The organism is Nocardia sp. NPDC056000, from assembly GCF_042269265.1.
Lineage (GTDB): Bacteria > Actinomycetota > Actinomycetes > Mycobacteriales > Mycobacteriaceae > Nocardia.
Genome location: NZ_JBHJXS010000009.1, coordinates 280,757 through 396,099, shown reverse-complemented (window position 1 = coordinate 396,099; position 115,343 = coordinate 280,757). Strand labels below are relative to the sequence as shown.

Annotated in this window: 94 protein-coding genes (2 of these 94 running past the window's edge); 63 read left to right on the top strand and 31 right to left on the bottom strand. The window is 65.9% G+C overall.

Annotation, left to right across the window (positions count from 1 at the left end; genetic code table 11):
- Positions 1–2,779 carry the 5' portion of a HAMP domain-containing protein gene (locus ACFC4D_RS27120; RefSeq protein WP_376067711.1) on the bottom strand. Its footprint begins 1,466 nt before the window's first position, so 2,779 of the gene's 4,245 nt are visible here — the first part of the coding sequence; the start codon lies at positions 2,777–2,779; the stop codon falls past the left edge of the window.
- A gap of 207 nt (positions 2,780–2,986) precedes the next feature.
- Positions 2,987–3,880: an NADP-dependent oxidoreductase gene (locus ACFC4D_RS27115; RefSeq protein ID WP_376067709.1), complete on the bottom strand. Its 894-nt coding sequence runs from the start codon at positions 3,878–3,880 to the stop codon at positions 2,987–2,989.
- Between the two features lie 87 nt (positions 3,881–3,967).
- Here ACFC4D_RS27115 and ACFC4D_RS27110 point away from each other — a divergent pair, with 87 nt between their 5' ends.
- Positions 3,968–4,543: a TetR/AcrR family transcriptional regulator gene (locus tag ACFC4D_RS27110; RefSeq protein WP_376067707.1), complete on the top strand. Its 576-nt coding sequence runs from the start codon at positions 3,968–3,970 to the stop codon at positions 4,541–4,543.
- 46 nt (positions 4,544–4,589) lie between these two features.
- Here ACFC4D_RS27110 and ACFC4D_RS27105 read toward each other — a convergent pair whose 3' ends face one another.
- On the bottom strand, positions 4,590–5,498 hold the full coding sequence (locus ACFC4D_RS27105; protein WP_376067705.1) for an aminoglycoside phosphotransferase family protein: 909 nt from the start codon (positions 5,496–5,498) through the stop codon (positions 4,590–4,592).
- A gap of 98 nt (positions 5,499–5,596) precedes the next feature.
- On the opposite strand from ACFC4D_RS27105, the gene ACFC4D_RS27100 reads away from it, so the two are divergent.
- Entirely contained in the window at positions 5,597–6,277 is a 681-nt protein-coding gene (locus tag ACFC4D_RS27100; protein ID WP_376067703.1) for a DUF2510 domain-containing protein, read from the top strand.
- Between the two features lie 25 nt (positions 6,278–6,302).
- On the opposite strand, the gene ACFC4D_RS27095 is transcribed toward ACFC4D_RS27100, so the two are convergent.
- Positions 6,303–8,477, bottom strand: a complete 2,175-nt coding sequence (locus ACFC4D_RS27095) for a hypothetical protein (protein WP_376067701.1) — start codon at positions 8,475–8,477, stop codon at positions 6,303–6,305.
- A 113-nt stretch (positions 8,478–8,590) separates the two neighbouring features.
- Positions 8,591–9,436 (bottom strand): NmrA family NAD(P)-binding protein, encoded by an 846-nt coding sequence (locus ACFC4D_RS27090; protein ID WP_376067699.1) that lies wholly within the window; start codon positions 9,434–9,436, stop codon positions 8,591–8,593.
- 69 nt (positions 9,437–9,505) lie between these two features.
- Between ACFC4D_RS27090 and ACFC4D_RS27085 the strand changes: the two genes are divergently transcribed.
- The 5 genes from ACFC4D_RS27085 to ACFC4D_RS27065 all read left to right on the top strand — a co-directional run bounded on the left by ACFC4D_RS27085 (position 9,506) and on the right by ACFC4D_RS27065 (position 12,457).
- Positions 9,506–9,829 (top strand): ArsR/SmtB family transcription factor, encoded by a 324-nt coding sequence (locus ACFC4D_RS27085; RefSeq protein WP_376067697.1) that lies wholly within the window; start codon positions 9,506–9,508, stop codon positions 9,827–9,829.
- 104 nt (positions 9,830–9,933) lie between these two features.
- Positions 9,934–10,215: a hypothetical protein gene (locus ACFC4D_RS27080; RefSeq protein WP_376067696.1), complete on the top strand. Its 282-nt coding sequence runs from the start codon at positions 9,934–9,936 to the stop codon at positions 10,213–10,215.
- Between the two features lie 192 nt (positions 10,216–10,407).
- A complete protein-coding gene (locus tag ACFC4D_RS27075) occupies positions 10,408–11,181 on the top strand; it encodes a PRC and DUF2382 domain-containing protein (RefSeq protein WP_364649920.1) in 774 nt (257 codons plus the stop codon).
- Positions 11,182–11,219: 38 nt separating this feature from the next.
- On the top strand, positions 11,220–11,480 hold the full coding sequence (locus tag ACFC4D_RS27070; RefSeq protein WP_364649923.1) for a hypothetical protein: 261 nt from the start codon (positions 11,220–11,222) through the stop codon (positions 11,478–11,480).
- The gene (locus ACFC4D_RS27065) at positions 11,477–12,457 is read left to right on the top strand and encodes an LGFP repeat-containing protein (RefSeq protein ID WP_376067695.1); all 981 of its coding nucleotides are present in this window, start codon (positions 11,477–11,479) and stop codon (positions 12,455–12,457) included. Before ACFC4D_RS27070 ends, ACFC4D_RS27065 begins: the two co-directional genes overlap by 4 nt.
- Positions 12,458–12,511: 54 nt before the next feature.
- On the opposite strand, the gene ACFC4D_RS27060 is transcribed toward ACFC4D_RS27065, so the two are convergent.
- The gene (locus ACFC4D_RS27060) at positions 12,512–13,453 is read right to left on the bottom strand and encodes a replication protein RepA (protein WP_364649929.1); all 942 of its coding nucleotides are present in this window, start codon (positions 13,451–13,453) and stop codon (positions 12,512–12,514) included.
- Between the two features lie 4,777 nt (positions 13,454–18,230).
- Between ACFC4D_RS27060 and ACFC4D_RS27055 the strand changes: the two genes are divergently transcribed.
- The 3 genes from ACFC4D_RS27055 to ACFC4D_RS27045 all read left to right on the top strand — a co-directional run bounded on the left by ACFC4D_RS27055 (position 18,231) and on the right by ACFC4D_RS27045 (position 21,343).
- On the top strand, positions 18,231–19,640 hold the full coding sequence (locus ACFC4D_RS27055) for a hypothetical protein (RefSeq protein ID WP_376067693.1): 1,410 nt from the start codon (positions 18,231–18,233) through the stop codon (positions 19,638–19,640).
- A 141-nt stretch (positions 19,641–19,781) separates the two neighbouring features.
- Complete coding sequence (locus ACFC4D_RS27050) at positions 19,782–20,660, top strand: ParA family protein (protein WP_375960530.1); 879 nt, start codon at positions 19,782–19,784, stop codon at positions 20,658–20,660.
- Positions 20,660–21,343 carry a hypothetical protein gene (locus ACFC4D_RS27045; RefSeq protein ID WP_376067692.1) on the top strand — a complete coding sequence of 228 codons (684 nt, stop codon included), beginning with the start codon at positions 20,660–20,662 and terminating at the stop codon, positions 21,341–21,343. Before ACFC4D_RS27050 ends, ACFC4D_RS27045 begins: the two co-directional genes overlap by 1 nt.
- Here the strand turns inward: ACFC4D_RS27045 and ACFC4D_RS27040 are convergent, their stop codons facing one another.
- The 5 genes from ACFC4D_RS27040 to ACFC4D_RS27020 form a co-directional block, all read right to left on the bottom strand.
- On the bottom strand, positions 21,344–21,931 hold the full coding sequence (locus ACFC4D_RS27040) for a GNAT family N-acetyltransferase (RefSeq protein WP_376067690.1): 588 nt from the start codon (positions 21,929–21,931) through the stop codon (positions 21,344–21,346).
- Positions 21,916–22,188, bottom strand: coding sequence for a hypothetical protein (locus ACFC4D_RS27035; RefSeq protein ID WP_376067689.1), 273 nt, complete (start codon positions 22,186–22,188; stop codon positions 21,916–21,918). The genes ACFC4D_RS27040 and ACFC4D_RS27035 overlap by 16 nt, the downstream gene beginning before the upstream one ends.
- 28 nt (positions 22,189–22,216) lie before the next feature.
- Positions 22,217–26,563 carry a hypothetical protein gene (locus tag ACFC4D_RS27030; RefSeq protein WP_376067687.1) on the bottom strand — a complete coding sequence of 1,449 codons (4,347 nt, stop codon included), beginning with the start codon at positions 26,561–26,563 and terminating at the stop codon, positions 22,217–22,219.
- Entirely contained in the window at positions 26,560–27,033 is a 474-nt protein-coding gene (locus ACFC4D_RS27025; RefSeq protein WP_376067685.1) for a YbaB/EbfC family nucleoid-associated protein, read from the bottom strand. Before ACFC4D_RS27025 ends, ACFC4D_RS27030 begins: the two co-directional genes overlap by 4 nt.
- 1,328 nt (positions 27,034–28,361) lie before the next feature.
- Positions 28,362–29,039 (bottom strand): MerR family transcriptional regulator, encoded by a 678-nt coding sequence (locus ACFC4D_RS27020; protein WP_376067684.1) that lies wholly within the window; start codon positions 29,037–29,039, stop codon positions 28,362–28,364.
- Between the two features lie 269 nt (positions 29,040–29,308).
- On the opposite strand from ACFC4D_RS27020, the gene ACFC4D_RS27015 reads away from it, so the two are divergent.
- The 10 genes from ACFC4D_RS27015 to ACFC4D_RS26970 all read left to right on the top strand — a co-directional run bounded on the left by ACFC4D_RS27015 (position 29,309) and on the right by ACFC4D_RS26970 (position 41,336).
- Positions 29,309–29,752: a hypothetical protein gene (locus ACFC4D_RS27015; protein WP_376067682.1), complete on the top strand. Its 444-nt coding sequence runs from the start codon at positions 29,309–29,311 to the stop codon at positions 29,750–29,752.
- Positions 29,753–29,799: 47 nt separating this feature from the next.
- Positions 29,800–30,696: an ROK family protein gene (locus tag ACFC4D_RS27010; RefSeq protein WP_376067680.1), complete on the top strand. Its 897-nt coding sequence runs from the start codon at positions 29,800–29,802 to the stop codon at positions 30,694–30,696.
- A 207-nt stretch (positions 30,697–30,903) separates the two neighbouring features.
- A complete protein-coding gene (locus tag ACFC4D_RS27005) occupies positions 30,904–32,028 on the top strand; it encodes a GAF domain-containing protein (protein WP_376067678.1) in 1,125 nt (374 codons plus the stop codon).
- Positions 32,029–32,094: 66 nt separating this feature from the next.
- A complete protein-coding gene (locus ACFC4D_RS27000) occupies positions 32,095–33,114 on the top strand; it encodes a conjugal transfer protein (protein WP_376067676.1) in 1,020 nt (339 codons plus the stop codon).
- A 19-nt stretch (positions 33,115–33,133) separates the two neighbouring features.
- On the top strand, positions 33,134–33,400 hold the full coding sequence (locus tag ACFC4D_RS26995; RefSeq protein WP_376067674.1) for a hypothetical protein: 267 nt from the start codon (positions 33,134–33,136) through the stop codon (positions 33,398–33,400).
- Complete coding sequence (locus ACFC4D_RS26990) at positions 33,397–33,903, top strand: hypothetical protein (RefSeq protein WP_376067672.1); 507 nt, start codon at positions 33,397–33,399, stop codon at positions 33,901–33,903. The genes ACFC4D_RS26995 and ACFC4D_RS26990 overlap by 4 nt, the downstream gene beginning before the upstream one ends.
- Entirely contained in the window at positions 33,903–36,416 is a 2,514-nt protein-coding gene (locus ACFC4D_RS26985) for an ATP-binding protein (RefSeq protein WP_376067670.1), read from the top strand. Before ACFC4D_RS26990 ends, ACFC4D_RS26985 begins: the two co-directional genes overlap by 1 nt.
- The gene (locus ACFC4D_RS26980; protein WP_376067668.1) at positions 36,416–38,953 is read left to right on the top strand and encodes a hypothetical protein; all 2,538 of its coding nucleotides are present in this window, start codon (positions 36,416–36,418) and stop codon (positions 38,951–38,953) included. Before ACFC4D_RS26985 ends, ACFC4D_RS26980 begins: the two co-directional genes overlap by 1 nt.
- Positions 38,954–38,988: 35 nt before the next feature.
- Entirely contained in the window at positions 38,989–39,837 is an 849-nt protein-coding gene (locus ACFC4D_RS26975) for a hypothetical protein (protein ID WP_376067667.1), read from the top strand.
- A complete protein-coding gene (locus ACFC4D_RS26970) occupies positions 39,834–41,336 on the top strand; it encodes a C40 family peptidase (protein WP_376067665.1) in 1,503 nt (500 codons plus the stop codon). Before ACFC4D_RS26975 ends, ACFC4D_RS26970 begins: the two co-directional genes overlap by 4 nt.
- A 22-nt stretch (positions 41,337–41,358) precedes the next feature.
- Here ACFC4D_RS26970 and ACFC4D_RS26965 read toward each other — a convergent pair whose 3' ends face one another.
- Positions 41,359–43,539 (bottom strand): hypothetical protein, encoded by a 2,181-nt coding sequence (locus ACFC4D_RS26965; RefSeq protein ID WP_376067663.1) that lies wholly within the window; start codon positions 43,537–43,539, stop codon positions 41,359–41,361.
- A gap of 463 nt (positions 43,540–44,002) precedes the next feature.
- Here ACFC4D_RS26965 and ACFC4D_RS26960 point away from each other — a divergent pair, with 463 nt between their 5' ends.
- From ACFC4D_RS26960 to ACFC4D_RS26910, 11 genes are all read left to right on the top strand, one after another.
- Entirely contained in the window at positions 44,003–45,277 is a 1,275-nt protein-coding gene (locus tag ACFC4D_RS26960; RefSeq protein WP_376067662.1) for an FxsB family cyclophane-forming radical SAM/SPASM peptide maturase, read from the top strand.
- The gene (locus tag ACFC4D_RS26955) at positions 45,249–45,896 is read left to right on the top strand and encodes a hypothetical protein (protein ID WP_376067660.1); all 648 of its coding nucleotides are present in this window, start codon (positions 45,249–45,251) and stop codon (positions 45,894–45,896) included. Before ACFC4D_RS26960 ends, ACFC4D_RS26955 begins: the two co-directional genes overlap by 29 nt.
- Before the next feature lie 14 nt (positions 45,897–45,910).
- The gene (locus tag ACFC4D_RS26950) at positions 45,911–46,420 is read left to right on the top strand and encodes a hypothetical protein (RefSeq protein ID WP_376067658.1); all 510 of its coding nucleotides are present in this window, start codon (positions 45,911–45,913) and stop codon (positions 46,418–46,420) included.
- Between the two features lie 66 nt (positions 46,421–46,486).
- Positions 46,487–48,124 carry a hypothetical protein gene (locus ACFC4D_RS26945; protein ID WP_376067657.1) on the top strand — a complete coding sequence of 546 codons (1,638 nt, stop codon included), beginning with the start codon at positions 46,487–46,489 and terminating at the stop codon, positions 48,122–48,124.
- A gap of 27 nt (positions 48,125–48,151) precedes the next feature.
- Positions 48,152–49,681 carry a PE family protein gene (locus tag ACFC4D_RS26940; protein ID WP_376067655.1) on the top strand — a complete coding sequence of 510 codons (1,530 nt, stop codon included), beginning with the start codon at positions 48,152–48,154 and terminating at the stop codon, positions 49,679–49,681.
- Positions 49,678–50,019 carry a hypothetical protein gene (locus ACFC4D_RS26935; protein ID WP_376067653.1) on the top strand — a complete coding sequence of 114 codons (342 nt, stop codon included), beginning with the start codon at positions 49,678–49,680 and terminating at the stop codon, positions 50,017–50,019. Before ACFC4D_RS26940 ends, ACFC4D_RS26935 begins: the two co-directional genes overlap by 4 nt.
- Positions 50,016–50,702 (top strand): hypothetical protein, encoded by a 687-nt coding sequence (locus ACFC4D_RS26930; RefSeq protein ID WP_376067651.1) that lies wholly within the window; start codon positions 50,016–50,018, stop codon positions 50,700–50,702. Before ACFC4D_RS26935 ends, ACFC4D_RS26930 begins: the two co-directional genes overlap by 4 nt.
- 41 nt (positions 50,703–50,743) lie before the next feature.
- Entirely contained in the window at positions 50,744–51,091 is a 348-nt protein-coding gene (locus ACFC4D_RS26925; RefSeq protein ID WP_376067650.1) for a hypothetical protein, read from the top strand.
- A 20-nt stretch (positions 51,092–51,111) separates the two neighbouring features.
- Complete coding sequence (locus ACFC4D_RS26920; protein WP_376067648.1) at positions 51,112–51,432, top strand: hypothetical protein; 321 nt, start codon at positions 51,112–51,114, stop codon at positions 51,430–51,432.
- Positions 51,433–51,441: 9 nt separating this feature from the next.
- Positions 51,442–54,030: a hypothetical protein gene (locus ACFC4D_RS26915; RefSeq protein ID WP_376067647.1), complete on the top strand. Its 2,589-nt coding sequence runs from the start codon at positions 51,442–51,444 to the stop codon at positions 54,028–54,030.
- A 179-nt stretch (positions 54,031–54,209) separates the two neighbouring features.
- Positions 54,210–56,102 (top strand): type VII secretion target, encoded by a 1,893-nt coding sequence (locus ACFC4D_RS26910; RefSeq protein ID WP_376067644.1) that lies wholly within the window; start codon positions 54,210–54,212, stop codon positions 56,100–56,102.
- Between the two features lie 88 nt (positions 56,103–56,190).
- Here ACFC4D_RS26910 and ACFC4D_RS26905 read toward each other — a convergent pair whose 3' ends face one another.
- The 5 genes from ACFC4D_RS26905 to ACFC4D_RS26885 form a co-directional block, all read right to left on the bottom strand.
- Positions 56,191–57,216, bottom strand: a complete 1,026-nt coding sequence (locus tag ACFC4D_RS26905) for a hypothetical protein (protein WP_376067642.1) — start codon at positions 57,214–57,216, stop codon at positions 56,191–56,193.
- A 2-nt stretch (positions 57,217–57,218) separates the two neighbouring features.
- Positions 57,219–59,423: a hypothetical protein gene (locus tag ACFC4D_RS26900; protein ID WP_376067639.1), complete on the bottom strand. Its 2,205-nt coding sequence runs from the start codon at positions 59,421–59,423 to the stop codon at positions 57,219–57,221.
- Between the two features lie 11 nt (positions 59,424–59,434).
- Entirely contained in the window at positions 59,435–61,108 is a 1,674-nt protein-coding gene (locus tag ACFC4D_RS26895) for a type VII secretion target (protein WP_376067637.1), read from the bottom strand.
- 33 nt (positions 61,109–61,141) lie between these two features.
- Positions 61,142–61,531 carry a hypothetical protein gene (locus ACFC4D_RS26890; protein WP_376067634.1) on the bottom strand — a complete coding sequence of 130 codons (390 nt, stop codon included), beginning with the start codon at positions 61,529–61,531 and terminating at the stop codon, positions 61,142–61,144.
- 128 nt (positions 61,532–61,659) lie between these two features.
- Positions 61,660–62,877 carry a hypothetical protein gene (locus ACFC4D_RS26885; protein WP_376067633.1) on the bottom strand — a complete coding sequence of 406 codons (1,218 nt, stop codon included), beginning with the start codon at positions 62,875–62,877 and terminating at the stop codon, positions 61,660–61,662.
- 222 nt (positions 62,878–63,099) lie between these two features.
- Between ACFC4D_RS26885 and ACFC4D_RS26880 the strand changes: the two genes are divergently transcribed.
- Entirely contained in the window at positions 63,100–64,029 is a 930-nt protein-coding gene (locus tag ACFC4D_RS26880; RefSeq protein ID WP_376067630.1) for a C40 family peptidase, read from the top strand.
- 16 nt (positions 64,030–64,045) lie between these two features.
- Complete coding sequence (locus tag ACFC4D_RS26875) at positions 64,046–65,842, top strand: hypothetical protein (protein WP_376067627.1); 1,797 nt, start codon at positions 64,046–64,048, stop codon at positions 65,840–65,842.
- 4 nt (positions 65,843–65,846) lie between these two features.
- Here ACFC4D_RS26875 and ACFC4D_RS26870 read toward each other — a convergent pair whose 3' ends face one another.
- The 3 genes from ACFC4D_RS26870 to ACFC4D_RS26860 are packed head-to-tail and all read right to left on the bottom strand — an operon-like array spanning position 65,847 to position 68,256.
- Positions 65,847–67,169: an MFS transporter gene (locus ACFC4D_RS26870; RefSeq protein ID WP_376067625.1), complete on the bottom strand. Its 1,323-nt coding sequence runs from the start codon at positions 67,167–67,169 to the stop codon at positions 65,847–65,849.
- Between the two features lie 40 nt (positions 67,170–67,209).
- Positions 67,210–67,890, bottom strand: a complete 681-nt coding sequence (locus ACFC4D_RS26865; protein WP_376067622.1) for a hypothetical protein — start codon at positions 67,888–67,890, stop codon at positions 67,210–67,212.
- 9 nt (positions 67,891–67,899) lie between these two features.
- On the bottom strand, positions 67,900–68,256 hold the full coding sequence (locus tag ACFC4D_RS26860; RefSeq protein WP_376067619.1) for a hypothetical protein: 357 nt from the start codon (positions 68,254–68,256) through the stop codon (positions 67,900–67,902).
- Between the two features lie 388 nt (positions 68,257–68,644).
- Between ACFC4D_RS26860 and ACFC4D_RS26855 the strand changes: the two genes are divergently transcribed.
- The 17 genes from ACFC4D_RS26855 to ACFC4D_RS26775 all read left to right on the top strand — a co-directional run bounded on the left by ACFC4D_RS26855 (position 68,645) and on the right by ACFC4D_RS26775 (position 93,974).
- Entirely contained in the window at positions 68,645–69,193 is a 549-nt protein-coding gene (locus ACFC4D_RS26855) for a hypothetical protein (protein ID WP_376067616.1), read from the top strand.
- Between the two features lie 415 nt (positions 69,194–69,608).
- Entirely contained in the window at positions 69,609–71,321 is a 1,713-nt protein-coding gene (eccA, locus tag ACFC4D_RS26850) for a type VII secretion AAA-ATPase EccA (RefSeq protein ID WP_376067614.1), read from the top strand.
- Positions 71,322–71,347: 26 nt separating this feature from the next.
- A complete protein-coding gene (gene eccB, locus ACFC4D_RS26845) occupies positions 71,348–72,901 on the top strand; it encodes a type VII secretion protein EccB (protein WP_376067611.1) in 1,554 nt (517 codons plus the stop codon).
- Complete coding sequence (gene eccCa / locus ACFC4D_RS26840; RefSeq protein WP_376067608.1) at positions 72,898–76,902, top strand: type VII secretion protein EccCa; 4,005 nt, start codon at positions 72,898–72,900, stop codon at positions 76,900–76,902. Before eccB ends, eccCa begins: the two co-directional genes overlap by 4 nt.
- Before the next feature lie 126 nt (positions 76,903–77,028).
- A complete protein-coding gene (locus ACFC4D_RS26835) occupies positions 77,029–77,346 on the top strand; it encodes a hypothetical protein (RefSeq protein ID WP_376067605.1) in 318 nt (105 codons plus the stop codon).
- 27 nt (positions 77,347–77,373) lie between these two features.
- Positions 77,374–78,762 carry a PPE domain-containing protein gene (locus tag ACFC4D_RS26830; RefSeq protein ID WP_376067602.1) on the top strand — a complete coding sequence of 463 codons (1,389 nt, stop codon included), beginning with the start codon at positions 77,374–77,376 and terminating at the stop codon, positions 78,760–78,762.
- A gap of 44 nt (positions 78,763–78,806) precedes the next feature.
- Complete coding sequence (locus ACFC4D_RS26825) at positions 78,807–79,178, top strand: hypothetical protein (protein WP_376067600.1); 372 nt, start codon at positions 78,807–78,809, stop codon at positions 79,176–79,178.
- A gap of 25 nt (positions 79,179–79,203) precedes the next feature.
- Positions 79,204–79,509 carry a WXG100 family type VII secretion target gene (locus tag ACFC4D_RS26820; protein ID WP_376067598.1) on the top strand — a complete coding sequence of 102 codons (306 nt, stop codon included), beginning with the start codon at positions 79,204–79,206 and terminating at the stop codon, positions 79,507–79,509.
- A 14-nt stretch (positions 79,510–79,523) separates the two neighbouring features.
- Positions 79,524–80,351, top strand: coding sequence for an ESX secretion-associated protein EspG (locus ACFC4D_RS26815; RefSeq protein ID WP_376067596.1), 828 nt, complete (start codon positions 79,524–79,526; stop codon positions 80,349–80,351).
- Between the two features lie 34 nt (positions 80,352–80,385).
- Positions 80,386–82,221, top strand: a complete 1,836-nt coding sequence (locus ACFC4D_RS26810) for an AAA family ATPase (RefSeq protein WP_376067593.1) — start codon at positions 80,386–80,388, stop codon at positions 82,219–82,221.
- Entirely contained in the window at positions 82,218–83,741 is a 1,524-nt protein-coding gene (gene eccD, locus ACFC4D_RS26805; RefSeq protein WP_376067591.1) for a type VII secretion integral membrane protein EccD, read from the top strand. The genes ACFC4D_RS26810 and eccD overlap by 4 nt, the downstream gene beginning before the upstream one ends.
- Positions 83,741–85,093, top strand: coding sequence for a type VII secretion-associated serine protease mycosin (mycP, locus tag ACFC4D_RS26800; protein ID WP_376067589.1), 1,353 nt, complete (start codon positions 83,741–83,743; stop codon positions 85,091–85,093). The genes eccD and mycP overlap by 1 nt, the downstream gene beginning before the upstream one ends.
- On the top strand, positions 85,090–86,802 hold the full coding sequence (eccE, locus tag ACFC4D_RS26795; RefSeq protein WP_376067586.1) for a type VII secretion protein EccE: 1,713 nt from the start codon (positions 85,090–85,092) through the stop codon (positions 86,800–86,802). Before mycP ends, eccE begins: the two co-directional genes overlap by 4 nt.
- 51 nt (positions 86,803–86,853) lie before the next feature.
- Positions 86,854–87,207, top strand: coding sequence for a helix-turn-helix transcriptional regulator (locus ACFC4D_RS26790; RefSeq protein ID WP_364650083.1), 354 nt, complete (start codon positions 86,854–86,856; stop codon positions 87,205–87,207).
- 75 nt (positions 87,208–87,282) lie between these two features.
- The gene (locus ACFC4D_RS26785; RefSeq protein WP_376067584.1) at positions 87,283–88,299 is read left to right on the top strand and encodes a hypothetical protein; all 1,017 of its coding nucleotides are present in this window, start codon (positions 87,283–87,285) and stop codon (positions 88,297–88,299) included.
- On the top strand, positions 88,296–89,018 hold the full coding sequence (locus ACFC4D_RS26780) for a hypothetical protein (RefSeq protein WP_376067583.1): 723 nt from the start codon (positions 88,296–88,298) through the stop codon (positions 89,016–89,018). Before ACFC4D_RS26785 ends, ACFC4D_RS26780 begins: the two co-directional genes overlap by 4 nt.
- A gap of 117 nt (positions 89,019–89,135) precedes the next feature.
- Entirely contained in the window at positions 89,136–93,974 is a 4,839-nt protein-coding gene (locus ACFC4D_RS26775; RefSeq protein ID WP_376067580.1) for an NAD-glutamate dehydrogenase, read from the top strand.
- 75 nt (positions 93,975–94,049) lie between these two features.
- Here the strand turns inward: ACFC4D_RS26775 and ACFC4D_RS26770 are convergent, their stop codons facing one another.
- Positions 94,050–94,856, bottom strand: coding sequence for a Cof-type HAD-IIB family hydrolase (locus ACFC4D_RS26770; protein ID WP_376067578.1), 807 nt, complete (start codon positions 94,854–94,856; stop codon positions 94,050–94,052).
- A gap of 107 nt (positions 94,857–94,963) precedes the next feature.
- Between ACFC4D_RS26770 and ACFC4D_RS26765 the strand changes: the two genes are divergently transcribed.
- Both ACFC4D_RS26765 and ACFC4D_RS26760 read left to right on the top strand, forming a co-directional pair.
- Positions 94,964–95,473 carry a hypothetical protein gene (locus tag ACFC4D_RS26765; protein ID WP_376067576.1) on the top strand — a complete coding sequence of 170 codons (510 nt, stop codon included), beginning with the start codon at positions 94,964–94,966 and terminating at the stop codon, positions 95,471–95,473.
- Positions 95,474–95,566: 93 nt separating this feature from the next.
- Entirely contained in the window at positions 95,567–96,484 is a 918-nt protein-coding gene (locus ACFC4D_RS26760) for a phosphotransferase family protein (protein WP_376067573.1), read from the top strand.
- A 45-nt stretch (positions 96,485–96,529) separates the two neighbouring features.
- On the opposite strand, the gene ACFC4D_RS26755 is transcribed toward ACFC4D_RS26760, so the two are convergent.
- Positions 96,530–97,207 (bottom strand): hypothetical protein, encoded by a 678-nt coding sequence (locus ACFC4D_RS26755; protein WP_376067571.1) that lies wholly within the window; start codon positions 97,205–97,207, stop codon positions 96,530–96,532.
- A 135-nt stretch (positions 97,208–97,342) separates the two neighbouring features.
- Here ACFC4D_RS26755 and ACFC4D_RS26750 point away from each other — a divergent pair, with 135 nt between their 5' ends.
- A complete protein-coding gene (locus tag ACFC4D_RS26750; RefSeq protein ID WP_376067830.1) occupies positions 97,343–98,470 on the top strand; it encodes an epoxide hydrolase family protein in 1,128 nt (375 codons plus the stop codon).
- A gap of 53 nt (positions 98,471–98,523) precedes the next feature.
- Here the strand turns inward: ACFC4D_RS26750 and ACFC4D_RS26745 are convergent, their stop codons facing one another.
- From ACFC4D_RS26745 to ACFC4D_RS26725, 5 genes are all read right to left on the bottom strand, one after another.
- Positions 98,524–99,471: a hypothetical protein gene (locus ACFC4D_RS26745; RefSeq protein ID WP_376067569.1), complete on the bottom strand. Its 948-nt coding sequence runs from the start codon at positions 99,469–99,471 to the stop codon at positions 98,524–98,526.
- Positions 99,472–99,667: 196 nt separating this feature from the next.
- Positions 99,668–100,210, bottom strand: a complete 543-nt coding sequence (locus ACFC4D_RS26740) for a TetR/AcrR family transcriptional regulator (RefSeq protein ID WP_376067566.1) — start codon at positions 100,208–100,210, stop codon at positions 99,668–99,670.
- Between the two features lie 19 nt (positions 100,211–100,229).
- Positions 100,230–101,036: an alpha/beta fold hydrolase gene (locus ACFC4D_RS26735; RefSeq protein WP_376067564.1), complete on the bottom strand. Its 807-nt coding sequence runs from the start codon at positions 101,034–101,036 to the stop codon at positions 100,230–100,232.
- A gap of 155 nt (positions 101,037–101,191) precedes the next feature.
- Entirely contained in the window at positions 101,192–102,037 is an 846-nt protein-coding gene (locus ACFC4D_RS26730; protein ID WP_376067561.1) for a GNAT family N-acetyltransferase, read from the bottom strand.
- A gap of 68 nt (positions 102,038–102,105) precedes the next feature.
- Complete coding sequence (locus tag ACFC4D_RS26725) at positions 102,106–102,870, bottom strand: GNAT family N-acetyltransferase (protein ID WP_376067558.1); 765 nt, start codon at positions 102,868–102,870, stop codon at positions 102,106–102,108.
- A gap of 253 nt (positions 102,871–103,123) precedes the next feature.
- Between ACFC4D_RS26725 and ACFC4D_RS26720 the strand changes: the two genes are divergently transcribed.
- Both ACFC4D_RS26720 and ACFC4D_RS26715 read left to right on the top strand, forming a co-directional pair.
- Complete coding sequence (locus ACFC4D_RS26720; protein WP_376067555.1) at positions 103,124–103,735, top strand: TMEM175 family protein; 612 nt, start codon at positions 103,124–103,126, stop codon at positions 103,733–103,735.
- 78 nt (positions 103,736–103,813) lie between these two features.
- On the top strand, positions 103,814–104,131 hold the full coding sequence (locus ACFC4D_RS26715) for a DUF222 domain-containing protein (RefSeq protein ID WP_364650845.1): 318 nt from the start codon (positions 103,814–103,816) through the stop codon (positions 104,129–104,131).
- 57 nt (positions 104,132–104,188) lie between these two features.
- Here the strand turns inward: ACFC4D_RS26715 and ACFC4D_RS26710 are convergent, their stop codons facing one another.
- Both ACFC4D_RS26710 and ACFC4D_RS26705 read right to left on the bottom strand, forming a co-directional pair.
- A complete protein-coding gene (locus ACFC4D_RS26710) occupies positions 104,189–104,800 on the bottom strand; it encodes a hypothetical protein (protein WP_376067552.1) in 612 nt (203 codons plus the stop codon).
- A 107-nt stretch (positions 104,801–104,907) separates the two neighbouring features.
- Positions 104,908–105,738: a helix-turn-helix transcriptional regulator gene (locus ACFC4D_RS26705; RefSeq protein WP_376067549.1), complete on the bottom strand. Its 831-nt coding sequence runs from the start codon at positions 105,736–105,738 to the stop codon at positions 104,908–104,910.
- 102 nt (positions 105,739–105,840) lie between these two features.
- Between ACFC4D_RS26705 and ACFC4D_RS26700 the strand changes: the two genes are divergently transcribed.
- The 6 genes from ACFC4D_RS26700 to thrS all read left to right on the top strand — a co-directional run bounded on the left by ACFC4D_RS26700 (position 105,841) and on the right by thrS (position 110,074).
- Positions 105,841–106,563, top strand: coding sequence for an SDR family oxidoreductase (locus ACFC4D_RS26700; protein WP_376067547.1), 723 nt, complete (start codon positions 105,841–105,843; stop codon positions 106,561–106,563).
- Between the two features lie 131 nt (positions 106,564–106,694).
- The gene (locus tag ACFC4D_RS26695) at positions 106,695–107,114 is read left to right on the top strand and encodes a Dabb family protein (protein ID WP_376067544.1); all 420 of its coding nucleotides are present in this window, start codon (positions 106,695–106,697) and stop codon (positions 107,112–107,114) included.
- A 110-nt stretch (positions 107,115–107,224) separates the two neighbouring features.
- Positions 107,225–107,512 (top strand): hypothetical protein, encoded by a 288-nt coding sequence (locus tag ACFC4D_RS26690; RefSeq protein ID WP_376067542.1) that lies wholly within the window; start codon positions 107,225–107,227, stop codon positions 107,510–107,512.
- 126 nt (positions 107,513–107,638) lie between these two features.
- Positions 107,639–107,881 carry a DUF2789 family protein gene (locus tag ACFC4D_RS26685; protein WP_376067539.1) on the top strand — a complete coding sequence of 81 codons (243 nt, stop codon included), beginning with the start codon at positions 107,639–107,641 and terminating at the stop codon, positions 107,879–107,881.
- A 131-nt stretch (positions 107,882–108,012) separates the two neighbouring features.
- A complete protein-coding gene (locus ACFC4D_RS26680; RefSeq protein ID WP_376067538.1) occupies positions 108,013–108,681 on the top strand; it encodes a hypothetical protein in 669 nt (222 codons plus the stop codon).
- A gap of 175 nt (positions 108,682–108,856) precedes the next feature.
- Entirely contained in the window at positions 108,857–110,074 is a 1,218-nt protein-coding gene (gene thrS, locus ACFC4D_RS26675; protein ID WP_376067536.1) for a threonine--tRNA ligase, read from the top strand.
- 17 nt (positions 110,075–110,091) lie between these two features.
- Here the strand turns inward: thrS and ACFC4D_RS26670 are convergent, their stop codons facing one another.
- Positions 110,092–110,769 (bottom strand): HNH endonuclease family protein, encoded by a 678-nt coding sequence (locus ACFC4D_RS26670; protein WP_376067534.1) that lies wholly within the window; start codon positions 110,767–110,769, stop codon positions 110,092–110,094.
- Positions 110,770–110,920: 151 nt separating this feature from the next.
- Entirely contained in the window at positions 110,921–111,964 is a 1,044-nt protein-coding gene (locus ACFC4D_RS26665; RefSeq protein WP_375957401.1) for an SPFH domain-containing protein, read from the bottom strand.
- A gap of 202 nt (positions 111,965–112,166) precedes the next feature.
- On the opposite strand from ACFC4D_RS26665, the gene ACFC4D_RS26660 reads away from it, so the two are divergent.
- Both ACFC4D_RS26660 and ACFC4D_RS26655 read left to right on the top strand, forming a co-directional pair.
- Positions 112,167–113,696, top strand: a complete 1,530-nt coding sequence (locus tag ACFC4D_RS26660; RefSeq protein ID WP_364650872.1) for an amino acid permease — start codon at positions 112,167–112,169, stop codon at positions 113,694–113,696.
- A 72-nt stretch (positions 113,697–113,768) separates the two neighbouring features.
- Positions 113,769–115,343: the 5' portion of a tetratricopeptide repeat protein gene (locus ACFC4D_RS26655; RefSeq protein ID WP_376067532.1), read on the top strand. Its footprint extends 867 nt past the window's final position; the window shows 1,575 of its 2,442 coding nt (coding positions 1–1,575); the start codon lies at positions 113,769–113,771; the stop codon falls past the right edge of the window.

The window sequence follows — 115,343 nt, the reverse complement described above, 5'->3', positions numbered from 1 at the left end:
ACAGATCGAGGATGTCATTGATCAGCTGCAGCAGATCCGAACCCGCGGAATGGATGATCCCCGCGTATTCGACCTGCTTCGGCGTGAGGTTGCGGGTCGGATTCTGGGCCAGCAGCTGGGCCAGAATCAGCAGGCTGTTCAACGGTGTGCGCAGCTCATGGCTCATATTCGCCAGGAACTCCGACTTGTACTTCGACGCCAGCGCCAGCTGCTGGGCACGCGTCTCGAGCTCCTGCCGGGCCTGCTCGATTTCGAGGTTCTTGGCCTCGATATCGCGATTCTGCATGGCCAGCAGTGCGGCCTTGTCCTCCATTTCGGCATTGGAGCTCTGCAACTCCTCCTGCCGAACCTGCAATTCCTGTGAGCGAGCCTGCAATTCGATGGTCAGGCGCTGCGATTCGGCCAGCAGATCGTCGGTGCGGGCATTCGCGATAATCGTATTGACGTTCACGCCAACGGTTTCCATCAACTGATCCAGGAAATCGCGATGGGTGCGAGTGAAATGGTGCAGGGACGCCAGCTCGATCACGCCGAGGACCTGATCCTCGACGCCGATCGGCAGCACCAGCAGATTCACCGGCGCGGTCTGGCCCAAGCCGGAGGAGATGGTGACGTAGTCGCCGGGGACATCATCCACCGCGATGGTGCGGCGACTGCGCGCGGCCTGACCGACCAGCGATTGACCGAACGCGAAACGTGTTGCGGCACCGGGCTCTTCGGGACTGCCGTAGGAGCTGATCAATTCCAGCTCGGACTTCTCCGGGGTGTCATCGGCGAGATAGAACGCACCGAATTGCGCCGAGACCAGCGGGGCCAGCTCATCCATGATCAGCTCGGCGACGACATTCAGATCGCGCTGGCCCTGCATGAGACCGGAGATGCGGGCCAGGTTGGTCTTGAGCCAGTCCTGATCCTGATTGGCTTTGGTGGTCTCGCGCAGGGACTCCACCATCGAGTTGATGTTGTCCTTGAGCTCGGCGACCTCGCCCGAGGCTTCGACCGTGATGGAGCGGGTCAGGTCGCCTTCGGCGACGGCGCTGGTGACCTCGGCGATGGCGCGGACCTGACGGGTCAGGTTGCCCGCGAGCTCATTCACGTTCTCGGTCAAGCGTTTCCACGTGCCCGAGACGCCCTCGACCTCGGCTTGGCCACCCAGGCGGCCTTGCGAGCCGACCTCTCGGGCGACGCGGGTGACTTCGGCGGCGAAGGCGGAGAGCTGATCGACCATCGTGTTGATGGTGGTCTTGAGCTCGAGAATCTCACCGCGCGCGTCGACGTCGATCTTGCGGGTGAGATCACCCTGCGCGACCGCGGTGGTCACCTGCGCGATATTGCGGACCTGGTTGGTCAGGTTGTTGGCCATGGAGTTGACGTTGTCGGTCAAGTCCTTCCACGTGCCCGCCACGTTCGACACGCGCGCCTGGCCGCCGAGCATGCCTTCGGTGCCGACCTCGCGGGCGACGCGGGTGACCTCGTCGGCGAACGCGGACAGGGTGTCGACCATCGTATTGATCACGCCCGCGAGCGCGGCGACCTCGCCCTTGGCTTCGACGGTGATCTTCTGGCTCAGATCGCCGCGCGCGACCGCCGTGGCGACCTGCGCGATCGAGCGCACCTGACTGGTCAGGTTCGAGGCCATGACGTTGACGTTGTCGGTCAGGTCCTTCCACGTGCCCGACGCTCCGCGCACGGTCGCCTGACCACCGAGATTGCCTTCGGTGCCGACCTCGCGGGCCACGCGGGTGACCTCATCGGCGAAGGCGGACAGCTGATCGACCATCGTATTGATGGTGTTCTTGAGCTCGAGAATCTCACCGCGCGCATCGACCCGAATCTTCTGGGTCAGATCGCCCCCGGCCACGGCGGTGGAGATCTGCGCGATCGAGCGCACCTGCGCGGTCAGATTGCCCGCCATGAAATTCACCGAGTCGGTGAGGTCGCGCCAGGTGCCCGAGACACCCTTCACATCGGCCTGACCACCCAGGATGCCCTCGGTACCGACCTCGCGCGAGACGCGCGTGACCTCATCGGCGAACGAGGACAGCTGATCGACCATCGTATTGATGGTGTTCTTCAGCTCCTGGATCTCACCGCGCGCGCTGACCGTGATCTTCTGACTCAGATCACCGCCCGCGACCGCGGTGGTCACCTGGGCGATATTGCGGACCTGGGCGGTCAGGTTGCCCGCCATGAAGTTCACCGAATCGGTGAGATCACGCCATACGCCGCCGACACCGGGAACCTCGGCCTGACCGCCGAGCTGCCCTTCCGAACCCACTTCGCGCGCCACACGTGTGACCTCGTCCGCGAACGAGGACAGCTGATCGACCATCGTATTGACGGTGTTCTTCAGCTCGAGGATCTCACCGCGCGCATCGACATCGATCTTCTGCGACAGATCGCCCTGCGCCACCGCGGTCGCGACCTGCGCGATATCGCGGACCTGACTGGTCAGGTTGCCGGCCATGGCGTTCACCGAATCGGTGAGGTCCTTCCAGGTGCCCGAGACACCCGGTACCTCGGCCTGCCCACCCAGACGCCCGTCGGTACCCACCTCGCGGGCGACGCGCGTGACCTCGGAAGTGAACAGCGACAGCTGATCCACCATCCCGTTGAAGACGTTGGCGATCTCCCCGAGCAGTCCATCGGCGTCCGTGGGCAACCGTGTCCCGAAATCACCATCGCGCACGGCGGTCAAACCGGCCAGCAATCTGCGCAATTCGACCTGATCCGGACTCGAGGCGGCCTGTTTAGCCGACCCCTTTGGGGTATCCGTCATTTCCATCCTCGTTCCGCTCGGCCGAACCGCGTCGCAACACCCTTGGGCTAGAGCGGTGACGGGCGATGAGTTGCAGGATAAGGACAACCACCAGCGGCTGACTCTACGGCCCCGGCACTTCAGTTGTGAATCCATTGGCGCACAGGCAATCCGTGCCAGTCGAGAACGGGATCGACTCGATCCGGAATCGAACGGTCGCGACCGGGATCAGACCAGCAGGACGCGGCGGCCGCGGGTGTGCCCGGATTGGCTATGCGTATGTGCGGCAGCGGCTTCGGCGAGCGGGTAGGAGCGGTCGACGGGGATGCGGAGGCGGCCTCGGGTGATGAGGTCGACTGCCTCGGCGAGGGCTGCTGGCATGCTGCCGCCGACTCCGGCGAAGCGGATGCCGAGCATTGATGCCTCGAGGTCGGCGATTGTGATGATCTTGTCAGGATCTCCGGTCAGGTCCAGGAGTCCGGGGAGGACGCCCGCGCCGCTCAGGTCGAGGGCGGCATCGATGCGGCCGAGGGCGCGGACGCGGTCGACCCAGCCCGGGCCGTAGGTGGTGGGGATTGCGCCGAGGGTGCGCAGGTAGTCCTGGTTCGCGGGACCGGCGGTGCCGATCACGGTGATGCCGCGGTCGCGGGCGATCTGGAGTACGGCCGAGCCGACTCCGCCTGCCGCGCCGCTGACCAGCAGTGTTTGGCCGGGTTGGATACCGACGAGGCCGATGATTCGCAGTGCGGTCTCCACGACCGAGGGGTACCCGGCCGCTTCAGCGAAGGTCAGCTCTTCGGGTAGGTGTGCCCAGGAATTGAGTACCGCGAGTTCGGCGTAGGTGTTCGAACCGCGTCCGAAGACATGGTCGCCGATCTCGACACCTGTTGTGCCTGGGCCTATTTCGTCGACGACACCGGCGGCGTCCTGGCCCACGCCGGCGGGTAGGGGCAGTGGGCGGATGCGCTCGAACTGGCCCTCGCGGACTCGCCAATCGTGGGGGTTCACCCCGGCCGCTCGGACCGCGATGCGTATTTGACCGGGGCCGGGATGCGGCTCGGTGGTCTCTGTCAGTTCCAGTACTTCGGGGCCGCCGAACTCGGCGAAGCGCACAGCTCTCATGGATCGAAAATAACGCTAACCGTTAGTGTTTTGCAACGGGTAGTTCTACGTTCCGGTTACATGTTGATATCTGATAGCATCCCGGCTATGACCGCGCCCACCGGCCGCAGGGAGCGCAAGAAGGCCGCGACCCGCCAGAACATCGCCGACACCGCACTGCGGCTGTTCCTGGAACGCGGGTATGACGCGGTCGGGATCCGGGACGTGGCCACCGAAGCCGATGTGGCTGTGACCACCCTCTTCGCGCACTTCGCCTCGAAAGAGGCGCTGGTTTTCGCCCAGGACACCGACTTCGAACATCGCCTCACTCGCGCGGTCACCGATCGGTCGCCGAATGAGCCGCTCATTCCATTGCTGCGCAATGAGATTCAGGCCATGGTTCAGCACTGCACCGCCGAGGGAGCCGCACCGATCTTTCGCATGATCGACCAGTCCCCCGCGCTGCGGCAGTACGAGGAATCGATGCGCCTGCGGCACGCGGAGTCGCTCGCGACCGCCCTCGCCGCCGACCTCGGGCGACCCGCAGACAGCACAGCCTGCCGGGCAATCGCCCGATTCGTCATCGACGCCTACTCCCTCGGCCGTGATTCGGCGCACCCCGAAGCCACGGTGAACGAGGTATTCCGAATGATCGAAGCCGCCTGGGCGGCCGGAATCGGTTGAGCTATAGGCGATCCGGGGCGTGCGGTCAGATCGCCGGTGGGCGTGTCTAACTCGCGATGAGGCGGCGCAGCGCGGCCTGTGCGGGTGGTCCCCAGGTAGGTTTGCCGCCCGGCAGACCGCGGACACCAGCGTCGCCGATCTGGATTCCGGCGAGTGCGCGCAGCACCGCACAGCCGCGAGCACGACGCCGGGTCGCGGGGTCCGGGCCCGGAGCGTAACTGTCGAAGAATTGTTCGACTGCGTTGTCGGGCAATAGAATCCACGCGGATGCGAGATCGTAGGCGGGGTCGCCCGTGCACAGATCGCCGAAATCGATCACACCGCAGATCGCGCCGTTCTCGGTCAGCACGTTCGCCGGGTGCAGATCACCATGCAACCACATCGGCGGCCCATCCCACTCGGGTGCGGCGAGCGCGTCCTCCCATACGATGCGCACCGCATCGGGATCGGAGATCGAACCCCGATCGGTGGCCTCGGTGAGTTGTCGGTCGAACCATTGCGATCCGGCGGCCAGCGGGCCGCCACGCCCTCGGCCGACAGGTGCGTGCTCGGGGGCGGGGTGATGCAGAGCGGTGAGAAACGACGCCAAAGCAGTGACCGACTCCGCGCCGTCGGTAATCGGTGCACGGTCGGCGGGCTCGCCCGGCACCCAGGTCGTGACAATCCACGGGTGCGGGAAGCGCTCGGACGGTGCGCCGAGACGCTGCGGAATAGGAACCGGCAGTGGAAGATTCGGTGCGAGGACCGGTACCCAGGTGTGCTCTTTGACCAATAGCTCCGCGGCCGAATCAGTCGCCCAGGGCAATCGGACGGCGAGATCCGCACCGAGCCGCCAGATCTGGTTGTCCCAGCCGCGCGCACCGAGCTGAATCGGACGATCGGCCAGATCCGGGTGCTGGTCGCGCAACAGCTCCCGCACCAATTCCGCGGTGACCTCGATATCGGTGTGCGTCATGCGCACCAACGGTAGTCAGGTTCGCAACGGGCGAAGGTGCGACAATCCCACACCTGCGGTGGGTGGGAAGCGGCAACGCCGATTCCTACCCTGAGGTGATGACACAGCCGCCCCCGGCCGCAGGCTGGTATCCCAACGGCACCGTGCTGCGCTGGTGGGACGGGTTTCGGTGGACAGAGCACACTCAGTCGCTTCCGGTGAGAACCACAGCGACACAGCGAGTTTCGCCTGATCCGCGCCTGCTCGACGAGCGGAGCGTGGTCTTCCGACACAAGGCCGAGCTCATCGACCACCACGAGTGGACCATTACCGATAGGCAGGGCGTGCCGCTCGGAGCGCTGGTGCCGATCGGCGCCAAGGCGCTCGAACGGCTGGCCGGAGGCACGGTCGAACTTCGTGATGAACAGGACGCGCTCATCCATACCCTCACCGAGGATGTCGTGCGGTTCAAGACCGTCACCCGTATCGCCGGGCTGGGCAAAATCACCCTGGGCTGGTCGGCCAGAACCAAATTCACCCTCAGCACGGAGGACGACCGAATTCTCGGGACGATCGAATGCGCCGAGAAGTGGTCGAAGCGGTTCCTGATCCGCGATCCCGAGGATCGACAGATCGGCAGGATCGACTACGAGGTAGTACCGCTGAACCGTCACGTGATCGACCGGTACGAGATGTGGGTACACCTGGATCAGCCACTCACCCAACCTCTTGCCGGTCTGGTACTCGCGGCGACCCCACGCGTCTATCGCGACATTCGACGGCGTTCCATGCTGAGCTGACCGCGTCGACGGCCCACCGGCTTCATCAGGTATCCGGTTGCAGGGTGCCGTCCGCGATCGCCAGTGCGCGTTCGAGCATGCGGGTCACCTCGTCGGCGCGGTCGTCGAAATCGTCCCAGAGGGAGCCGACGTCGTTGAGGCGCTGGTGGTCTCGGTGGCGGGCGGCGACGCCGGCGGCGAAGGTGTCGTCGAGTTCGATGGATTCCGGCACCGGCGGAGCGGACGAGCGCTCACGAAGCGGGACGGTGGCGCGGGTGCGGTAGGCCGGGAGTGGGCCGCTCAGGTGTGCGGCGACAATCGTGGCGATGGAGGTGGCGGAGAGCGGGCGCAGCCAGGTGACCAGGTTGTCGTGCATTGCGGTGTAGCCGCGGGCGTCGAAGCTGGTGAACAGGGGCAACTTCGCGTGGGCGGGGTCGAATCCGGCCGCGGGCAGGGTGTTTCGGCTGAGGTGATGTTCGAGCAGGCCACGACCGGCCGGGTGCGGGGCCAGGCGCACCACATCGGTCCAGCGGCGCAGGATCGCGACCGGGCAGGTGTCCGGATCGCCGGTCGCGGCAATCGAGGCCAGGCCGTTGGCGATGATCGCGTGATCGTCGTGCAGAGTCAGATCGTCCTGGACGAGGTCCGCGATCTGGGCGTAGGTGAGCCCGGCGGCGGACAGCATCAGCAGGGCGGCATTGCGGCGGCCGAACAAGCCGCGGGTCCAGCCCTTGGTCGGGAGCTGGCGCACAATCGAATTCACGCGCGCCGTGATGCGCTCGCCACGGGCGGAGCGGTGTTCGTTGAGCGCGGTCCGCAGGGTCGCCGCGCGTCCGGGCGCGGGCAGGCCCGCGACGAGATGCGCCTGATTGATCGCGCTCAGGCGGGTCCGATGGGTGCCACGGCTGCCGGGGTGATCATCGAGGTACGCGGCCACGGTCAGGGGCGTCGCGGGTAGCGACGTGTGATCGGTTGCGGCACACCAGCGGGCGAACAACTCCCAGGGGCGGTGGTAGCGCGCTGCGAGACCCAGAGGTGGTCGGCGAGCATTCGTGTCCAGGTCTTCTGCCTGCCCGAGTGGCGGTTGAGGCACGCCCGGAAACACCGCCGGTGGGAGGTCCTGTCCGAGGCTTTGACGGATTGTCCACGGGGACAGCGCCCCACCGATCTGGCTACGTGCCCGCTGTTCGACAGCATGCCCGGGCGTGCTGGTCTGCACATGGCGGCTGCGCGTTCCGAAAGGATCTATGGCGGCAGGATCCAGACCTGCCGCGACGGCCCGTTGATGCACCATGCGAGTGATGGAACCCGCTGTGAGGGAGCCGTCTTCCTGCGGAAGGCCATTGCGAAGCGCACGGAACAGCGGCGCTTCCTGGGCCGGTGCGTACGGCCACGGACCATCGCAGATGTGCCGGTCGGGACTGCCTTTCGCGGTGTGCACCAGTCGAATCACCGCCGCCGCACCGGCGTCGGCGGCGCGCTCGCGCACTGCCTCCGAGTCCGTGATCATTTCGCTGTTCGCATCCGATCGCGCGGTGTGCGATGCCCGCTCATACGCGGCGTCGTAGTCGGCGATCACCGCCAGCCATCGCAGGTGCGCACACCATGGACACAGGCGAGCCGACTCGCCTTTCGGCAGATAGCGATTCGCGGTATCGCTCTCGGTGTCTCCGAGACGCACTGCCAGCCACTCCCCCACCCCGTCACCGACCGGCGCGACATCCTGAACGGCCAGCCGCGCGAGCTCATCGCGGTGCAACCCGCCGCTGAATCCGAGTGTCAGCAGCGCGATATCGCGCCGCGCCGCGACCTGCGCGGCCCAACCCCGCGCTCGCGCTTCGATATCGGCTACGAGGGTCTCGAGATCCGCCGGGGCAAGCGGTTCGGATCGGCGCGCAGGGTCGGCGGCCCCGGTCCGTCGGCCTCTGATCTTGCGCATTGCCTGGACAATCAGCGGATCGATCCCCGGATGCGGGTGTCCCGCACTCGTATTGCGCTCACCGATCGCGGCCAGCCAGACGGTGAATGTCGAATCCCGATATCGATATTCGGCCCCGGTCCGCTCTCGCGCAGCCTCGCCCAGATACTTCGCCACCGTCGCCGGGTCGGCAGGAAATGCGCTGTGCCCGTTCGCCAGACACCAGCTCTCGAACCGACGCCACGCCGAGCCGTAGGTGCGCCGAGTATTCGATTCCGTGGTGGTCTGCCGATCGACCCGCAACCCAAGCTCCCGCGTCCGAAGGTCAATGCCTGAGGAAGCTTAACGACCCAGCCGCGTCGGCCGCCGGAAGGCGCGAGGGTCGGCAATCCTCGCAAAAGCGCCCGACACCCGGCTCAACGGAAGGCGGCCGCGTGATCGGCAGCCCAGTGCTCAAACGATGATGCGGGTCTGTCGGTGATGGTCTCGATGGTCGAGGTGATCAAGGTTGAGCGCGAACGCTTCTCGGCGGCTGCCAGCAGGGCATCGACCAATGCGGGTGGGCGGCCGTCGGCGAGCATCTGGCGGCGTGCGTCCGCGACGGGCACCTCCTCGAATCGCAACGGACGGCCGAGAGCGGAGGCGATCGCGTCGACTTGCTCGGGGCGGCTGATCACCTGCGGTCCCGTCAGGAGATAGGTCTGGCCGGCGTGGGCATCGTCGGTGAGCACCAATGCGGCGACGGACCCGAGATCGCGCGGGTCGACGACCGCGGTGGGGGCGGTCATCGGACCTTTGACCACACCGGTCGCACGGATTTGCTCGGCCCAGCCGAGGGTGTTGCTGGCGATGGCGTCCGATCGCAGAATCGTTGGAATGAGGCCGGTTCGGCTGATCTGCGCTTCGATCGCCGCGTGCATGGCGAAGATCGGGTCGTGGCGTTCCTCGTCGGTGCCGACACCCACCGACGACAGATAGACGATCCGGCGCGCACGCTGACCGATCGAGTCGAGGACTGCGGGCGCGGCGTCGGTGGTCAGGAACGGCCACATCAGCAATACCGTGTCGACGTCGGCGAGCGCCGCGTCGAGTGCGGCGGGATCGGTGAGGCTGCCTTCGACCGTTTCGACACCGATGGGCAGCTCCGCCGAGGTGCTCTCCCGTGATCGCACCAATGCTCGAACCGGATGCGTACCAAGGTCAGTGAGCCGATCCACGACATGCCTGCCGACCTTGCCGGTCGCGCCGATCACCAGAATCATGCCCCGCACCTCAGTTCTTCGAGATTTCGATGATCATCAAAATATCGAATTGTTCGGTACTGTCAAACCATGCGGTCTCTGCACCACCCCACCCTCGACTCGCTCGAACTCGCGACGGTCCTGAACGCGCTGTCGGATCCGGTGCGGTTGCAGGTCGTCGGGCAGCTCGCGGACGCGGGCGGAACCGTATGCGGCGCTTTCGACGTCTCGGTGAGCCCCTCGACCCTGTCGCACCACCTCAAGGTCCTGCGCGAAGCCGGGCTGGTGCGCGTCATCCAGGAAGGCAGCTGCCGCCGCCACACCCTGCGCCTCGACGAGGTCGAAGAACGCTTTCCGGGCGTGCTGAGCACTATCGTTCGCGCCGTGCACTCCGAGCTGCGATCGGCGGGGTAGCGCCCCGCCCCGCACGCTGGGGGCATCGGAATCCTTGTCTGTTCGAGTCAATCCAAACTTGAAAACGTTGCCGGAGTTGATCTCTCGAACAAAGGATGCACGAAATGAACATGCTCGTTTCCGCTCTGCGCACCGGTGTGGTGGCCGCGGCCGTCGCCGTCACTGTGGTTGGCGGTTCGGCTCTCGGCTCGGCGGCGGCACCAGATTCGACCGGCGTACCCCTCGAGGTCGCGGCCCCCACGACCCAGCCGAGCCAGGCCGAATCGATCTGGGCCACCACCACCGGTAGCGCCGCACTGGATCTGCTGACTCTGCTGGGGGCCCCGACCGGCAGCCTGCAGAAGCCTTGCACGCTGCCCAACCCCATCCTGTGCCAGATCAACTGACCGCGCTCGGTATGCGTCTCGAAAACGGGGTGGTCGGTCGGATGCCGCGCTGAGCAGGGCGGATAATTGTCGCTTGTTTGACAGCGATTGTTGCGGGTATGTGCGTACACGCAGCACGTTGACAGCAGATCGTTCCCACGCGGTGGCCGTGCCGGTACTCCGGACCGGCCACCCACCAGCGGAGGAGAGATCATGGCGAAAACAACGTTGGAAGCGCTGATCGGCAGCACGGCGCGCGATGCCGCCGGAGCCGAGATCGGCAGGATCAAATCCTTTTTTCTCGACGATGAATCCGGTACCCCGACCTGGGCGGCGGTATCTATGGGCGGGGGGCAGCAAGCGTGTCTGGCCCCGCTCGCCGGTGCTGAATACCGGCCTGAGGATAATTCTGTTCGCCTGCGCGTTGACCGCGAAATGGTATCCACCGCACCGCATCTCGACCACGACGGGCGCATCGACGCCCAGGCCGAACAGCAACTGCTCGCCCATTACCGGGGCGGACAGCGACGCGGTGCCGCATCGGTCGCGGGCACGCGAATCCAGCCCGCCATGGACGAGCCGATGACCCACGGTTACGGCGATGCCGAATCGCTCCTGCGTTCGGAAGAACGCCTGGTGGCCAATACCGACCGTGAAGAAGTCGGGACGGCACGACTGCACAAGTACGTCGTCGAGGAAGAGCAGACGATGAACGTGCCGGTCAGCCACGAGGAGGTGCGAATCGTCCGGGAGCCGATCACCGATCCGCGTGCCGCCGAGCATGCCGATATCGGCGAGCAGGTCCAGGAGGTCACCCTGCACGCCGATCGCGTGCGAATCGACACCGAGACCGTCCCGGTCGAACGCGTCCGCCTGGCGGTCGATGAGGTCGAGGGCGAACAGGCCGTCTCGGGCACGGTCCGCAAGGAGCGCATCGAAACCGAGGGCTTCGAGCCGGAGAACCGCGGAAAGCATCGCGGCGCATAACCTTTCGTCCCCTATCCGATTCAATACCAGGAGGAACCATGGAATGGCTGCTGGGTTTGCTCGGAGGTGTCGTCGGCGGTGGGATCGGCGGTGCGAGAAGCCGATTCGGGCCGGTCGTGCACGGTGTCACCGGGGCGGTCGGTGGCGGCATCACCGGCGCGATCATCGAATCCGCCACCGGTAGCGGACTGGATTTCGGTCAGATCCTCGCCCAGGTCGCCGGTGGCGGCGCGGTAGGCGCGCTGTTCTCGGCGGTGCTGGGCATCGCGAGCAAACCCAAGGCGGGAGTTGCGCGATGACGCACTGGAAGAAGCCGCTGCGCGGCGCGACACTGGCATTCGCCTTGATCATGGCCTGTGGCAATGGCTTTCTGGCGCCGATGGCGAGCGCTCAGCCGGCCGATGCGCAAGCCGCGATCGACTCGCACTATCAGGACAAGGGTGGTGCGTCGTCCCCGCTCGGTGCGAAGACCGGTGGTGTCTACGCATTCGGTGCCGACGGTGCCGCGCAGGACTATCAGGGCGGAAAGATCATCTACTCCGCCAACACCGGAGCCAAGGTGATGTACGGGGCGATCCTCGACAAGTACCTGGCGCTCGGTGGTGCTGACGCGGTGGGATATCCGACCAATGACGAATCGGATGCTCCGGTCGCCGGTACCGCGCGATTCAGCGAGTTCTCCGCACCGGAGGGCGCGACCATCGAATGGAGCCCGCAGAACGGCGCATGGCTGGTTCAGGGGCCCATCCGTACCGCGTGGTCGCACCTGCGCGCGACCGACGGAGTGCTGGGTGCGCCGATGAGCGACACCAGCGTCGCCAATGGGGTGTACAGCCAGACGTTCCGCGGGCAGGGTGCGGATCCGGTGCAGATCAGCTGGAACCAGGCCGGTGGCTTCACGACCATCCCGGCTGAGATCGCGACTCAACTCAGCGGTCTGGATGTCTCGGTACCGGGTGCTCCTCCCGGACAGGCCGCAACCGCTGGAACCGCAGCCGCCACCAGCTCCAGTTCCAGCTCGGCCTGGAAGTGGTGGGCGCTACCGCTGGGACTCGTTATCGCGGCCCTGGCGGGCGGTCTCGCCGCGATGGTCACGAAAAGCTCTCGCCGTAGCAAGCATTCGACTCCCGGGGCCGGTACATCGATGCCTCGATCGGGAGCCGGTGTCGCCGCGGGTGCGGGTGGTATGACCCGCAGTGCCGGAGCGCATTTGGCCACCGCGAGTGAGCGGGCACGCTCGTTCAGCTTCGGTGGTCCGGGCGGGCAACGCGCCTGAGTTGTCGTGCGAGGGTGGAGTGTCCGCGATCGTGGGCACTCCACCTTTGTTGTGTCAGCCGATCGCGCGTAGTCGGCGCGACACCTTCTTGATCACGTGCGTCGGGCTCGGGTAGAGCGTCAGCCCGGCCTTGTCGTCGACCGTCACCCGCAGATCGGGGTAGAACGCACGCACGGACTCGAGATGCTTGGAGAAGTCCCTGCGGAACTGGAAGCGGCCCTGTTTGGTATCGGCCAGGTTCGAGCCGAACTGCAGCATCAGCAGCGGCCAGGACAGCTGTACGGGATCCTCGAGCTTGAACATCCGGTAGGTGAGCCAGATGTAGATATCCATGGCCATGGGCGCGCCCTGAAGCAGGTTGAGCACGTTCATATCCACCGGAACCGGATGGTCTATGACCTCTTTGAAGAACTCCGGGGACAGCGTGATCGAACTCGGCATCAGGTACTGCTGACCCTCGCGGCGCTCACCGGTCCACCACAGGTCCCAGTTGCTCGCGACGCTGAGCTTGATTGCGCGCGACCGCTGTTCGGCGTAACTGTCCTTGAAGTCGATGGTGATGGTCGCGCGCAGCAGACGCTCGGTCTGATTCTGGAAGCGGCCGATCGTGCCGGTCTTGCCGCCGGTCGCCCGGCCCAGGCCGACCTTGCGCATGTACTCCGATTGCGAGCTGCCGAGATCGATCATCGGCTCGCCGGTGAGTACCGCTTCGGTCGAAATATGGGCCAGGATCAGGCGGGGAACGCCGCCGAAGGGGAAGCCGTAGGAGCGGGTCACGCCATTCTCGACCCGCAGGCCGGGCTGGACTGTGATTCGAACCGGTCCGCTTTCGCGACCCCACGCCGTGCGATCGGTGCCGGGGTCCTTGTAGGGCAGGCTGAACTGGGTGAACAGCCGCCCCAGGTAGCCAACCTCCTGGAGCTCCCGCTCACGCTGCGCTTGGAGCTCAGCAGCCATTGCTGCGAGTTCCGCGTCATCTCGTTTCGGCCGAGCCATGGGCGTTAGCATTCCACGTTCCCCCTCAAAACTCGCAATGACGAGATCGGCGTGTCGGTGGTGTTGCGCATACGAAGCCGACTTCATAGCCCCTGAAGTCGTATTTCAGGATATGTGCGCGAGGGAGATTCTCATAATGGCCACGGTCGGCAAGAAATGCGCAACTACCCGGGCGCTTGGGGCGCATGGGGAATTCGACCAGGAACAATAGCCAACTCGTGCGCATAAGAAGCCGACCTTGCTGACTCAAGCTGACCATCCCGATGTCACAAATGCGCCATCGGGGTGAGGATGCGGCGTGGGGCGCATGGGCGGGCGATGGCTGTGAGCGAGTGGGGACAGCCCGGAGAAGGGGCGCTCGAAGCGGGCGCGCGGCGCGGACTTGTCCACAGGCAACGACCGGCTACTACTACTAGTTATCTTTTTCTACAAGAAAAGAGAACTACTTGTAGGGGCAAATTTATGCCGTTTGACCTGCGCATATCCAGGGCCTCGGTCGGCAACAAATGCGCAATAGGTCGGCAGCTAATGTGTGGATGAGCCGGAATCACGACGTTTTCGGTCGGCGGCAAATGTGTGGACAAAATCCACCGTCCACAGGGTTATCCACAGATTCATGCACAGAGTCGGCAAGAAATGCGTGGAAGCTCCTCAAAGAGTAGATCGCGCCGTCTAGGTCGGCAAGATATGCGCACTTTTCCGCGTGTCGCGGGTATTCGAGGGCAACGGCGATTCCAGTGCTGATCAGGCACTTTGATTCCGGCCGAGCGAAACACCCTGTGTCGAGTCACAAGCGCGTTCCGGCCACGGCCGGGGCTCGGTGCGGGGCGGATCCCGCTCTTGGTCGGCAAGATATGCGCACCGACGGGAGTGCCCACGATGCTTTCGACAGGGGGCGTGGTCGGCGAAATCATGCCTGTGAACTGGGACGGTCGGCTTTCTATGCGCACTGTCGTGCGCTTGCGAGTGCGCATAACAAGCCGACCGATGAGGCGGAAGAAGCCCACCGAGCACGCATAAGAAGCCGACCTCGTGATCCCTCGGGTGGGCCGAGTCGGCCATTTATGCGCACGGGCGGTGGTGATGCGACCGTCCAGACCGCGCTGACCAGCGCCTGTTCGCCCTCGATGTGGATCCGGCCCAGGGCGGCGGCATCGCCCGAGGTCGGCTTCGTATGCGTACGCACTCACGCACGCATACGAAGCCGACCTGCCGATACACCTGCTCCACGCATACGAAGCCGACCATCCCCCCATGGATGAGAAGTCGAGGTCGGCAAGATATGCGTGGTCCGTCGTGCTCGAGGGGCGGGACCCAAGTCGGACATACCGGCACCGCGATTGCCGGTTTCGCCGCTTCCCCTCATGAAATTCGGGGCTTGACCAGGGAGGTCGGCTTCTTATGCGCATCGAACGCGAGGCCCCGGGTCGCCCGTTTATGCGCACTTCAAGTGCGCATATCTTGCCGACCGAACCTCGCGGCGGGCGTCGCAGTTCCGATCGTTTCCGGTGGTGCGGCCCGCCATCGGATCGGAAAATGCCAGGTCAGGGGAAGGGTCGGCGCAAAATGCGTGGACCCTACCCGGGCGCGGTCGGCGATGAATGCGTGGCAAGGAGCGCCGCGAGGTCGGCCACTAATGCGTGGCGACGGTGGACGGCGGTCGGTCACGAATGCGTGGACGGGGCGGGGTCGGTCGTGAATGCGTAGCTGAGCGGGTGAAGTCGGCCGTCAATGCGTGCAGAGCGGGGTGAAGTCGGCCTGGAATGCGTGGTGGAGCGGGCCGGGGTCGGCCGGGAATGCGTGGGCCGGGTCTTCGGGTCGGCTATGAATGCGTGGCGAGGTCGGCAAGATATGCGCAGCAACTGGGAGTTCTATGGTCCTCGGTCCGCCCGGGTGCAGACTCCTCCGGCAGTCTTGGACTCGGATTGGCCCGCTGACCTGGGCGGGTCGGCTTCTTATGCGTGATACATCGCCTGGTGCAGTCCGATCGTGGCACGCATTAGAAGCCGACCACAGTGTTCTTCAGCGCTGGATCGCGGCGATGTTGTCCCCGGTCCGCTCCCCCGCGGGCCCGCCTGGCTCGAGATTTCAGGTGCCGAACCGAGGTTCGCGGTCGGCAAGATATGCGTGGTCTCTCGGCGTCTTCCGTTGAGCGTGGTTCCGCAACCGTCCATATCCAGGGTCGGATCCCAGCTGATTCGTGCGGTATATGCACAGGTCAAGGCCAGTTTTGCAGCCGGGGTCGGCAAGAAATGCGCACGGTCGACGGGAAGATGCATCGAGTGCAAGTCGGCTTCCTATGCGCACTCAGTCGCACGGTCTGCTCGCCATCGAACGCTGCGGAACTGCGACGGACCACGCATAAGAAGCCGACCTTCCGCAGAAGAACCTGGGCTGACCTGGTGATATCGGTCTGTGTTCGGCACAGTCGGCTTCTTATGCGGTGCAGTCGGCTTCTTATGCGCACGACGAGGCAGTATCGAACTGCGGCAGGTCAGAAGCCCGAGATATACCTGCGGGAGCACGCATAAGAAGCCGACCCGGGCTGGTTGAGGGCTGCCCGCTCGCTGGTTTCGCGGCGGCCTGTCCCACCCCTGGGACTTTGACGGTTGTAGCCGTCATCGTGTGTGCATCGCGGCCTCACATCATGATTCCCGCGGACCAGGGGTGCCTGCGGCCAGAGCCTGAGGCCCTGCGCGCGGTGCTGTCGGCGCCCCTTCACGAGAGTTCGGCCGTGAGTGGGGATCGGTGCTGGAGGACGCGAAACAGTCCCGCATTCTGCCGGGAGGATCCTGGAACCAGGCGGAAACCCGGATGGGGCACTCTCGAGGACCTGCTCGCGCATCGAACGCCGGCCCTCCCCTCCCCTCCCCCACCCTCGATGGCTACCTCGAGGTTCAGCCACCTGATCGACGAAGCGCGCCGTGAGGCGCATGTACTTCTCATTCAGGGTCGCAGCTGACGTAATTCGTCGGACTCAGGGGCTCCGGGGCTGCCAGATCTACCAGCTGGTGTTGCCCGCGTGGCGTGTGAAGTTCACCGAATCCGGGGACTAAAATCGGTGTTGACCTGCTGATACAGTCCCTTGATGCGCGAGGCGAGCGATTATCACGCGTCAGAACGAATATTTATCAGGTGACTGTGCAGGGGATCTGGTTTCAGCGGGTTTTGCCCTGCTTCAAGCCTAAGGGTTTTGGCGCGAGAGTTGGGTCAGGCCGACACGAAGTCCCCGCATAGCGGCGGTATCGGCAGATCGCCCGAAACTTCTCTCCCCTCTCCCCTCTCCCCTCTGCGGCCGATCTGTGCGGTGTTGCGGTTCGGCCGTGATGAACTCTGAGCCAGCTGTCCGGCTCGTTCGGCAGTGCTTCATTCTGCGTTTGCCCGGTCGCGGGCACTCAGCGACTCGTTGGCGGACATAGCCGCAGGTCATGCGCCACTGGGCTCTAGATCGACCGTAGAAGCTTCTTTGTGGTCAAAACGAACATCGGTATGCGAATGGGGTTCTGATCGATCTGCGGGGCAATGAGGGTGCATTCCAGGTTTTGGGGGTGTCGAAAGGTCTGCAAGTCGGGTCAAATCGACCGATTTCTGGGCAAAGTTGGCAATCTTGCAGCTATCTCACTTTTGGAGAGGATTGGTGCGCTCCTCGTGGACTATCGGATGCGCGGAAAGCGTCTTGCGTGTTGCAGGAACGCGCGCTGCAATGGCCTGGTCCAACGTGGTCGGTGCGAAGCATCTTCGCTTCGGTTGGACTGTGGTTATGCGCTGCCTGTCGCACCGCACTTGTGCGCTGGCCCAGGTGTTTCGATTGGTCGGCGGGATACGCACGCCGAGGTCGGAGACCTCCTGGAGTCGGTGCACCGGCGAGATGAATTGGCCGAGTTGGGAAGGCGCACGAATCCATCGCTGATGGCGGGCGAGGAAACCGCCGCGGCGATCGTCTGCTGATTCGCTGTCTCTATCCATGAGCGCGCACAGAAGGTGGCCATCCGCCGCGTAGTGAACTGATCTGACATGCGACCTGTTCGTCGGGATTCTCGCGAGGCGTTCGACACGTGCGACGTAAAGCGTGTTCGGGATGTGCGCGAGGTTGAGGACGCTGAAGGTGATCGCGTCTTGCCAAGAGCGATGCCGGTGAAGACGTCGCACGAGTAGGTCGCTAGGTCGGATGACGCTGTTCGCATCTTCGGAGTGACGTCCACCTGTGGCGGAGGCTATAGGCATGCCGCGTGATGGGCCGGGCTCGAGATGTTGGTCGATGCCACTCCCCCACATCGGTTCTCGGCGGGGGCAGAGGGGCGATGGCGACCGATCGCGCGGTGATACTTCGTAGATCACTCGTAAGCCTCGTGCGTCCCGTGCTGTCGGTATCTCGCACACGAGGTCGGCGAATCGTGGCCTTGCCCGTGGATCGTTCGAATCAGACTCGAAGGGCACCTCGACAGCAGATGCGGTCGCCGGCCGGTTCAGCCTGTGAATCGGCTGTGCCGCCAGGATGTCTCGGTCGTGCGCGAAATGAGCGAGCAAGCCCGGGATGGCCATAAGGACCGCGATGATCGTCATCGACGCCGGGATCCGGCAGAGCCTCAGGAGTCTTCTGTACTGACCAACCGTTCCCAGGTTCTCTTCTTGGCAGCCGTATCGATTCTCCGAATCGCTTCAGTGCCTGGCGACTTGGCCGCCTAGGAAGACCGCGAACTGGGCAGACTGTGGCTAGACTCCAGGGAGTTCAAGTACGACGCCGAGATGCACGAATGACGAAGGAAGGGAGACGCGAATGCTGTGCATGATTCAGCCGCAGTCGCCGCTCCTTCAGCGTCTCAATGGTCGTGCGGGATCGCGAGTCTCGGCTCTCGAATCGGAGCATTACTCCTCCCCTATGGCCAGGTTCTCGGGTGCCTCTGCCGGGTTCAAAATGGCCTCTGAGCTGCCGATGCATGTCCATACCCTCACATCTGCCAATCCGATCCCCGCCCCAAAGGTCGCTCCTAAGGTCGTACGTAAGACCGTTGGCGCGACAGATTGCAAGACATCGCATCAGACATTCGATACGACAGTCGACACGACCTTAGCGATGGTCGATGGATTGAACTTCTGGTTTGCTGTTGCGGCGACAGGTGATTGGGAAGATGTAAAGCTCCAATCGGGGGTAGCCTCCATGGGATTGGCATCTGCATCGAGAACTGCCTACCCGCTGGCACCGCTGAATGCTGATGTATCCGCACTTGATCGGGCTAGGGTCATGACCCTGGGATCTGCAGCACTGCATGCGCTTGAACATGCAGTCGCTCATACACATTCATCGGACACCGAATGTGTGGATGTACCGGCGTTTATGACTACCCATGACGATGACGAGAGATCGGCACGGACGTCCCCCTCTGCTTCGGTATCTACGACTGCATACACATCGGTATCGGCTACGGGTGATATGAGTGCGATGCATCAGGACTTGCGCTCGCCCGTGGCGAAGGGCTTTTCGGTCGTAGAGTTCAAGGTAGACAACACGTCCTGTGGAAACGCTCTTGAATCCGCCTCTGGAAGTATCTTCAAACCGGACGTTGCCTCGTCCAATGCAACAGCATTGGCAACGGGTTTCGTCGTGACAGGCAGTGCGGCAAATTCGAGGGAAGTCAGCATGGCTGACGCAGATGCCCAGGCTATGAGTAACCTACCTGCACCGTTACAGATCGATGTGGTTGCCTGTGTGCACGCACTCTCCGAGGTCGGTATCGATGCCGCCTTTATGGAACGTCAGGATGCCTTCAACGCTGCCTCAGATTCGACGCATATCAAGAGCTTCATCCGGGCAGATCACATGGACGTCGGTACCGTATGTGTTGCGGCAGTTCAAAGGTCACTGAACGCGACCTCATCAGCGCCCTCAATACTGGTATGTGGCCAGGTAGATGAGGAGTCAGCTGTCACGGCCGTTGAAGCTATCGGTGCTCTGGGCAAGATTGCAGGCAAATCCATGGACTTCGCAACACTCGAGACATCGGTACAAGACCATGGCCATCGACCGGGCAAAGATGACGCACAACAGATGACACGAGTTTCCGCACCGCCCAATACATCTCACAATGCGCTGGTCAAGACATCTCCAACTGTCGTCTCATCGGACGGTGCACAGTCATCGCCACAGGCAGATTCCTGGACTCTCAGTCAGATCGCCTGTACGGGATAGGGATTGGCTCACGCGTCCACCTGAGTAGCGGGCACGTAAAAGATCGCGACACACCCCCTCCAGATGGTTGGTTCGGCGGTGTGCGCTGGGGTACTGTCCACGATCGTGACGAGTTCTCGTTTGCTGCCTGATATCCGTGCCGTGAGACGAACGATCCTGCTGGCCAACCAAAAAGGGGGAGTGGGCAAATCGTCGATCGCCGCTGCCATCGCGGTGGCCGTCGCCCGACGGGGCAAGCGGGTACTGCTGATCGACGCCGACCAGCAGGGCAACTGCACCATCCGCGATCTCGGGGTGAACGATTCCGATGAGGGTCGCTCGCTTGCGATGACCCTGCAATACGGAACTGCCCTGGAGCCGGTCCGCAAGGTCCGTGACGGCCTCGACGTCGTCTGCGGTGGCCGGCATCTGGCCATGGCGGGCACCGTCGTCTCCAGTGCCGAGCAGACCGGGATCAACCCGCTGCAGAATCTGCGCGGCGCACTCGAAACCCTGGTCGACGCCGAAGGTTACGACCTCGTTCTCATCGATTCCGGCCCGGGTGACCGCGCGGTGCTGGACCTGCTCCTCCAGATCGTCAGCTGGCTCGTCGTACCCACCAAGGAAGACGACGGCAGCATGGACGGCGCCGAACTCCTGGCTCGTCGCTACCTGCACGCCCGCAAGAACGGCGCCCTTGTCGAGCTGATGGGAATGGTCCTCTTCGACTGCAATCCGCGCGCGGTGCGCCGCAATGAGGAAACCCTCGGCAAGATAATGGAATTGCTCGACGGCACCGGAATCGAGCCGTTCCGCAACTTCATTCGCCATGACAAGGCCGCGGCGATCGACGCGCGCGCCTTCCACCTCACGGCGGAAGAGCTGGTCGGATTCACCCCCTCGCGCCCCGAGGGTTCCGAGGAGGAGGTGATCAAGCGGTGGTCCCGAGACACCGAACCGCTGGCCACCGACTATCAGAAGCTGACCAAAGAAGTACTGGTCCGACTGGCCACCGGTGAGCGAGCGAAGGAGACCGCGTAATGGCACGCAAAGGCGCATTCAACGATGACGACCTGAACGACATCGACGACCTGCTGCCGCCCTCGGCGCCGCGGCCCGTCGCCCATGCCGCCCCCTTGGTCGCGGTCCCTGACGTCGCCGAAGTCCCTGCCCCGGTGGTGGATTCACCCGAGGCGGCCCCCAAGGCACCAAAGAAGGCCGCCCCCAAGGCGGCTGCCAGCCCAGTCGCCGAGCCGACCAAGCGCCCTCGCACCCGGGCGAAGAACGGCCAATCCGTCCCCGAGGCTCACGTCGCAGGTGTCGTAGCCGAGGTACTCCGTCAGCTGACCCACACGGAGAAGCAGCAACGCGGCGAAGGCCGCAGCTACGGCGCAGTGGTCCTGGACGCCATCGAAGCCCACGAGCTCGAACTCCAGAACCACTTCACCACCGCCGCCTCCGCGAAACCCGCGGGCCGCCTGTTCAAACGAGTCGACGCCGCCCGCCCGCGCCGCCGCCGTCACTCCGAACCCCAGGTGAAGATCGCCCTCAGCGGCATCATCGCCGAGGATATGGCCGCGATCGACGACCTCGTCGAAACCTGGCAGACGGGTAGCCGCAGCGCGCTCGTCGATCAGGCACTCAAGCTGTACCTTGCCGAGGACATCGAGCGGATCAACAGCGCGAACGACGAGGAATCCGAGTTCGAGGACATAGACGGCTAGTCACAAGATCGTGCGGGCGGTGGAGGCAACCTCCGCCGCCCGCCGCAGCGCAGGGCGTTTCAACGCAACCAGAGGTGCGTGAATCCCCGCGTTCCGCAGCGGTTGTGGTGTTTCGCGCAGCCCGTCGAGAATGACGAAGCCGTACCGTTGATGACGTTCTACCGCCGCCGTGCCGAGGACGGTGTGGGCGTAGACATCGACGTTCCCCAGCCGCTCCAGCCCCGCGCGCATCAGTTCGCGCCCGACGCCCGCACCATGCCAATTCGGGTGGACATACCAGGAATCGATCGATCCGCTGCCATCGTCGCTCATCGATACCCAGATGTACCCCGCGACCGTACCGTCCGCGGTCCGCGCCACCAGCAAGCCCGGATCGCCGGACTCGGCCACTTCGCTCCAGTCCGCGAGCTTACGTGGTCCCATGTCGTTCAAGAGGAATCGGTCGAGGTGCTCAGCTGCCCCGGGAAGGTCGCGGTAGGCAACCCCCGACGCCAGCACATTCGCGCGGGCTATCCCCGGACCGTCCGTGGCCTGTGCGCGGCCGATCGTGGTGGGGGCGGTCTCGTCGGCGCTCAGGCGAGTTCCCACTGTGCGTCCTTCACGACGTAGTGCCGTCCTAAGCCATGAACGGGGATTTCCTCGCTGTCGAGGTCCATGTCGTCGCCTTCGAGCACCAGTACTCCGGTGATTTCGACCGATTTGAAGCGATCATCATCGCTCCACTCGTGCAGCCCTTCGACGTAGACGTGTGAATTGGGGCCGCAGACGACAACCGCGCCGAACATGGCGTTATCCGCCAAGCCGAATAGCGTGACAGTGTCGTTGAGGAACTCATCTAGATTCATGTCGCTTCATTTCTCTGGACGGGGACTGTCATGCCTTGCGGACGAATGCGATACATATTACCGCGCTGTCGAAGTCGACATAACTGGAGTAGAACTTCTTATGCGAACTCTGCAGGACCTCCATCGGGTCGTACACAGCCTTTTGTTCCGCGGTTTTCGGTTCGAAATGATTGGCGTGCAGCCACGAGTTCGTTCTCTTGTCGTATAGACCGTAGTCGAAGTTGATATAGCCGTCTCTGCCCAGTGCGCGCTTGCCCGACATATCGACCTGACCGGTTGTCGGGTCAGGTGTGAATCGTTCAGGGGCGGGTGAGATACCGTCCTCTCCGGACCAGAAATGCTTGGAGAATATGACCGCTTCCCATTCGGATGGCTTCCCATTCTTAGGCAACGAAGCTTCGATCCCTTTGAGCTGGGACAGCACCGGGTCGGCCTCTACCTTCGCCATGAACTCCGCGACACTTTCCGGTTTCGACGCCAGGATCTGGTTGAGCCGATCGGTGTAGTCCGACACACGCTCGAAGGTTCGTTCGCCGCCTTCGATCTTGCCCTCGTTGCGGTTCGCTTCGTGCTCCTCGCGTGCTTCGGCCGAAATCTTGCGCCACTCTTCGCGAGCTTCGGTCTTGTACTTCTCGACCAGCTCCGTTGCCTTTTCCACCTTCCGCTTCGCCGCGACGACCTCGGGGGACGTCTCTGTCGCACCCGGCTCTTCGAGGGCCTTCTTGAGTGCGAAACGCTGTCGGCGGAGTTCCTTGGTCGCGCCCATCAATTTTCCAGTAGCCGCCTCGCCCGCAGCGAGCGCCTTCTGTGCGGCCGCGATCTTGGCATGTGCGGCAGGGTCGTCGAAAGCCATGTGCATCGGGGGTTGCGAATTCTCTCGTCCGAGCCCAGCCATGCTGACACCGATGCACCCGCGTTCGATCGTGCGCAATTCCTCAGGGGTGATCTTACGGCCCAGCTTGTGTTCCCACTTCTCGATATATTCGTCTTTGGTGAATCTCCGCTGCTCTCGGCCCAGTAGCCTCGGAACAAGCTTCCGATTCGAGAATCCTGGCTTGGCTTGCAGATCGCCTTCGCGATAAGTTTCGCGCGCCGACTTCAAGACTTCACGAGCCTTGGCCAAGTTCTCCGAATACGAATTCCAATCACCGCGGGCCAGCGCCTCCTGCGCGGCTTTTTGATACCTCCTTACCTCATCCCGATGCTTCTCCCGCATCGCATACCGTGATTCCTCCAATTCTTTGATCAAACTCTCGGATTCATGTCGGACTCGCTCGAGCAATGCCTCTGTACGTCGCGCCTCGTCATCAGCCCGGCGACGTGCCGCAGCCTCCTCTTCCGCTCGCCGCCGCGCGGCAGCCTCCTCCTCTGCGCGCCGCCGCGCAGCGGCTTCTTCTTCCGCACGGGCTCGTGCGGCTTCCTCCTCCGCGCGTCGTCGTGCGGCGGCTTCTTCGGCCCGGCGTCGGTTCGCTGCTTCTTCGTCGGCCCGGCGTCGTGCGGCGGCCTCCTCCGCGGTTCGTCGCGCTGCTGCTTCTTCTTCCGTGCGTGCTCGTGCCGCTGCTGCTTCTTCTTCAGCTCGTCGGGTGGCGGCTTCTTCCTCAGCCCGCCGTCGGGTGGCTGCTTCCTCTTCCGCGCGTCGTCGTGCCGCTGCTTCTTCTTCGGTTCGGCGGCGAGTGGCTGCTTCTTCGTCGGCCCGGCGTCGTGCGGCGGCCTCTTCCGCGGTTCGTCGTGCGGCGGCTTCTTCCTCGGCGCGTCGTCGTGCCGCCGCTGCTTCTTCTTCCGCGCGGGCTCGTGAGGCTTCTTCTTCGGCTCGCCGCCGGTTGGCGGCTTCCTCTGCGGCTCGTCGCGTGGCGGCCTCTTCTTCGCTGCGGCGTCGTGCGGCTGCTTCTTCTTCGGCTCGTCGGGTGGCGGCTTCTTCTTCGGCCCGCCGCCGGTTGGCGGCTTCCTCTTCAGCCCGCCGTCGGGTGGCGGCTTCTTCTTCCGCTGTCCGTCGTCGAGCGGCTTCCTCCTCGACGCGGCGTCGCGCTGCTGCTTCTTCTTCCGTGCGTGCTCGTGCCGCTGCTGCTTCTTCAGCTCGTCGGGTGGCGGCTTCTTCCTCAGCCCGCCGTCGGGTGGCGGCCTCCTCTTCAGCCCGCCGTCGGGCGGCTGCTTCCTCTTCCGCGCGTCGTCGTGCTGCGGCTTCTTCGGTCGCGCGGCGTCGTGTGGCGACTTCTGCTTCGCCTCGGCGTCGTGCTGCGGCTGCTTCCTCGGTGCGTCGGTTGGCGGGTGCTTCGGGCTCGTTGCGGGGCCGGGCTACTTCCCCCGGTGGGCGGGTTGGGGTCTCTCGGGTGGGGCGTGGTGTTGGGGGCGTTGTGGTTTCGTTGTTGCGGGGGCGGTTGGCGGTGGCGCGGTTCGGTGGTTCGGGGGTGCGGACCTCTCTGGGTTGGGCTGGTCGTGCGGGGGAGGGTTCGCGGGCGCCGCCGGGGGTGGGTTGCCTGGGTGGGGTGGGTTCCGGTTGTCGTGCCGGTTCGAGGCGGGCGGGTGGTGTTGCCGGTGCCGGTTGGGGTTCCGCGGGTTCGCGGGTGCCGATCTGCTGGCGGGGTGGCGCTTCTTCGTTGGGTGCCGGTTCGTCTCGGACTCGCGCCGGAGCGTTCGAATCCGTTGCCGCGTCCGGAGTTTCGCGTACGCGCTGCGTTTCGCCGAGAGATGGCTCGTCGGGGCGCGGTGCCGGGTTTGCGCTCGGCTCGTGCGGTGCCTGCCCACCCGGTTGTTCGGGTGCGCCGGCCTGCTGGTGGATCAGTCGGTCGATTGCGCCCGCCACCTCGGCGCGGCCGTTGTTGACGGCGGAGTTTATGGCTTCCGGGAGAGCGCTGTGCTGTTCGACTAGTCGGCCAATAGCGGCCGCAAGGTCCGCGCGGCCTTCTCGAACGGCGGCCGGCGGGATTTCTTTGGGATCCACTCGGGGTGCGGATACCGAGGATTGGGGCGGCTTCGCGGCCGCGCCGGGTGCGGCTTCGGATCGAGCCGGGGCGGCTTTCGCCGAGTCCGCTGATACTTGACGGCCCCCGTCCGAGCGTTGTTGCGGGATCGGCCGCTCGCTCGCCTGCTGCTGCGGAATGGCCGATTTTGCCTGCGGTGCTTCGGCTTTCGCCTGTGGCGCAGCCTCCTGCCGAGGTGCAACCGAGGATTTCGGAGCCGCCTCCGACTTTGCCGCGGGAGCTTTCGAAGCGGGTGCGGCCTCCTGGCGTGGGATGCCCTTCTGCGCCGCGGACTTCGACTGTGCGGCGGCCTCCTGCCGGGGTGCGCTCTTTGCCGCGCCGGGGGTTTCCGCCTGTCGCGCTCTGCTTTCCGGGCGCGTCGTGACAACCGGTTGATCGTCGCGGTTCTTGCTGGATGGCGTCCGTCCCTGCTTCCCGGACGGTTCCGGCGCGGACTTCGAGCCATTCGATGGCTCGCCCCGCCCTGCCGCGGGTGTTCCAGGTCCCGCCGGGCCACGCAACGCGTGCGGCATGCTGCCGAGGGCACCGCCCACGATGCCGGGCAGGATGTGATCCCATCCCAACTCGAGCTTTCCGGTGAAGGGCACGATCGCGGCCACCGCTGCCACCGCGCCCGCGCCGCCACCGGCTGCCGCTCCGACCAGCCGAACCGTGGTTCGTCCCGCGAAACCGTCGGTCGCTATGCGGCGTTCGAGTCCCATCATCGCGCGCCCGCCGACGTACTCGCCCGCCGCGCCCGCGGCGGCACCGGCGACCACGCCCAAACCGATTTGCTCCCAGTCGAAGTCGCCGGATTTGCGATTGTGCTGCATCATCTGCGCGACGTCGGCGCCCAGTGGGATGAGACCACCTTGGATCGCGCCCATGGTCGCTCCCTTGAACAGCACGACTTTCACGAATCGCGCCGCGGCGGCTCGGGCACCGTCGGCGCCGAGGTTGGCGATCAGATCGCGGAAGGCCGCGCGGACCGTGAGACGTGTGGCGGTGGTCGCGGCTGTGGCCTGCACCTGACCCACGCCGGGCACGAGCAGGTCCACCGTCAACTGGATCGCCAACGCGGCCAGTGATCCGACGATCACGTATTTGCCGAATTCGGTGTACAGCGCGTCGTGCAGGCACTGTTCACCGAGGCTGTGGCAGGCTTTCGCGGCTTCGCCGAGGTCGGCGTCGAGGTCGATGCCATGCTGCTTCAAGGCATTCGCTGTTTTGCCCTCGAGTACGGTGAGCGCGCGCCGCCGTGCCTCGCCCGTAGTGTGCGAGATCTTCGTTATCGCTTCGCCGAGCGCGATCCAGGCGTGGCCGAGTCGGCGCAGCGCGTCTTCGTCCCCCTTCGGCCAGGGACCGGCGACGGCGGCTACCACCCAAGAGGGAATCTCGGGCGGAATATTCAGGGTCACCGAGGATCAGAGGAGGTCGAATCCGGTTCACGGCGAATAGTTTCCGGAGTGGCCGCCGCGCCGACGATACCTCTGATCTCCTGCAGGCTCGGCGCGCCGGGAAACAGATCGGAGAGATCCGGCAGTCCGTGGGCGGCGTCGGCGATCGGCGCGATGATCTGCGCGCGTTGTTTTTCGGCGACCTGCGCCGCGGCGCGGGCCGCCTCGGTGATCGATCGAGCCAGTCGCTCGGGCGTGCCGGATCGCAGCGCGTTCTCGGCCAGCCGGGTATTGACCACGACGCCGTACGCGTCGACGGTGACCTCGACCAGTTGATCCGCCGACCACGCCGAGGATTGTGATGTCGACAGGCGCGCAACGACTTCCGGGATCGCGGCGGCTTGATCGTCGAGGCCGTCCAGCAGGGAGTTCACCATGCGCTTGAGCTCGGCGTTCGCGGAGGTCAGGTCTTCCATGCCGGGTTCTTCCATCGACTGTTTCCTTGAAGCTCGTCGCGAGTGGCACCGGATGCGCGAGGGAGATTCGACCACGGAGTGGTGGAACCCGAACCCTCATCGCGTACCGGCGGCGATTGCCACCCAGGTTCATCAGGGGTGTCTTGATCCGCTTTCGAGGTGGGATCGGATGGGTCGGCCGACACGGCCTCGGTCGGTACCTTGGTCTTCTCCGGCTGTTTTCGCTTCCCGCCTGGTGGTCTCGCGCCCGTACCGGTTGATCGGGGCGGCTGACCGCCGGAACCCGGTGCTCCGGCGGGCCGTTCGGATACTCGAGGGGCGGGACGGTTGGACGGAGCTGCGTTCGAACCACCGGTCTTCGCGCCGTCGGTGAAGACGGTGGGCTTGCTGTCTGCGGCGGGTACGCGAGATGGAGGTATTCGGTCCGGTGCTACGGACACCCGTTGCGCCGGTGCGGCCGATTCGGTCGTCCGGTGTCCGGCGGTCGATGCCGTCGGGGATGCAGCTGCCGCCGGGGCGGTAGCAGCAGGAAGGTTCGACGACGGGTTCGGCGCGGTGCTAGGCCCTGGAGACTGTGTCGCGGCTCCAGGTTGGCCGGATTGTGTTGGCGTACCGGCATTCTGGCCGTCGCTTCCGGTGTTCGGCAGTGCCGACGGTGCGAGGGTATGCGCTGCTTCGCGGGATGGGGTCGCACTGGGCTCCGGTGCAGCCGCGTGCTGGGTGGTACCGGGAGTCGATCGCTGACCCGGTGTGGTCGGCAGCTCTGCCGAAGGCGATGGGGCCGGGCTTTGACCGGGGGCCGCGGCCGGTGCATTGGTCATGGCGGGCAGTGACAGGGGATCGCGCTCCGGGCCCGAATTCGTCACGTGATTACGACTGTCGATATCGATGTCGTTGAAGTCATTGACGACTTTGCCCATGGTGCTTGCGGAGTACCGCAGCGATGCGACCAGGTTTTTCAGATTCGCGACCGTCTGGTTCGCGTCCGGGTGGTAGGTCTTCTCGAATTCCCGGCCGGGCGCATCATCACCCCAGCAGGGGCCTTCACCCGCGAGCGCGTTCTCCAGCTGTGCCAGCGCATTGGCCAACTCGACTCCCGCACCCGCGAAAACCCCTGCCTGGCCCGAGAATTCACCAGGTTCGAGCATGAACTTCGCGCTCATAGACCCGCCCTGATCACTCGATGCCGACCTACTCAGTTTCGGCTATTCCCAGCGTGGGGAAGATCGTTCGCGGGAGTTGCGGATGGTCCAATTCGGTTCGGCCGCAGACGCTTCCGGTCGTGGCCACCGAATGTCCGCGCGTAGTTATGAGCAGACTGGCGTCACTGTGACGAAAAGGTATCAGGGCGCCGGGTCGCTGGACTGCGGCTCGGTATGCCGTGACAGCACCTGATCGACCAACTCCGCGGCCGCGCGATTGGTCATCAGCCGCGCGATGGCGATATTGGTTTCGAAGTCGTTGCGATCGCCGGGACCCCGTTCCGATTGTTCGAACGGCTTACCGGCCAGGTGGAAGAACAGTTCGCTGGCGTAGCGATCCACGGCTTGATCGACATCGATCCGGAATCGCTCGACCAGGCTGAAAGCGGCCGATGCGGGGAGTCCGGCATCGATGAGCCGGGTCGCGAGATCGCAGCAGCGCGGATTGGCGAGCCGATAGGCCTCGAGCGGATCGGTGGTGGCCAATGCCTTATGCATGTACTCGGGCAGTTCCGGCGAGGGCGCCGGGGGAGCGGCCGGAGTGGGGGCCGAGTCATCGGGTTGGTCTGGGACACCGAGGATTTCGGCTAGTCCGTCGCCGCGGTCCCAGGCTTCCAGGAGTTCGCGAATGCCGTTGAGCTTCATGCCCCGGCTCAGCAGACGGCTGATGGTCTGTAGCCGACTCAGGTGGTTGACGTCGTAGTAGCCGATACGGCCGCGGACGTCGGGGGAGGGTAGCAGGCCGCGTTCGTGATACACACGGACGCTGCGCACGGTCGTATCGGCTACCCGTGCCAGTTCATCGATTGTGTATTCCACTGTGCCGATCATCCTCAGAATCCAGATCCGGGCTGGTGTGCGGTACCGAATGTATCGAGCCGCTACACAACGATGCAACATAACCGCACCTAAGTCAATGCGCCGTTACATAACGGCATAAACCTTGCGGGGGCAGACACATGTCGGTTAACGTGCCTCTACCGGCTACTACAGCCGCTTCCGGGGACTGCTGGATCAGCCCCGACGACCGCCCGATTAGTGGGACGCGACCGAATCGCGTTGTGCCCCCATGTTTTCCGGAGACGGCTATGAGCATCACCCACACCCGTGCCCTGAGCAGGGTTTCCCTCGCGCCGGCCAAGGTCGCCGCGACCCCCGCCCGTTCCAATCGCCCGCCCTGCGCGGACATTCCCAACGCCTGGGATCTCGACGTCGGCACGCCTGATTCCTGGCGGATGGCCGTGGAGATCTGCCAGAGCTGCCCGCTGCTGTCTCAATGTGAGTCGCTGGCACAGTCGTTCATCGAACGCGGGGACGCGCCCCGGGCCATGATCTGGGCCGGTATCGGCTACGACAACGCCGGCAAGGTGGTCGAGAATCTCGACAGGCATCGCATCGCGCCCGTCGATCGCAATCGGCCCATGCGGATCATCCGCAATGGTCAGGAACCGAATCGGGCCGAGCCCGCACTCCCCGCGCCGCGTCGGCACCTGGTGCTCGGCCAGCCGCTGCGGCCCACCGGCACCGCGTAGTTCTGTTCCGCTGATCGATTGGAAATCCTTGTGATGGTGGGTAATTCATGACCGTGCTGGCTCTGGAAGTGAGCGCCGCCGGATTCGCGGCCGGTCAGGTCGCCGATGACATCGGCGCGGATGAGATTCGGCGCGCGCCGATGCCTTCGGGCGCGCCCTGGGACAGCGCCCGTGAGCTGCTGCTCGAGGTGGCGGCGGGCACCGAGGTCACCGCCCTGGGCATTGCCTGCTCAGGGCCGGTGGATATGGCCGCGGGCGTGGTGGCATCGACTGAGATACCGCAGTGGCGAACAGGTTTCGCGATCGTGGACGCTGCCCGCAAGGTCTTCCCGAAGGCGAATGTGAGCGTGGCGCTGGACGGGGTCTGCCTGGCCCTGGCTGAGCGCAGCTTCGGCGCGGCCCAGGGCGTGATGGATTCGCTGGCCATCTCGGCCTCGGAGCAGCTCAGCGGTGGTATGACCGTGGGCGGCTTCGCGGTGGTGGGCCGGACCGGGAACGCGGGAAGCATCGCGCACACCCTGGTGCCGGGATTCGACGAGCCCTGTGAATGTGGTGGCCACGGCTGTACGCAAGCGGTGGCCGGCGGTACGGCGGTCCGGGCGTGGGCACGCGGACAGGGATGGTCCGGGGATTCCCTGGCCGAGCTGTTGACCGCCGCGCAGGAGGGTGACGGTATCGCGATCGCCGCTCTCGGACGGGCGGGAACCGCACTGGGCCGGGCGATTTCGTCGACGGCCGCACTGCTGGATCTGGATCTGGTGATCATCGGCGGGACTATGGCCACGGCAGGCCCGGCGCTGTGGAAACCGCTGGCCGAGGCGGTCGCGGACCATGCCAGGCTGGGCTATCTGGCCGGATTGCGAGTGGTGCCGTCGGCTCTGGGTGATCTCGGGGTACTCGCGGGTGCGGGCATTTTGGCCCTGGTCGGGGACCAGGCGTCGTAGGCTGCGCGCGGGGCGTCGCCGACGCCCCGCGTACAAGTTACCGGCTGGTTAACCATACGCACTGGTAGTTATCAGTATGAACTATCCATTGAATGTGCCGCTAGATAACGGTACATTGAACGGGTGGGATTTACTCCTGGATCATCGAATCCCGAGGCGAGGTCGGGGCAGGGCAGCGAAATACGAAGCGGCCCAACGATTCCCTGGATGTCGGCGGAGACCTTGGCCGCCGAGGCGCTCACGGTGGCCTCGGTCGGGAGTTCGGCGCGTGACTTCGCCGCCTGGCAGCGGGTCCTGCAACGGCAATTGGCGAAAACGCCTGCGCTGTACCAGGGTTTGACCCCCGCGGGCATCACCGATGCGGTGCACGCGGTGCGTCAGCGGGCCACCGAGTTCAAGATGACCGTCCCCAGTCGATCCGGCCCGCACGCGCTCTGGGCGCGGCCCGTGCTCGGGCCCGCCGGAGATGTGCACGGTGTGCAGCTCTGGATGGGTCCGGCCGCGGAATTCGCACCGGTTCCGCCCGCAGCGGCCGGGGCGATCTGGGATCTCGAATCCCAGACCCTCGCCCTGCCCAGCGGCATCACCGCCCTGACCGGCATCACCGCCGAAGAGTACGTGCCAAGGATGTCGATCGCCGAATTGTTCCAGCGGATTTCGGGATTCGACCGTCACGCCGAGGTGCTCGATCTGCTGTACGACCCGCACCCGGACACCAGACTGCAGTTCGACGCGACCGTCACCAGCGCTATGGGCCGAGCGGGCCGGTGGCGCTTCACCATTCGCGGGCGCGATGACGAGCGCTCCCGTGGCGCATGGTGGCTGATCGAGGACGTCACCTCCGATCAGCCGGCCACCCACCGACCCACATTGGAGAACATCGCACTGCGCGAAGCACACCGCCGCGCGGGCACCCATCTCGCCGTGGTGCATCTCGAACACGCCGGTATCGCGCACTGGCTGACCGATCCCGCCCCGTGGATCCGATGGGACTATCTCTTTCGCCCCGGCGATGTCTTCCATCCCGGCGATCAAGAGCAACTGTCCGAGCTCGGCAAGCAGGTTCGGGCCGGGTACACCGCCGGTGCGACGGTGCGCACCCTGGACTATCGCGGCGGGTACACCGGCAGTTCGCTACTGCTGTACCCCTATCCCGGGTACTCCAGCAGGCCGCTGGCAATTGTGCAATTCGTTTGTACCGGAGACTGTTCGCCGCTGCCCGAACCGCTGTGCGATACCGCCGGAATACCGATGACCGGAGTGCCGATCGGCTACGACGAACAATTGCGCTATCGGCTCACCGGTCGAATGGGTAGAAGGACGCATGTGTGAATTGGTTCCCAATGCTGGGAGTACCGTCGAGTAACGTTGCGCCACTTGCTCTCTACCATTTCGAAGGTGAGCGTATCGAGTGGTAGACGGGCAGATTCCGGTGAGGCACTGCTCCGCCGGATGGCCGCCCGGCGCCGCCGGGACAATATCGTCGTCGTATTACTCGCGGTGCTGGCGGTTTTCGGTGGCGGGCACGCGATAATCGACGCGTTCTCCGATCCGCCGCCTGGTCCGTCGGAGAATTCGACGGTATCGCTGATCGGCAGATCGCAACTGGCGGAGTCGTTCGCGCGCGATTTCATTGTCACATATCTGAGTGCCGCTGCCGGACAACAGGATCGCATCCTGGAATTTGTCGGTGGTGCCCAGCAGGCGACCCTGCCCACGACTGCTCGCCAGGTCAGCGATCCGAGCGTGGTCTATGTCAGTCGCGAACTGAGCAGTGGGGGAGTGGACGTGTGGGGCGTGACCGTCTCGGTCCGCCTGACCCGCAAACTCGGTGCGGCGGTGGATGATTCACCACGCCAGTGCTATCAGGTCTCGGTGGCGATGATCGAGGGCCGGATGCGGGCGCTGTCACTGCCCGCCGCGGTCGAGCCGCCCGCCCACGGACCCGATCTGGCGTTGAACTACGGCGCGACCTGCGCCGCGGACACTCCGCTGGCGCAGGTGGCCGCCGGATTCCTGCAGGCGCTGCTGACCGGGACGGGCGATATCGCCCGTTACACCACCCCGAATTCCGGTATCACCGCGTTGCGCCCGGCCCCGTTCACCGCGGCGGATACCGCCACCGTCAACTCCGACGATTCATCCTGCGGCGCCAACGGATCCACCGCGCGGGTGCTGGTGTCGGTGAACCCCAAGGCCGACGGCGCGGGTACCCCGACCCTGGCGTACCCGCTGACCATGATTCGCGAAGCCGGCCAGTGGCAGGTGAGCGCCGTGGATTCGGTTCCCGCGCTGCATCTTCCGCTCACCGCCGGTTCGATGCAGTCGCCCGGTGGCGGCGGGGCCGCGTCGACCACCACGACCACGGCCAAAGGGCCGGCGAGCGCGGCGCAAGTGCCGCAGGCAACACAGAACTGACCGGGAAAGGACTCCCCGCATGGGCACACAGCTCGGCAACATCCTCTATGGAGTGCTGCTCGTCTTCCGTTGGCTCGGCCTGATCATTCTGACCATCGCCAGCATGGGAATCCTCATTTCCGAGGCCACCAAGAACAAACTCTCGCCCGGTAAGGTCTTCGCGGTCACCGGGTCTGCGATCGTGGCGGCGGTGCTGTTCTGGATCCTGCCGACCATCATCAACTACGCCCGCGTCGATTCGGGCAGCGTGGTGCAGGACTTCCCGATCGGCAAGTACGGCCGATGAGTTCGGTGATCAAGGTCTTCACCCCGATCAAACGGGTGCCGACGGTGATCGGCAAGGCGCAGAACGGGCAGAAGCTGCCGTTCGGCCCGTACACGCTGCCGCAGATCGCGGCGGCGGCCGGACTGCTGGCGATCACCGCGGTGTGCTCGATGAGCTTTCCGATCAACCCGGCCGGCACGTTCGTGGCCGGGCTCGTCGTGACGGTGATCAGCGTGTTCGCGCTCGGCCTCATCCCGTACACCGGCGTCCGGTTGACCTCGCGGGTGCTGTGGGTCGGGCGACTGCTCACGCATCGAAAGCCGGTGTCCGCCTCCGGAATGCCGATCGACGCGGAGTCCGCGCGGCATACCCTGTTCATCGAGGAGTCCGTGGTGGTGATCTTCCCGGATGACCGGGTGGTGGAGCCGCGCCGCCCCGAGCCGGTGCCGAATCTCGGTGCGGGCGGCAGTTTGCTCGCGGCGATCGACGGCGGTCGCGCGCTGCTACCCGGCGGGCGCGGCTGATGGCCTTCGATCGCGACCTACAGCCGACCGTGGCGATCCGCGGGAACCTCCAGTTCACCCATTCGGGTCTGGTCACCGCGACCTACTTCATCACCCCGCTGGGGTACGGATTGCGTAAGGCCAGTGACAAATTCGATGTCAAGGCCGCGCATCACGCGCTGATCAACAGCCTGCCCAACGGGTCGCTGCTGCTGGGCATCCAGGCCGGGCTCAACACCCTCGACGTGCTCAGCAAGATGGTGGAGGGCGTCGACCTCGACGAGTCCGAGTCCTATGCGATCGAGGTCGTCGCGGCGTACGAGCGGGTTCGGGCGATCGGTCCGCAGACGCGAATCTTCCTGCTGTCCATGCCCGTCGGCTCGGCCAACCCGGGCATGTCGGGGTTGGCGCGGATGTGGCGCGGGGCGACCCCGGCGGACCTGTCCGGTGTCACCCGCGCCGATATCGAGGGCTATGAGGAGAAGGCCGCGGAGATCCTGTCTCGGATCGGCGGGGAGTTCGATCCGGTGCCGGTTCCGGCGGCACTGTTCCAATGGCTGTGGGAGCACTATCTTTCCCGGGGCGCGGCCGGAGATCCGGTGGCGCCCACCCGGGTCGGCGCGCTCGATGATGTGACGGCCGCGGTATTCCGCTCGGCCGCCCTGGACGAGGGCGCGCAGACCGACAGCGGTCGCCGTTTGCGGCCGTCGTTCGTGCCGGTGATCAAGGTGGTGCAACCCGATTTCGAGTTCCGCCCCTCCTATCAGGCGATGCTGACCCCGCACTCGTTTCCCTACGCGGGCATGACTTTTCCCGGTGGCAGCGAATTCCTCAACGTGATCGAGGGCCTGGGCGATGTCACCGTCGACTGGGGCATCCGGGTTTCGACCCGGCCCGCGGAGCAGGTGCTCAAGAACAACGAGACCAATCTGCGCCGCCTGGGCGAGCAGATGGATCAGCGCGATCAGGAAGTCTCGTTCGCGCAGAACACCCTGATGTCCAAGGCACAGATGCTGGGCGAGTACAACACCCATTTCGAGGTCAACGGTGGCGAGTCGGAGGTGTCCTTCACGACCGTCATCGCGGTCGGCGGCTCCTCGCGCGAGGCGACCATGGACGCGGTGAACCTGCTCAAACGCCGCTATCGCAGGTTTCAGGTCGAACTCACCGCACCGCTCGGCGCGCAGGTGGACCTGTGGTCGATGATGGTGCCGGGCAGTCCGCACCGGCGCGCGTTCGATGACTTCGCCCATATCGTGCCCTCGGATATGTGGGCCGGGTTCGTGCCGTTCACCAGCAGCCAGATCGGAGACGACAGCGGTCCGGTGATCGGGGTGAACCTGATGTCCGGGCATTTCGAGCCGATCCATTTCGGCATCATGGAGGCCGCGCTGCACGATCTGTCGGCGTCGTTCGCGGTCACCGGTGAGCTCGGTTCCGGCAAGTCGTATCTGCTCAAACTCATTGCGGCACTGGTCAATGACATGGGTGGGCAGTTCCTCGCGATTGACCGCAGTCAGGTGGGGGAGTGGGAACACTTCGCATCGGCTATCGACGACGCTGTAGTCATCGATCTGGCCAATCCCACTGTCTCCCTTGATCCTTTGCGCCTGTTCGATCCGCGGATCGCGGGCGAGCGCACCCTCGATTCGATTCTGCCGCTGCTGGACCTGTCACCGACCTCGGGTGCGGGCGCGGCGGCGAGTTCTCTGCTGACCCCGCGCGGTATCGCCGAGCATCGAATCCACTCACTGGTGGACCTGTTCCAGGTGGTGCTGCGCCTGCGCGATACCCCCGGAATCGGTGACGAGTACGCGGATCTGGCCTCGCGGCTGGGGACGGTCGCCGACCGGGTGCCGGTGCTGTTCAATCCGAAACTCGCGACGCTGCGACTGGACGCGGCCGCTACCGTGATTCGCAGTCATCAGGTGGCGCTGCCCTCGGCCGAGGAGTTGACCACACCGCATCTGTACAACCGGCTGCCGCTGACCAAACGACTCGGCACCGCGCTCTACGAACTTGTGGGAGTCGCGGCGCGCGAAGCGTTTCTGCGTGACAACGGCCGTTTCGGCCTGCTCATCGGCGATGAGGCGCACCACTTCACCCAGACCCAGGTCGGTGCGGCGGTCACCTCGGACTTCAGCCGTGACGGCCGAAAGCACTTGGCCGCCATCGGACTCGCCTCCCATGACCCGGCCACCGACTTCCAGGGCGCGGCACACAATCTGATTCCGAACCGCTTCGTCTTTCGCCAGCGCGATGAGGTGCTCGCACGCAACAGTCTCGAATGGCTGGGCGTCGATCTGGAGGAAGCGCCCTACCTGCTCCAGATTCTGCGCGAGGAGACCTCACCACCGATCGGTCCGGGGCGCCAGGTTCCCGAGGAACGCCGCGGCGAGATGTTCATGCGGGACGCACTCAACCGGATCGGGCGAGGCAAGATTCTCGGTCCGGCGCGGCCCGAGCGTGCCGCCGCCATCACCAGTACGCCGGGCTCGGCCCGGACGGCGATCGTGCAGGGGCGGATGGACTAGTGAGCACCGGTGCCGCACGACGTGATCGCAGCTTTCGTGGCCGCAGGCGCGATGCCGGGCAGGTCTGGGAGCTGCGGCACTGGCACCTGGGCGCGGTGGCGCGCCGGATCGGGGCGTGGGTGCGTGCGTCTCGGCGGCGCCATCGGACAGTGGTGATCGTCGGAATCATCCTGGGGTTCACCATCATTCCGGGCTGTATCGGTGCGGTGGCGATGGCGCAGAGCGGTTCCTCGGGTTCCTCGTCCGCTTCGGCCGCCAATGGTGCGCTGAGCTGGATGAACGTCCGTGATTCGGCGGGGGTGAGCCTGTCGAACTATTCGTTCGCCACCAATGAGGGCGGCATCCTGCATCCCTTCACCAGCGGACTGGCCTTGGCGATCAATCTCGAGTTCGCGGGCTGGATGGTCATCGTGGTGACCGGTATCTGGTTGATCGGATTCGTGCTCAGCTTCAAGTGGATGGATCTGTTCGCGGCACCGCTGCGCGCGATCGCTGAGGGATTCACCGAGCAGGTCAGCATTCCGATCGTGCTCATCACCGCCGCATCACTGGGCGCGTTCTGCGTCGCGTGGTTCGTCCTGCGCGGGTTTCACGCCAAAGCGGTCATGCAGGTGGTGACCATGCTCGCGGTAGCGATACTGGGCCCGGTATTCCTGGCCGATCCGCTCGCGGAGGTACTGTCCTCGGACGGCTGGCTGACCCAGGGTCGCGATCTGGGCATCACGGTCGCGGCCGGTCTCAATGGCGACAAGAGCCCGCAACCCAACGCGATCGTCGCCTCGATGCAGGAACAGCTGGCCGACAACTTCGCGCGAAAGCCGTTGCAGGTGTGGAACTTCGGTCATGTGATCGATGAACGCCCGGCCTGCGGTACCGCCTGGACCAACACCGTGTCCAGCGGCAACGACGATCGGATCAAGGACGCGATCCGCTCCTGCGGTGACAGCGAAGCATATGCCACCGCGAAGGATCCGACCGCCGGGCAATTCGGCGCGGGCCTGCTGCTGCTGATCTCCGGGACGCTGCTGCTGGCTTTCGGCGCGGTGCTCGCGGTCAAGATCGTCCGCTCGGCGCTGGACTCGGTCTATCACGCGTTCCTGGCCATATTCGGTTTCGCCGCAGGCGGATTCGTCTACGGCCCCACCCAGACCTTCCTGGTGCGCAGCGTGGTGCACTCGCTGTTCGCCGCGCTGCGGATGGCCGTGCAGGTGATCTTCCTCGGCATCTACGTGTTGTTCCTCGGCGATATCTTCAAGCACGCGCAGGGTCAGGTGATGGCGGTCTTCGTCATGGGCGCGATTCTCGAGATCATCGCCATCACCCAGCTCAAGCGCTTGGACGCGAGCCTGGACCGCGGCAATGACTGGGTGGCCAACCGGTTCTCGCAAACTCTGCACGGTGCCACCCAGGGCGGCGTCGGGGGCGGCGGTGCCGCCCTGGGCATGGGCAATGTCGGCGCGCACCGCCACGGTCTGGGAATCCTCAAGACCCTCGGCGCGGCCTCGGTGATCGGCAGTTCGCCCGTCACCGCGTGGATGCTGCATCGCCGTAATGGCATGATGCCCGACTCGAAACTGGAATACGCGGCGACCCTTGCGAACTGGGGTGCTCAGGCCGTGCCGGGGCTGGGTGGTCCGATGGGCTGGAACGTCCAGTCGATGCTGAGCCGACAGCTCTACGCGGATTCGGCCATGCGGGCGGCGATGAAGAACGGTGGTATCGATACGGTCCTGGGTGCCGCGGCCGCGATTCAGGGAGCCATCGACGTGGGCGCCGGTATCCCGGATTTGAACGGTGCGCTCCAGGGCGCGGGTTTCACCGATACCGCTCTCATCTCACGTGCGATCAAGTCGTGGAATATCGCCGAGAAGGACTCGGAGGGGAACGTGCTCTCCGACAAGCACCTGGCTCATGTGGCGGCCGCGTTGAACCGAGCGCAGAACACCACGAACCGATTGGTGCGCGGCGGAGGCAGATTCAAGCCGGGCGATGCCGATCAGGCCGCCGCGGACATCGCGACACTGCAGGCGTCGGCCTATCGACTCCGCCGGCGGCGGTCCGGTGGTGTCACCTTGGATGAGGGAAACGCCCTGCACCCGCAGTGGGATTTCGTCAACGACTACATGGACAGACCATCCCAGTCCAAGCTGATCGCTCTGGCGAATGTGATCAACGGGACGCAAGCGCCTTCGGAGACGGACACGAACCCGGACGCCGCGCGCCTCCGCAGGCATATGGCGGCGCTGTCCGATGCCGGCGTCGGACGCTATGACGCGGACCGAATGTGGGCGTGGATCGGCAATGAGCACGCGAAGCGGATCTCGGGCGCTGCGAACGCCCTGGCGCAGAATCCGGACGATCGGGAACTCATGCAGTCGGTCAGAAGGCAGGTGGCCGGAGCCCGTGACAGCGAAAGCTGGACACCGAGCGGTATGCGAACCCCGCTGCAGCAGTTTGCTCGGCCCCGTACCAGCCTTCCCGACGGCGACTGGTCGGCGATGGCCGGTGTGGCGGATCGGCTCCGACGGCATACCTAACCCGGTGAACCCACCCTTCCCAGAGAGAAGAGACGATGAGACTGCTTGCGGCCCTGGCGGTTCCCGCTGTGCTGGTCGTGCTCGTCCTCACCTTCCTGGTGGTGGTGTTCGGCGGGATCGACAGCGCGGTGGCGTCCGATTTCGATCGTCAGTGCGAGGTGGCCATCCCAAACCCGTCCGCGACCGTCACGGCCACGGTCACAGTGGCCGCGAGTCCGGTCGCCGCGCCGGTGTCGCCGTCGTTGACTGCGAATCCCTACGCGGAGTTGACTTTCGCGGCCGATGACACCTCGGTGACCGATCGGCAGCGGGCCTGTGCCAGTGCCATGCGGACCGCCGTCTATCAGCAGCGACCGCCGCTGAACACGCGCGCCACCGGTGCGGCGGCGCGATGCGCGGGAGAAACGATTGCCGCACTGGTGAATCGGAACAGCGGCGGGGCCGCCGGGGGCGCACAGGTCGAGCCCGCCGCGATCACCGCGGCCGTACTGCACCGGATCTCGGCCGCGACAGCGACGGGGTATTGCCAGCCGCTCACCGATGCGGAGGCGCAGTCCCTGAGCGCGGCCCGCTCCGGCCGCAATCCCGACCGCTGTCCACTCCCGGGTTCCGGAGAGGTACTGGTTCTGCCCGACAGTATTGCGGCCCAAAGCCTTTGCGGTGAACAGGTGGCCACCGGGGCGGAGTCTCCCGGCGATCTGGTGTTCTGGGACTATCGAGCCAACGCACCGACAAGGGTGGGCCTGGCCGTCGAGGCCGGGCAGAGCACGGGCGGGTCGATGGTCGTGGTGAGCTGGGATCCGAACTCGGGCAGGCTGCTGGAGCTCGCCATGCCCAGCGGATCGGGCGTGCGCGTCAAACGGGTGCTGGGAGACGCGACGTGACCGAAGCGGCAGAGGTATCGACCGAGTCGGAAGCCGTTGCGGCGGAACGAGAAACGCCGCCCGGCCCGATCACCCCGTGGAACCGGCGCGCGCCGGGTGCGACCTGGCCGCCGCCGATACCGGCGGGCGGTCCACCCCGGCCCGGTGCGGGCCAGCCCTCCGCAACCCCCGCCGTCGACGCGCTCGCGGCCGGTAACCCGCCGCGCACCACGCCCGCGGCGGCTCCGGCCGGGCCCGGTGCTCCCCAGGCTTCGTCCCCGGCTGGTACGGCGGCACCGCCCGCCGGTCCACCCGCTGCGGCAGCGGCGCCGGTCGGGGCACCCGCCGGGCCCGATGCCGCCGCGCGTCCGGATTCCGGTCGGGTGCACTCGGATTCGGGCGAGCGACAGCATGACGACGGTCCGCTGTCCAATATCGACACCAAGGCGCTGGCCTCGGCCGCGCCCATGCTGGCCATGCTGCCGATGATGCTCTCCTCGCTGCTCGGCGGCGCGGGCGGAGGTTCGGGATCCGGCGGCGGCGCACCGCAGAACGTCGCGGGCACAACGGATTCCGGACAACCTACCGGCGGTGGCACCGCTACCGCGGACGGCGCGGGCACATTATCGCCGCAGGCCCAGGACGCCATCAAGGCGCTGCGGCGGCTCCGCGACACCTACGGCCAGTCCAGCGGGACACCTTCCGGAACCGGCAAGAAGCCGGCGACCCCGGGAGTCACACCGGGTGCCGATCCGGGTAAGGGCGGGACGGCCGGCAATGGCACCGCGGCCGCGCTGTCCGCCGTGCAGCTCTATCAGCGCACCGCCGCAATCGCTTTCAATAATCTCGACAATCAGCTCGCGGGCTACCTGGGTGGTCTGGCCGGGCAGCACGGGATCAACAAGGCGGCACTCACCTCGTTGATCAAGGAGCTCGATATCGCTCTGATCAAACTCGGGACGGCGGCGTACACCCCCGCCGGGGCGCAGAAGGTGCACGACATTCTCACCGTCGCCCTGCGCCAGGGCCTGACCCTGGCGGGTGCGGGTCAGGTCAGTGCGGCCGATACCGCCGCCGCGATAGACGGTCTGACGGCCCAATACCTGTACAACATCACCGGGCACAACTATCCGGGGACCGGGGTGTCCGGGGGTGGGGTGTCGGCGGCAGTGCAGAAGGTGATCGCGGTGGCTACTGCCCAAGTCGGCAAACCATACGTGTGGGGCGCGGAAGGCCCCAACTCGTTCGACTGCTCGGGTCTCATGCAATACGCGGCCCGCGCCGCCGGGGTGAACATCCCCCGGGTCTCGCAAGATCAGTACCGTCAGTTGCCCAAAGTGAATCCCGCCGATATCCGGCCGGGCGACCTGATCTTCCCCGCCGGGCATTACAACGGCGGCAGCCCGACGCACGTCATGATGTACATCGGCAATGGCCGCTGCGTGGAAGCCCCGCGTACCGGGCTGAACGTCCGCATCGTCGCGCTCCCGTCGAGCTACGCCGCCAGTCGGTGGAGCTGAACCACCGACTGGCGGCGTGCCATCAGGCGTGATGCCAGGGCGAGAGTTGATTCGCGGTGTGCAGCGTGGAGATTCGGAATCCCGAGTTCACGAATTCCATTCGGATGCGGTCGATTTGAGCGGTGGTCGCCGCCGGATTGTGCAGCGCCTCGGAGTACGCGTGAGCCAGCGTCTGGTGCCGGAGCGCGAGTTGATTGCCGATGTGCAGACGCTTGTCGACCCCGGCCGCTCGCCATTGCGCGGGCGTGATCGCGGCCAGTTGATCCAGTGAGGCCCCCTGCATGACCCACCGCACGAACGGATCGTTGTCGTCCACGGCGTTGACCGGTGCCAAGGCGTGCCGGGCGAAGTTGTCCGCCGCCACCACGGCCTGACTTGCGATGGCGCTCTTGGGATCACCGTCCCTGAGATGGTTGTGGACGCCGAAGGTCGCCGCGACCGCCTTCTGCACCGCGGGCACACCGATCGGATCCACCATCATGCTGGCCTTCTGCGCCGCCAGTGCGCGTTCGGCATTGATCACCTGCTGATGCGTAGCGCCCGCCCAGAGCATGGCCGGAATCAGCATGGCGTCGGGAGCCTTGCTGTCGTACAACCCGTCCAGGATATTGGCAACCTGCAGATCGGTCTTGGGACCGTTGGTGCCGTCCGAGCGCAGTCCCGCCTTGTGAATCCAGTTGTCGCGCGCGGACTTGTTCCACTCGTGCGTCTCCAGGCTCATCGGCGAGGCCGCCATATTCTCCTTGTCCATCTTGCGGCGGCGCCGCGACAGCGGGTTCATCGGATTCACAACCCCGCCTGCCATCCAGGCCGCGGCCGGTGAGGCATTGAGGGTGTTGAGCATCGCGAGTTTGGGGATCAGTCCGATACCGCCGGAACCGCCCGCGCGTACCGTTCCCATCCCCATGCCGAGCGCGGTGCCACCGCCGGAACCGCCGCTCGCGGTGCGGGGCACACCGTTTTGGACCGCGAGCGCGAATCGGTTCGCGATCCAGTCATTGCCCTTGCCGATGCTGCTGCTCAGGTGTTTGAGCTGAGACAGTGCGATGACTTCGACCAGCCCGGCGGTGACCAGCACCGCCATCACATGTCCCTGCGCCTGTTCGAAGATATTGCCGATGAACACCATGTAGAAGCTCAGGAAAATGACGTACAGCGTCATTCGCGCCGCGGCGACGAAACCGTGAACCAGGCTGCGTACCAGGAAGTTCTGCGTCGGGCCGTAGATGAAGCCGCCGGCCGCGAAGCCAAGGATCGTCAGGAAGCCCTGATAGATCGAATCCAGCGCGGCTTTGATCACCCGGACCGCCAGGAACACCGCGAACAACAGCAGCAGGGTGCCGCAGATGAGCAGGATCAGGCCCGTGCCGACCTGACCCATGGTCGGATTGTCGGCCCGCGCGGCGGCGGTGCCGTCACCACATTCGCGCAGTCCCTTGCGAACTCGTCCGTCGTCACCGGCGGACACCCCGGTTGTCCATGCACTGCGGCACGCCGGTGCGCTATCCACCACATGCCCGAAGTTCCAGACCTGCAACGGACTTCGCGCGAAATTGTCGGCCAGTTTGCCCTGCAGAGTCGAGATGAGCCGTGCCGGATCGGGAGTGGCGTCGCCATTGAGTCCGGCGGCGACGGAGATGCCCAGATCCCGCCCCTGCGCCAGCAGCCCATCGGGCGAGAGCACCTCCGCGAGCGGATCGGCCAGGAACATCGGTCCCAGCGTGGCCACGGCCAGCATGGTCACCACCTGCGTGGTCGCCTTCGCGTGATAACCGCGCAGTGCGAACCAGGCGACACAGAACGCACCGAGCGTGGCGGCGGTGATGAGCATCATCGGCGTCGCGACGGTCTGCGTGAAGGCACGTGCCAGCCCGTGCAGCGCCGTTGAGAACAGGCTCAGCCATTGGAAACTCAGCGCGTAGCCGATCAACCAGATCGCGCTGATGACGATGACCATGTACCCGGTGAACTCCAGCCCGAGCAGGGTCCACAGCACGGTTGCGGCCGGGTCGAGTATGCCGCCGTGGTCGGTGACGAAGGAATAGTTCGCCAGTGGCACTCCTGAGGAGTCCCGCACATTCATCCAGCTGAGGCCGTCGATCCCGCCCCCGCTGCTCCCGGTCTCGTTCGCGGTGCCGCTCGCGCCCGCCGCCGCGCCTATCAGGCCGGGAAAGACGAAGAGCGCGAACAGGATCCAGAACATCCATCGAAGTCGTCGGCGCAGCCTGCGATCGGCACGGCACCGCCGCGTCCATGCGGCGGCACGGCGACAACAACCGTCCGATTCGGTGGAATTACGGGATTTCATCGACTTCCGGCGCGGCCGCTGTGACCGGCCGCGCGGCGAGCGCCTGGCCATGAGGTGGGAGATTACTCGAGAATCTCGAAACGATTCAATACGAATTACTCACCTACTGTTCACTGATCCTTAACGTGTCGTGCACCGCCTGGACGGACGGACCGAATTTCGCGAAACATGCGTTCACCGGCCATTTCTCAACATTGGGAAGCAGCGTCCTCGCTGGTCGAGCCCTTGCGCTAGGTTTGGGACGCCCGCCATGGCGTCGAATTGCCCGGCCACTGTTCCGATTCCGGCGCTGCTGACGACGACTCAATCCACACTGCGCGACTGTCGTATTTCGCGCGGCATGAGAGGACCGATATCGGTGGAGCAGTTTATCAGCGAATTACCTTGGCGTGGTTGGGGTCTCGATTTCGCCGAGGTGCGCCGCGGCGGCTGGCGGCCCAAGGCGTTCAACGAGTTCATCGTCAAGATTCACGGTCACTGCAACCTCGCATGCGATTACTGCTACGTCTACGAAATGGCCGACCAGAGCTGGCGTGAGAAGCCGAAGGCAATGTCGCGCAGCGTTTTTCGCGACACGTGCGAGATGATCAAAGATCACGCCGTCGGCTATGGGCTGCCTGCGGTCAACCTGGTGCTGCACGGCGGTGAGCCGCTGTTGGTCGGAACCAATGAGCTGGAGTACTTTGCCCGGACCGCCCGTGAGGTACTCGATCCGGTGGTGCGGCTCCGGCTCGCGGTGCAGACCAACGGTGTGCTGATCGACGAGGATGTGCTGCGCATCTGCGAACGCTGGAACGTCAGGATCGGTGTCAGCCTGGATGGCGCTGAGCCCGACCATGATCGGCATCGCTTCGACCGCGCCGGTCGCGGCAGTTACGCCCGGGTCGTGGCCGGATTGGAGCAGCTGCTGGCGCCCCGGCATCGGCAGTTGTTCTCGGGCCTGCTGTGCACCATCGACGTGGCGAACGATCCGGTGCGCACCTACGAGTCGATGCTGCTGTTCGAGCCGCCGCTCGTGGATTTCCTTTTGCCCCATGGGAACTGGACCACGCCACCACCGGAACGCGGCGTCGATCCGTCCCGCACCCCCTATGGCGATTGGCTGATCGCGGTTTTCGACAGGTGGTACGACGCGCCCGAGCGAGAGACCGGAGTCCGGCTCTTCGGCGACATCATCGATCTGCTGCTCGGTGGCCGCGCCACCTCCGAAGTTGTCGGCCTCGGCCCGATTCGGCTCGCGGTCGTCGAGACCGACGGTTCTCTCGAACAGGTCGACGAGCTGAAATCAGCCTTCGCGGGCGCGCCCCGAATTCCGGTGCGCGGCGAGGGCAACCCGCTCGATATGGCCATGTGGGATCCCTCGGTGATGGCTCGCCAGATCGGAGCCGCCGCCCTGAGCCCCACCTGCCTCGACTGTCCGATCCAAAAGATCTGTGGCGGTGGCCATTACGTACACCGCTACCGGGAAGCAGATGGCTTCCGCAATCCGTCGGTGTACTGCGCCGACCTGAAGAAACTCATCACCCATATCGAAGCCCGGGTACGCATCGACCTCGACGCGGTACCGGTGCCCACCGATTCGAAACCATTACAGGAGTTGGACCATGCCCGCCCCGGCACACCGGATCGATGACAGCGCAACGAGTCTGGACGCGAACCCGGGGCTGACGACTGAACTGTCCGCTGTGCACACGATCTTCCGGCGAGTACGCGATCTGGAACCTGATCCGGGCGGTGTCCGCGACCTGGTGTCGCGCTGGGATACGGGCGCTCCGCCCTGCGCGGAGTTGCCGAGCGCGACCGCCATTGCACAGCAACGGATTCCCGCCCGTTATCTCCGCTTATATCTGGCCGCGACGCCGGATCCCGGTTCCGACGCGGCGCAGGCGGAGGGATACACCGAGCTCGAGGGTGACCGTGCTTACCGCGCGGGCTATCTCTCCGAGGCGGTGGCGCTCTACAGCCGCGAACTGCGAGCCGATCCGCTGCGGCCCCAAGCGTGGGCCGGACTTCGTCTCGCGGCGTCGAAACTCTTCGGCGACAGCGACTTCGGCGTGCTGGACGCTCGGGCCGAAGTGGTCGCCCACCTCTACGCCGCCCTGGGTCCGGAGACCGAGATCCTCGCCCTGCTGCGCTGGTTGACGACGCCCGCGACGACAATTCCCACGGCTGGGAATCCCGGAGAATCGACACCGAACCAGAGCCCGGAACAGGCTCGGCCGCACGATCATTCCGCGGCAGACGGTCGCTGAGTTGAGGTGAGTGCATGGGCTTCGGAGGCTTCCTGAAGAGCGTCGCCGGCGCGGTGATCGTCGGTGGCGCGACGGCCGTCGGGTTCGGACTCGGCGGCGGTCCACTCACCGCCGGACTACTCGGTGGAGCCGCTCAAACCCTGTGGAGCCACTGGGGTGAGGGCAAAGGCTGGACCGAATCCCTGGCGACCGGAGCGGCGGTCGGCGTCCTGGGCGGAGGCGTCGGCGGCCTGCTGGGTGGAGCCGAAAGCGGACTCATCAAAGGCGGACTGAAGAACACCATCAAAGGTGTGAAGGACACGATCGAGGCCTATCGCGTGCCATCGAGTGTGCTGAAGATGGGCGAGCGCCGCGAATACGCGATGGTCGGCAATGTGCTGCGGCCGAAAGTGGGAACCATCGCGTCCGGTGCGACCGCCGGTTACGCGAGTTACTGGGCAGGAAACAGAGATTCGGGTGGTGGTGCGCCCGGCGGCGGTGGGCAATCGGGGCCGAAGGAAATTCCGATCATCGCGATCTCGTGACACCTATGTCCGCGCAATAGCTGTTCAGGATGGTGCGATGTGGGAACCAACATCGAAAAAATCTTCATGCCCGATACCAACGCGATGCGGTTGCAGAACTTCGGTGAGCAGTACTACGTCGCGCCCGTGCTGGAACAGGGCTACCGCACCCTGCCCAAAACCTTTGCGACGACCTTCAACAGTTTCGGCGTCGAGCCCGCGACCCCTCCGCCGACCAAATCCGATCCGCCGCGGATCGAGACGCCCGCCCTGTCGGGATTGCAGAGTACGGGTATCGCGAACTATCAGGATCTGCTGTCGAGGCTGCGCACCTCGTTCACCAATCTGAAAGCGGCGAACGCCGTTATCGCACCGGTCGTGAAGGATACGGCGGCCACCGGCGATGCGGCGCAGGACAACATCAACACGATCATCCTCGGTATGAAGGAGAGCGCGAAGCAGGTCCCACCCGGGACCACGACCGAAAACCAGTGGGTCATGACACTCATCACCCAGGTCACCGATGATCTCACCGCGGTCGTCAGCGACGCCAAGGAGAAGCTGCAACAGCAGAAGGGTGAGATCGACGCGGCCGCGAAAACGATCGCGGACCAGAAGGATCTGATCGCCAAGTTGCAGGCGCAGGTCGACGGGAAGGCCGGTGACCCGCCGCCCGCCGGTACGCCACCGGGCACCACCGGCAACCCCTACACGCCACCGCCTTTCGATTCCGGATCGCTGATCGACGGCTTGCTCCCCAAGCCGAACGATGGCTCCACCCCGCCGGTGGTGACCCCGACACCGGATCCGACGAAGCCACCCGGCAGCGACGGGACCACGCCGCCCGGTTCCACTCCCGATCCGTCCACCGATCCGAGTGGCGACCTGCCGACTCCCACACCGCAGAACCCTGCCCCGCCCGACACGTCGAGCCAATACCCGAACATGGCCTCGCCCGCGGGCATGGGTGGTATGGGCAGCGGTATGGATCCGATGAGCATGATGCTGCCCTCGCTGATGAGCGCCATGCAGAACCCGATGAACGATCGGTATCAGGCCGATCCGGATCGCTACAACGAGGATCCCTACGATCGGTACCCGCAGAACGCGGTTCCGGTGCAAGCGTCCCCGGCCGCTGTCACGCCGCAGGCCCCGGCCACCACGCCACCCTCGACGACCACCACACCGCCCGCGACGACGGACAAGCCCGCCAACCCGGCACCGCCCGCCGCGGCGGCGCCCGCGCCGGATGCCGATGGGGGAGTGGACTATCCGTTCCCGGACGGCAAGACCCAGCGGGTGTCGGTCATCGTGGCCAAGGCCCTGGACAAGGCGTTCGGCAACAAGAAGGGCACCGACGCCCAGGCCGCGTACGCGGACACCTCGGCGAAGTGGTCCGACAACAAGCAGATCGGCGATCGGGTCGATCCGAGCCAGCTCATGACCGGCGACGTCGGCATCTGGGAGAACCCGGATCTGGTGGCCATCGTGCGTGCCATGGGCTCGGACGCCGAGGCATCGCTCGACGTCATCGTGAACGGGGAACTGCGCAGGTATCCGGACCAGGTCTCGGAGACCTCGGGCGAGCTGGGCAAGTTCGTGGGCTGGGCGCATCCGCGCGGTATCGAGATCACCGGGACCAGCGCCAAGCACGGTGACGGTCCGGTGCCCGGAATCGGTGCTCCCGCAGCGCCATTGCCGGTGGTCGCGGCTCCGGCGAGCTGATCGAGCGGTGGTGGAAGGAGATCCGATATGGCAATGAACGTCGACCCCCAGGAGCTGATCGCGGCCGCCTCCACCCTGTGGGGGCTGGTGCAGCGAGCTCATGCGGAGCTGCCGACCGGGTGGGTGACGCCCGCGGGTGCCGATCTGCCCTCCACCGTGGCGTCCGCCTTTCACACCGCGCACGCGGAGTCGGAGTTCAACAACCTGATCGGCATCGCGAATAAGGCCGCCCCCCACGCGCACGAGATCGGTGCCGCCGCAGTCGACTACACGCTCGCCGATGATCAAGGAGGACGAACGATCGCCGGGGCCGGAGCCGAGACGGTCAGCAATCCAGTGCCCCGGATGCCGCCGTTCGCGCCGCGCGTGGCACCGCTTCCCCCGTCGCCCGCCGGCGCGCCCGCGGTCGATCCGCTCACCTTCGCGCAACAGTTGCGCGCGGGACCGGGTCCGGGTCCGGCCCGGGCGTTCGCCAGCTCCATCCGGCAGTATCTGGACGGACCCCATCGCGATGCGGTCACCGGATTCCAGAGTCTGCTGCCGGTCATGAACAACTGGACACCCGTCGGGACGGCGGTAGCCGAGCACCTGGACTCCTTCGGACGTCAACTCGACGAAATCGGCAGCAGCATGGGCACTCTCGCCGCCAATGTCGACGAATACGCCACTGCCTTCCAGGCTGCCAAGGACCGGCATCCGACGCCGCAGGAGATTCTGGCGACTCGTAAGCGCCTATTGACCGCCATGCGCTCGAAGGACGAGGTCGCACTGGCGCAGGCGCTGGCCGAATTCAATGAGCAGAACGGGATTTCGACACAGACGCACGCCGACTACACCGGCCATGTCGGCAAGACGCTGCCCGCACCCGGTGGCACCGGCAAGCCTGGGACCGGCACGCCGGGCGATACCACCGGCGGTGCCGGGAACAAGGGCACGGGCAACGGTCAGGGCGATCAGAGCAGCAGCATGCTGATGTCGATGCTGCCGTCGCTGCTGAGCAGTCTGACCAACTCGGCAAGTTCACTGTCGCAGAACAATTCGACCTTGGGCGATGATCCGGACGGCGAGCTCGACTATCCGGGCGATTACCCCTCGGACCAATTGCCGGAACTGCCGTCCTTCACCGGTGGTGGCGGCAGTCCGGGCGGCGGTGATCCCGGATCGCCGAGCGTTCCCGACTTGACCGCCTACAACGTCGCCCAGATGCCGGGTGTCAGCGCACCCGCGACGCTCGGCAACTCCGGCCTGCCCCGTACCCCCGTCATCGAGGCGCTGCCGAACCAGTCCGCGGGCAATCCCGCTGCGCGCGCGGGCAGTTCGCCGTACATGCCCTATATGCCGATGGGCGGGGGCATGGGCGGGGCGGGTGGTCCGGGCGGCGGGGGCAATGATCGCTCTCGCGTGGTGGCCTGGCATCCGGACCGGCTCATGTACGTCGACGACACACCGCATACCGACGCGGTGATCGGTGAGAAGCCGACCATCGCCCCGACCGTGACACCCCCGACGCCGACCCATACCAATGGGGCGCCGACCAATTCCGGAGGCTCCGTATGACCGATATCCATCCCGATGTGCAGGCCGCTCTGGACGCCGCGCGCGACCTGCGCCACCGCATCGCCGATCTGCGGGAGCGGATCAACGGCATTCGCGCGCGGCGGCCCTCGCCCAGTGGTGCGGTGGTCCCGGAGGTCGATGCCATGGGTCGCCTCACAGACCTCTATTTCGCACCTGGGACCACCTCGCGCTTCGGCAATGCCGAATTGGTCGCCGAGATCATGGCCGCCATCGCCGAGAGCACCGCCGATGCCGGACGCCAGTATCAGGTCATCATGGATGTCGAGCCGTGGCCGGAAACGGTCACCGCGGATGCCCCGGCGAGCAAATCGGCATGACCGGCGCGGACATCGAACCCGATATCGACATCGAACCGGCGGTCACCGTCGCCGACACCGTGCAGTGGTTGCACGATGAGGGCCTGGCCCGGCTGGCAGTGATCGGCGGAACCGCACCCAGCCCCATCATGGCCTTCACCGTGGAGGTCGCCACCGGCACCGTCACCGCGTTTCCGGCGGCGGTCACCGGACCGGGTACCGATGTGCTGACCCTGCCCGCCGACGATCTGCCGCCGCCGGCCGGGACCGCGAAACGCCTTGTCGTGGTGGGCCTTACGGCCACGGAATCGGTGCTGGTGCTGGACCTGGCCGCCCTTCCGGCCCTGGGCATCCACGCCGATCGCCCGGAGACGACCGCGCGGGCCTGGGTGGCGCAGCTGCTGCTCGATCCGGAGATCACCATCACCACCAACAGCGCCGATTTGGCGGTCCCGGCCGGAAATCGCTGCCGGTTCACTTTCATTCCGGGTGGCGGCACCCTGCTCATGGTGGATGACAAGCGACCGCCGCTGACCACCGTGACCCTCAATCCGGCCGGTGACGGTACCGAACAACTCGATGTGGCCGAGGACGGCTCCGCGGAACTGTATCTGGGCAATCGCTTCTGGCAGCTGCGCCATGTGCTCGGCATCGGCGATCTGACCTGGGCCGCGCTCACCGCCCAGCTCGAACCGGCGGAATGACAACCGAATTCGCCACCGACAGACCAACGACAGGAGCGACCATGGACGACGATTTCGACTACGACCCGGCACCACCGCAGGCCCCGGACTGGCGCACCATGACCCACGAGGTCTTCAATCCCGATCACACCGCCGGCGCGGCCTGCAATCGGGACGGCGAGATCGTCGGACTGCACATCACCGATGAGGCCCGCGAGAACGGCGACACCTGGCTGGCCGCGGAGATTCTGCGGCTGGCTCGGCTGGCGCATCTGAAATCACGGGTGGCACTGCGTGCGGAAATGGAGTTCAACGGCACCCTGCCGCACACCATCGACTCCTTCGACCTGCCGACCGAAGCCTCCTACCGCGCCGCCGAGGCCGCCGAATTCGGCACGGCCCGGCGCTGATTCGGGAACAGGAGCCAATCGTGAGGCATCAGCTCGATATCGACGAGCCCATCGAGATCATCGCCGCAGCCGGGCGCGTTACGGCGGCGGCCACGGCGGTCACCGGCCGCGCGACCGCCGCGCTCGGCGAGCTGGCGCCCGTGGGCTCGCCGCACTGCACCCTCGACCACGCCCTGCTGGGCGTGCTGCACTGGGTCAAGTCCAGCTGCACCACCGCCGCCACCTCGGACGGCACCGGCGCCACCGCCGCACACCGATTCGTCGTGCAGGCGGCGACCGCACTCGATACCGCCGACGAACACGGCCGCGCCACCGTGCACGACTCCGGCGACCGAATCTGACCACCCCCGATGCGGCCGCACACCGAGAACCCGTACTGGAACGCCATTGTCGGCGACAACTGGCCCGGGATCGAGGACGACGCTTGGCGCACACTGGAATCCGCCGCGCGCAGGGGCGCGGCGGAAATGGATGTCACCGGGTTCGATCAGGCGCGCCGCACCTTCGACGAGCACATTCGGGTCAGTGCCGCGCTGCAACCGGTGCAGGACGCGCTCCGGGTCGAACAGCGCAGGCTCTGGGCACTGGCCGACGCCATGAATCTGGCGGCCGAACTCTTCGGGGATATGGCCGAGCTGGTTCGCCGGACCTGTGCGCGCATCCTCGACATCGTCGACTCCGCCGTGGCGGGCATCAACGCGGTGCCTCGTGAGCAGGACGAGACCGATGCCGAACGTGACGATCGGATCGCGCGCGTCGACCGGATCATTCGCAATGCCCGTGACGAGGTAGCAGCGGTGATGGCGCGCGCCACGCAACAGGCTGGGCCGCAAGGGTTTCCGGAACTATCCGCCATTGCCGATCTGCTCGGCCTGCCTGGTATGGGCGAGGTCGGGCCGGGATGGCAGCCGCACGGGACGCCGCCGCGCGGCACCTCCCGGCCCGGGCCGAAGCGTCCGCCCGGAACCGACCGCCACCGGCCCGGATCGACTGTCCCGCATCCGCATTCGGACAAGGTTCCGCTCCCGCCCGGAATGCCCCCAGGGGGCGGCCCCATTCCGATCGGCCTGCCGGTGATTCCGCCGGACGCGGATATGCCCGTCGATCGTCCCGACGGTACGCCGCCCGAGGGAGCGGTCGCGCCGGACTCGGACCGGCGCGACCGCTCGCCCGCGCCCTTCGAACCCGGTCCGAATCAGGGTGGTGGCGCGAACGGTGGCGGTGACGGCTATGGGAGCGGTGCACCGGTGTATCAGTCGCCCGCAGCCCAGCCGGGGATGCCGGGCATGTTCCCGGGAATCTCGGGCGGTGCTCCGGGTGGTGTTGCACCGCAACATTATTCGTCTGATGATTCCGCGGATTCGGGCGGCGCCACGCCGCGCGCCGAGTCGGACTCGGCGAGCACCGACTCCCACACCGCATCTGATTCCGCGCCCGCCGACCACCCCACGCCGGACAGCACCGCGGAATCGGCAGGGGGCGTGCCGGATTCGCGCGCTGACGCGGAACCCGGCCGATCTCCGGGCGCGGACCCGTTGACCGACAGCACACTGAACGCGGGAACGTCCACGCCCGGTGCGCCGATTCCCGTCGGCGGCCCGATGCCGTTCATGGCAGCCGGTCCCGTCGCCTCGGCGGGGCCCTCGGGGGTTCCGGGGGCGTCGGTGGCATCGCAGGGAGTCGTTCCGGCACAGGGGGCGAACGCGCCATCGAACGCGCCGCAGCCCGGTACCGGCGTCGGTACGGGCGCACCTCCGTCATCGGCGAACAACCCGCCTCGAACGACGGTCACCCCCGGCACCGCCGGACCACCGCCGGCCCCGGGCAGCGGTGCGGTGTCCGCACCCGCGGCGGACCATCCCGCGCGCAACCGCACCGGCCGTCCGGAGGACCGGGATGGATCGGAACCCACCGCACCCCAGCATGACCCGGCCGCGTTCCACACGGCGGTCGGCGCGGCGATGGCTGCCGCTGCCGCGCCCTCCTTCGTCCTGGGCGATCGGGTGGACGGGGACGCGGCACTCGCCCGCACCCTGCTGCGCAGCATTCTGGCCGTGGTGGACTGTTCGCCGATCGCGCCCGCCTGGGCGGTGGCGGTGGCCCGGCACGCGAGCGGTATCAGCGCTTTCGTGACCTCCAACGAGGGCCGCGGCTGGCTCCCCGCCGGGTTGTATCTGCCGCGCACCGTCTCCACCCCCTGGGTCTGGCAGGCGGCCCGCGACGCCGCCTGGGAGGGTGTGGCCGATCCCGCACGCGTGCTGATCGAATTCGGCCGGGCCTGGGGCCGGACCTCCGGGGCCGAGGTCTCGGCCGTGGCCTCATCGCTGCCGATCGATCCGATACTGCGTTCCACCCTGCCCTCGGTGCGATTCGAGGGCGAGGTCGGTCCGGCGCCGGAATTGAATCTCGGTACGCCCGCACCGGATCGGCGCGATCGACTCGAGGTGGCCGCCTCGCCACGCCTGCTCGATCGGGTCGCCGCCGTGCAGGAGCCGACGATCGCGCTGCGCAGCGCCGAACTCGCGCGCGACGCGCACACCCGGGTGACCCGGGCGATACCGGATCCCGTGCACGCCATGGGGACACCGGAGCTGCGCCGGCGCATTCTCACCGCGCTGCGCAATCGCACGCCGGTGGCGAACGACTGGTGGGAGGAATTGCGTGATGCCGATGATCTGCTCGCCGCGAGCATGGTGGAACGGCGGCTCGATGTCAGTCGAGTACCACTGGGGGAGTTGCGTTTCGACGAGAACGGCGGATCCGCGATATTGCGCGATATGCAGCTGCAGCGCCGCTGCGACGAACTGGTGCTGCTGCTGGCCGAGACACCCGATCGGCAGTGCTTGCGTGACGCGGTCTACGTGCACGCGCATCTCACCGAACATCCGCTCATCGCCTCGGCGGGTGCGGCCCAGAGTCCACCGCGGGTCAGCAGTTGAGCGCCGGTGAGAGTCGCCGGTGGCAGGCCCCGGCCCATCGGGGCCTGCCACCGGACTCGCCGAATGGACTGTGGCGAACCGCGGTTCGCGGACTTCAGACAGAACCTTAGAGACTTCCCATGGGTGGGAAGGCTCGACAATTGTCGAATCGCCGAGGGCGGAAGGGAGTTCGATTCAACGTGGCCGACAGAGTGCACATCGATCCTGCGGTTCTCCGCCAACTCGCGGTGCAGCACCGCAAGGTCGGCGATGACACCGTGGAATGGGCGAAGCCGCCCTCGGATTGGCTCGAAGCCTTTCCGCACACCTACGGCACCATCGCCAGCCCCGTCCTCGACGCGCTGACGCGGTACTACAACGCCAGACAGCAGGCGGGCAACGCCCTTGCCGCACAGCACTATCGGACCGCTGACGAACTGAATGCCTCCGCCGACGCGTATGAGGCCGCCGATCACGACAGCGCGACCGCGGTCCACCAGGCCGGGGACAACCTCGGCCACCGAGGAACGCCGGCACCGGTACCCGCGCCCACCCAGCCTGGCGCGCAGACGCCGGGCGATCCGTCCAATACCGGTCCCGGGCAGCGGGTTCCGGGCGGCAACGACACGAACGCACCGGGCGGGCAGGACACCTCGCCGATCGCCGCCCCGGGTACCACCACCGGCGGCACCCCCGCGCCCGCCGGTATGCCCGGCGGCGCGCAGGCCACCCCCGGGACCTCCGGAGCGCCGTTCGCACCGGCCGCCTCGGCGACCGATCCGGGCTCGTCCAACACCACCGGACGCGATGTGCTGTCCGGAACCCCCGCGAACGCACCACAACCCGGTGCGGTCACCGCGCCCACCGGAACCGGTATGGCACCCATCCTCAGCGGCTCCGGTGGCGACTCGGGGCAGAACACCACCACCCCGGGAACGGGCGTGCCCGCCGACGCCGTGCCGACGCTCGTCCCGACCCCGTTCGCGGCGGCGGTCGCCGCGGCCAAGGATCGGGAAACCGGTCCGGCCAATGTGGTGAACGAGGCCGTCAACGAGGATCTGGTCATCGCCCGCACCCTGCTCGCGGCGGTGCTGGCGGCCGTCGACGAGCCGATCATCGGCTTGGCCTGGGCGGTCTCGGTCATGCGCGGTCCCACCGGGATCGGCGTCTTCATCACCAGCAACGAGGGCCGCGGCTGGCTGCCCGCCGGTCTCTACCTGCCGCGTGAGGTCTCGACCCCGTGGCTGTGGGACGAAATGGTCGGCACCGAACAGACCTGGCCGTGGGAGGGCGTCGCCGATCCCGCGCGCGTGCTCGCGGAGTTCGCGCGCGCCTGGGGCGCCACCACCGAATCCAGCCTGACCGCCCTGGTGTCGTCCGGCTCGATCGATTCCAGCCTGCGCGCACAGCTACCCGATACGGCCGTGGAGGGCATGGTCCCGCCCGCCTACGACGTCGATCTGCGCACGGCCGGACCCGGCACCGCCGACCGACTGGCCCTCGCGGCCTCCATACCCGCCCTGGAAAGCGTTGGGGCGGTCGCTGATTCGGCTATCCATCGGCGGCGCACCGAACTCGCGGAACAGGCACACGCCGAGGTCGGCCGCACCACCGCAACCCCGGCCGAGGCGGTCACGGCCCGTGCGCTGCGCACCCGCGTGCTGGCCCTGCTGCACGACAACCAGCAGGTACCCGCACAACTGTGGCAGGAATTGCGCGACGCCGACGATCTACTGGCGGCCAGCATGCTCTCCCGCCGAGTCGACGCGGGCCGAGTCGGCCTGGGCCAGCTCCGCATCGAAGACCAAGCGGAAGCCCTGCGCGCCATGGTATTCGAACGCCGCTGCACCGAACTGACCCTCTTACTCGCGGACCAGCCCACCCGCCAGGGCCTCCGAGACGCGGTCTACGCCCACGAACAAATCCTGGGCCACCCGCTCTTCGCCGCCATGCCCGTCGCAGCGACAACCACCGCCGCAGAACAGGTCACGACGGTCGACACCATCAGCACCCGGGTCGCCCCGCCCGCCGTCAGCGCGGGCCCGCCCAGCGGGGTCACGGTGGCTCCAGCCGAGGATCGGGTAAACGGATAAGGGGCAGTGTATGTATCAGGAGTCCCGGGCCACCCGGGACTCCTGATGATATGCGCCGGAGGGTGCCGCGCACCGCGCCTACGCAGGCTCAGGCGGCGTTCCAGATAGGTGTGCCGTAGACGTTGAGTTTGTCGATGCCGTCCCCGGCCGAGCAGCTCAGTCCCACCACCGAATAGCGCCATCCGGCGCCGATCGAAGCGGCCGCCGAAGTCAGAGCGTCCACGGCTCTCGTGCTGCCGTGGTGGCGGGCAGCTAGCTCGTGCACGAGCGCGGTCAGGTCGCCGCCACGGTGCGGACCGAGATGCAGTGCGAAAATCGGAACATCACCGCGCCGACCACAGCAGATCACGATCGGGAACTGATGCAGGGTGGCGGCATCCGCACCACATCGAACCACCTCGGACAGCACTTCCCACGCTGGATTTCCGAAATGGCTCACAACTTTCATGGGCGTGGCGATATCGCCGTACCGAGCTCTGAGATAGATCTTGTGGGTGCGGACGCCATGCTTGTCGATTTCGATTGCGGCGAAATACGGTTCGACGAAACCGTCGCGCGCGGGGACCGATATCGATTCGGCGAACTCGGGGAAGGCGGCGCACAACCGGGGCAGCGCGCCCGGTGCGGTCAGCAGGCTACCGTACAGCTTGAGACCCAACGCGCCATCGGCACCGCCGAGGTGATGTGCCACCCCGAGCCACGTGGCAAAACCGTGCCGCGCGGAGACCTCGGCTGGATTCGGATACAGCGCGGTGACGAAGGATCGCAGCGTAGTCGTTACCGCCACAGCGTTATTCGGCATCGATCCGGCGAGCGCGTCGATAGCGGCGAGCTGTGCGCCGAGGCGTAACTCGAAGTCCGCGTGCCTGGTCCCGGTTTCCACCACATAGCGCAGAGCCGGCGTCACCCGTCCATGACCGCCGGTCACACTGGCTTCGAACGGAATTCCGGTGACGGACAGCGTGCTCGTGGGGAATCCGTCGGCGGCCCGCCCGCTGAGCTGCCCACCGCAAACGCGATCGAGTATGGCGCGGATCGACTCCGGACGGCGTTCCAGCCCCAGCATATCGGCCGCGGCGACCAGGAAGTCGCCCGCGGCTGCGGCCGGTTCCACCCTCAGATCTCCCCGCTGGGACCCGTCGGCGGGGTGGTCGCCGGGACCACCCCGGGTGCCGCCGGTGCGGAGACCTTGGGCGGGTCAGCGGGTTTCGTATCGGGCGGGACCTGCCCGGCGGTGTCAAGATCGGCTCCGGTGGGATGGAAGTACCCCTGGAACTCACCGAACTCGGCACGCAGCCCGGCCGGCATGTTGTTCGGGTCGAACCGAACCAGGTGGCCGTCCTCGACCGGACCTAGTTGACCGTTGATGATGATCTGCGGACCGTTATCGGTCATCACAACCAGGGCGCTGTGATTCGCCCACTGGACGACGTCACCGGTATGCAGTTCTCCGGCGACGACCTGCTTCCAGGGCGTGCCGGGAGTGGATGCGCCGGGCGTGCCGTCGTACGCGGCACGCGCATCGCACAGGTTCGGGTTGTTGATCTCCTTGTTCATGGCGTCGGCGATCACCGGAGACACCGCTTGGGTCCCATTCAGGCCCGGAATCGTCATGTCCACCAAAGGCTTCGCGCCATTGGCCGCAGGCGGCGGAGTCGTCGGGGTGGCCGTGACCGTCGGTTGCCCGGGCGCTCCCGGGGCCGCGGGTGCTCCGGGGGTAGTGCTGCCGGGGGCGCTGGGATTCTGCTCGGGGCGGCGACGTCGTTCGTCCCTGTCGTTCTGGTTTGCGCCGGGGTCCTGATTCTTGTTCTGCTGCGCCATGGCCATCATCATCATCAGCGTGCTCGGATCCATGCCCGAGCCGCCGCCGCTGCTGCCGCCCGTGTTTCCACCCGAATAACCTCCGGTATTCGCGCCGGCGGTCGTGCCCGGGGTGTACACGGCGGGAGTGGCGGTCGCACCCTGTTCGATGCGGTCGATAGCCGCATCGATCTTGTCGACAGCCGGATTCGTGGCGGTATCGGTTGGGGTCGTGGTGCTATCGACCGGAGTGGTCGCGGGGTTCGTCGGATCCGCGCTCGGATCGGCTGTGGTTTTGCCACCCGGGCCCGCCCCGAGCGCATCGTTGAAGAGGGCGCTGTAGTCGGTGTTCGGCGTGGTGGGTCCCGGTGTGGGGGTGGTATCCGGCCCGGGGCCGGGGCCCGGCGTAGCAGCCGGGCCAGGTCCCGGTCCGGGTGTTGCCGGTGTGTGTGGTGGTGCGGGCTTGTCGGGAGGAGGCGGGAGTTTCTCGGCGTCCTTCAGAAACTCCTTGGCTGCCTCGGCGTACTTCTCATCCCACCTCGTGGCGAGGTCTTTGAGGGGCTTGACATAGTACTGCTGCTCCGCCTGCGGGGTCAGAAAGAACTTGTCCTTGTCCGCTTCCGGGGTCTTGTAGAGATCATTGTTCGCTGTATTCCGCTCGAACCAGACCTCTGTGGTCGGATCATCATGCGGGTGCGGGATCTTCTTGATCAACTTGTCGCCGTCACGCGACCACCCTTCCAATACGGTACCGAGTATCTTCTGGGCCTCTCCAACCATTCCTACCAGGTCGGTGAAGAGCTTCTTTCCCTTTATTTCGGTATCGAATGTCGCGTCGGTGGCAATTTTGTGCTGGTTGTTATAGTCCGTCTGGCGCGCGTCCAGCTTTCCTTTGAGGGCTTCATGCGCCGCTCTGATATCCGACCAGCCATCCACGGTCGTTGATCGCTGGTCGCCGACCAGTACCGGAGAGAACTCGGGCGGAGCCGTCTTCGGAGTGTGCAGTCCAAGCGAGTCGAGATCCCATTGCATGGTGAATTGGGTGTCCTGCACCAGGGCCGCTAATTGCGCACTGCCGCCGTCCGGCGGTTGCAGTGTCACCAATACGATATGTTTCCCGAAATCCGGAATGCCGGTCGCTGGGTCATGTTTGCCGAACACCGGTTTGTCGGCATCGGCTTCCGCCTTCTGCTTGGCATCGATTACCGGCTTCGGATAATCGTGCTGTACCGCGGTGAGGAGATTGGCGTAGTTGGGGTCGTCCCTGATTTCCTTGGGTACCTTGTTGAAGAGGCTAGTCTTCAAGTTGTAGTACCCGTTGTCGCTCTTGTAGTCCAACTGGGTCCAGGCGTACGCGAGCTCTTCCGAGTTCATGCCATTGAGTTTCTTGGCGGCGTCCGCAGCCTGTTTCTCGGTGAATCCCCAAGGATCGGATCCCCAGTTCCAGGGCATGGCGCCCTCATGGGAATCGCAATCGTTCTTCATCTGCTTGACGATGTCGTCGATCTTCGGCTTGTCCACGGGTGGCACCATCAGCCGGTCCTCTCCATTTCGGAGGCAAGGGAGCGCGCCGATTCATCTGGCATCAGCGGATGATCGGCGATCTGGTCACTGGTATAGAGCATGTCCCGCAGTGTTTGGTGCGTCGGTGCGACGAGGGTCGACAACCGCAGCAATTCGTCGACTCGGCGTGCGATGAACGCCTCATGCGAGGTAATCGCTCCGTCATGTCCGCGGGCCCGGGTTTGCCGGGCACGCGCCAACGCCAGGCACGTGGTCTGAATCTCCGCATCGGACAGCAGTTCCGCCCGTCGTTGTGATTCATCGGATCCGCCCGCCGTTAGCCGGTCGACGAGTCCGCCACCGGGCCGGGAGAAGTCGGCGTCGGCGTCCGCCGCCGATACCCGATCGATGGTGGCGGTGTCGGGGGCGAGAGTTGTGCGCAGGGCTGCGGGGATGTCCGTGGATGACGCCAGCGCGCTGATGCGAAGGTATGAGCCGTCCTGCCCGGCGATCGCGACGAACTCATGGAGCGTATGTGCAGGGTCATCATTTCCGACCAGTGCCGAGGCGGTCCGCAGATCGGCGTCGCGGAAGTCGAAATACCATCGCCACGGGACGATGACCTCGGCGGGGAGGTACAAGCCCGGCGGCAGCCAGCCGCGTCCCGCCGTGGAGGTCAACAGCAGAACAGGTCCCCTGCGGGACACCGCGACCGCGGTCGCCCACTCGACGTCGGGTTCCGAATCACCAACTGCGGCAAGGACAGCAGCGAGCAAGGTGCGCGCGAGCGTCAGGTCGTCGTGCACCGTATCGCCCACCACGAGTGAGGGGCGCGGCTTGTCTCGCCCAGCGTGCGCCGATGCGTTGAGTGGACCGGACGGCAGCGGTCCGGGCGGCGGCCCACTCGACGACGCTCCGGGCGTGAATACCCGTTGATTCGGGGTCATAGCCGGTGTGTTGAGTCCGCCGATCTGCCGTGAGGCGGTTCCAGGTGCGGCCGTGCGCGGCTGCTGGGTGGCGGCGGCCGCGATACCGGTCCCCGCCGGGAGGACCCCGGGCCGCATCGCGGCGCCAGGCCCGGCCGCGGTCGCGGGCAATGGGAATCCCGTGGGCGAAATGGATCCGGTGGGAGCGGCCGGAACGCCGGCAGCGAGTGGTGCACCCGCCGACGCCAGACTGACGGGCGGTGCGGCGCCCGGACTCTGCGGCAAGTTCGACGCAGTCGTCAGTGGAGCGACGGGTGCGCTCTGGCCGGGGACGGTCGGAGTGGAGGTAACCGGCTGTCCGGGTGGGACCTGGTTGACCAGCGACGGTTGAATTGTCATCGGAGCCGGGAGGGCGGTGTCGGGCGTGCCCGTTCCGTGCTGACCACCGTGCGCGGTGTCGAAGCCCTTGCCGCCGGCATGACCGATCTGCTGTCGGCCATGGTCATCATGTTGTTCGAGTTCCTCTGCGGCCCTCAGCAATTGATCGCGAGTCTGCTCGTTTCTGCGGGCCAAGCGTTCGGCCTTCTCGTGCCGGTCGTTGTAGTAGTCGACCAGTGCCCCGTACATCGGATCGGCGATGGTGCCGTGGGTGTCGGGGAACTCGTCGAGCCAAGCCTGCGGGATCGTGCCCCATTTGCGCAGGTCCGCCGCGAGCAAATTGTGCTGTTCCGCGGATCTGCGGAGATCATCGGGCTCGACGGCGAGATAGTCGGCCATACTCGGTTATCCCTCCCTCCCATTTTGTCCGAATCATTCGTCCGACTTCCCGAACTGGGGATCCCTGAAGCTGCTGCCTCCGTTGGCCCGCCAGTCCCGCATGACCTCGGCGAGTGGGCGCGGCAGCAGTGCCGGATCGTTCATGGTGAGGTGGTACCTGCGTTTCGCGTCGGCGGTGCTCTCGGTGATGGCGGCCATGAGTTCCGCGACCAGCTGGACACTGTCGAATCTGTCGCAGGTGCCGGGCGCCAGGTATAGATCGCGGAGGCGGCCGCGGGTATCGACTTCGGGAATGATCAGCCCGGAGGGGGAGGGACGGCGAGCGACGATTTCCTCGGCCCGTTCCTGCATGGCATCCATGCGGTGTCGCAATTCCCGCTTCATCGCGAGTCCCGCACGCACGTCGGGGTGAAGTTCTCTCATCGGTCCTCGTTCGTCGGCGGACTGCTCCTCAGCATGCGTCACCGCGCGGAGGGCGGCCTCCCAGTCGTGGGAAGGTTTGGGCCGGAACAAGAATGGGATAGCTTGCCGCGCAAGCTATCCCATCGAGGTCATGCTCCCGCGGAACCCGTACGCGGAGGGGGAGGCGGCGGTGGCGGGGGAGGCGGACCACCCGGTGGGGAATCCGCACCCGCCACGGGTATGGTGGCCCCGGCCGGTTGCCCGGTCGCGCCGGGATCGCCACCGGGGACGGGTGCACCGGGCCCACCCGGAGGTGCGCCACCTGGAGCCGGGGCTCCGGGAGCGGCGGGGGCCGTCGCGCCAGGTGGCGGAACACCGGGGGAGTTGGGCGCACCGGCTCCGGGAGGTGGCGGACCGTCCGGATGCTGGCGGTCGTCGTGCCGGTCGTCCTTGTTGTTCATCTTGTCGACCAGCTGTAGGGCAGAGGGCAGCAGGCTGGCGCCCAGCATCGGAATCATCATGAGCGCCTGCATGATTCCGGAACCACCGTCGCCTCCGCCTCCGCCTCCGCTACCGCTCGCGCCCGGCTGCTGTTGCTGTCCGCCGCCGGGGTTCCCACCCTGCTGGTTTCCGCCGCCGGAGTTCCCGCCGGGATTTCCGCCCTGATTGCCCCCGCCGGACATCTGCAGATTGTCCTGAGCGACTTTGGTGACCAGTTTGTACACGTCGTCGACCGTGGTGGCGATCCGGTCCATCAGTTCCATCTCGTCGGTGGGCTGCAGCTTGGCCGCGGTCTTGCGGTTCAGCGCGGTCACCAGTTCTGCGACCAGATGTTTGATCCTGGCCAGCACACGGTCCTTGTCGGCCGACATCACATTGGCCACATCGAGGACCTTGTCATCCATGCTCAACAGCGCGGCCTGGCGGGCATCGACCGCGTCGAGGGTCTTGCGATACTGCTCATTGGCCTTGCCCTCGCCAAGGTTCTTGTAGACGACCGAGGTCAGGAGGTCGTCGACCTTGGGAGGCGGGAAGGTCGTTCCGCGACCGAGCAGGTCGACCGCGGTCTGGAGTGCGGCCTCGGCCATGGCGATGAAGCTCTTGAGCGCGGGCGAGGCGCCCGAGGGGACGGGCAGGTGCGGAATCGTCCAGTAGTGCTTGCCGATTCCCGAAGGCCGCGTATCCCGGCCGGTCTTGGCGGGAAGGGTGCGCGCCGCGATCGGCGTGCCGAGGTCATCGGTGTCGGCGGGCAGGGTCCGGGCGCCGTCCGAGGTAGCGGGCAGGGTCCGAGCGTCATTCGTCGCGCCCGGCAGGGTGAAGATGTTCGCCGGGCTCGCCGTGGTTTCCCCGTCGGTCGTGTCCGCCATATACGTCGCTTCCGTCGTCATCGCCGCTGGCACCCGCCTCCCTGTTGATCTGACTCATTGTCCGGTGTTCCCCGAGGTGGGAATGCGCGCGACGGCCGGTCATGCATAGTCGACGGACGGCTTCGGCCGATCCGCAACCGCGTGCTGTCCGGAATCGCCTGGGCAGCGCGAGGATCGGGAATACGACGGACGCTCGGTGAGGCACGAAGGCGGGTGGCGCGAATGGCGACGGTTCTGGCCGATGACCTGAGCGGGGTGCTGAAGTCATTGCTCGGTCTGTACGGAGAGGGTGCGCCCGATCCCGTGCAGATGGCGAATCCGGTTGTGCTCGACCGTGATACGAGTGATCACGCGGGGTTCGGAGTCACCGGATACTCCGGTGCTCGCGGTATGCACGTATCGATCGCGGACTCGCACGAGAGCAAGGACAGTGTGGTGCGGCAGGCGGTCGCGGCGTCCGGGGGAAATACCTCCGACGGCCGCAATCACCTCACCCATCAGATCTCCGATCTGCAATCGCGCATCCAGGCCATCGCCGGAATCCGCGATACCCGATTCAGTGGTCCGGCACTGCTGGACGCGGTACAGACCACCATTACCAAGGCCACCCAGCAGGTCGACCGGGATACCATCGCCGCGCGTAAGCTCGCCGCGCAGATCATGCCTCCCGCCGCGCCGAAAGCCATAACCAATTGGTCGGATTCGCCTCGGCGCGGGCGACCGCGACCGCGACTACGCACGCGACGGCGCCCGCGCGTCTCCGGTAACGGCACCGCGGGCAGCAATGCCGTGCTCGCGGCGAGCAATTGGCTCGGCACCCGATATGTCTGGGGTGGTGGCGGCGCGGGCGGGCCCAGTGGCGGCGGCTTCGACTGCTCGGGTTTGACCCAGTACGCCATCGCTCAGGCTTCGCAGGGCCAGGTGATCTTGCCCCGCACCACCTATGAGCAGATCCACAGCGGCGTCCGCATTCCGGTGTCCGAGGCCCGGCCCGGTGATCTGGTCTTCCCCTCCGGTTCATTCAGCTCGCGGGGCCCCGAGCATGTGCAGTTGGCCGCCGGGAACGGCATGGTCATCGAGGCGCCCTACACCGGGTCGACGGTCAAATGGTCGCGAATGTCGAGCCAGGCCGTCGTCGTGCGCGTGCTCTGAGTCGCGGTAGGCGGACATGGCCATCGAGATTCCGCACGAGGTGGCGCTGTTCCTCAATTACGCGGGTGTCCCGTACCCGGACATCAACGAGGATCAGGTCCGTGAATTAGCCACGCACGTAAGGAATTTCGCGAGCAAGGTGCGCGGCACCCACGATGCCGCGACCGGTGCGATCAAGGAGATGAACGGCGTCTGGTCCGGCTACTCCTACGAGCAGCTGCTCACGGTCTGGGCCCGCATGAGCGCGACCCATATGGCCGAGCTCGATCGTGCCTGCAAGGTCGTGGCGGTTGCGCTGAACACCGCCGCCGACGTGATCGTCGTGACCAAGGTGGCGGTGCTGGGCGAGCTGGCCGCCATGGCCACGACCTATCTCGCCGCCATGGCAGGAACTTTCGCCACGGGTGGTCTCTCCGCCGTTGTGGCACAGTCGCTTCCGGCTATGGCGAGCAAACTCGTCTCGGTCATGGAACAGGTGCTGATCGCCTATATCCTCGCCGAGGTACTCGGCAAGGCGATCGAACCGCTGGGTGATCTCATCGAGCGCATGGTCGGTGGCGCACTGCACGCCGCCGTGGTGGACATGCTGGATCTGCCTCCGTCGCCGAGCAGTTCGACGACCCAGCCGATGCGGATCGAGCCGGATGAGGTGCTGCGCTACGCGGATCTGCTCGATTCCTACGCCGACGAAATGCTCTCGCATGCCAAGGATTTCGCCGATCGGGTGGGCGGATTGGATTTCACCACCGCCAGCGGCCGGGACCTGGAGGACGCCGCGGGCGATCCCGGTCCCAATTCGCTGGCGGGCACGGTTCCACACGTGCCCGGCTCGACGCCCGCGTCCGATCTACCCACGCGGCCGATGCCCCAGGAATACCCTGCGGCGCGGTTCGAATCCGGCGTACGCACCCCGTCCGATACCGGCCGACCCGTCGAACCGAGCCGGGCCCCATCGGAGTCGAGTGCGAGGCCGACTCTGCCCGCGAACGCTCCCGGAGTGAATCCCGCGACTCGTCCCGGGGTGAGTACGTCGGCGCCCGAGCGAGTTTCGGCAGGAAGCAATCCATACGTATCCGCCCCGAAGTCGGCTGCGCCGGTGGCACCTTCGCCGATGTCCCAGCCGAGTAGCTCGCCATGGCGGGAGAATTCCGGAACCCCTCGGGAACCGTCTGTCATCGAATCGTCTCCGAGCTCCGACGCGCGCGCCAATCAATCGACGGCGGCGGTACCGAGCGCCGAACCCATCGAGAGCCCCGGTGCGGCAACGTCTTCCGGCGCTGTGCCGAGCTCGTCGCAAGTCACCGTCCCCACCCCCTCCTCGGCCGAGGAACGAATGATCCTCGGCCCGGATCCCACCGCCGACACGTTGGCGGCGGGCGGTCAGGACCGCGAATCAGCCGTGCGCCAACCGGATCCGATGGGTTCGGGCGTCCCGGCGAACCTTCGTCAGGGCACCAATCCCTGGGGCGGCCCCTTGCCCCGCAGGCGATCAGCGCGAGCGGCCCGTGCTGCACAGCGGGAGCGGCCCACTATCGCGGCATCGGACTCGCGGACGCCCGAGCGCGGTATAGCGGCGACGCCCGAGCGTGGTGTCGTTCCGGCCGCCGATCGTGGCGTTACCGCTACACCCTGGTCGAAACGAGTGCGCGACTCCGACTCCGCTACAAAGGTTTTCACCCCCGAGGCGTCCTCGCCCGCGCCACCGGTCCCGGCACCGCTTCGGCCGCGGAAGGCCAGGGCTCGCCGCGACGATCCTGCGGGCGGCCCTGATATGCCTCAGGATCGGGCCTCCGAGCGACGAGGCGAGCGCTGAGCCGTCAGATCTCCGCCCGGCCGGTGCTCCCGTGCACATCGGTGCCCTGCCCGGACACCCTGGCAATCCAGGTCCCGGCCGGTGGGGTCGCGGCGCGTATCAGTGCAGGCGGCGCGGGTGCGGAGGGTTTGGGCGCGGTCAGCCGTCGAGCCCGGCGTGCCAACACCGCCATACCCGCGACCAGCATCCATCCCAGCGCCCCCGTACCGAAGATCGACACCAGCACCCCGGAGGCCAGCGCGCCCGCGGCGGTGCCGCCGTGCGATATGAGCTTGCTGGCTCCGAAGATTCGGCCGATCAGCTCTTCGGGGTAGACCCGCACTCGGTACAGGGTCAGTGGAACGTTGACCATGGTTCCGACGAATCCCACACCCATCCAGCAGATGCCGAGGACCAACGGATTCGAGGTGATCGCGATCGGCACGGCCAGCAGCGTCCAGGCCCACAGCGAGGCCGTCAGCACCCGCTGCGGATCGAGACGATTGCCGAATCGCGCGGCGGGCACCGCGCTCAGCAGACCGCCGATGCCGGTCGCTCCGAGGACGACACCGACGGTCCACGTCGCGTGACCGCCGTGCTTCACCGAGAGCGTGATCAGCAGTATGAGGACCTGGATGATGCCGTTGGATACCGCCAGGATGATCATGGAATCGCGCGCGAAGGGATCCTGGGCGAGATGCCGCATGCCGATCCGGACCTGATCCCAGTCCCAGATCCGGGTGGCTTTCGCGGGAGCGGGTGTGGCTTGGTCTCGACTGCGAATTCTGGACAGGGTCCACAGGCAATAGAGGTAGGAAGCGGCATTGGCGAGAAAGGGCAGCCCGCGTGCGATGCCGAGCAGTGCTCCACCGAGCGATCGGCCCATCATATTGGCGATCGGTTGCTCGGCCTCCAGGAATGCGAACGCGGCGGGGCGCTCTTCCTCGCTGACGACGTCCCGAATCAGTACCAGCTCAGCGGTATTGAAGAAGACATACGCTGTGCCTTCGGTGAAGGCCGCGATGGCGAGGAAGAACGCCAGGCCCGGCGGCCGCGCGACGATGACGGCAGCGGCGAGCAGGGTGGCCGCCAAACCCATACGCTGGCACAGGATCAGGGTCTGCCTGCGATCCCAGAGGTCGGCAGCGACCCCTGCGGGAATCTCGAATACCAGCCCCGGCGCGGCGATCGCGAAGGCCACCAGACTCGCCGCGATCGGCGAATCGGTGAGTAACAGCGTCAGCAGCGGGTAGGCGATGCGTGCACCCTGCAACCCGACATGGGAGATGGCGTTGCCCGACCACAGCAGCAGGAAGTCCCGGTTTCGCAGGACGGTCGCACCGGTCATTCGGAATCGCTTCTGTGTGAATGGAATTGGTCGGCGACAGCTAGAGGATGCGAGCGGCCACAGCCTTTGTCAGGCGCAGCAGACCACGTCTGGCGCGTAACCCGGCCACCGCGGCCGAGACCACGGTGATGGCAAAGGCGATCAACGCGGTGGATGTCAATCCGGCCACGCGGAGCTGTGATTCCTTGCCGGGCCAGGGATACTCGGTGGTGCCGCGCAGCGCGCCGATCGCCAAGCCGAGCTGTGCACTCAGATCCTTGCTCATCGACACCGCCAATTGCACCTTCGGGATGGCGGCGTTGAGGTGGTAGAGGTCCGCTGCGACGAAGATCGCCGCGGCCAATGCCGCTATGGCAGTGAGTGTTTCGGTCGCCGAACTGCGGTACCGGCTGGCCCTGATCGCCGCCACCACGGTGATGACGATGGCAACGGACGCGAGTACCGCCCAGGTGTTGCTGATGATCCCGACCGGTGGCGGAGACTGGGACCACAGATTCAGGTGTCTGGTCGTGCGGCGCAGGCGGCCGAAAGCGTTGACGACGCCGAATCCGTCCCAACCGGTGGCCGTCAGCCACGGCTTGAACATCAGGTAGAAGACCGCGGAATTCGCCAGCGCCACTGCGATATACGGCCAACCTTCACTCAGCGGCCGGGTCGCTGTGCGTTTCGGATCGGGCCCGTGCTGCGCCCCTGTCGACGGCGACGGAGTCGATTGCACCATCGGTCCAACCTAAGCCGTGCCGACGGGGTGGTGTCGCCATCGCTGGGGAGAGTCGGAGTCCGGATGGCTTGCGGGCCTGGAACTTTCGTCGACGATCCGGCAATAGCTCATCAGAAATGGGCGCAGCAGGGCGCGCATGAAGTCCGGACCATCGGCGGCGGTCACCAGCGGAACGGTCGCCGGTGTCTCGATGCCTTCGCGGTACCAGTGCAGTGCCAAGGGGCACGCGCTGCCATTGCACAGCCGGAGTTCCACCGAACCCTTTGCGTTGAGCCGGAATTCAGCGACGCGATACCACTCGTTCAGTCCCAGTTCGTAGATCGAGACCAAGGTGGGGATGTGATGTGCGGGACTGCTGGGGATCATCTGATTTCCTCACTCCCTTTCCATCATTGGATCTCCGACTAGGCCGTATCGGCCAGCGCGGGCGCTTCCCCGGCGTGGGAAGTCACCGAACGCGCCACATCGGGCATCCTGCGAACAGCGGGTGAGATACCCCCATGCGGTTGCGATGGCGCGAATTGGCCCTCAGCTGACGCTTTCTGGTACCTGAATGCCCCTCGTCCCGGTCGTAGAGTCGATGCACACTTCGCCGACGGGTTAAGAAAATGAGCCCGGGGTCACACGGCGGCATGATCCGGAATCAATCGGCTCGGAGATTCGATGAGGTTAGTCAGCACGACCCGGATTCGGCAGACTGCGCTGCCGGTCGAGCGGCAGTGTCGTTCGACGCCCACGGGAAAGGGCGGGTGCCATGCTGATTCAGAGTAGTCGTTGTCGCACTTTCGAATACGCGGTCACCACACCGTCGGCCTGTGCGGTCGGGGTGGCCGAGGGCGAGGTCGGCAAGGCACACAAATTCAGCGAATGCCTGGTGGTCTCGATCGCGCTCGAACACGGCGATCTGCTACTCGGCGCTGCAGCGGCCAAGTTGGTGCGCAAGCTTATTGCGCGGACGGAGGCGACCTCGGTCGTCATCGACGGCTATCTACGACCACCCCGCAGAGATGAGCGCGTGGCGACGGGGACCGAATTGCTCACCGATCTGGCGGATTCGCTCGATCTGCTCGCCGAGGTCACCGAACGGCTCACGCACAGCGGCGAGCAGGTGCACACCGTGCCCTTCGGCTGGCGCACCGGTGCGCGGGCCGAGGTTTCGGGCGGAGCGCACGCGCAGCACAGCATTCGGCTGAACGCCGCCGATCCCGATACCGGTGGTGGTGTAGTGGCGGCGCTCGATGTTCCTGCCGCACAACGTTTTCGCCCGATGAGCGGATCGGTGTTCAGTCCGACCTGCGCGTAGAGTTTTCCGGATCGGCCGGTGGTGTCCCAGACCACCGGCCGTCCGTGGAGCAGGTTGTCGTGGGGAGGGATTTTCGACAAACCATGTCCGAGGCGGCTGGCATACCCGGATCGCGGGGGCTCCAGCCACTGGTTCGATACCAACCCGATGAGGGGCAGGGTGGTATCGATCCATCATGCCGTCAATCAACGGCACAACGAATGTTGGCATATTTCAACGGGTTTCGGTGACCATCGATTCCCCGTCGTGGGAAGCGCGAGGTGATCGTGGGCAAACGCCGCACGGGTATTCCCAATGATGGGAAATGTCCTGGCGGCCTTCGCCTCTAACCTTCGTGCAGACGAAATCGGTGGAAGGGAAGTCCGAGTTGTCAGCGGCCGAGGACGCGTTCTACACAGGGGTTCAAAGTCTCGGATTGGTTTCCGGGGGAGTGCGCAACGACCAGCACGCGCTGGCGGCATTCCATGCGGCGACCGACCTCGATCCGGATATGTGCGATGCCTGGCTCGGGCTGGCCATGGCCGGGGAAATCTCTGGGGAAGTCATCTACGGGGCCTACCGCTCCGTTCACAATCTGTACCGCGATCAGCAGCGCGCGGGACTGCCCGACCGATCACTGTGGTGCCAGGTCGAAATCGGCATGTATGGGCTGCGAGTGGCGATGTCCGACCGCGATCAGATCGCGCTCGCACAGGCCTGTAAATACGCCGAGGGCGGTGAATGGGATGAGGCCACGGCCATTCTCGATCAGCTGCCCCCCGACGATGTCGCCGACTTCGTGCGGCTCTCACTGTATTTCCGGACTCATCGCTGGCCGGACGTCATCGAGTTCCGGGCGAGCAAACCGGTCATCGATGACAACCTGCTCGATATCGCCGCCGAATTGATGACCGCGCAGGCCCTCGCGCACCTGGGCCGCTTCGGCGAGGCATTGCCCCGGGCGCAGCGCATCGTGGAGGACAGCTCCTCGGGCAGTCTGTCCTATATCTGGGCCGATGCGCACTTCCTGCTCGGAATGGTGTTGCGGCACAGCGGCGACCACGAGGCCGCGGATCGAATCCTCAAGGGATTGCAGGGATCCGCGCTGTGGTCCCAGCACGAGGACTGGCAGCGCGCTGTCGCCGACAAGAACTATCGTTTCGAAATCACCACCGCGGACGTCATTTCCACCCGCACGGACCGGTGGGATCGGCGCACCGGTGACGATCCGGCCGAGGTTGCGGCATCCGCCGCGCGAGACGAACGCGAATCGCTGCTCACCGAAGCCTCGGATCTGCTGCTGGCCCAGATCGGCATGGATTCGGTCAAGGAGCAGGTGGATCGGCTCAAGTCCGGGGTGTTGATGGATCAGGTGCGCGCCAAACGCGGTCTGGCCGTCGACTCCCGGTCGCACCACCTGATCTTCTCCGGTCCGCCCGGCACCGGTAAGACCACCATCGCCCGCGTCATCGCCAAGATCTTCGCCGGCCTCGGCGTGGTCGAGAACGCGGATGTGGTCGAGGTATCCCGCAACGATATGGTCGGCACCCACCTCGGGCACACCGCACCCAAGACCAATGCGCTGATCGACTCCGCACTCGGCGGAGTGCTGTTCATCGACGAGGCGTACACCCTGATTCAGGAAGGGCTCTCCGGCGGAGACGCTTTCGGCAAGGAAGCGGTCGACACCCTGCTGGCCCGGATGGAGAACGACCGCGACAAGCTCGTGGTCATCATCGCGGGGTATGAGGATCAGATCGATCGGTTCCTGGCCTCCAACGACGGCCTGGCCTCGCGCTTCACCAAACGCATCCGTTTCGCCAGCTATGACGCGGATGAGTTGGTGCGCATCGCCGAACACATCGCCCAGCACAAGGATTCGATCCTGTCCGGCGATGCCAAGCACACCCTGCACGATCGCTGCGAACGTTTGTCGGGGCAGGCTCGTAATGGCCGTCGTCTGATCGACCTGGCCGGTAACGGCCGGTTCGTGCGCAATGTGGTGGAAGCCGCCGAGGCCGAACGCGATTACCGCTTCACTCGCGAGAACGCCAATGTCGCGGCCATGACCGATGAAGAACTCATGACCATCTCCGAATCGGATATCACCGCGGCTCTGGAAGGGCTGGCACCGGCCGCCACCCACTGACCGCCGACGGAAGGAAATACACGACGGTGGCTCGCTTCCGGGTGGTGACCAAACACCAGATCTCCGGCTGGCGCTTCCTGTTCCGGCGCATCGAACACGCGCTGGTCCGGCGAGACGCCTCGATGATCGACGATCCGCAGCGCGGGCGTTCCACCGCGCTGTCCATCGGCATCGCGATGGCCTGCGTGGTCATCGCCGGATCGGCGGTCCTGGCCTTCTTCAAACCGGCCAAGTCCATTGGGGACTCGCGCATCGTCGCCGAAAAGGGCAGCGGCGCACTGTATGTGCGGGTCGGCGGGCGGTTGCACCCGGCGCTGAATCTCACCTCGGCCCGCCTGGTGATCGGCGCGGCCGAGAATCCGGTGCAGGTGTCCAAGGAGGAACTCGCCAAGCTCCCGCGCGGCCCGATCGTAGGCATCGCGGGTGCGCCCAATGCCATCTCCGACAACAATGATCGCGATTCGTCGTGGGCGGTATGCGACAGCACCGCCACCGGTGCGGCCGGTCCGACCGATCCGAGCACCGGACTGCCCACCACCAGTCGATCCCCGGTGCGCACCGTCGCGATCGGCAGTCGGCTCACCGTCGACAACGATGCCATCCGCCCGCTCGGGGACACCCAGGCCCGGCTGCTGCGCGAGGGGTCCGTCACCTGGCTGGTGTACCGCGACCACGATCGCGGAATCGTGCGGGCGGCAATCAATCTCGCCGATTCTCCGGTGACCCTGGCGCTGGGGATCGATGCCACCGCACCGGTGCTCCCGGCCTCATCCGGACTGCTCAAGTCCATCCCGGAGGCGCCACCGCTCCGGGTGCCGGTGGTACCGGGCGCCGGACAGGCCATCACCCTGCCCTCGGGGCTCTCGGTCCCGGTCGGTTCGGTGCTCTCGGTCTCCACCACCGATCGCGGCGCGGCCTACTACCTGGTCTCGCAATCGGGTGTGGTGCAGGTCAGTCCGGTACTCGCGGCCATGGTGCGCAACGCCGATTCGCACGGCGCGGTCTCGGCCATCGCCGTCGGCCCGGATGTGGTCGCCACCAATCTGCGTCCCGGCGGCTGGCCCGGCACCCTGACCTATCCCACCGCAGCGGTGCACATCGCCGATCCCGAACGCGACGGCACCACCTGCTACCACTGGTCCCGCGCGGCCGCCGATCCGAACGCGTCGACCGAACTGCTGGTCGGACGGCAACTGCCACTCGCGGCCGAAGAGCTCACTCGCACAGTCCCGCTCGTCACCGCGAACGGTTCGCACGGTGTCACCGCCGATGCCGCCTACCTGCCCCGGGACACCGGAAGCTTCGTGCGTGTCACCGGCATGGACCCGGCCTCACCACTGCGCGAGGCGCTGTTCTGGGTATCGGACAGCGGTGTGCGCTACGGCATCGACGCCCGCATCACCGGCTCCACCGACCCCACCCTGACCGCGCTCGCACTCCGCAATCCCATTCCCGCCCCGTGGAATATCGTCTCGCTCTTCGCGGTCGGCCCAACCCTGTCCCAACGTGACGCACGCATTCAGCACGACGGCATCGCCGTCGATCGCGCCGCCGCGCCCCTGCCTGGAGGACAACCGTGACCACCACGCGCCGTTTCGTCCGCCCCGCCCGTATGGTGCGCGGGCCCAAGGCGCCGGCGGTGGCCGAACTGCGCCTGCAACCGCCCACCGAACTGCCGAAACCCGTTCCGCCGTCCCGGCTCAAGATGATCATGCCGATCGTCATGATGGCGGGCATGGGCGGCATGATGGTCATGATGTTCCGCGGCGGCGGGGCCATGAATCCCATGGCGATGATGTTCCCGCTCATGATGGTGGTGTCCATGTTCGGCACCCTCGGCGGAAGTCTCGGCGGCAATGGTTCCGGCGGTGCGGCGGGACTGAACGAAGAGCGCAAGGACTATCTGCGCAGCATCGGCGAGCACCGGAAATCGGTGCGCGCCACCGAAACCGAACTGCAAACCTATCTCGCGCACACCCATCCCGGACCAGACAGTGTCGCCCGTTTGATCGGCGGTCAGCGCATGTGGGAGGTGCAGGTGGCCAGCCCGCAGTTCCTGCGTGTGCGGGTGGGACGGGGGCGCATCGCCAATCAGGTCCGGGTCATCGTGCCCGAGGCCGCGCCGCTGGCCGACCTGGATCCGGTCGGCGTGGTCGAGGTGACGCGTTTCGCCAAGGCGTACTCCACGGTCGGCGGTATGCCGGTCGCGATCAATCTGCTGTCCGCGCCGGAAATCGGGCTGGACGGTGATGCGGCCGCGGTGGCGGGTCTGGTGCGCGCCATGCTCGCGGAAACCGTTGTGCTGCACGGACCGGACCAGGTCGGCATCGCCGCGGTGCTGCCCGATCCGGACGCGCCGGAGTGGGCGTGGCTCAAATGGCTGCCGCATACCCAGCACCCCAGTGACAAGGACGCCATCGGCTCGAGCCGGATGGTGTATCGCTCGGTCGCCGAGCTCCGGGCCAAGGTGCTGGTGGGGCTCAACCGCGGTCCCTTCTCGGCCAATAGCCAACCGTCGCTGGAGCGTAAGCACTTTCTGCTGATCGTCGGGGTCGGCGGTGCGGCGAACGAACGCGATATATCCGGTATCGACGGCTGCACCTGGCTGCGACTCGGCATCGCCGAACAGCCTTTGCCCCGCGCGCTGCGATTCAGCGTGGACGAGGACCGTTCGCTGTACGAGATGTCCGCGCGGGGTAAGCGCCGGGTGGGCAGGGCCGACGCCATGTCGGTCAGCGCCTGCACCGCCTTGGCCCGCAGCCTCGCCCCGTATCGGCTCTCCACCGTGGTCGAAGCCGTTGCCGCGGAACAGGCGGGCGGCACCAGCTGGGAAGACATGGTCGGCATCACCGATCCCGGTGATATCCAGGTCGATCGCTCCTGGCGAGTCATCCGCGATATCGACCGGTCCAGGTTGAACGTGCCGTTCGGTTACGATCCGGCGGGGAGCCTGGTCCACCTCGACATCAAGGAATCCGCCGAGGAGGGTATGGGCCCGCACGGTATGTGCATCGGCGCGACCGGCTCGGGTAAATCCGAATTCCTGCGCACGCTGGTGCTTTCGGCCGTGGCCACGCACTCACCGGATCTGCTGAACCTGCTGCTGGTCGACTTCAAGGGCGGTGCGACCTTCCTGGGCTTCGATCGCCTCTCCCATGTGACCGCGGTGGTCACCAATATGGAGGAGGAGGCCGATCTCGTCACCCGTATGGAAGACGTGATCAATGGCGAAATGGCACGGCGGCAACGCATTCTGCGCGATGCGGGCAACTTCGCCAGCGTCGCGGACTATGAGCGCGCCCGGGAACAGGGCGCACAGCTCGAGCCCATGCCGACGCTGCTGATCATCCTCGACGAATTCGCCGAACTGCTCGAACAGCACCCCTCGTTCTCCAAGCTGTTCGTCGCCATCGGCCGCCTGGGCCGGTCGCTGCGCATCCACCTGCTGCTGGCCTCGCAGAAGGTGCCCTCGAGCCGGATGGGTGAGCTGGAAGCGCACCTGTCCTATCGAATCGCGTTGCGCACCAATCAGACCAGCGATTCGCGCGATGCCATCGGCACCGCTGATGCCTACCACCTGCCCAAGAAGCCCGGCGCGGGATACCTGCGCGTCGGCGCGGGTGATCTCCAGCGCTTCCAGGCGGCCTATGTCGGTTCGCCCTATTTCGCACCGATGCAGGCCGCCGCGTCCAGCACCCAGCGCGCTCGGCGCGCGGGCGGCGGCTATCGGATGCCGCAACGCTTCACCGCGGCCGCGATCGCCGAAACCCAAAGCGCGGTCATCGAACCCGTGCGCGCACCGGAGCCCGAGGTCATCGACGTCGAACCGGTGACGGTGATGGAGACGGTGCTCCAGCAGCTCGCCGGGCATGGCCGACCCGCGCATCAGATGTGGTTGCCGCCGTTGAACGTCGCGCCCACCCTCGATCGGCTCACCCGGAACGCGGTCCCGGGCAGTCTGCAATTGCCCTGGGCGATCGTGGACCAGCCGCGCCTGCAACGCCAGGACGTGTGGACGGTGGACCTGTCCGGGGCGGGCGGTCACGTCGCTGTCGTCGGCGGACCGCAGTCGGGCAAATCGACCGCGGTACAGAGCCTGGTGCTCTCGGCGGCGCTCACCCACACCCCCGAACAGGTGCAGTTCTACTGCCTGGACTTCTCCGGCGGTCTGGCCGGACTGCGCAACCTGCCGCATGTGGGCTCGATCGCCTCGATCCGCGATGTCGACCGGGTCCGGCGCACCTTCGCGCTGCTGACCAATCTGATCGCGCATCGGCAGAACGTGTTCGGCGAGCTGGGCATCGACTCGATGCGCGAATTCCGCCGCCGTCGCACCTCGGATCGAGAATCGGCTCAGCTCAACGCCTATGGCGACATCCACGGTGATGTCTTCCTGGTGATCGACGGCTGGGATATCGGGTTCTCGCACAGCGGACCGTATTTCGACGAGTACCAGCCGGTGGTGGAATCGATTGCGCTGCAGGGCCTCAACTACGGCGTGCATCTGGTGCTCACCAGTTCGCGCTGGGCGGCCATTCGATCATCGGTGAAGGATCTGCTGCAGACCCGGCTGGAAATGCGACTCGGTGACCTGACCGACACCGTCTTCACCGCGCAGCGACTGATCGTGGCCGCCATTCCCGCGAATCGGCCGGGGCGCTGCATCTCCACCGACGCGCTGCACATGCTCACCGCGCTGCCGCGCATCGACGGGGTGTCCGAGGTGGAGTCCGCGGGTGCGGGATTGACCGCCGCGATCGACGCGCTCAACCAGAAGTACGTCGGCCGCCACGCACCGGAAGTGAAACTGCTGCCCGCGCACATCACCCTGGACGAGGTCACCGCCGCACTGCCCGCGCCGGTCACACTCGCACAGCGGCTGGTGGTCCCGTTCGGCCTGCGCGAATCCGATTTGACCCCCGCGGCAATCGATTTCGGTGTCTCGACCCACCTGGTGGTGCTCGGGTCCTCGGGGTGTGGCAAGTCGACGGTGCTCGGCTCGCTGCTGGATTCGATACACCGCCAGTTCACCCCCGAACAGGCGCGCGTTCTGCTGATCGACTATCGCCGACAGCATATGGACGCCATTCCGGAGGAACATCTTGTCGGATACCTCACCAGCGAACGGGATCTGATCGACAACCTGCCCGGTTTCGCCGCCCGGATGCGGGAACGCCGCGCACCCGATGGAGTCACCACACAGCAGTTGCGGGACCGCTCCTGGTGGTCCGGGCCGGAGATCTTCGTGGTCGTCGACGACTACCACATGGTCGCGCAGCGTGGACAGATGAATCCGCTCGACGCGCTCAAGGATCTGATCGTCGACGGCCGCGACACCGGCCTGCACCTGATCGCGGCCCGCAATATCGCGCAGGCCGATACCGCCATGTACGACAACATTCTCGGGCAGATGAAGAATCTGAACTCGTCGGGTCTCATAATGGACGGCTCGAAATTGGATGGCATCCTCATCGGCGACGTGAAGGCCACCAAACAACCTGCGGGCCGAGGCATATTCGTCGAACCCCTGCACGCCCGTCGTGACCTGGTGCAAGCGGCGGTGCCCACACCCCGGGAGTGAGCGCGGGGCCCGGATCGGCCGCCGAGGACAGTGAAATTCAACTCGTATTCCCATGGGTGGGAATGCAATAGCGTTTCTCATGTACCTCTCCATTCGAGCAATCGAATAGTCGCAAGGAGACGATCCATGTTCGTCGAAGTCGCACACGAAGAGCTCCCCGGCATCGGTGGGCAACTCCAGACCATTCACGCGGGCCTGTCCTCGGTTGTCGGCACCCAGTTGCACCGGGCGGTACCGCTACCGGCCGGCACCGACTCGGTGAGCATGTTCGCGGCGAACAAGATCATCGCCCAGACCGCACGGCATCTCGCGGTCACCGTGCCCGGACTCACGCACCTGATGGCGGGCGCCGAGATGATCTACCCGGTCAGTGCCACCTACGGCGGTGCCGACGGAGCGGGCGGAGCCGCCGTCGATTGGGCGGGTGCGGGGTTCAGCAAGTAGCCCCCACACCGGGTTCGGAGTAATGCCATGTTCCCTTTGGGTGATTTCGCTGCGCTACCGCCGGAAGTGAACTCCGCCCGCCTGTTCGGGGGCCCGGGGCCGGAGGAGATGCTGGCGGCCGCGGCCGCCTACAGCGCCATCGCGGAAGGTTTCCACACCGCCGCCGCGGCGGCGGACGGCAGCATGGGCCAGATGGAAGTGGTGTGGCAGGGCCCCTCGTCGGACAAGGCGCAGCGGGCATTTCGCAACCACTCCACCTGGCTGCGCACCGAGGGCGATGCCGCGGCCGCCACCGCGGGCATCGCCACCTCGGTCGCCGCTGCCAACACCCTGGCCCTGGCCACCATGCCGACCGTTCCCGAGATCGAGGCGGTGCAGGCGGCCATCGCTGCGGCGAGTGCCGCCAGTACCAACAGCATGGGACTGGGTCTGGCGACGGTGGTCGCACTCGAGGCCGTCTACCTGGGCATGTGGGCGCAGGCAGCGGGGTCGATGGCGACCTATGCCGGATCGACGACGGCCTTGGTCGCCGGACTGCCGCCGCCTTCCCAGGCGCCACCGATCGTGTCCGGTCCGCCCGGCGGGGCTCCGCCGGGCGGACCCGGAATGGATTCCGGTGGGCCGGTCGGCAAGTCGGGGGACGGCGGGCATCCCGGTATCGACAATCCGGCCGGACCGCCAGGTTCGGATCCGCCCGGTGGCCCGCCGACCAACGGTGGTCAACCGGGTGGTGACCCCGGTAATCCGGGCGAGCCCGGTAATCCGGGTCAACCCGGTAATCCAGGGCAGCCCGGCGGTGACCCGGGCAATCCGGGCCAACCGCCCGGCCAGACCCCGGCTCCCCAAGCGCAGCAACCGGTTTCGCAATTGCCGACGATGCCGACCGACGGTTACGGAGGCGGTGAGGAATCCCTGTCCCCGAACGGCGGACTACCGGGCACCTCACCGAATTCCACCACCCTGGCCGGACTCAACGGCGGAATCGGGAGTCTGGTCGCACTCGGTATGACACCGGGCGGATTCGGTGCCTTACCAGGGAGCTCCACCGGATTCCGGATGCCGACGAACTGGTCCACGATGGGGACCAAAGCGTTCGGTATGGGAACGAAAGCCCCTGCCACCCAACCTGTTTCGGCACGTACCGCGCCGCGCGGTGTCACCGCACCCAAGGCTCGGCGGCGGCGCGAGAAGGATGAACGCAAGCCCTCGAAGGCATTCGCACCCGGTGAGTCTCAGGATGTGCCGACCCTCGAGGAACCGCCCGCCATCGGGGTCATCGAATACCTGGACGGCGACGGGCAGCGGGAATCACTCTCCGAGCAGATTCTCGCGCTCGGGGATCCCGAGCCCGAATCCGAGCCCGAGGACAATTCCGATTCGGTTTTCGAATTTGTCCCCCAGATACGTCCTCGGTGAATTGCCGGGGTCGAAACCTGAATCCGATAATGAAAGGAATGTAAATGTCGATCTATACGGGCGAACCGGAGAAGCTGCATCAGGTCGGAGTGAGCACCGAAGGCTGCCACCTCGAGCTGGAGGGATACCTTTCGGCGCTGACGAACGTCCAGGACGAACTGCACGCCGCGGTCGTCAGTAAGGGCGCCGGGTCGGCGATCTACGTTGCCCTCGGCGACGCGCACCAAAAGGGAAAGTCGTTGTCCAGCACCTTGAACGAGATCGTCACCGAGCTGCGCAGCACCGGCGTCAAGATCGAGAGCTCGGACCTGGACGGCGCCAGCATGATGAACTCCGCCGCGGTCGCGCACGACGGTGGCGGCGGCTGGTCCGGCAGCTCCGCGGCGAGCCTCCCCCCCAAGATCAGCGCTTTCTGATCATCAACTTCACCAGAAGGGTTGAATGGCAATGAAATACGACTTCCACGCGGTTGATACGCACCACACCAAGCTCGGCAGCATCATTCAGGGCATGGAGGACAACCTCATTCAGATCGACAATCTGAAGAAGGACCTCATGAACAGCTTCGCGGGTGCCGGTGCGACCGGATACGAAACCGTCATGGCCCAGCTGGACTCGAAAACCAAGGAATACCACGCGAGTTTGGCCTCCGTGCGCGGAGCCATCGCCAAGGTTGCCGGTTCGCAGGGTCTCATGCAGGTCACCGACACCAACAACGGCAATCGTTTCAACGCTATCGGCGCATAAGCGGTTCCGTCGCATTGAACAATGATCCCGTCGCTATCGATCTGAATGTCGATGCCGCACTGCTGCTGAAGACCATGGTCGACATCGACTCGTATCCGATGGTGCTGGCGGTAATGCCGAATATCGAGCACATCGAGGACCGGGACCGGGTCAACGCCTTCGTCGCCGCGCAGCTCGCCGAGGCGGGCATCATCGGCGACGAAGGCGTACACCCGGTGGTCGCGCACTGGCTGCACTGCCTGGCTCGCCCGGACGTGGAACTCGCCGTGCGCATCATCGATCGCGGTGTCCCCGGCGAACCACCGGGGATGCTGCGAATGTCCTTGGTACGCAGCGCCGAAACCCATGTGCTCGCCGTGCGGTACGACGACCACCTGGTCATCCAATCGGTATTCACCGAGGGTGAACGCATCGACGCGGTGGCAGCCGCGCTGATCGCCGCCCTGGGTCCGGCCCCCGTGCCGGACTTCGCACCGCTGAGCGCGACCCACGACGACTTCGTCGCCGTACCCGCCGACGCGGAGTCCCGCCGCCCGGCACTACTACAGCTCGGGGCGGACGGCCGCACCGCGACCGTGCTCACCCGGGCGCTCGACGAGGTGGTCCGGCGCGCGGAAGTCCTGATGATCGAGTACCACGATGGCGTCATAGCCACCCCCGAACTGTGTATGACCGTGCTGGACACCCATTCCGGCCGGATCGCCGTCGTGCCGGACCGGGACCTGAACGGAACGCTGCGGACCACCTACCGGCCCGGGGACGACGTGAATCTGCGCGCCGGAATTCGGACGCTGGTCGATCTGCTACCCGGCGGAAGTTGGTTCCGGACCAGCCGAACGTGATTGTCCCTCTGGGATTTTCGAGAGGATGAGGGAAATGAACAGAGCACCGAGCAGCAGCGGTGAGACGACCGGATCCGTGCGCGCTCGGGGCGGTTACGACGCCTACTTCGGGGCACAGGAACAGACCGATACCGGCAGTACCTGGCGCTCCACAGTCGCGGGCCGCAGCCAGCAACCTGTACCGCCTCCTCCAGGTCGGGCACTGCCATCCGAACCCGATGAGGCCGAATCATTCGACACCGCAACGGGTTCCACACCCGATCCGCGCGCCGCCGCGTCCGATCCGGCACCGCGCACACCGGCCGCTGAATCCGGACCGCTCTTCGGAGGCGACATCGCCCAGGGCTATGGCAGCAGTGCACCGCGCCAGAGCTCCGGCAGCGAACCGATCTCGACGTTCGGCAGTACACCGCGTCCGCCGTCGGGCGAGGCCACGCCGACCTACGGCGATGTGCCGCGGCCGGCTTCGGCGAGCGAATCAGCCGCAGGTTACGGTGGCGCGGCGCGACCGGCCTCGGGGAGCGAAGTGGCGCCGGGATATGGCAGCGGTCCGGGTGCCACGAACACTACGTTCGCGCCGCCTGTCGCGCCGCCGAGCCTCGATTTCCACTCCGCCTCAACACCATCTGCGCCATCCGCGCCGCCCGAACCGGCCGGTTCCAGCGTGCCTGCGGCGCCGGGCGGGGCCACGTTCTCGACCGCGCCGACAGCACCGGCCGGACACGCCTCGGCCACGCCCGGGTTCGCCGCGACCGCACACTCGGCGCAGGCCCATGCGCCGAGCGCCGCGCCCGCTCGACCCGATCCCACTTCCACTGCCGCCGTTCAGCATTCACTCCAGCAGGCCGCTCCGCCGGCCACCCGGACGACCCAGCACAACAGCGCCGCCGGTTATCAGGCCCTGCCGATCTCGCTGACCTCCAATGAACTGCTCGCCGATATCGCGGCCAGTCGTCAGGCGCAGCTTCGCTCGACCACCGGCATGCGTGGCGCGCTGAACAAGGTCGGTTTCAATCTCGGCCTGTCGCCGACCGAGCTGCGCACCGAGGAGCGCCACGCCCGCATCCGCCGTCAGCTCGGCACCGCCTATCAGGTCGCGGTGCTGAATGTGAAGGGCGGTGTCGGCCGGACCACCACCGTTGCCGCGCTCGGCGCGACCTTCGCCGCGCTGCGTCCGGACCGCGTCGCCGCCATCGACGCCAACCCTGATTTCGGTGATCTGGCCGCGCGCACCAGCCGCCATCCGTTCGGCTTGACCCTGCGCGATCTGGCACAGGAACGGCACCTCGATGCTTTTTCGGCGGTGCAGTCCTTCGCCTCGATCACCAATTCGGATCTGGCCGTGGTGGCCTCGCCGTGGTCGCCCGCGGCCATGGAACCGCTCGCCGGTTCGGAGTATCTGGCCGCCACCGACACCTTGCGCAAGCACTACAACCTGCTGATCGTCGATTGCGGCACAGGAGTTCTCGGCTCGGCCGCGAACGCGGTGCTGGAGTCCAGTGATTCGGTTGTACTGGTCACCCCGGCCACCGTGCGCGGGGTGACCGGCGCGGTCGCGACCCTGGAATGGCTGAACGCGCACGGGCAGTACCGCCTGGCCGCCAATTCCACCATCGCGATCGTGCTGCAGCATCCGTCCAAACCGGTGGTGGAGGTCGCGCGCATCGAGGAGTTGTTCGCCACCGCGCAGCGACCCACCTTCGTCATTCCCTACGACCCGCACCTGGCCGAGGGCGGCGAGATCGATCTGCGGCTGCTGGACAAGGAGACCGCGCTGGCCTTCGAAGAACTCGCGGCCACCGTCGCCGACGGATTTCCGGACAACATGATGGCCGGGTACGGCCGCACCGAACGAGGAGGACGGCAGTGAGCGCCCCGTCTGCCGTGGCCGCGCCGCCCGCAGCCGCACAGCAGCCCGCAGAGGTCGCCCGTGCGCGGGTGGCGATCATGGTCGCCTCCTACCAGGTCGACGTGGTGCTGCCGACCAAGTTCAGCATCGAGACCTTCATGGACGATCTGCTGTCGGTGCTGGCCGCCGGCGTCGACGATCCGACCGTGGATTTCACTGCCGCGAACGGACATTGGACCCTGGCCCGTCCCGGTAAATCGGCGTTGCCGCGCTGGAGCACGCTGGCCGAACACGATATAGCCGACGGCGCGCTGTTGCTGCTCACCACCACAGAATCGGCCGAGGCGTTCGATCCGCTGGTGGAGGACATCACCGATGCGCTGGCCCGGGTCAATGAGCGCGAGTTCGCCGAATTCGACGCCAAGACAGCGGCATTGACGGGCATGTCGGCGTTCGGTGCGGGTGCGCTGGTGATCACCGCGCTGCTGTACTGGTCGTGGACGCGCACCGGTTCGGTGCTGTGGTGCGCGCTGCCCGCGCTGATTCTGGGCGCACTGTGCCTATTCGCGGCGACCGCCCTGGAGAATCGCTATCGCGAACCCCGGCTCGGTTTCGGCGCGACCCTGACCGCGATACCGCTGCTCGCCGTCGGCGCCGCCATGCTGGTCCCGCTGCCCTACGGACAGCACGGCTCCTTCCAGGCGACGAATCTGGCCACCGGTGCGGCAGTGGCCACCCTGGTCGCGATCCTTCGGCTGCGTTCGATGCGCCTCGGGTTGCCGGCCTTGCTCGCGACTGCGGTGCTCGGGTCGCTGCTCACCGTCGCCGCGGGGGCCGAGACCGCCCTTGATCTTTCGTCCCGTCAACTCGCCGGAGCGGCGGTGCTGGCCGGATTGCTGCTGCTCACCGCCGCACCCCGGCTGGCCGTACTGGTCGCCCGCATTCGTCCGCCGGATCTGCCCGATCCGGGCCGCGAGGTCAACCACAGCACGCTGACCGATATCTTCGATGCCGAGACCGCGGGCCCCGGTGATGAGGAACAGCCTGCGGCACAGCGCAATCGGGCCACGCTATCGCTGGAAGCCCGGGCCCGGTTGGCGGTCAACGGTTTACGTGGTCTCATTGTGGCCGCCTCGCTGCTGCTCGCCGGTTCGGCGGTGCTCTCGGCCGTGGAGAGCCCCGGCGGCATCCGCGAGATCATCTTGGCCGCAGCGGTTTCCGGTGTTCTGGTGATGCGGTCCCGCTGGTATCCGGACCGAGTGCAGGCGATCGCCCTGATCGCCGCCGCCACCGCTACCGTGGTCGGCGTCGGTGCCGTGCTGGTCGACGCCTACGCGACCGCGCCCGCACGCATGGCGGTCGTGCTCGTGATCGCCGCGATGGCGACCGCGGGAGCCGTCTCGGGGGCACGACTGCCCGCGGTACGGCTGTCACCGGTGGTGCGGCGCATCATCGATTTGATCGAATACACGCTCATTCTCGCCGTGCCGGTACTCGCCTGCTGGATCATGGGCATCTACACCGCGATGCGAGGACTGTGATGAGGTTCGTCGGCGCGTTCGCGCTGATCGCGGCGGTGCTCGCGCTGGCCCCGGTGGCCGCGCCGGCGATCGCCGTGCAACCACCCGAAGTAATCGGGACGCCACCGGCCGATGACGCGCCGGGCCCGGAGTTCCCCACCAAACAGGACAAGGGCTGTGTCGCGGTCGGTGTACTGCCCAATAGTGATCCGTCGCAGGTGCCGCCACCCGAGCGTGCGCTGGACCTGCGCCGGGTTCGGGCACTGAGCACCGGGACCGGTGTCACCGTCGCCGTCATCGATACCGGGGTCGGCCCGAACTCTCGGCTGCCCAACCTGGTCGGTGGCGGTGACTATGTGCAGGCCGGTGGTGACGGACTGACCGACTGCGACGCGCACGGCACGCTCATCGCCGGAATAATCGGCGCCGCAGCCGATCCGGCGGACGGCTTCGCCGGTGTGGCACCCGACGCGCGCCTGATCTCGATCCGCTATCGCTCCGGGGCGTTCACCCAGGACGGAATCGTGAATTTCGATGCCGCGCAGAAGCTCTCGATACAGACCCGGGTGCTGGCGCGGGCGATCACCCATGCGGCCAATCTGGGTGCGCAGGTGATCACCGTCGCATTGCCGGTATGCGCGCCCGCCGGACTCGGGGTGGATCATGCCGCGCTGGCGGCGGCGGTCAACTACGCCACGCGCTTCAAAGGCGCACTCATCGTGGCCGGTGCCGGTGATACCGGAAGTGGCTGTGAACAGAATCCCGATATCGATCCCGGGCGTCCCACCGATCCACGCAATTGGGCCGGGGTCAAGACCATCTCCAGCCCGGGCTGGTACGCCACCGACGTGCTGACCGTGGGTTTCACCACCGCGACCGGCGACACCATGGGCGAATCACTCACCGGCCCTTGGGTATCGGTCGCTGCGCCCGGCACCGGCATCGAATCGCTCGGTCCCGGTGGCGGCGATCTGATCAACGGCGTCGGCGAACCCGGCAAGCTCTCCGCGGTCGGCGGCGCGTCCTTCGCGGCCGCGTACGCCAGCGGAGTCGCGGCCCTGCTGCGCTCGCGCTACCCCAATGAATCCCCGGCCGAGATCGCCGCGCGCCTGCAAGCCAGCGCGCACGCCCCAGCACGCGGCATCGACAATGTCGTCGGCGCGGGCCTGATCGATCCGCTCGCCGCACTGAGCTATCGCACCGCACCGATCGCGCCGGCCGGACTGTATCGCGGTGCGGTACTGGAGCTTCCGACTCCGCCGCGCGCCAAGGATCAGCGCCCCGGTATCACCGCGATCTGCGTGATCGTCGCGGCAGTGCTGCTGGGCGTCGGCTCGAACGCGGCCTACGGCATGTTCCGGAGGAAACGGTGAGCGATTCACGTTTCGGGGTCGGCGGTATCGGCCGGGGGCCGCTGGCGGTCCTGGTCATCGTCGGCGGTCCGGCGCTGGCCGCGCTGTCGGCGCATACGCCGTGGTGGGTCGGTGCGATCGTGCTCTCGGTCGCGCTGACCGTGACCATGCTGCGGGTGCGCTCGCGTGCCCCCGTGGACTGGCTGCTGATCTGGGCTGATTATCGATTCGGCCGGACCGGCCGGGCGGAGCGCCGCGTCTCGGAGACCGAGGTGGTCGATATCGACACCGCCGCCGGTCCGTGTGGAATTCGCTTGGGCGAGAACACTTTGGTGGCGATGGTTCAGCTCGCGCCCAATCTCGATCTGCCGACCATCATCACCGAGCAGACCGTGTACACCGAGGACACGCTCCCGGTCGGGCTGCTACTGCCGCTGCTCGAGCAGTACGGCATCACCGTGGACATCGATATCGTGACCACCGGCCGCCGCGCCCGCCCGACCGGGGACTACAGCATGTTGTACGACCAGTTGATCGGCTCACATCCGGTGATCGGTGAACGCCTTACCTGGCTGGTGGTCCGGCTGGATCAGCATCGCAATCTGGCGACGCTGACCCAGCGCGGTCCGGTCGCGGTGTCGGGTCCGCGTGCCTTGGCCGCGGCCACGCATCGGATCTCCACGCGCCTGCGTGAGCGCGGCATCATCGCCCAGGTGCTGCCCGCCGCCGCCGTCCGTGAGGCAACCGTGTTGTTGCACACCGGGGTTCGACTGCCGGAGCTGCGTGAGGAATGGGATCACCTCGGTGTCGGTTCCTCCGGTCGCCGGGTGGCGAGCTTCATCGTCGACTGGACGCGCCTGGGCGATGACGTGCTCGACGACTGCTGGAGCTGGAATCGTGGTTGGACCACGGTGGTGATCGGACTCTCCAAGGGCGAGGACGGTCCGCGCGGGCTGGTCCGGTTCGTCGGTCCGGAGCCCGAAGGCACCCTGCCCGAATATCTGCGGCCCATGTCGGGTCGCCAATCCGAGGCATTCCTGGCGACGCTGCCCGGCGAGGGGTCGGTGCGTGAGCTGCCCCTGGCCGATCGTGGCGGTGACCACGCCCCGGCGGAGGTGCTCGCCGAACTGGTGGTGCCGATCGGTCCGAACGGTCAGATCCTGGGCGCGATCAGCGGTCAGCCGCAGCACACGCTCGCACTGCCGCTGTTCGATGCGGCCCGCTATCACCCGCGCCGGCGCACCGTCGATATCCGTGCGGCACTGCCGGTGGCGCAGCAGATCGTCTTGCGCGCCATGGTGGTCGGGGCCAGCGTCGAGGTGCACTCTTCGCGCCCGCAGGCCTGGCTGCCGCTGGTCAACGCGGTCGGCGATCCGAATTCGCTACGGCTGGCGGCTGAACCCGGTGCGCGCGAACAGGATCCGAACAGCCCGCCGGTAACCCTCGAGGTGTTCGATCAGATGTCGCCGCGCGGTTCGGCGGCCAACGCCATGGTCACCATCGGCGATCCGGGCACCCGCCCGCGTCGATCGGTGGATCTGGCCATCGAACAGGTCGACGACGGAACCGTCGAGGTCGGCATCCCGATGCGCACAGTGCGGGTGGATCTGATCGAACCGCGCGGCGAGACCAGATATTTCGAACAGCCGCCGAATCCGCTGAGCCCGGGGCCGGAAACCGCGGGTGCGCCGACGCCCGCGGGTACACCGGTCCCGGTGCCCGGGTCATGAAATCCGGGTCAATCAAACCGGGTCCATCAAATGAAATGAGGTGGGGCAGTAATGTCTTTGGGCGTGGTTACCGATTCGCAGCCGTACGAAGGTGATGGCCGGACGCTCGGCGAGGACGAGGAGCAGAGTCCACGGCAGGCCGCGGCGGCGATATTCTCCAGCCGATTGTCGGCGCTGATCTCCGAATCGATGGTGTCGACCGAGGATGGCGCCACTCGATCGCTGACCCTGTATTCGCTCGCACAGCATCTGGAGCTGGCGTATCCGGATGTGCCTGTCTCCCAATCGGGTTTGTACCGGCTCATTCACGGGGACGCCATTCCCCGGCTCGATCTGATCATCGCGCTGGCCCGGGTATTCGATGTGCCGCCGGAATACTTCGTCACCGGGGAAAGAAGTCGCTGAACTCGCGAATTGTCTTCTCGCTGGCGGGAATAGCCTCGAGTCGAATCCGCGCCGGGCCTGGATACGATCCGAGACATGCCCGACAAGGACCCGGGAGATGTTTTTCTCCAGCACCGGGAAGCGGTCCTGGAAGCGTTGTTGTCCGATCCGGCGCTCGGATGGACCGGCACACCCGCCGCGGAGGATCCTCCGCTCGGCGAATTCGATGACGACTTCGACGTCCCCACGCCCGCGGTGCCGGACACCCCGCCCGCACCCGCTACCGGCAGCGGGCCGAAGGCCAGCGAACGCATCCTCGCGCTGCTGAACGGGCAGACCGCCAACACCGAATTCGAATGGTCTGATTACTCGCCCCCGGCGGAGAAGCCCCCGGCGATGCCCGCCGCGGAAGAGGCCGCCGAGCAGCTCACCGCATCCACCGGCGCACGCTCATCGGCTGCCAAGTTCGCCGATCCCATCCGGGAGCTGGCGCTCAAGGCCCGTAACCCCAAGGTGGCCTTGGCAATCGGCGGTGTGCTGGTATTGATCGTGGTGCTCGCCCTGGTGACCTCAGGCGGTGAGCCGGAGAAGACCAGCAATCGCACGGTCCTTGCGACCGCCACCGGACCGGCGACTCCGGCTCCGGCCCAGCCCACCACGACCGCCCCCGCGGGCGGGGTTCCGATCCAGGTCAAATCCGCGCAGTCGCATTGCCCGCCGGGCGGCACCCCCGCGATGGACGCGTTCGCCGGCACCGGCAAGGCGTGGTCCTGCCCGCGCGCCTACAAGGTCGACGGCCAGATCCTGGTCATCGATCTGGGTCGCTCCTACCAGGTCGATTCCATCGGCATCGTGCCCGGCTGGGACGCCATCGGTTCCGACGGCGGTGACCAATGGGCGAAATACCGTACGGCGAGCCGGATTTCATACAAATTCGATGATGCCAATGCCACCACCTACACCCAGCAGACCCTGGATCAACGGGCACTGGTGGTCACCAAGGTGAGCCCGGTCATCAGTGCGACCAAGATCGTGGTGACGGTCCTGGAATCCAAAGGCGATCCGACCGTGAATTCGATCGCCCTGTCCTCGATAGTGGTTACCGGACATTGAGCGTTCTCGATCAGATCTGCGACTACTGCTCCCACCGTAGCCAGGCGGGGACCACGGGCTGCTCCAACTGCGGTGCGCCGCTGGCCAAGGCGGCGGCGCCCATCGCGGCCGCGGTGTCCGGATTCTCCGGTGATCCGTTGGCGCTGCTCGGCCCGGTCGCCGCGAGCGCGGACAAGCTCATAGGCCCAGCGGGCAAGTCCATCGAGGGCGCGGTCAAGGGTGCGGCGAAGTCGGCGCTCAGCGAAGCGGGAATGCGTCTGCCGCAATGGATCGCGGCGCTGGTGGGTGTGATCGCGATGGCGGCCGCGGTCTTCTTCCTGGTGAACTCGTGCGGCCCGGAATTGCGCTCCGGATGGACCAGCCCGACGCGGACACTGCCGCAGACCTTGCTCTCGGCCTCGACCTGTTCCGGGCCGGCGGAGGATGAGCAATGCGTGATCGCAGCCGGAAATCCCTTGCTGTCGGCCGGGATCGGCGGCGGCCGGGAGTTGGCCTATGCCGCGCGCGTGGTTTCGCCCCAGCAACTCTCCAATGATGTGCTGCGGTGGCGATCCGCCGGTGCGACGGTGGTCGCCGACGGCACGACCTTCATCGCCATCAGCCCGACGTGGAATATCTGGTATGCCGATTCCCAGTCGGGCCTGCGGCTCGAGACGGGTGCGTTACCCAATGCCGCGGCCGCCCGCGCGTTCCTGATGCGGTCCGGGCTGCTCGGCTGACCGGTCTTCTCACTGCTGGATATTGGCTACATTAGTTAATGCGCCGTTGTTTAACGGCACATTGAACAGGTGCTGTGACCGTAGGGTGCGGCTCGAATCTCGGGAAGGGTGCGGTCGATGGTGGCAACCACGCTGCAGATGCTTTCGTGGCAGAAGCTCCGCGAAGATCCAGCAGACCTCGAGGCGGTTTACTTCCGATGGATACGCCCGGACGCGACGATCGCCATGGTGACCGATCGCGCCGGACAGATCGTGCGCCGGCACCTGGAACTGGCCGAAACGCGCCGTCCCGGAACGACTGTCACTCGCGTCTACCGTCCCGGTGACGAGAGCGAACTCGGCGCCGCAATTCAAATCGTCAATGACGATATGCCGCTGCTGGTCGACTCGGTGTCGTCGATGCTGCGCCGCCTGGGCGTGACGGTCAGTGAGGTCATCCATCCGGTATTCGATGTGCTGCGCGACAATCGGGGTCGCCTGCGCGCCGTCGCGCCGGGCAATAGCGCTCAGCACGAGGTCGGTGATCACACCATCGCCGAGTCCTGGATCCACGTGCAGCTCGGGCCCGAGGTCGACGTCGCACTGCTGGACCGCATCGAGAGCACCCTGCCCGGCCTGCTCGCCATGATTCGGGGCGTGGCCCGCGACACCGCGGCCATGGCCACCACGCTCGCGAGTGTTGCGAGCGATCTCGAACGCGCCGCGGCCCGCGCCGACGACGCCGAGATCACCGATAACGCGCGGCTGCTGCACTGGCTCGATGAGAGTCGGTTCACCCTGCTCGGATACGGATATCACAGCACCGCAACCGATTCCGAGGGCCAGCCCGAACTGCTGCGTCGCGCCGGGCTCGGGCTGCTGCACGATCGGATCGCCTCGGACCTGGATATTCCCGCCGCGCTGTCGGGTTCGCCGATGCTGCGGCTGTCCAACGGCTCCCTGGACCGGGTGCTGCCCGGATCCCCGGACGGTTACGTCATCAGTGTCGCGGACCTGGGGGACGGGTCCGATCAGTCGCTGCGCGGCACTCACGTCTTCATCGGAACCTTCACCGTCACAGGACAACACGAGAACATCCTGGACATCCCGGTGATCTCGCGGCGGGTGCGCCAGGTGATGGAATGGGCGGGCTTCGGCCTGAATTCCTTCTCCGGCCAGGAGCTGCTCGAACTGTTGCAGACCTTCCCGCGCGCCGAGCTGTTCGCCACCGACGCCCGCCGCCTGTTCGAAACCGTCTCCGGCGTCATGGATTTGGGTCTGCGACGGCAGGTGCGGCTATTCCTGCGGCCCGACCCGCGCGGTGAAGCGGTGTACTGCCTGGTGTATCTGCCTCGCGACCGCTACTCGACCGAGGTGCGGCTGCGCATGCGCGACGTGCTGCGCCTGGAATTCGGGGCCGAACAGATCGACTACTCGGCACGCGCGACCGAGTCCGAGTTGGCCGTCGTGTATTTCACCGTGCACCGGCCCGCCGGAGCTGCAGCGGTCGATGTCTCCGAACAGAACCGCGCTCGGATTCAGGAGCTGCTGTTCGCCACCACTCGCACCTGGTCCGATCTGCTGGTCGCCGAGGCGGCACGCGGTTCGGAGGTGCCACCCGAGGTGGCCGCCGACTATGCGTCCGCGCTGCCCGCCACCTATCGGCAGGAGTTCCCGCCCGCGCGCGGTCTGACCGATCTGCGCCGGCTGCGCGCGCTGGCCGAGGGGGCGATCGATACCCAGCTGTACCGTCAGCCCACCGCGAAGGCGGGGGAGTGGCGTTTCACGCTGTACGTGCACGGCGAAGAGGTTTCGCTGAGCCGGGTGCTGCCCATGCTGCACAGTCTCGGCGTGGAAGTCCTGGACGAGCACCCGTATCCGCTGGAGCTGGCCGACGGCTCGCGCCGCTGGATCTACGATTTCGGATTGCGCGTACCGGTCGCGATCGGTGCGCCGGATCCACTGCCCGGCAATGACATTCGCGAGCGCTTCGCCGACGCCGTCACCGCCATGTGGTTCGGTGCGGTCGAGGTCGACGGGCTCAATGAACTGGTGCTGCGCGCGGGCCTGGACTGGCGGCAGATCGCGTTCCTGCGCGCCTATGCTCGCTACCTCCAGCAGGCGGGCTTCGCGTATTCCTTCGGCAATATCACCCGGGTGCTGCAGAGCCATCCGCTCATCGCGCGTTCGTTCAGCGAATTGTTCGAGGTGCGTTTCGATCCCGACGGTGCGGGCGAACTCGCCGCCGCCCGGGCGTCCGCCCTCGAAGAGGAATTGAGCGCCGAGATCGACGCGGTGGTCAGCCTGGACACCGACCGGATACTGCGTGCGATCCTCGATCTCATCCGAGCTACGCTGCGCACCAGCTACTTTCGGACCGACAAGACCGCGGGCGATCGAGACTACGTGTCGTTCAAGTTCGATCCGCGTCGCATCACCGTACTGCCCGAGCCGCGACCGCAATTCGAGATCTTCGTGTACTCGCCCCGGGTCGAAGGCGTGCACCTGCGGTTCGGTGCGGTGGCGCGCGGCGGGTTGCGCTGGTCCGATCGCCTCGGGGATTTCCGCACCGAGATCCTGGGCCTGGCCAAGACACAGGCGGTGAAGAACGCGGTCATCGTGCCGGTCGGGGCCAAGGGCGGATTCGTGGTGAAACGCCCGCCCGTCGCCACCGGTGACGCGGTCGCCGATCGACAGGCGTTGCAGCAGGAGGGAATTCGCTGCTACCGCACTTTCATCTCCGGACTGCTGGACCTGACCGACAATATCGACCGCACTTCGGGGGAAACCGTGCCCCCGCAACGGGTGGTGCGCCGCGATGCGGACGACACCTATCTGGTGGTCGCGGCCGATAAGGGCACCGCCACCTTCTCCGATATCGCGAATGAGGTTGCCCAGCAATACGATTTCTGGCTGGGTGACGCGTTCGCCTCCGGTGGTTCGGTGGGTTATGACCACAAGGCCATGGGCATCACCGCTCGCGGCGCGTGGGAATCGGTGAAGCGGCATTTCGCCGAAATGGATATCGACACCCAGACAACGGATTTCACCGTCGTCGGTGTCGGTGATATGAGCGGTGACGTATTCGGCAACGGCATGCTGCTGTCCCGGCATATCCGGCTGATCGCCGCCTTCGATCATCGGCACATCTTCCTGGATCCGAACCCGGACGCGGCCGCGTCGTTCGCCGAGCGCGAGCGCATGTTCGCGCTGCCGCGCTCATCCTGGGCGGATTACGATCGTTCGCTGATCAGCACGGGCGGTGGGGTTTTCGATCGCACCGTGAAGGCGATCCCGATCACCGCCGCCGTGCGCACGGCACTCGCCCTGGATCCCGGAGTCGCCATGCTCTCCCCGCTCGAACTCATCCGCGCCATTGTGAAGGCTCCGGTGCAACTGCTCTGGAACGGCGGTATCGGCACGTACATCAAGTCCGCCGCCGAGACCAATGCCGAGGTGGGCGACAAGTCCAATGACGCGGTCCGGGTGAACGCGAATGAACTGCGCGTCAACGTGATCGGTGAGGGCGGCAATCTCGGCATCACCGCGCTGGGCCGCATCGAATTCAGCGACGGCGGTGGTAAGTGCAATACCGACGCGGTCGACAACTCGGCAGGTGTGGATTGCTCGGACCACGAGGTCAATATCAAGGTGCTGCTCGACAGCGTGGTCGCCGCGGGCGAGCTGTCGCTGACCGAACGCAACCTGCTGCTGGCCTCGATGACCGAGGAGGTCGCCGAACTCGTTCTGCGGGACAATATCTCGCAGAACTTCCGGCTCGGCATTTCCCGTGCGCACGCCCCGCAGATGGCCGCGGTACACCGTCGCCTGCTCACCAAGCTCGAATCCGGTGGGCTGGACCGCTCCCTGGAAACGCTGCCTTCCGATAAGGAGATGCGTCGCCGCATCGACGCGGGCACCGGGCTGACCTCGCCCGAATTGGCGAATCTGCTTGCGCACGTGAAGCTCTCGCTCAAGAGCGAACTGCTGGCGGGTGGCCTGCCCGACCATCCGGCCTTCGCCGCCATCCTGCCCGGCTACTTCCCGGAGCCGCTGCGCGAACGATTCGGCGCTGCCCTGCAACGTCACCCGCTGCGTCGCGAGATCATCGCCACCACGGTGGTCAATCGGGTGGTCGACCACGGCGGCATCACCTACGTGTTCCGTTTGGCCGAGGAAATGGGTGTCACGACCGAAGACGCCGTGCGCGCCTTCACCGCTGTCGCCGAAATCTTCGACCTGCACGAACTCTGGCACCGCATCCGGACCACCCCGATGTCCACCGAAGTCCGCGACGATCTCGAACTCGAGACCAAACGCACCCTCGACCGGGCCTCGCGCTGGCTGCTGACCAACCGTCCGCAACCCATCGCTATCGGCGCCGATATCGCCCGCTACCGCCTGGGCGTGCGCGCTCTGAGCCCGCTCGTCCCCACCTGGCAGCCCGGCCGCATAGCCGAAACTCTGCAGGTCCGATCCCAGGAGGCGATCACCCGCGGCGCTCCCCGGGACCTGGCCGAACAGGTCTACCTGCTGATCCATCGCTACCCGCTGCTGGATGTCATCGATATCGCCGAACTCGCCGATCGTGATGCGCGAGATGTGGTTTCGCTCTACTACGCCCTCGACCAGCACTTCGATATCCAACGTCTGTTGGACGCGGTGGTGAGCCTCGAGCGCACCGACCGCTGGCGCACCCTGGCCCGCCTGGCAGTCCGTGACGACCTCTACGACTCGCTGCGCGCCCTGACCCTCGACGTACTCACCACCGCCGCAACGGAAGACAGCACCGAAGACAAAATCGCCTACTGGGAATCCATCAACCGCTCCCGCCTGGTGCGCGCCCGCGCCGCCCTCGCCGAGATCTTCGCCACCGGCACCCTGGACATGGCCACCCTCTCGGTGGCCGCCCGCCAGGTCCGCGGCATGTCCGGCGGCGCGGACTCGGTCCCCACCACCACCGCCTCCCTAGAGTGAGTGACACGGTCCGAGCCGGGAAACCGGCTCGGACCGTGAATCATCTTGCTGGGGAGATCATTTCGGTTTCCGGCACTATCGGCCGAAGAGCCGCTCGATGACGACCGCGACCCCGTCCTCGTCATTGGACACGGTATGGCGTGCCACCGCTGCCAGCACCCGTGCGTGGGCATTACCCATCGCGTACCCGGTCCCGGCCCAATTCAAGATCGTGAGATCGTTCGGCATATCACCGAAGGCATGAACATCGGCGGCATCGATACCGCGTTCGGCGCACAGTGCGGCAAGCGTCCCCGCTTTGGTGACGCCCGGCGCACTGATCTCCAGCAGCCCCGGCCCGCCGGAGTGCGTGAACTGCGCCAGCCCCGGCGCTGCTTCCTCGGCCACGGCCAGCAGGAAGTCCGCGTCATACCGCTCCGAGTGCGCAAGGAGCTTCACGATCGGAGTCGTGAGCGTCCACAGATCGGCCAGCGCCCGCACGGGCGACTCGAACCCGGGAAGCTCCGCGAACCGCATCCGATAGCGCGGCTCATAAATCACCGAACCACCTGTCTCAACAGCGAATCCGACCTCTTTGATCACCCTCGCGACCGCCCCCGCCACCGCCTCGGCCGCATCAACCGACAGCACCCTAGACTCGACCACGGTGCGAGAGGCGATGTCATACACCACCGCCCCGTTGCTACACACCGCTGTTCCGCTCAACCCGGTCACCTCGGCGAGCGCATCGACATAACGCGTCGGGCGAGCGGTAACAACCACCACCTCCACCCCGGCATCAGCAGCAGTCCGCAACGCATCCAGCGTGCGCCGCGAGATAGTCCCATCCCCGCGCAACAGCGTGCCATCAAGATCGGTAGCAATAAGCCGAGGCAGCGTCATCGACCCACTCTAAGGACCTGTCCCCGCCGAGGCGACGCAAATTTCGGCGCCGATGCTGCGCCGAGCCCTTCGCCGCTGAGCGACACCACCTATGGCACGCTCGCACCATGGACGATCCACTCGCATTCGACAACGAACGGATGGTCCACCTGGATCGCGGCACCTATCAATGGGTGAGTGTGAAGACCTTCCGGATAACCGCAGACCACCCGGCACACGACCTCCTCTCCGCCCTCATCCACCATCCCCAGTACCGCGACAACTACGCCGGCGGCGGCCCCGACGACCAATCCACCCCAAACCTGCACGGTCCCTACCTACTCGACCGAATCCATCCCGACACCTTCACCCGCATCACTCCATCCGCCGCACAGGATCTGTTGCAGCAGTGGGCAACCCGCGCGTGCGGAACCGTATCGCCCGCAGTCCAATCCGACCTGAACCAATGGCTGTACTCAACCCTGCCGGGCAGCACCGTATTCGAACTGCCCAACATGCGCCCGACGGCCGAACATGACTGGGGCTGGGTTGTCGGAGCCATCAACGGCTTTCACGAACTGGTCACCATCAACCAATCGAGCCGCGTGCTGACTCTGATCGTCGCCTCCGACGACTGACCGCCTCGTCTATACCTGGACGTCGAGAGCCACCGAGCTACAGCCGGAAAATCCCGTGCTGCTGGGTCGGCATTGCTCCTATGATGCGGCCCTATGCTGTCCCGTCCCGAGTTCATCACCGATGAGGCGATCGCGCAGGCGGTCGCTGCGCAGTGGTTGCCCGAAATCACCGATACCAGCTACCTGCCGTGGGGTTTCGGCGCACATCACTGGCGGGTGATCAGCGGGGGCACAACCGTATTCGTCACATTGGACCAATTGGCGCCTCGGCATACGGCGGCATCTCTCGAGGCTGCGTACGCCGGGGCCGCTGCCTTGGCTACGGCCGGTCTGGCCGCGGTGTGTGCTCCGATTCCCGCCCGGACCGGTCAATTCACCGTTGATTTCGGGCACGGTGCGCTCAGTGTGACGCCTTGGCTGCAGGGTTGCAGTCCTACTGAGGAGGAGGCTCGTGAGCCTCGGCATGTTCGCGACGTTGTTCTCGCACTGAGTGAGCTGCATCGCGCTGCTCCACCCGAGGGCCTGAGGTCATGGGTGCCGCAGGTGGCCCCGGGTTTCGCCGACGAGTTGCAGGCGCGCACCGCCGAGCCCTGGACAAGTGGCCCGCTGGCTGACCAGGCCCGCCTCGCTCTCGTTGCGCACATCGACGCAACCCGGCACTGGACCGACCGCTACCTGGACCTGGCGCAAACGGCACTCGCCCAGCAGGATTCCTGGGTCCCCACCCACGGTGAACCGCACAACGACAACCAGGTCGTAACCGCCGAGGGCATCCGATTCGTCGACTGGGAGTCACTGGCTCTCGCCCCGCCCGAACGCGACTACGCGGACCTGCTCACCGCATCACCCGACCTGCACCCAGACCCTGCGATGGTGGAACTGTTCGCCCTCGACTGGCGCCTTTCCGAAATCGCCGAGTACACACGCTGGTTCGCCGCCCCGCACACCGGCACCGAAGACGACCACACCGCTCTAGCAGGTCTATTCGAAGAATTGGGATATGCCGACTGACCTGTTCGATGCGGTCCGAGTCTCAGCAGGTCGTGAAGTACTTCTTCAACGTGTCCGGGGCGCCGTCGGATTTGGCCTTGGACCAGCAGACATTGTGGGGGAAGCGAACATAGTCGCGCCACGGACCACGGTTGTGCGGGCGACGACTCGCTGGCTGTCACCCGGCACATCCCACGAGATCACCGCCCACAAATCCTCGCAGACACTGACCTGTGTGGTCGCGGACCGAAGTTGCTGGTCTACGTTGAGATCGTGCACGAAAGTCTGTGCTGCACAAGTAGGTACGGGCGCCGGATCCTGAAACCGCAAGCGCCCGTTCACCTTCTGCCCCGCCGACTCTACGAACAGGGTGTGCATCCCCTCCGGAACCGGGTTGGTCCCCTTCGGCGCGTCCATGCCGAACCGATAGCACCCCACCGGCATATCCTCGAATACCGCCTGCCCGGCCAAATCGGTGACCCCATCCCAGCTCCCCACCTCGGACGCACCCTCGGGCAGATCCCGCTTGCCCACATCGCACGGCTCGTAGCGCCGAATATGCACCGGCACATAGGGAATCGCCGTTCCTCGAGGGGTCACCGTCTGCAACACCACGGTCCCGGTCTTCGCCCCTACGGGTTGCGCCTTCGAAGGAGCGCTCGCCCCCGACCCGCCCCGATCAGGCTCGCACCCCGAGATGGCCACCATCATCCCGATCGCCAAGGCAGCCTGAGCGATTCCCATCCCGCGGATTCTCATACTCATAACATCGCGTCATCTCGACCATGATTAACCGGGCCGCTGCCGCCAGATCTGGGGGGTTTCACATCTCGAACGAAATCTGCTATCACCGCGAAGGAGCCATGAATGTCCGAGACCATCAATGCGTTTCGCATCGACATCCCCCAAACCAGACTTGACGACCTGAGCCTGCGTTTGGCGCGAACTCGCTGGCCCGAGTCGCAACCGGTGTCGGACTGGTCGCAGGGCGTCCCGCTGGACACCATGATCGGCCTGTGCCGCTACTGGATGGACGAATACGACTGGCGTGCCACCGAGCGCAGGCTCAACCGGATCTCACAGTTTCGCACCATCATCGACGGCCTGCCGATCCACTTCCTCCACGTGCGCTCCCTCGACCCGAAAGCCACGCCGGTGGTGCTCACCCATGGCTGGCCCGGTTCGTTCCTGGAATTCGAGCGCCTGATTCCACTGCTCACCAGCCCGCCCGACGGTGAGCCAGCGTTCCATGTCGTGGTTCCCTCACTACCCGGATACGCCTTCAGCGGTAAGCCCACAACCACCGGCTGGGGCATCGATCGCATCGCGCGCGCCTGGTGCGAATTGATGACCCGGCTGGAATATCCGCGGTTCCTCGCCGCCGGCAGCGACTGGGGCACCAGCATCTCCACCAAAATCGCCCTCCAGCAACCACACCGGTTGACCGGCCTCCATCTCGTACCGCCGCTCGCCCCACCCGATCACACCGTGTCTCTCACCGACGCAGAACAAGCCGCACTCGCCGACCTGGAAGAACGCACCCGCACCGGCTCCGGTTACTCGGCCATGCACAGCACCCGACCGCAGACCCTGGGGTACGGCCTGACCGACTCACCCGCCGCCCTCGCCGCATGGATCGCGGAAAAGCTGTACACCTGGACCGATGCTCCCGGCCTGACCCGCGACCAGATCCTCGACAACATCACCCTCTACTGGCTCACCGGCACCGCCACATCCTCGATGCGGTTGTACTGGGAGAGCATCGCCGAGGTGAGCCAATGGTTCACCGCCGCTGTCGACGACACGATCGACGTGCCCACCGGCTGCAGCATCTACCCCAAAGAAGTCCCACGCCCCTCCCACCGCTGGGCAGCCCGCCGATTCACCAACATCGTGCACTGGAGCGAACCGGCCGCCGGTGGACACTTCGCCGCATGGGAACAACCCGACCTCTTCGCCGTCGACCTACGAGCGACCGCCGCCGCCATCCTCGCCGCTGCACGCTAGACCGGTGGTGAGCTGCCCGTCACGCTCTGTTTCCACAATCCTGATCGCACCGATCAGGTGACCGGGATACCCAGTACCGACAGATCCGCGTCGTCGGCCTGCGAGTAGTAGTTGTAGCCGTAAACGGTTAGCTCAGTGGGTGATTCGATCTTCGATGCCCGCAGTCCGATCACCACCTGCTCGGCGAACTCTCGATACGTGCCGGTGTACCTGGGATGGCGCGATGGCAGGCGAAATTCCCAGACCGGGCCCCAGGCTTCGTCGTGTTCAGTCCATCCGTGCGCGGCCAGGCCCTCGTTGATCTCGGGGGCGTAACGTGTCTCATCGTTGCGGAGAGATTCCACGTACAAGACGCCTTGTTCGTCGACGAACTGGGCACCGCCACGATCGCAGTGAATTACCGCCATGGTGCCGACGGGACTGCCCTCCAGCAGCGCGACGATGTTCTCGGCGAACCGTTCCCACTCGGTCATAGCCCGACGCCGCTCTTCGGCCCGGTGCCGCAGTTCGGCCAGCCGGCGCGGGCCGTGCTCGGAATCACCGCCCAGCCTGCTCAGCGAGCCCTCGCCGACAACCGACAGGAGCGGACTGGCTGCTGCCACCAAATCCGCGTTCTGCCGCCAATACTCGGCGTCGAGAAACCCGACCGCGTGATTGTCGCCGCGGGTATCGAGGCTCACCATGACCAAACCCTCCGGCCGGCAATGTTCGCCGATGAGCTCGAGGAGCCGCTCGATGCCGTCGGCGGAGTCCAGGAACGGAAGTTCACCGACAAAGTCGCAGTACCAACCCCAATCCATCTCGCTCGGGTAGCTCGCCAGCGCCCGAATATGATTCAGGATCGCGTCGTGACAGTCATCCAAGAGCACGAAGGTAAGAATGTCGTTGACCCACAACAGGTTCGCCAACCCGTCGGTGTCATGGTCGGGCAACTCGATGCCGGGGGCGAGCAGCTGGATAACCGCACACTCAGCGGCATCCCATTTGGTATCGAACGACATGAAATCCCTTAACTGGAAACAACTCTGCAGTGTGCCCACCGAAACGGACTCACACCGCGTCACGCTACATCGCGACTACGACAACCTGATCACCCGCAACCCAAGCGCCACCACAATGTTCTTGCCCAACAGCACGCCGTTCTCTGTGTGAGTGCAGCGGCATTTAACGATCGTCAGCGGCCAAGACGATGAATTGTCACTCGATGCACCAATTCCGGAGGGCCAAATCGATTGCGCGCGTGAGTCGTTCGAAGCTTCGGTCAACCGGGCGGGGCATGGCGAACCCGCCCGAGAGTTCGAGTGATACGAAGCCGTGCAGCGTACTGCGCAGGTAGCGGGCCGCGTCGACGGCATCATCGCCCTCGATGCCGTAGCCGGCGAAGATGTCGTAGAGAGTCGACAGGATTTCCCGCATCGCCTGGGCGGCTTGGTCGTCCTCGGGTGCCGGAGCGCGCAAAATGCTTGCGTAGCATCCGGGATGGGATTGGGCGAAGGCTCGGTAGCCGCGGGCGGTGGCGCGAACTGCGTCGGATCCAGACTTGCCGGTGGCCGCTTGCCGCAGGGTGCTGCCGAGCTCGGTCAGCATCCGCAGGGTCAGCAGTCGCTGCAGGCCGTCGAGGCTGTTGATGTGCTTGTATAGGCTCGGTTGGGCGATCCCGAATCGTCTGGCGATTTCGGTGAGGGTGAGTCGCTCGAACCCCACCTCGTCGGCCAGGCGTATCGCCTCGGCCACGATCACGTCGGGCGACAGGCCCGCCCTAGGCATGAGTTACCTGGCTGATCAGCTGACCGATGGCGGCGGCCGTTTCCTTCGGGGCCTGGGCCTGGGGGAAGTGGCCGATTCCGGGGATCATCACTACCTCGGCGCGCAGCTGTCGGCCGATCCACTCGGCCTCAGCAGCCGGGTCCTGCCAATCCACGTCCGCCGCGCCCATGACGATGACCGCCGGTGTTTTGACCTTGCTCAGCCGCTGCTCGGCCGGGGCGTGCGAAGTGCGCCCGGTATGCACGAACGCCGCCCAGTGCCCCGGTCGGCGCATGTTCTGCCGGACCCGAGTCTTGTGTTCGGCATAGTCCACCGGCTTCGCGCCAGGCAGCCACTTCGGGTAGTAGGTCATGAATGCGGCTGGTCCCCAAGGCTTTACCAAGAGGATCCGCATCAGCAGTTTCATGAAGGGGCCAACCTGTGGATCGCGAACCATCGGCCCGAGCAGCGCCAGACCGCGCACCTTCTCCGACGCTTCGACCGCGACGATGACGCCTGCCCCCGCACCCATCGAGTTCCCGACGATGAAGACCGGTTCGCCGAGTTCGTCGATGAGTGCTCGCAGGTCGGTGGCCAGCGCGGCATCGTCGTAGGAGGTGAAGGTGGCGTCGCTGTCGCCGTGTCCGCGGATATCCATGGTCACCACGCGACAGCCCTGCGCGGCTAGTAGAGGCACGAGATGCCGGTAGCTCTGGCGTAGTTCACTCCACGCGGGCACGCAAATGACGAAAGGGCCTGCGGTGCCGGTGATGTCGTACGCGATACGGCCCTCGGGTCGTTGCAGAAAGCTATATATCATAGCTAAAAAGCTAGATGCTATAGCCAAGGCTGGCAAGACTTCGTGATTGATTTGTGGTGCACGTTCTGAAATCTGCTGTGCTGCAGAGCTATCAGCTAGCTGCGCGCAATTCGAGATCGAGAGGCGACCGCGGGTCCCCGCCGCGAGGGGCGAGTTCAGGCTGTGGGCCGCACGAAGTCGTAGTTGATGTAATCGCCGACTGGTTCGTAGCCCAGTGCCTGGTAGATCTTGTTCGAGGTTGGGTTGGCGACGTCGGCGTTCAGGCACGGGCGCGATCCTTCGGCGAGGATTTCGCTCGAGACGTGTGAGGTCAGCGCGCTCGCGTAGCCGTGTCCGCGCGTTAGCCGTGGGGTGTAGACCGGCCCGAGGCGCGTCATGCCGAAGAGCGTGACCGAATGGCCGGCCAGGCTGACCGGTTGGCCATCGTGTTCCCAAAGCCACCAGCGCCCGGCTCGTATGCGCGCGTCCACGTCATTGTGGGTCATTGGGGGTTCGGCTATCTCCGTTGCGAACTCGTCGGTCCAGCGCAGGCACAGGGCGAGGTCGTCAGCTGTGCCACGGCGTGGCCGTCCCGGCGCGTATGCGGGCCGGAGTGTGTCGAGTTGGTAGGAACGAATGCTGTTGTTCGCTCGAAACTCGTTGCCCCGCAGCGCTGTCCATTGTCGCGCGAATTCCGCGGCTGACTCGGGAGGCCCGAACACACCCGGTGCGTCCGGGATCACTGGACCAAGTGCCGTAACTGCCATTTCGATTGCGGCGAAGGGCAATTCGGTTGCCAGGATGCGCCGACCCGGTGTCCGCATCAGCGCGCCGACAACCACCGCGTCAGCGCGCACCACCGCGAAGAAGGACGGGGAGGGATGAACCACGAGGCCGGTGACCCGATCCTGCACATTCGACAGGATCAACGTGTGGCGCACCGGATCACGCATCAGAGACTCGAACGCCGCATCCTTGAATTGCTTTGGGTCGCTGGTTACTTCGACCGTATAGCGCGTCATTGCTCGACCGTACCGATAGCGTCCGGCTCGCGTCCGCTTCGGTCGATGTCTCTCGCGGAACGACGCGGTCAGCCCGCAGCGGGCGGACCCGAATTGTCGGTGCCGGGGAATGTCATCTTCGTCCAGGTCGCGGTCCGGGTGAACCCGAGCCGCTCGTAAACAGCCTGCGCCGGATTGGTTTCGGTGACGGCCAGCCCCAGTGCCGTCAGGCCCGCGCTGCTCGCGCGGGCGATCGCGCAGCGGAGCAGGAGAGTGCCCAGTCCGGTGTACGCGGGCCCGGGCTGCCGGAAGGCCTCCGAAATCCATGGGCCTCCGAGCGGCGGCTCGCCCTCGTAGTCCTGGACCAGGACCGCGGCGACGGCCCGATCGCCGTCCCATGCCACGATGCTGCACGGAAGCATCGGGCCTATGAGTGTCCCGTCGTAGAGCCCGTCCAGGGCTTGCAAAGCGTCATCGTCGTAGTCGGGATGGCTCGGTGGATATGCCGCCAGCAATGCCTCGTGCAAAGCGGCGGGCTTGGTCTCACCGGCGGGAACGACGCGCAGCCCGGCGGGCAGTTCCGGTTCGGGCTCGGGTGGGGGCAGTGGCAGCGTGTAGGTGTGGAAGACGCGGATGGTCTGTGCTCCCGCGTCCACGAGTGCGGACCCGAATGCGCCTTCGGCGGTACCGCCCCAACCTGCGAGGGACCGCACGACGGCGTCGGCTGCGGCATCACTGGAATACCCTGGCGCGCAGACTATTTCATCGGCCCAGGGCTTGCCGTCGTGTTCGTCTCGTTCGAAGAATGCGCACGGGACTCCGCGGTCATCGAGAACCGGCTCGCTCGAACTCATCGTGATCCCTTCCACTCCAGAACTGCCGCTACCTCGATACATCCAACAGCAAGCTGATCAACCCAGCCCAGCCGATTCGCTGAAACGGTTGGTACGCAGGTTCTCTGATTGCCGAGATTTCTGTATCGCCCCGCGAGAGGCCACTACTTCGGCGCGGCTGACCACGCAGAACAGCGGCATTCTCGTACAGTCCTGACCTAGGACCGACGCGTCGACCGAGGAAGTCCCCGTTCGGCCGCTGAACCCTTCCAGGGTGGAGGCGTTCAGTGACGGCGTCATGGCAATCGCCATCACCTTGCTGGTCATCGAAATCCGCCTGCCGGAGAGCCAGGACGATCTGCTGAAGCAACTCCTGGGGTTGTGGCCGAGTTACCTCGCCTACCTGGGATCGTTCGCCACCATCGGGGTGATCTGGTTGACTCACCACGCCTTCTTCGCCCGCATCCGGCAGGTGAATGGCCCGCTCCAGGTCGGCAATCTGCTGGTCCTGCTCTGTGTGGCGTTCCTGCCATTTCCCACAACGGTATTGGCGCATCATCTCGAGGATGGCGGTCGGAATGCCGGTGTCGCCACCGCTTTCTACTTCCTTACCGCCGCGGTTCAGGCGGGCGCGTGGGTTGTCATGTGGTCAGCTGTGCGCCGGGATCCGACGCTGCTGCGGCCCGGCTACCCGGCCACTGTGGCCCGGACCGAGACCCGCCAGGCGGCAATCGGATTCGTGGCGCTCGCCGCGATCGCCGTGATCGGGCTGTTCGTGCCTATCGCCGCGCTGACCTTCTACCTGGTCGCAGTGGTGGGCTATGCCCTACCCGCGATGGCTTGGCCGCGTCATACGCGCAGCCGGGCGGGTCGCGCCTCGGACTGATCCGCTGCCCGGCCGACAGCCGGATTCAGCAAAACAAATACTCGAACATATGTTCTATCCTGGGGTAGTCTGTCACGCGTGAACACACATTCGATCGCGCTGGCGCCGGATGCTCCGGCACCGGGATGGCCGGACCTGACCGATGTCGACCTGCTGCGCACCCTCGTCGAAACCGAACGCCGCCGAAAGCGGCTCGATGCCGCCATGCGCGCCGCGGTCGCCGAAGCCCAGCGCCGCGGCCTCGCCGCCGACACCGGCTACCGCGACACCGTGGATCTATTGACCGATCTGCTTCGAATCAGCGCCAACGAAGCCCGCCGCCGCATCGAATGCGCCGCACCGCAGGCCCGCTCACGTTCCAGAAAAGTGTGGAAGGTCCTGGCAGCCGCAAGCTGAGCCAGTGCCCGGTCTTGCTCGAGGACGACCGACGTAGTGGTCATCGTTCGAAGTGCGTTAGCAGAAGTCGAGCCACCACCAACCGCCCCCCAATTCCATTGTGGGGCAAATGGGTTCGCCGAACCCGTCGTAGGGTCCGGGCTCGGGCGTTCCGACGAAATGCCCGTAACCGAAAGCGTCGTCGGGGATCCCGATGTAGTCGGGCACGAACCGCACCGGATGTCCACCGCTGGTGCCGATCACCGCCACCCGGCAGTTCGCCGAAACGAAACACAGGTGCTCGGGCAACTCGACACCGTAGTACTCGATCTTCCGATCCTGTGGTAGCTCCATCGCCGCGATAGCGCTGAATGCGGGTCTCTCGAGCCAAAACCGGGTCCACGCATTGGCTTCCGTATTGAAGAACAGAAAAATCGGCCCGCCCAGCCCGATCAACGTCAGTACCGCGGTTGCCGCCAGCGTCCCCCGTCGCCCACTGCGCGCGGCCAGATACAGCGCCAGCACGAAGAAGGTCAGGACTGTCGCGAATATCGCCAGCAACAACGGAAAGGCGAAGATCCAGAACTTCGTGACTATCCACCCGCGATGCAGCATCACGCCCAGCGCAATCACTGCTAAAAGCAAGGCGCACAATGGAATAGCGGAAGATCGATGATTCTTGACGAACATCACAGCAACCTATAACGGCGATGTGCAGGCTCCGCGCCGGAATTGTGAGGATCCTGTGCGGGCTCGCATTGGCGCTCAGCGGCACCGAGTCCCGCAGCCCTGTCCAGCTAGGGATTTTCGCGGATGGTGGCGGCGAGGGAGCCGAGCAGGGTGAGGGCGTGGCTGCTGGGGGAGTCGGGGGCGGCGTGATAGACGACGAGGGTTTGGCCGGGGGTGGAACGGACGTCGAAGGTTTGCATTGTCAAGGTGAGGGGGCCGACGTCGCGGTGGTGGAAGTTCTTGCTCTGCATGGACTTTCCGCGAGCGTCGTGCGTGGTCCACAGGCGCGTGAATTCCGGGCTGCGGGAGCGTAATTCGTTGAGCACCTGCTGGATTCGTGAGTCGTCGGGGGCTTCGCCGTGGCCGAAACGGAATCCGGCCACCGCGTTTCGAGCCACGTCGTGCCAGGCCGTATAGAACTGTCGCGCAACGGGATCGGTGAAGACGATGTGCATGAGGTTGCGCGAGTGGGTCCAGTCGTGGAAGAGCGCGTCGGCGATCGCGTTGGAGGCCAGGACATCACAGGCGCGGTTGTAGACGATGGCGGGATTGTCCGGCCACGCCGTCATGAGTTGCCGCAGGCTCGGGTCGACGCGGTCGGGTGCGGCGGAGGTGCGGGTGCGCGGGGCTAGACCGGCCAGGCGGAACAGGTGCTGCCGACCATCGGCGTCGAGCCGCAAAGCGGAGGACAGCGCATCGACCACCTGCGCCGACGGGCCGCGCTCACGGCCCTGTTCGAGCCGGACGTAGTAGTCGACGCTGACCCCGACCAGCAGTGCTATTTCCTCACGCCGCAAACCGGGCACCCGACGCGGCCCTAGTGACGGAAGGCCAACCCGCTCGGGCCGTAATTGCGCACGGCGGGCGCGCAGGTAGTCGCCGAGCTCGGTGGGTGCCATAACAGTCATGGTAGGTCGCGCCCATGTGGTGAACCTGGGTGCGTTACTCCCAGGAGAACGCTGTCCTGTCACCGCGGCTCCAGCGACGCCACTGTTGTCGGCATGACTACTGAACAGAAGACAGTGCTGGTCACCGGTGCCAGCAGCGGAATCGGCGAAGCGATCGCCGCCCGGCTGGCGGAGGCGGGACATCACGTCGTCGTGGGTGCCCGGCGTCTCGACCGCCTGCACGCACTTGCCGAACGCACCGACGGCGACCTGCACCCGATGCGGCTCGACGTCACCGATCCGGCGGACGTCACCGCATTCGTCGCGGCCGCACACCAGCGGACCGGACGGGTCGATGTGCTGGTCAACAACGCCGGGGTAATGCCGCTGTCCAGGCTCGACTCACTGCTGGTCGACGAATGGAACCGGATGATCGACGTGAACATTCGTGGCTTGCTGCACGGAATCGGTTCGGCCCTACCGTATTTCACCGCGCAGGGAACGGGGCACTTCGTCACGATCGCGAGTGTTGGTGCGCACGAGGTCGTTCCGACCGGTGCGGTGTACAGCGGCACCAAGTACGCCGCCTGGGCGATCACCGAAGGACTGCGGCAGGAGTGCGATCCCTCGGTGCGAGTTACGACCATCTCACCCGGGGTGGTCACCTCCGAATTGGCGGACTCCATCACCGAACCCGGTGCGGCACAGGCGATGCGCGCGTACCGGGCACACGCCATCACCCCGGACGCGATAGCCGCGGCGGTCGCGTATGCCATCGATCAGCCCGCCGACGTCGACGTGAACGAGATCATTCTGCGGCCGACCCGGCAGCGGTGACGAGCCGATGAAAATCCACGCGGAGGGGTGACAGCCGAGCGGAGTGAGTGTACAGTCACTCACATAGTGATCGAGCAGTCACTCACCCGGCTGGCTCGCAAGAGGAAACACCGATCAGAAGGTTGAAAACGATGATCTACCACGGCAATCGCTTCACCGTTAAGCCCGGAGTCCCCGCCGACAAGCTTGAAGAAGCCCTGGAAAGCCTGCGCAATCAGGGCCGCCAGATCCCATCGGTTCGGCACTTCATCGTCGGCCCCGACCACGGCGGCGAATACGACTACGGCGCGGTGTACATCATCGACGACCTCGATGGCTACTGGGAATACCTCATCCACCCGTCCCACCTGCACACCGACCGCATCGGCCTCCCCCTCGTCGACAAATTCGTATCCTTCGACATCGCAGACGACCCAGACCCCGAACTCGGCGCGAAAATCGCCGCCCTACACCAGCGCCGCTACGACAACTACCCCGAAGTCACCCAACTGGTTTCGGATCTCGGCGAATACCACGGCAGCGCGGCCCCGGGCCGGCATGGGAACAACTAGGCTCACATTGCCGGCCGCGCCGACCATGGAAATGGGGGCAGGCATTTGAAATTCCAGCGCTTCTGATGTGCGTAGGGTGACAGCCACATCAAGAAGCGCGAGGAGCACCCATGAAAGCCACTGCCAGCCAACGCATTCTCGTAGCGGCCGCCGGATGCCTGCTCGCCGTCGCAACGGCCGGTACCGCAGCCGCCGCCCCGTTGACCCTGCAACCCGCCGCCGACGAACCCTCGGCACCGGCCATTGCCTCCGGCGATGGATCCTTCGACGCCCTCGCCCACGGCGACGTCGGGTTCTCGGTGAGCCAGGGCTCCAGCCAGGTGTTCTTCAAGCTACTTCCCCTGGTGGCCTGCGACCTCCTCGGCTCGAGCACCCCATTCATCTGCGGCTACAAGTAGTGAGATCGGGCCGAAGGTTTGCTGCTGAGTTGACCGTGGAATACCAACGGGCAGAGCATGATCCAGCTCTCGGGTAGCCAAGGAAAATGCGGAGCGGATTGTCGCGCTCGGAACTAGATTCGGAGTGTGGACGACGAGGATGACTGGCAGTATTCGCTTGCAGATCTGTTCGACTCGTTGGGATTGCCCAGCGGTGCTGAGGATATCGAGCAGTTTGTCACCAGGCATTCGATTCTGAAGCGGACCATTCGCCTGTCCGATGCTCATTTCTGGACTCCGAATCAGCGAGACCTCTTCTGGGTTCTTCGGGAGGACGGACACTACGACCAAGCCCTCGATGAGTTGGATGAACTGCTGCGGCGAGCCTGACGCGAGGAAGCGCGCCTCCGATCGACCTTGATACCGGTGCGGTCACGACTCCTGGGCGGCCGCGCGTTCTGGCGCTAGCGTGGAGAGTTCACGGCGTGCATGCGCCGGGGTATGGTCCAAGGGGGTTCGTTATGTCCGACAACACTTCTCGCACAGCGCGATTACGACAGTTGCTGCGGCGTGGGTCCGACGGCGGCGCGGGGACGCCCATCGATGAGTCCCGGCAGGCGTCATCGCCCGAAATGGTCGAGGAGAAGCGGCCGCCCAAGCGGGTCTGCCCGCGCTTGCCCGACTGGGTGTTCACGCTGTCGGGATCCGAGTTGCAGAAGATGCTCGACTACAGCGGCAAGGACCTCGGCAGCGGCGTGAATCGTGGTGACCGCCGACCTGTACCGGTCGCGGACACCATTCCTCCCGCACTTACGGTCACCGACTATCTCGCGCACCGCCAGCGGTCGGTTGCGATCAGGCTGATCATGGACTGTGCCGAGAACAAGCCGGGCAGCGTGCTGGAATTCGTGCAGCGCTGCGATGCCGATGAGTTGCGCCGGGTGTGGGCGGGAACCAAGGGCGCGGACGCACTGATCACCACGGCCACGGCAGGTCCGATTCCCGTGCTGGCATTGCTGGCGGCCGAGCTGCTGGATCGTGCACACCGCTGGCAGGATCTCGGCGAACTCGGGCGCGCTGCGGAAAGTGTTGGCTACCGGGCGAATCAGCTGTTCCGCGACTACGTCCATGCCGACGAGATGGACGCCAGGAAGGCGGCTTGGGGCCGGGAAGCACATCACCGGTGCTGATATCCGTTGTGCCGGGCAAGAGGTGCGGGGTACCGTGCCCGGCATGCAGCGCGCTCACGTCACCACGACGCCGGAGTACATCCCGGCGCGCTGATGCTGTTCTGATCAAAGCCCCGGGCGGATGCCCGGGGCTTTCGCATGTGGTCATCCGCCTTCTACCGGAAGGAAGATCCACGTGTACGACCATCGCAAACTCGGCCGGGAACTCGGCCTGTTCGACACCGACCCACTGATCGGGGCCGGACTCCCGTACTGGCTGCCCGATGGCGCGATCGTGCGGCACAGTCTCGAGGAGTACATCCGCACCGTCGAACGGCGAGCGGGATATCAGCACGTGTACTCACCGGTGCTCGGCAAGCGGGAACTGTACGAAATCTCCGGCCACTGGGCACATTACGACGATGACATGTATCCGCCGATGACCATCGGCGGTGAGCAGATGGTGTTGCGTCCCAGCCTGTGTCCGCATCACGCGGTGATGTATCGCTCCCAAACGCACAGCTATCGTGAGCTGCCGCTGCGCATGGCCGAGCTCGGCGCGATGTATCGCTCCGAATTATCCGGTGTGCTGGGCGGTTTGACCCGGGTGCGGTGCATCCAGCTCAATGACGCGCACATCTTCTGCACCCTGGACCAGGTCGCCGACGAGGCATCCGCCGCACTCGCGCTCATCGGCTCCGCCTACCGGGCCCTGGGAATCACCGGTGCCCGCTACCGCCTCTCACTCCCGGGAGCGGGCGGGAAATACGTTGCGGCCCCGCAGATGTGGCAGCGTGCGAGCAAAATCCTGAGCGAAGTGCTCGATCGATCCGGTGTGCCGTACGAAGCCGCCGAGGGCGAAGCGGCGTTCTACGGCCCGAAGATCGATATTCAAGTCAGCGATCATGCCGGGCGCGAATCAACCCTGTCCACCGTGCAGGTCGACTTCCACCAACCCGAGCAATTCGACCTGCACTACATCGGCGCCGACGGAGCCAAGCATCGCCCGGTCATGGTGCACCGCAGCATTATCGGCAGCGTCGAACGCGCGGTCGCGCACTTGATCGAAAAGCACGGCGGAGCCTTCCCGGCCTGGCTCGCACCCGTGCAAGTCGTGGTGCTGCCGGTGTCCGAAGCTCAGGAACCCGCGGCTGCCCGACTCCGCGATGAGTGCCTGAACGCGGATCTACGCGTGCAGGTGGTGAGCGCCGACGCGGGCAGCCTGTCCGCGCGGGTACGTCAAACCCGCCTGGCCCCATACCAATTCATCCTCGGCCCGGCCGAGGCCGATAACGAACAGGTGGCGATCCGCCTGCGCGACGGACGCCGCCTGCCCGCTCAACCGGTCGCTGACGTCATCGCCCGAATCCGGGCACTGATTCAGACCCATGACGCCGGTCTGTGGACCGACTGATACCTACTGCCGAACGGTCAGCAGCTCTTCAGGACACCTTCGATGGCATCGTGCTCGGCTTGGGTCACCCACAGTCCATACAGCGTCTTCACCTGCACCTGATGCTCGACATAGGTGCAGCGGAAGGACGTTTGAGGCGGTAGCCAGGTGGCGGCGTCCCGGTCGCCCTTGGCCTCATTGGTGGGCCCGTCGACGGCCATCAGATTGCGAGGATCGTTGGCCAGATCGCGCCGCTTGTCCGCGCTGAGCTTCTGTGCCCCGGACTGCCACGCATCGGCGAGCGCGACCATGTGATCGATCTGCACCGCGGTGCTTTTCGGTCCGCGATCGAAGTTGATGCTCTTGCCGGTGTACGGATCCTTCAGCGTCCCGGTCTCCACCTGGCATCCGGTGGCGGGTTTCACCTTGGTGAGATCCCGCCGCAGGATGTCATCGCGGGTATTGCAGTTGTTGTGCCCGCCGGGCGCGTCATTGTCATCGGTCCACGCCTGCCCGAACTCATCACGCGAATACCCGGTCATAGCCGCGCTGTCCTTGATCGGCAGCTTCGCCAACGCCTTGATCGCGTCAGCCGCCGATAGCGTCCCTTCCTGTCCCCCAGCGGTATTGGGCCCCATCGGAGGCGTAGTGGACTTGCACGCGCACAGCAGGAACAGGGCCGCGAGCACACTCGCGGCTACCCTGGTGATTCTCATCTGGAATTCCTCGAAGCAGTGAAAACCACTGCCGGATAAAGCGTTCAAAACAGGACTGCCAGCCGATGACCCGGCTGGCAGCTGCCAATTATGCAGTACCTCAAAGGAGTTCGCTGTGTGGAAGCCCGAACCCGGCGGTGCCGGCGCGGGCTCAGTTCGGGGAGGGCCTGGGCGTACCGCAGTTGACGCAGAACTTCGCGGTTGCGCGGAGTTCCGCGGTGCAGTTTCGGCAGTGCTGGACGGGGGTGGTGAGTTCGGTGCCGCAGTCGCCGCAGAAGCGGGCGCCCAGATGGCGAGAGCTGTGACAGGTGGGGCAGATACGGGATTCGGTGATGGCGGGGGCCGGAGTCCAGGGGGTGGGGGACTGTTGCAGGGTGTTCAGACCCAGTGCGGCGCCGAGGAATCCGATATCGCTGTTGCCCCCGCGGGCCATGCCCTGACCCGCGCCGATGGCCATTTCGCCTGCGGCGTAGCGGTTGAAGTCCCCGGTCAGGTGGATGTAGGTGCGGTCCTTGGCCAGTCGTTTGAGGCGTTCGGCGTCCTCGGCGGCCATGGTGATGTCGAAGTTGCCCATGCGGGGGACGCGCAGGCCGTATTCGTAGAGCAGGGTGTTGGTTTCGCGTAGGACCGTGGATTCGATCTGCGCGAGTTGGCCGGACAGGCCGAGCACCGGCCACTCACCCTTCGAGACACCCTGCGCGACAGCAATTTTCATACACTTGAGCAGGAGGTTGGCGCACCACCGCGACACCGCGTCCGGATCGGTCGGATCGGCGGTGCCGGTGAGCCCGGTGATCAGTTCGGCCGGATCGCGCACCGACAGCGCGAATTCGCCGAAGGAGCGCAGGGTGACGACCTGTTCGCTGATCGGGTCGACGATATCGGTGAGGCGGCCGCCGAACTTGTTGCCGGGTAGTTCGCGACCGGAGACGAAATACAGTTCGGCGCGGTAGAGGTTGCCGCCGGTCAGGGTGTCGACAAGCGCGCCTAGCACCGGGAGCTCGTCCGCGTCGATCCGGTGCCTGCCGGGACCCAGGGCCGCGATGACCTTGCCGGACCGCACGAACAACGCCGTCTCATCGGCGTTGACTATGGCGCGGCTGTAGCGCCGGATGTTCAGATCCGGCCACTTGTAGACGAGCTGGTTCTTGCGGGCCTCGGGGACCGCTATGAATTCGCGCTCGAACCATGCCATACGGACCTCCCAGGCCATGTGACTTGCTGAATGTATCGATATATAACGGTACATAGCACCTGTCAACAAGTGCGACTTCCCAGGATTGGGCTGTTTACGTGCGTGTTTCCATGTGATGTCAACTACTTCTACGTATTGAATGTGCCGTTGCTTAACGGTACATTCGACATCGATATGACCCGGATCACCTGAAAGGTCCCACATGACTACCGTTCACCCGCCCGATGCGCCCACGGACGCCTTGGCCGACGAGGACGCGGGCTATCACAAGTCGCTCCGTCCGCGTCAATTGCAGATGATCGCGATCGGCGGAGCCATTGGCACCGGTCTGTTCCTGGGCGCGGGTGGCCGCCTCTCCAGCGCCGGCCCCGGGTTGTTCCTGCTCTACGGCATCTGCGGCATCTTCGTATTCTTCGTATTGCGCGCACTGGGCGAGCTGGTGCTGCACCGCCCGTCCTCGGGCTCGTTCGTCTCCTACGCCCGCGAGTTCTACGGGGAGAAGCTGGCTTTCGCGGTTGGCTGGATGTACTTCTTCCACTGGTGTATGACCGGCATCGTCGACATCACCGCGGTCGCGACCTACATCCACTACTGGGGCGCGATGCAGGTGATCCCGCAGTGGACCATCGCGCTCATCGCACTGGCGATCGTGGTGAGCATCAACCTCATCTCGGTGAAATGGTTCGGTGAGCTCGAGTTCTGGGCGGCATTGATCAAGGTCATCGCACTGGTCGGGTTCCTGATCATCGGCACGATCTTCCTGGGCGGCCGCTTCAAGGTCGACGGCCAGACAACGGGTTTCAGTGTCATCGCCGATCACGGCGGCCTGTTCCCGGTCGGCCTCGCGCCGCTGGTGCTGGTCACCACCGGTGTCGTATTCGCCTACGCCGCAGTGGAATTGGTCGGCACGGCAGCGGGTGAGGCGGAGAACCCGGAGAAGATCATGCCCCGGGCCATCAACTCGGTGATCGCCCGCATCGCCCTGTTCTACGTCGGTTCGCTGATTCTGCTCGGCCTGCTGCTGCCGTACACCGCGTACCACGCCGGGGTGAGCCCGTTCGTCACCTTCTTCGCCAAACTCGGTGTGCCGGCGGCGGGTTCGATCATGAACCTGGTGGTGCTGACCGCGGCCTTCTCCAGCCTCAACGCCGGGCTGTACTCGACCGGCCGCATTCTGCGCTCGATGTCGATGAACGGCAGCGCCCCCGCGGTCGCGGCCCGCATGTCCCGCACGGGTGTGCCGTACGTCGGCATCCTGGCCACCGGCGCCATCGCCCTGATCGGTGTCGTACTCAACGCGCTGGTGCCGGACAAGGCCTTCGAGATCGTGCTGAACATGTCGGCGCTGGGCACCATCGCCTCGTGGACCGCGATCATCCTGTGCCAGCTGGCGCTGTACAAGCAGTGGCGGGCCGGACAGGCCGAACGCCCCTCGTTCCGATTGATGGGTGCGCCCTACACCAGCTACGCGACGCTGGTCTTCCTGGCCGCGGTCGTGCTGCTGATGGCCTTCGGCGACGACGAGGTGCAGCGCGGCGCGGTGCTCGGCACCGTCCTGGTGATGGCCCCGATCCTGGTCGGCGGCTGGTTCCTGGTGCGCAAGCGGGTGCAGTCGGTGGCCGCCGCTCGCCAGGGCTTCACCGGCCAGTATCCGGTCATCGCGGAGCGCCGCCCGCGCCCGCAGGACGCGCCCGCCGAGCTGGTGGCGGCCGAAAGGAAGGATGAACAGTAGCGAAAACCGGTGCCCCGTACCCCATCGTGGAGAACTCCCTTCCCACGGTGGGGAATACGGCGTGCGCGCGGTATGCGTCGTGCCCCCAGAATGGGACCTCGATTCCACGGTGGGCGAGAGGTATCCATGCCGGACCAACCCAGCACATCCGACCGCCGCCGCCCCAATCCCTGGGCCGACCGGCGTATTCGCGGCACGGAGATGCCCGCGCGGATGGCTCACCCCTGGGCAACCCGGCGGCCCGGCAAGGCCGATATCGCGCATGCGCCTGAGCGACCGATTACGCCGCCCAGTATGAAAAGAGAAGTCTCCCAGCGGTTTACGGACGCGACGGCAGCGACCGTCGATCTGTCCGAGAGTGAATTCGACGCCGCCCTGTCCTCGGGCCGCAGTGCTCGATCCCGTCCCAGTGTGCGCCGTCTCGGCGGTGGCCTGGTGGAGCTGCCCAGGGTCGAACCCATCGACCCGAAACAGGTGGTGCTGGAGAACCCGGAAGTGCCCGAACCCAAACGGTTCTGCTGGAAATGTGATCGCCCGGTCGGTCGCCGCAGCCGTGACCACCCCGCCCAGGTGAGCGGAGCGTGCGCGAATTGCCACTCGCCCTTCAATTTTCGTCCCCCGCTCGCGCCCGGTGATCTGATCGCCGACCAATACGAGGTGCAGGGTTGCCTCGCGCACGGTGGTTTGGGCTGGATCTATCTGGCGGTGGACCGCAATGTGAGCGATCGCCCGGTGGTGCTCAAGGGATTACAGAATCCGCTCGATTTCGAAGCTCACGTGGTGGCCCTTGCCGAACGTCAATTCCTCTCCGAGGTAGCGCATCCCGGCATCGTCAAGATCTACAACTTCGTCAAGCACAGCACCGGCGGCGATATGCCCGACGGCTATATCGTGATGGAGTACGTCAGCGGCCGCTCGCTCAAATCACTGCTCGAACACCGCGGCGAGCGCCTGCCCGCCGCCGAGGCCATCGCGTATGTGATGGAAGTGCTTCCCGCACTGGACTATCTGCACTCGTTCGGCCTGGCCTACAACGACCTCAAACCCGACAACATCATGGTTACCGAGGATGAGGTCAAGCTCATCGACCTCGGCGCGGTGGCCGCCATGGACTCCTTCGGCAGCCTCTACGGCACTCCCGGATATCAAGCGCCCGAGATCACCGAGACCGGCCCCACCATCGCCTCGGACATCTACTCGGTCGGGCGCACCCTGGCCGCGCTGGTGCTGGACCTGGGCCGCGATGAGAAGGGCAACCATCTGCCCGGCATCCCCGATCCGAAGGATCGTGAAGTGCTGCGCCGCTATCCGGCGCTGTATCGCCTGCTCTGCCGCGCCGCCGCCAAGGACCCGAATCGCCGCTTCACCTCCGCCTATGCCATGTACTGCCAGCTCGCGGGGGTGCTGCGCATGGTGCTGGCCGCCGACACCGGCACCGAGCATCCGCAGCGTTCGATCGAATTCGGTTCCATGCGAGCCGATTTCGGCGTCCAGACGCTCATTGCCCGCACCGACGGCATGGTGAACGGCGATATCGAGACCTCCCGGGTCGATCCGGGCGATATCGCCGCGGCGCTACCGGTGCCGCTCATCGACAGCGAGGACCCGTCGGCGAACCTGCTGTCCGGACTGCTGCACAGCGAACCC

What these genes read in the sequence shown, in the direction of transcription:
- ACFC4D_RS26955 (WP_376067660.1), top strand. Translation starts at nt 45,249, where the DNA reads ATGCCCGCCCCGGCACACCGGATCGATGACAGCGCAACGAGTCTGGAC.
- ACFC4D_RS27055 (WP_376067693.1), top strand. Translation starts at nt 18,231, where the DNA reads ATGCTGTGCATGATTCAGCCGCAGTCGCCGCTCCTTCAGCGTCTCAAT.
- ACFC4D_RS26755 (WP_376067571.1), bottom strand. Translation starts at nt 97,207, where the DNA reads ATGGGAATCGCTCAGGCTGCCTTGGCGATCGGGATGATGGTGGCCATC.
- ACFC4D_RS27005 (WP_376067678.1), top strand. Translation starts at nt 30,904, where the DNA reads ATGTCGGCGGAGACCTTGGCCGCCGAGGCGCTCACGGTGGCCTCGGTC.
- ACFC4D_RS26995 (WP_376067674.1), top strand. Translation starts at nt 33,134, where the DNA reads ATGGGCACACAGCTCGGCAACATCCTCTATGGAGTGCTGCTCGTCTTC.
- ACFC4D_RS27065 (WP_376067695.1), top strand. Translation starts at nt 11,477, where the DNA reads ATGACGCACTGGAAGAAGCCGCTGCGCGGCGCGACACTGGCATTCGCC.
- ACFC4D_RS26665 (WP_375957401.1), bottom strand. Translation starts at nt 111,964, where the DNA reads ATGGCATGGTTCGAGCGCGAATTCATAGCGGTCCCCGAGGCCCGCAAG.
- ACFC4D_RS26660 (WP_364650872.1), top strand. Translation starts at nt 112,167, where the DNA reads ATGACTACCGTTCACCCGCCCGATGCGCCCACGGACGCCTTGGCCGAC.
- ACFC4D_RS26765 (WP_376067576.1), top strand. Translation starts at nt 94,964, where the DNA reads ATGGACGATCCACTCGCATTCGACAACGAACGGATGGTCCACCTGGAT.
- ACFC4D_RS26710 (WP_376067552.1), bottom strand. Translation starts at nt 104,800, where the DNA reads ATGTTCGTCAAGAATCATCGATCTTCCGCTATTCCATTGTGCGCCTTG.
- ACFC4D_RS27085 (WP_376067697.1), top strand. Translation starts at nt 9,506, where the DNA reads ATGCGGTCTCTGCACCACCCCACCCTCGACTCGCTCGAACTCGCGACG.
- ACFC4D_RS26760 (WP_376067573.1), top strand. Translation starts at nt 95,567, where the DNA reads ATGCTGTCCCGTCCCGAGTTCATCACCGATGAGGCGATCGCGCAGGCG.
- ACFC4D_RS26945 (WP_376067657.1), top strand. Translation starts at nt 46,487, where the DNA reads ATGCCCGATACCAACGCGATGCGGTTGCAGAACTTCGGTGAGCAGTAC.
- ACFC4D_RS26705 (WP_376067549.1), bottom strand. Translation starts at nt 105,738, where the DNA reads ATGGCACCCACCGAGCTCGGCGACTACCTGCGCGCCCGCCGTGCGCAA.
- ACFC4D_RS26950 (WP_376067658.1), top strand. Translation starts at nt 45,911, where the DNA reads ATGGGCTTCGGAGGCTTCCTGAAGAGCGTCGCCGGCGCGGTGATCGTC.
- ACFC4D_RS27045 (WP_376067692.1), top strand. Translation starts at nt 20,660, where the DNA reads ATGGCACGCAAAGGCGCATTCAACGATGACGACCTGAACGACATCGAC.
- ACFC4D_RS26830 (WP_376067602.1), top strand. Translation starts at nt 77,374, where the DNA reads ATGTTCCCTTTGGGTGATTTCGCTGCGCTACCGCCGGAAGTGAACTCC.
- ACFC4D_RS26745 (WP_376067569.1), bottom strand. Translation starts at nt 99,471, where the DNA reads ATGTCGTTCGATACCAAATGGGATGCCGCTGAGTGTGCGGTTATCCAG.
- ACFC4D_RS27110 (WP_376067707.1), top strand. Translation starts at nt 3,968, where the DNA reads ATGACCGCGCCCACCGGCCGCAGGGAGCGCAAGAAGGCCGCGACCCGC.
- ACFC4D_RS27100 (WP_376067703.1), top strand. Translation starts at nt 5,597, where the DNA reads ATGACACAGCCGCCCCCGGCCGCAGGCTGGTATCCCAACGGCACCGTG.
- ACFC4D_RS26735 (WP_376067564.1), bottom strand. Translation starts at nt 101,036, where the DNA reads ATGATATATAGCTTTCTGCAACGACCCGAGGGCCGTATCGCGTACGAC.
- ACFC4D_RS26810 (WP_376067593.1), top strand. Translation starts at nt 80,386, where the DNA reads ATGAACAGAGCACCGAGCAGCAGCGGTGAGACGACCGGATCCGTGCGC.
- ACFC4D_RS26725 (WP_376067558.1), bottom strand. Translation starts at nt 102,870, where the DNA reads ATGAGTTCGAGCGAGCCGGTTCTCGATGACCGCGGAGTCCCGTGCGCA.
- ACFC4D_RS26680 (WP_376067538.1), top strand. Translation starts at nt 108,013, where the DNA reads ATGTCCGACAACACTTCTCGCACAGCGCGATTACGACAGTTGCTGCGG.
- ACFC4D_RS26790 (WP_364650083.1), top strand. Translation starts at nt 86,854, where the DNA reads ATGTCTTTGGGCGTGGTTACCGATTCGCAGCCGTACGAAGGTGATGGC.
- ACFC4D_RS26940 (WP_376067655.1), top strand. Translation starts at nt 48,152, where the DNA reads ATGGCAATGAACGTCGACCCCCAGGAGCTGATCGCGGCCGCCTCCACC.
- ACFC4D_RS26880 (WP_376067630.1), top strand. Translation starts at nt 63,100, where the DNA reads ATGGCGACGGTTCTGGCCGATGACCTGAGCGGGGTGCTGAAGTCATTG.
- ACFC4D_RS26870 (WP_376067625.1), bottom strand. Translation starts at nt 67,169, where the DNA reads ATGACCGGTGCGACCGTCCTGCGAAACCGGGACTTCCTGCTGCTGTGG.
- ACFC4D_RS27115 (WP_376067709.1), bottom strand. Translation starts at nt 3,880, where the DNA reads ATGAGAGCTGTGCGCTTCGCCGAGTTCGGCGGCCCCGAAGTACTGGAA.
- ACFC4D_RS26915 (WP_376067647.1), top strand. Translation starts at nt 51,442, where the DNA reads ATGCGGCCGCACACCGAGAACCCGTACTGGAACGCCATTGTCGGCGAC.
- ACFC4D_RS26690 (WP_376067542.1), top strand. Translation starts at nt 107,225, where the DNA reads ATGAAAGCCACTGCCAGCCAACGCATTCTCGTAGCGGCCGCCGGATGC.
- ACFC4D_RS27010 (WP_376067680.1), top strand. Translation starts at nt 29,800, where the DNA reads ATGACCGTGCTGGCTCTGGAAGTGAGCGCCGCCGGATTCGCGGCCGGT.
- ACFC4D_RS26860 (WP_376067619.1), bottom strand. Translation starts at nt 68,256, where the DNA reads ATGATCCCCAGCAGTCCCGCACATCACATCCCCACCTTGGTCTCGATC.
- ACFC4D_RS26730 (WP_376067561.1), bottom strand. Translation starts at nt 102,037, where the DNA reads ATGACGCGCTATACGGTCGAAGTAACCAGCGACCCAAAGCAATTCAAG.
- ACFC4D_RS27070 (WP_364649923.1), top strand. Translation starts at nt 11,220, where the DNA reads ATGGAATGGCTGCTGGGTTTGCTCGGAGGTGTCGTCGGCGGTGGGATC.
- ACFC4D_RS27025 (WP_376067685.1), bottom strand. Translation starts at nt 27,033, where the DNA reads ATGGAAGAACCCGGCATGGAAGACCTGACCTCCGCGAACGCCGAGCTC.
- ACFC4D_RS26865 (WP_376067622.1), bottom strand. Translation starts at nt 67,890, where the DNA reads ATGGTGCAATCGACTCCGTCGCCGTCGACAGGGGCGCAGCACGGGCCC.
- ACFC4D_RS26990 (WP_376067672.1), top strand. Translation starts at nt 33,397, where the DNA reads ATGAGTTCGGTGATCAAGGTCTTCACCCCGATCAAACGGGTGCCGACG.
- ACFC4D_RS27015 (WP_376067682.1), top strand. Translation starts at nt 29,309, where the DNA reads ATGAGCATCACCCACACCCGTGCCCTGAGCAGGGTTTCCCTCGCGCCG.
- ACFC4D_RS26820 (WP_376067598.1), top strand. Translation starts at nt 79,204, where the DNA reads ATGGCAATGAAATACGACTTCCACGCGGTTGATACGCACCACACCAAG.
- ACFC4D_RS26835 (WP_376067605.1), top strand. Translation starts at nt 77,029, where the DNA reads ATGTTCGTCGAAGTCGCACACGAAGAGCTCCCCGGCATCGGTGGGCAA.
- ACFC4D_RS27075 (WP_364649920.1), top strand. Translation starts at nt 10,408, where the DNA reads ATGGCGAAAACAACGTTGGAAGCGCTGATCGGCAGCACGGCGCGCGAT.
- ACFC4D_RS26855 (WP_376067616.1), top strand. Translation starts at nt 68,645, where the DNA reads ATGCTGATTCAGAGTAGTCGTTGTCGCACTTTCGAATACGCGGTCACC.
- ACFC4D_RS26785 (WP_376067584.1), top strand. Translation starts at nt 87,283, where the DNA reads ATGCCCGACAAGGACCCGGGAGATGTTTTTCTCCAGCACCGGGAAGCG.
- ACFC4D_RS26935 (WP_376067653.1), top strand. Translation starts at nt 49,678, where the DNA reads ATGACCGATATCCATCCCGATGTGCAGGCCGCTCTGGACGCCGCGCGC.
- ACFC4D_RS26985 (WP_376067670.1), top strand. Translation starts at nt 33,903, where the DNA reads ATGGCCTTCGATCGCGACCTACAGCCGACCGTGGCGATCCGCGGGAAC.
- ACFC4D_RS27060 (WP_364649929.1), bottom strand. Translation starts at nt 13,453, where the DNA reads ATGGCTCGGCCGAAACGAGATGACGCGGAACTCGCAGCAATGGCTGCT.
- ACFC4D_RS27105 (WP_376067705.1), bottom strand. Translation starts at nt 5,498, where the DNA reads ATGACGCACACCGATATCGAGGTCACCGCGGAATTGGTGCGGGAGCTG.
- mycP (WP_376067589.1), top strand. Translation starts at nt 83,741, where the DNA reads ATGAGGTTCGTCGGCGCGTTCGCGCTGATCGCGGCGGTGCTCGCGCTG.
- ACFC4D_RS26825 (WP_376067600.1), top strand. Translation starts at nt 78,807, where the DNA reads ATGTCGATCTATACGGGCGAACCGGAGAAGCTGCATCAGGTCGGAGTG.
- ACFC4D_RS26975 (WP_376067667.1), top strand. Translation starts at nt 38,989, where the DNA reads ATGAGACTGCTTGCGGCCCTGGCGGTTCCCGCTGTGCTGGTCGTGCTC.
- ACFC4D_RS26965 (WP_376067663.1), bottom strand. Translation starts at nt 43,539, where the DNA reads ATGTTCTGGATCCTGTTCGCGCTCTTCGTCTTTCCCGGCCTGATAGGC.
- ACFC4D_RS26895 (WP_376067637.1), bottom strand. Translation starts at nt 61,108, where the DNA reads ATGGCCGACTATCTCGCCGTCGAGCCCGATGATCTCCGCAGATCCGCG.
- ACFC4D_RS26885 (WP_376067633.1), bottom strand. Translation starts at nt 62,877, where the DNA reads ATGGCGGACACGACCGACGGGGAAACCACGGCGAGCCCGGCGAACATC.
- ACFC4D_RS26875 (WP_376067627.1), top strand. Translation starts at nt 64,046, where the DNA reads ATGGCCATCGAGATTCCGCACGAGGTGGCGCTGTTCCTCAATTACGCG.
- ACFC4D_RS27090 (WP_376067699.1), bottom strand. Translation starts at nt 9,436, where the DNA reads ATGATTCTGGTGATCGGCGCGACCGGCAAGGTCGGCAGGCATGTCGTG.
- ACFC4D_RS26700 (WP_376067547.1), top strand. Translation starts at nt 105,841, where the DNA reads ATGACTACTGAACAGAAGACAGTGCTGGTCACCGGTGCCAGCAGCGGA.
- ACFC4D_RS26890 (WP_376067634.1), bottom strand. Translation starts at nt 61,531, where the DNA reads ATGAGAGAACTTCACCCCGACGTGCGTGCGGGACTCGCGATGAAGCGG.
- ACFC4D_RS26930 (WP_376067651.1), top strand. Translation starts at nt 50,016, where the DNA reads ATGACCGGCGCGGACATCGAACCCGATATCGACATCGAACCGGCGGTC.
- ACFC4D_RS26775 (WP_376067580.1), top strand. Translation starts at nt 89,136, where the DNA reads ATGGTGGCAACCACGCTGCAGATGCTTTCGTGGCAGAAGCTCCGCGAA.
- ACFC4D_RS26695 (WP_376067544.1), top strand. Translation starts at nt 106,695, where the DNA reads ATGATCTACCACGGCAATCGCTTCACCGTTAAGCCCGGAGTCCCCGCC.
- ACFC4D_RS27035 (WP_376067689.1), bottom strand. Translation starts at nt 22,188, where the DNA reads ATGAATCTAGATGAGTTCCTCAACGACACTGTCACGCTATTCGGCTTG.
- ACFC4D_RS27080 (WP_376067696.1), top strand. Translation starts at nt 9,934, where the DNA reads ATGAACATGCTCGTTTCCGCTCTGCGCACCGGTGTGGTGGCCGCGGCC.
- ACFC4D_RS26925 (WP_376067650.1), top strand. Translation starts at nt 50,744, where the DNA reads ATGGACGACGATTTCGACTACGACCCGGCACCACCGCAGGCCCCGGAC.
- ACFC4D_RS26770 (WP_376067578.1), bottom strand. Translation starts at nt 94,856, where the DNA reads ATGACGCTGCCTCGGCTTATTGCTACCGATCTTGATGGCACGCTGTTG.
- ACFC4D_RS26670 (WP_376067534.1), bottom strand. Translation starts at nt 110,769, where the DNA reads ATGAGAATCACCAGGGTAGCCGCGAGTGTGCTCGCGGCCCTGTTCCTG.